Annotated in this window: 111 protein-coding genes and 1 tRNA gene (2 of these 112 running past the window's edge); 61 read left to right on the top strand and 51 right to left on the bottom strand. The window is 66.9% G+C overall.

What is annotated here, in order from left to right; translation table 11 throughout:
- Window positions 1-1,931, top strand: the 3' portion of a protein-coding gene (uvrC, locus tag ACFFDA_RS14745; RefSeq protein ID WP_404481279.1) for an excinuclease ABC subunit UvrC. Its footprint begins 13 nt before the window's first position; 1,931 of the gene's 1,944 nt are visible here — the last part of the coding sequence; the start codon falls outside the window, past its left edge; the stop codon is at window positions 1,929-1,931.
- 191 nt (window positions 1,932-2,122) lie between these two features.
- Entirely contained in the window at window positions 2,123-2,737 is a 615-nt protein-coding gene (locus ACFFDA_RS14740) for a hypothetical protein (RefSeq protein WP_404481277.1), read from the top strand.
- Window positions 2,738-2,750: 13 nt separating this feature from the next.
- Here ACFFDA_RS14740 and ACFFDA_RS14735 read toward each other — a convergent pair whose 3' ends face one another.
- From ACFFDA_RS14735 to ACFFDA_RS14725, 3 genes are all read right to left on the bottom strand, one after another.
- Window positions 2,751-3,542, bottom strand: a complete 792-nt coding sequence (locus ACFFDA_RS14735; RefSeq protein ID WP_404481276.1) for a hypothetical protein — start codon at window positions 3,540-3,542, stop codon at window positions 2,751-2,753.
- A gap of 88 nt (window positions 3,543-3,630) precedes the next feature.
- On the bottom strand, window positions 3,631-4,275 hold the full coding sequence (locus ACFFDA_RS14730) for a hypothetical protein (protein WP_404481274.1): 645 nt from the start codon (window positions 4,273-4,275) through the stop codon (window positions 3,631-3,633).
- Window positions 4,276-4,349: 74 nt separating this feature from the next.
- Window positions 4,350-5,207: a neutral zinc metallopeptidase gene (locus ACFFDA_RS14725; RefSeq protein ID WP_404481272.1), complete on the bottom strand. Its 858-nt coding sequence runs from the start codon at window positions 5,205-5,207 to the stop codon at window positions 4,350-4,352.
- A 284-nt stretch (window positions 5,208-5,491) separates the two neighbouring features.
- Between ACFFDA_RS14725 and ACFFDA_RS14720 the strand changes: the two genes are divergently transcribed.
- The 4 genes from ACFFDA_RS14720 to ACFFDA_RS14705 all read left to right on the top strand — a co-directional run bounded on the left by ACFFDA_RS14720 (window position 5,492) and on the right by ACFFDA_RS14705 (window position 10,417).
- Window positions 5,492-6,988 (top strand): M28 family peptidase, encoded by a 1,497-nt coding sequence (locus tag ACFFDA_RS14720; protein WP_404481270.1) that lies wholly within the window; start codon window positions 5,492-5,494, stop codon window positions 6,986-6,988.
- Window positions 6,989-7,169: 181 nt separating this feature from the next.
- On the top strand, window positions 7,170-8,627 hold the full coding sequence (gene guaB, locus ACFFDA_RS14715; RefSeq protein WP_404481268.1) for an IMP dehydrogenase: 1,458 nt from the start codon (window positions 7,170-7,172) through the stop codon (window positions 8,625-8,627).
- 60 nt (window positions 8,628-8,687) lie between these two features.
- Complete coding sequence (locus tag ACFFDA_RS14710; RefSeq protein WP_404481266.1) at window positions 8,688-9,860, top strand: RsmB/NOP family class I SAM-dependent RNA methyltransferase; 1,173 nt, start codon at window positions 8,688-8,690, stop codon at window positions 9,858-9,860.
- A 14-nt stretch (window positions 9,861-9,874) separates the two neighbouring features.
- On the top strand, window positions 9,875-10,417 hold the full coding sequence (locus ACFFDA_RS14705; RefSeq protein WP_404481264.1) for a tetratricopeptide repeat protein: 543 nt from the start codon (window positions 9,875-9,877) through the stop codon (window positions 10,415-10,417).
- A gap of 35 nt (window positions 10,418-10,452) precedes the next feature.
- Here the strand turns inward: ACFFDA_RS14705 and ACFFDA_RS14700 are convergent, their stop codons facing one another.
- Window positions 10,453-10,935, bottom strand: a complete 483-nt coding sequence (locus ACFFDA_RS14700; RefSeq protein WP_404481262.1) for an RNA pyrophosphohydrolase — start codon at window positions 10,933-10,935, stop codon at window positions 10,453-10,455.
- 257 nt (window positions 10,936-11,192) lie between these two features.
- On the opposite strand from ACFFDA_RS14700, the gene ACFFDA_RS14695 reads away from it, so the two are divergent.
- The 3 genes from ACFFDA_RS14695 (at window position 11,193) to ACFFDA_RS14685 (ending at window position 15,433) form a co-directional block, all read left to right on the top strand.
- Window positions 11,193-13,154 (top strand): 2-oxoacid:acceptor oxidoreductase subunit alpha, encoded by a 1,962-nt coding sequence (locus tag ACFFDA_RS14695; protein ID WP_404481260.1) that lies wholly within the window; start codon window positions 11,193-11,195, stop codon window positions 13,152-13,154.
- 18 nt (window positions 13,155-13,172) lie between these two features.
- Window positions 13,173-14,186, top strand: a complete 1,014-nt coding sequence (locus ACFFDA_RS14690; protein WP_404481258.1) for a 2-oxoacid:ferredoxin oxidoreductase subunit beta — start codon at window positions 13,173-13,175, stop codon at window positions 14,184-14,186.
- Window positions 14,187-14,500: 314 nt separating this feature from the next.
- Window positions 14,501-15,433, top strand: a complete 933-nt coding sequence (locus ACFFDA_RS14685) for a metal-dependent hydrolase (protein WP_404481256.1) — start codon at window positions 14,501-14,503, stop codon at window positions 15,431-15,433.
- Here the strand turns inward: ACFFDA_RS14685 and ACFFDA_RS14680 are convergent.
- Window positions 15,405-16,136: a phosphatase PAP2 family protein gene (locus ACFFDA_RS14680; RefSeq protein ID WP_404481254.1), complete on the bottom strand. Its 732-nt coding sequence runs from the start codon at window positions 16,134-16,136 to the stop codon at window positions 15,405-15,407. The genes ACFFDA_RS14685 and ACFFDA_RS14680 overlap by 29 nt on opposite strands.
- A gap of 41 nt (window positions 16,137-16,177) precedes the next feature.
- On the opposite strand from ACFFDA_RS14680, the gene ACFFDA_RS14675 reads away from it, so the two are divergent.
- A complete protein-coding gene (locus tag ACFFDA_RS14675) occupies window positions 16,178-17,557 on the top strand; it encodes a cryptochrome/photolyase family protein (RefSeq protein WP_404482760.1) in 1,380 nt (459 codons plus the stop codon).
- Window positions 17,558-17,854: 297 nt separating this feature from the next.
- Window positions 17,855-19,144, top strand: a complete 1,290-nt coding sequence (locus ACFFDA_RS14670; RefSeq protein WP_404481252.1) for a class I SAM-dependent methyltransferase — start codon at window positions 17,855-17,857, stop codon at window positions 19,142-19,144.
- A 44-nt stretch (window positions 19,145-19,188) separates the two neighbouring features.
- On the opposite strand, the gene ACFFDA_RS14665 is transcribed toward ACFFDA_RS14670, so the two are convergent.
- From ACFFDA_RS14665 to ACFFDA_RS14630, 8 genes are all read right to left on the bottom strand, one after another.
- Window positions 19,189-20,052, bottom strand: a complete 864-nt coding sequence (locus ACFFDA_RS14665) for a transcriptional regulator (RefSeq protein WP_404481250.1) — start codon at window positions 20,050-20,052, stop codon at window positions 19,189-19,191.
- Complete coding sequence (locus tag ACFFDA_RS14660; protein ID WP_404481248.1) at window positions 20,049-21,206, bottom strand: GNAT family N-acetyltransferase; 1,158 nt, start codon at window positions 21,204-21,206, stop codon at window positions 20,049-20,051. The genes ACFFDA_RS14665 and ACFFDA_RS14660 overlap by 4 nt, the downstream gene beginning before the upstream one ends.
- Window positions 21,207-21,351: 145 nt before the next feature.
- The gene (locus tag ACFFDA_RS14655; protein WP_404481246.1) at window positions 21,352-23,457 is read right to left on the bottom strand and encodes a sodium-translocating pyrophosphatase; all 2,106 of its coding nucleotides are present in this window, start codon (window positions 23,455-23,457) and stop codon (window positions 21,352-21,354) included.
- A gap of 204 nt (window positions 23,458-23,661) precedes the next feature.
- Window positions 23,662-24,621 carry a thiamine-phosphate kinase gene (gene thiL / locus ACFFDA_RS14650; protein WP_404481245.1) on the bottom strand — a complete coding sequence of 320 codons (960 nt, stop codon included), beginning with the start codon at window positions 24,619-24,621 and terminating at the stop codon, window positions 23,662-23,664.
- Between the two features lie 88 nt (window positions 24,622-24,709).
- Window positions 24,710-25,153 (bottom strand): transcription antitermination factor NusB, encoded by a 444-nt coding sequence (gene nusB, locus ACFFDA_RS14645; protein WP_404481243.1) that lies wholly within the window; start codon window positions 25,151-25,153, stop codon window positions 24,710-24,712.
- Entirely contained in the window at window positions 25,153-26,442 is a 1,290-nt protein-coding gene (gene hisD / locus ACFFDA_RS14640) for a histidinol dehydrogenase (RefSeq protein WP_404481241.1), read from the bottom strand. Before hisD ends, nusB begins: the two co-directional genes overlap by 1 nt.
- Window positions 26,442-27,095 (bottom strand): ATP phosphoribosyltransferase, encoded by a 654-nt coding sequence (gene hisG / locus ACFFDA_RS14635; RefSeq protein ID WP_404481240.1) that lies wholly within the window; start codon window positions 27,093-27,095, stop codon window positions 26,442-26,444. Before hisG ends, hisD begins: the two co-directional genes overlap by 1 nt.
- Before the next feature lie 124 nt (window positions 27,096-27,219).
- On the bottom strand, window positions 27,220-27,492 hold the full coding sequence (locus ACFFDA_RS14630; protein ID WP_404481238.1) for a BolA family protein: 273 nt from the start codon (window positions 27,490-27,492) through the stop codon (window positions 27,220-27,222).
- Window positions 27,493-27,531: 39 nt separating this feature from the next.
- Between ACFFDA_RS14630 and ACFFDA_RS14625 the strand changes: the two genes are divergently transcribed.
- A complete protein-coding gene (locus ACFFDA_RS14625; RefSeq protein ID WP_404481237.1) occupies window positions 27,532-28,122 on the top strand; it encodes a J domain-containing protein in 591 nt (196 codons plus the stop codon).
- A gap of 144 nt (window positions 28,123-28,266) precedes the next feature.
- Here ACFFDA_RS14625 and ACFFDA_RS14620 read toward each other — a convergent pair whose 3' ends face one another.
- The 9 genes from ACFFDA_RS14620 to ACFFDA_RS14580 all read right to left on the bottom strand — a co-directional run bounded on the left by ACFFDA_RS14620 (window position 28,267) and on the right by ACFFDA_RS14580 (window position 33,395).
- Entirely contained in the window at window positions 28,267-28,716 is a 450-nt protein-coding gene (locus ACFFDA_RS14620) for an SRPBCC family protein (protein ID WP_404481236.1), read from the bottom strand.
- A gap of 48 nt (window positions 28,717-28,764) precedes the next feature.
- Window positions 28,765-29,418: a glutathione S-transferase family protein gene (locus ACFFDA_RS14615; protein WP_404481234.1), complete on the bottom strand. Its 654-nt coding sequence runs from the start codon at window positions 29,416-29,418 to the stop codon at window positions 28,765-28,767.
- Window positions 29,415-29,813 (bottom strand): VOC family protein, encoded by a 399-nt coding sequence (locus ACFFDA_RS14610; RefSeq protein ID WP_404481232.1) that lies wholly within the window; start codon window positions 29,811-29,813, stop codon window positions 29,415-29,417. The genes ACFFDA_RS14615 and ACFFDA_RS14610 overlap by 4 nt, the downstream gene beginning before the upstream one ends.
- 7 nt (window positions 29,814-29,820) lie before the next feature.
- Entirely contained in the window at window positions 29,821-30,315 is a 495-nt protein-coding gene (locus tag ACFFDA_RS14605) for a VOC family protein (RefSeq protein ID WP_404481231.1), read from the bottom strand.
- Entirely contained in the window at window positions 30,312-30,953 is a 642-nt protein-coding gene (locus ACFFDA_RS14600; protein WP_404481229.1) for a glutathione S-transferase family protein, read from the bottom strand. Before ACFFDA_RS14600 ends, ACFFDA_RS14605 begins: the two co-directional genes overlap by 4 nt.
- An 88-nt stretch (window positions 30,954-31,041) precedes the next feature.
- The gene (locus tag ACFFDA_RS14595; RefSeq protein WP_404481227.1) at window positions 31,042-31,866 is read right to left on the bottom strand and encodes a VOC family protein; all 825 of its coding nucleotides are present in this window, start codon (window positions 31,864-31,866) and stop codon (window positions 31,042-31,044) included.
- Window positions 31,867-31,868: 2 nt separating this feature from the next.
- Window positions 31,869-32,240, bottom strand: a complete 372-nt coding sequence (locus ACFFDA_RS14590) for a DUF1428 domain-containing protein (RefSeq protein WP_404481225.1) — start codon at window positions 32,238-32,240, stop codon at window positions 31,869-31,871.
- A 3-nt stretch (window positions 32,241-32,243) separates the two neighbouring features.
- Window positions 32,244-32,927: a glutathione S-transferase family protein gene (locus ACFFDA_RS14585; protein WP_404481224.1), complete on the bottom strand. Its 684-nt coding sequence runs from the start codon at window positions 32,925-32,927 to the stop codon at window positions 32,244-32,246.
- A 39-nt stretch (window positions 32,928-32,966) separates the two neighbouring features.
- Window positions 32,967-33,395 (bottom strand): VOC family protein, encoded by a 429-nt coding sequence (locus tag ACFFDA_RS14580; RefSeq protein ID WP_404481222.1) that lies wholly within the window; start codon window positions 33,393-33,395, stop codon window positions 32,967-32,969.
- 81 nt (window positions 33,396-33,476) lie between these two features.
- Here ACFFDA_RS14580 and ACFFDA_RS14575 point away from each other — a divergent pair, with 81 nt between their 5' ends.
- From ACFFDA_RS14575 to ACFFDA_RS14565, 3 genes are all read left to right on the top strand, one after another.
- Window positions 33,477-34,193: a winged helix-turn-helix transcriptional regulator gene (locus ACFFDA_RS14575; RefSeq protein WP_404481220.1), complete on the top strand. Its 717-nt coding sequence runs from the start codon at window positions 33,477-33,479 to the stop codon at window positions 34,191-34,193.
- Window positions 34,194-34,276: 83 nt separating this feature from the next.
- On the top strand, window positions 34,277-35,269 hold the full coding sequence (cobS, locus tag ACFFDA_RS14570) for a cobaltochelatase subunit CobS (protein WP_404481217.1): 993 nt from the start codon (window positions 34,277-34,279) through the stop codon (window positions 35,267-35,269).
- 220 nt (window positions 35,270-35,489) lie between these two features.
- Window positions 35,490-36,515, top strand: a complete 1,026-nt coding sequence (locus tag ACFFDA_RS14565; protein ID WP_404481215.1) for a phosphatase PAP2 family protein — start codon at window positions 35,490-35,492, stop codon at window positions 36,513-36,515.
- Here ACFFDA_RS14565 and truA read toward each other — a convergent pair.
- Window positions 36,500-37,246, bottom strand: a complete 747-nt coding sequence (gene truA / locus ACFFDA_RS14560; RefSeq protein WP_404481213.1) for a tRNA pseudouridine(38-40) synthase TruA — start codon at window positions 37,244-37,246, stop codon at window positions 36,500-36,502. The genes ACFFDA_RS14565 and truA overlap by 16 nt on opposite strands.
- Before the next feature lie 100 nt (window positions 37,247-37,346).
- On the opposite strand from truA, the gene ACFFDA_RS14555 reads away from it, so the two are divergent.
- Window positions 37,347-37,871: a cupin domain-containing protein gene (locus tag ACFFDA_RS14555; RefSeq protein WP_404481212.1), complete on the top strand. Its 525-nt coding sequence runs from the start codon at window positions 37,347-37,349 to the stop codon at window positions 37,869-37,871.
- Window positions 37,872-37,943: 72 nt separating this feature from the next.
- On the opposite strand, the gene fmt is transcribed toward ACFFDA_RS14555, so the two are convergent.
- The gene (fmt, locus tag ACFFDA_RS14550) at window positions 37,944-38,852 is read right to left on the bottom strand and encodes a methionyl-tRNA formyltransferase (RefSeq protein WP_404481210.1); all 909 of its coding nucleotides are present in this window, start codon (window positions 38,850-38,852) and stop codon (window positions 37,944-37,946) included.
- 60 nt (window positions 38,853-38,912) lie between these two features.
- Here fmt and recR point away from each other — a divergent pair, with 60 nt between their 5' ends.
- The 3 genes from recR (at window position 38,913) to rmuC (ending at window position 41,777) form a co-directional block, all read left to right on the top strand.
- A complete protein-coding gene (gene recR / locus ACFFDA_RS14545) occupies window positions 38,913-39,509 on the top strand; it encodes a recombination mediator RecR (protein WP_404481209.1) in 597 nt (198 codons plus the stop codon).
- Window positions 39,510-39,573: 64 nt separating this feature from the next.
- Window positions 39,574-40,143, top strand: coding sequence for a peptide deformylase (gene def, locus ACFFDA_RS14540; RefSeq protein WP_404481207.1), 570 nt, complete (start codon window positions 39,574-39,576; stop codon window positions 40,141-40,143).
- Between the two features lie 83 nt (window positions 40,144-40,226).
- Entirely contained in the window at window positions 40,227-41,777 is a 1,551-nt protein-coding gene (gene rmuC / locus ACFFDA_RS14535; RefSeq protein WP_404481205.1) for a DNA recombination protein RmuC, read from the top strand.
- Between the two features lie 367 nt (window positions 41,778-42,144).
- Here the strand turns inward: rmuC and ACFFDA_RS14530 are convergent, their stop codons facing one another.
- The 8 genes from ACFFDA_RS14530 to ACFFDA_RS14495 all read right to left on the bottom strand — a co-directional run bounded on the left by ACFFDA_RS14530 (window position 42,145) and on the right by ACFFDA_RS14495 (window position 48,014).
- Window positions 42,145-42,543 (bottom strand): META domain-containing protein, encoded by a 399-nt coding sequence (locus tag ACFFDA_RS14530; RefSeq protein ID WP_404481203.1) that lies wholly within the window; start codon window positions 42,541-42,543, stop codon window positions 42,145-42,147.
- Window positions 42,544-42,609: 66 nt separating this feature from the next.
- Window positions 42,610-43,458 carry a TrmH family RNA methyltransferase gene (locus ACFFDA_RS14525; protein WP_404481201.1) on the bottom strand — a complete coding sequence of 283 codons (849 nt, stop codon included), beginning with the start codon at window positions 43,456-43,458 and terminating at the stop codon, window positions 42,610-42,612.
- A 19-nt stretch (window positions 43,459-43,477) separates the two neighbouring features.
- Entirely contained in the window at window positions 43,478-43,756 is a 279-nt protein-coding gene (locus tag ACFFDA_RS14520; RefSeq protein WP_404481199.1) for an HPr family phosphocarrier protein, read from the bottom strand.
- A complete protein-coding gene (locus ACFFDA_RS14515) occupies window positions 43,753-44,157 on the bottom strand; it encodes a PTS sugar transporter subunit IIA (protein ID WP_404481197.1) in 405 nt (134 codons plus the stop codon). The genes ACFFDA_RS14520 and ACFFDA_RS14515 overlap by 4 nt, the downstream gene beginning before the upstream one ends.
- 48 nt (window positions 44,158-44,205) lie before the next feature.
- Window positions 44,206-45,156: an RNase adapter RapZ gene (rapZ, locus tag ACFFDA_RS14510; RefSeq protein ID WP_404481195.1), complete on the bottom strand. Its 951-nt coding sequence runs from the start codon at window positions 45,154-45,156 to the stop codon at window positions 44,206-44,208.
- Between the two features lie 74 nt (window positions 45,157-45,230).
- Complete coding sequence (locus ACFFDA_RS14505) at window positions 45,231-45,659, bottom strand: HPr kinase/phosphorylase (RefSeq protein WP_404481193.1); 429 nt, start codon at window positions 45,657-45,659, stop codon at window positions 45,231-45,233.
- On the bottom strand, window positions 45,656-47,251 hold the full coding sequence (locus tag ACFFDA_RS14500; protein WP_404481191.1) for a stimulus-sensing domain-containing protein: 1,596 nt from the start codon (window positions 47,249-47,251) through the stop codon (window positions 45,656-45,658). Before ACFFDA_RS14500 ends, ACFFDA_RS14505 begins: the two co-directional genes overlap by 4 nt.
- Complete coding sequence (locus tag ACFFDA_RS14495; protein ID WP_404481189.1) at window positions 47,244-48,014, bottom strand: response regulator transcription factor; 771 nt, start codon at window positions 48,012-48,014, stop codon at window positions 47,244-47,246. The genes ACFFDA_RS14500 and ACFFDA_RS14495 overlap by 8 nt, the downstream gene beginning before the upstream one ends.
- Before the next feature lie 262 nt (window positions 48,015-48,276).
- Between ACFFDA_RS14495 and ACFFDA_RS14490 the strand changes: the two genes are divergently transcribed.
- Complete coding sequence (locus ACFFDA_RS14490) at window positions 48,277-49,878, top strand: phosphoenolpyruvate carboxykinase (protein WP_404481187.1); 1,602 nt, start codon at window positions 48,277-48,279, stop codon at window positions 49,876-49,878.
- A gap of 222 nt (window positions 49,879-50,100) precedes the next feature.
- Here the strand turns inward: ACFFDA_RS14490 and ACFFDA_RS14485 are convergent, their stop codons facing one another.
- A complete protein-coding gene (locus ACFFDA_RS14485; protein WP_404481185.1) occupies window positions 50,101-51,294 on the bottom strand; it encodes an acetyl-CoA C-acyltransferase in 1,194 nt (397 codons plus the stop codon).
- Between the two features lie 454 nt (window positions 51,295-51,748).
- Between ACFFDA_RS14485 and ACFFDA_RS14480 the strand changes: the two genes are divergently transcribed.
- The 20 genes from ACFFDA_RS14480 to ACFFDA_RS14385 are packed head-to-tail and all read left to right on the top strand — an operon-like array spanning window position 51,749 to window position 70,224.
- On the top strand, window positions 51,749-52,123 hold the full coding sequence (locus tag ACFFDA_RS14480) for an NADH-quinone oxidoreductase subunit A (RefSeq protein WP_404481183.1): 375 nt from the start codon (window positions 51,749-51,751) through the stop codon (window positions 52,121-52,123).
- Window positions 52,120-52,680 (top strand): NuoB/complex I 20 kDa subunit family protein, encoded by a 561-nt coding sequence (locus ACFFDA_RS14475; protein ID WP_404481181.1) that lies wholly within the window; start codon window positions 52,120-52,122, stop codon window positions 52,678-52,680. Before ACFFDA_RS14480 ends, ACFFDA_RS14475 begins: the two co-directional genes overlap by 4 nt.
- A 7-nt stretch (window positions 52,681-52,687) precedes the next feature.
- Window positions 52,688-53,425, top strand: a complete 738-nt coding sequence (locus ACFFDA_RS14470) for an NADH-quinone oxidoreductase subunit C (RefSeq protein ID WP_404481179.1) — start codon at window positions 52,688-52,690, stop codon at window positions 53,423-53,425.
- 2 nt (window positions 53,426-53,427) lie between these two features.
- Window positions 53,428-54,633 (top strand): NADH-quinone oxidoreductase subunit D, encoded by a 1,206-nt coding sequence (locus ACFFDA_RS14465; RefSeq protein ID WP_404482759.1) that lies wholly within the window; start codon window positions 53,428-53,430, stop codon window positions 54,631-54,633.
- Window positions 54,630-54,980, top strand: a complete 351-nt coding sequence (locus ACFFDA_RS14460; RefSeq protein ID WP_404481177.1) for a nuclear transport factor 2 family protein — start codon at window positions 54,630-54,632, stop codon at window positions 54,978-54,980. Before ACFFDA_RS14465 ends, ACFFDA_RS14460 begins: the two co-directional genes overlap by 4 nt.
- Before the next feature lie 17 nt (window positions 54,981-54,997).
- On the top strand, window positions 54,998-55,201 hold the full coding sequence (locus ACFFDA_RS14455; protein ID WP_404481175.1) for a hypothetical protein: 204 nt from the start codon (window positions 54,998-55,000) through the stop codon (window positions 55,199-55,201).
- Window positions 55,194-55,862 carry a complex I 24 kDa subunit family protein gene (locus ACFFDA_RS14450; RefSeq protein WP_404481173.1) on the top strand — a complete coding sequence of 223 codons (669 nt, stop codon included), beginning with the start codon at window positions 55,194-55,196 and terminating at the stop codon, window positions 55,860-55,862. The genes ACFFDA_RS14455 and ACFFDA_RS14450 overlap by 8 nt, the downstream gene beginning before the upstream one ends.
- Window positions 55,862-57,172 (top strand): NADH-quinone oxidoreductase subunit NuoF, encoded by a 1,311-nt coding sequence (gene nuoF / locus ACFFDA_RS14445; RefSeq protein ID WP_404481171.1) that lies wholly within the window; start codon window positions 55,862-55,864, stop codon window positions 57,170-57,172. Before ACFFDA_RS14450 ends, nuoF begins: the two co-directional genes overlap by 1 nt.
- Window positions 57,172-59,190, top strand: a complete 2,019-nt coding sequence (gene nuoG, locus ACFFDA_RS14440; protein ID WP_404481169.1) for an NADH-quinone oxidoreductase subunit NuoG — start codon at window positions 57,172-57,174, stop codon at window positions 59,188-59,190. Before nuoF ends, nuoG begins: the two co-directional genes overlap by 1 nt.
- The gene (gene nuoH, locus ACFFDA_RS14435; RefSeq protein WP_404481167.1) at window positions 59,187-60,233 is read left to right on the top strand and encodes an NADH-quinone oxidoreductase subunit NuoH; all 1,047 of its coding nucleotides are present in this window, start codon (window positions 59,187-59,189) and stop codon (window positions 60,231-60,233) included. The genes nuoG and nuoH overlap by 4 nt, the downstream gene beginning before the upstream one ends.
- Window positions 60,230-60,715, top strand: coding sequence for an NADH-quinone oxidoreductase subunit NuoI (gene nuoI / locus ACFFDA_RS14430; protein WP_404481165.1), 486 nt, complete (start codon window positions 60,230-60,232; stop codon window positions 60,713-60,715). Before nuoH ends, nuoI begins: the two co-directional genes overlap by 4 nt.
- 27 nt (window positions 60,716-60,742) lie before the next feature.
- Window positions 60,743-61,360: an NADH-quinone oxidoreductase subunit J gene (locus ACFFDA_RS14425; RefSeq protein ID WP_404481163.1), complete on the top strand. Its 618-nt coding sequence runs from the start codon at window positions 60,743-60,745 to the stop codon at window positions 61,358-61,360.
- Complete coding sequence (gene nuoK / locus ACFFDA_RS14420; protein ID WP_007680703.1) at window positions 61,357-61,662, top strand: NADH-quinone oxidoreductase subunit NuoK; 306 nt, start codon at window positions 61,357-61,359, stop codon at window positions 61,660-61,662. Before ACFFDA_RS14425 ends, nuoK begins: the two co-directional genes overlap by 4 nt.
- A gap of 4 nt (window positions 61,663-61,666) precedes the next feature.
- The gene (nuoL, locus tag ACFFDA_RS14415) at window positions 61,667-63,781 is read left to right on the top strand and encodes an NADH-quinone oxidoreductase subunit L (RefSeq protein ID WP_404481160.1); all 2,115 of its coding nucleotides are present in this window, start codon (window positions 61,667-61,669) and stop codon (window positions 63,779-63,781) included.
- Window positions 63,782-63,785: 4 nt separating this feature from the next.
- Window positions 63,786-65,321 (top strand): NADH-quinone oxidoreductase subunit M, encoded by a 1,536-nt coding sequence (locus ACFFDA_RS14410; RefSeq protein WP_404482758.1) that lies wholly within the window; start codon window positions 63,786-63,788, stop codon window positions 65,319-65,321.
- Complete coding sequence (gene nuoN, locus ACFFDA_RS14405; RefSeq protein WP_404481158.1) at window positions 65,321-66,784, top strand: NADH-quinone oxidoreductase subunit NuoN; 1,464 nt, start codon at window positions 65,321-65,323, stop codon at window positions 66,782-66,784. The genes ACFFDA_RS14410 and nuoN overlap by 1 nt, the downstream gene beginning before the upstream one ends.
- Window positions 66,781-67,497, top strand: coding sequence for a biotin--[acetyl-CoA-carboxylase] ligase (locus ACFFDA_RS14400; RefSeq protein WP_404481156.1), 717 nt, complete (start codon window positions 66,781-66,783; stop codon window positions 67,495-67,497). Before nuoN ends, ACFFDA_RS14400 begins: the two co-directional genes overlap by 4 nt.
- 22 nt (window positions 67,498-67,519) lie before the next feature.
- Window positions 67,520-68,299 carry a type III pantothenate kinase gene (locus ACFFDA_RS14395; RefSeq protein WP_404481154.1) on the top strand — a complete coding sequence of 260 codons (780 nt, stop codon included), beginning with the start codon at window positions 67,520-67,522 and terminating at the stop codon, window positions 68,297-68,299.
- Window positions 68,296-69,921 carry a ribonuclease J gene (locus ACFFDA_RS14390; RefSeq protein ID WP_404481152.1) on the top strand — a complete coding sequence of 542 codons (1,626 nt, stop codon included), beginning with the start codon at window positions 68,296-68,298 and terminating at the stop codon, window positions 69,919-69,921. The genes ACFFDA_RS14395 and ACFFDA_RS14390 overlap by 4 nt, the downstream gene beginning before the upstream one ends.
- Window positions 69,922-69,933: 12 nt before the next feature.
- Entirely contained in the window at window positions 69,934-70,224 is a 291-nt protein-coding gene (locus tag ACFFDA_RS14385) for a DUF1467 family protein (protein ID WP_404482757.1), read from the top strand.
- 75 nt (window positions 70,225-70,299) lie between these two features.
- Here the strand turns inward: ACFFDA_RS14385 and ACFFDA_RS14380 are convergent, their stop codons facing one another.
- The gene (locus ACFFDA_RS14380; RefSeq protein WP_404481150.1) at window positions 70,300-70,812 is read right to left on the bottom strand and encodes an energy transducer TonB; all 513 of its coding nucleotides are present in this window, start codon (window positions 70,810-70,812) and stop codon (window positions 70,300-70,302) included.
- A gap of 481 nt (window positions 70,813-71,293) precedes the next feature.
- Between ACFFDA_RS14380 and ACFFDA_RS14375 the strand changes: the two genes are divergently transcribed.
- On the top strand, window positions 71,294-72,667 hold the full coding sequence (locus tag ACFFDA_RS14375; RefSeq protein WP_404481148.1) for an alginate export family protein: 1,374 nt from the start codon (window positions 71,294-71,296) through the stop codon (window positions 72,665-72,667).
- 40 nt (window positions 72,668-72,707) lie between these two features.
- Here the strand turns inward: ACFFDA_RS14375 and ACFFDA_RS14370 are convergent, their stop codons facing one another.
- Entirely contained in the window at window positions 72,708-75,341 is a 2,634-nt protein-coding gene (locus ACFFDA_RS14370; RefSeq protein WP_404481146.1) for an ATPase, read from the bottom strand.
- A gap of 69 nt (window positions 75,342-75,410) precedes the next feature.
- Here ACFFDA_RS14370 and ACFFDA_RS14365 point away from each other — a divergent pair, with 69 nt between their 5' ends.
- The 4 genes from ACFFDA_RS14365 to ACFFDA_RS14350 all read left to right on the top strand — a co-directional run bounded on the left by ACFFDA_RS14365 (window position 75,411) and on the right by ACFFDA_RS14350 (window position 79,338).
- Window positions 75,411-75,713 (top strand): Hpt domain-containing protein, encoded by a 303-nt coding sequence (locus ACFFDA_RS14365; protein ID WP_404481144.1) that lies wholly within the window; start codon window positions 75,411-75,413, stop codon window positions 75,711-75,713.
- Window positions 75,714-75,800: 87 nt separating this feature from the next.
- Window positions 75,801-76,982: a hypothetical protein gene (locus ACFFDA_RS14360; RefSeq protein ID WP_404481142.1), complete on the top strand. Its 1,182-nt coding sequence runs from the start codon at window positions 75,801-75,803 to the stop codon at window positions 76,980-76,982.
- A gap of 35 nt (window positions 76,983-77,017) precedes the next feature.
- On the top strand, window positions 77,018-77,962 hold the full coding sequence (locus tag ACFFDA_RS14355; protein WP_404481140.1) for a hypothetical protein: 945 nt from the start codon (window positions 77,018-77,020) through the stop codon (window positions 77,960-77,962).
- Window positions 77,962-79,338, top strand: a complete 1,377-nt coding sequence (locus ACFFDA_RS14350; protein WP_404481138.1) for a sensor histidine kinase — start codon at window positions 77,962-77,964, stop codon at window positions 79,336-79,338. The genes ACFFDA_RS14355 and ACFFDA_RS14350 overlap by 1 nt, the downstream gene beginning before the upstream one ends.
- Window positions 79,339-79,362: 24 nt before the next feature.
- Here the strand turns inward: ACFFDA_RS14350 and ACFFDA_RS14345 are convergent, their stop codons facing one another.
- The 3 genes from ACFFDA_RS14345 to gltX all read right to left on the bottom strand — a co-directional run bounded on the left by ACFFDA_RS14345 (window position 79,363) and on the right by gltX (window position 82,576).
- Window positions 79,363-79,563, bottom strand: coding sequence for a hypothetical protein (locus ACFFDA_RS14345; RefSeq protein WP_404481136.1), 201 nt, complete (start codon window positions 79,561-79,563; stop codon window positions 79,363-79,365).
- 255 nt (window positions 79,564-79,818) lie between these two features.
- Window positions 79,819-81,102 (bottom strand): citrate synthase, encoded by a 1,284-nt coding sequence (locus ACFFDA_RS14340; RefSeq protein ID WP_404481134.1) that lies wholly within the window; start codon window positions 81,100-81,102, stop codon window positions 79,819-79,821.
- A gap of 22 nt (window positions 81,103-81,124) precedes the next feature.
- The gene (gene gltX / locus ACFFDA_RS14335) at window positions 81,125-82,576 is read right to left on the bottom strand and encodes a glutamate--tRNA ligase (RefSeq protein ID WP_404481132.1); all 1,452 of its coding nucleotides are present in this window, start codon (window positions 82,574-82,576) and stop codon (window positions 81,125-81,127) included.
- Between the two features lie 122 nt (window positions 82,577-82,698).
- On the opposite strand from gltX, the gene ACFFDA_RS14330 reads away from it, so the two are divergent.
- Window positions 82,699-84,822 carry a ComEC/Rec2 family competence protein gene (locus tag ACFFDA_RS14330; protein ID WP_404481129.1) on the top strand — a complete coding sequence of 708 codons (2,124 nt, stop codon included), beginning with the start codon at window positions 82,699-82,701 and terminating at the stop codon, window positions 84,820-84,822.
- Window positions 84,823-84,888: 66 nt separating this feature from the next.
- Here ACFFDA_RS14330 and lexA read toward each other — a convergent pair whose 3' ends face one another.
- The 9 genes from lexA to ACFFDA_RS14285 all read right to left on the bottom strand — a co-directional run bounded on the left by lexA (window position 84,889) and on the right by ACFFDA_RS14285 (window position 94,443).
- On the bottom strand, window positions 84,889-85,578 hold the full coding sequence (lexA, locus tag ACFFDA_RS14325; protein ID WP_404481127.1) for a transcriptional repressor LexA: 690 nt from the start codon (window positions 85,576-85,578) through the stop codon (window positions 84,889-84,891).
- 112 nt (window positions 85,579-85,690) lie between these two features.
- Window positions 85,691-86,908 (bottom strand): molybdopterin molybdotransferase MoeA, encoded by a 1,218-nt coding sequence (locus ACFFDA_RS14320; RefSeq protein ID WP_404481125.1) that lies wholly within the window; start codon window positions 86,906-86,908, stop codon window positions 85,691-85,693.
- Window positions 86,905-87,390: a cyclic pyranopterin monophosphate synthase MoaC gene (gene moaC, locus ACFFDA_RS14315; RefSeq protein ID WP_404481123.1), complete on the bottom strand. Its 486-nt coding sequence runs from the start codon at window positions 87,388-87,390 to the stop codon at window positions 86,905-86,907. The genes ACFFDA_RS14320 and moaC overlap by 4 nt, the downstream gene beginning before the upstream one ends.
- A gap of 181 nt (window positions 87,391-87,571) precedes the next feature.
- Window positions 87,572-88,360: an indole-3-glycerol phosphate synthase TrpC gene (gene trpC / locus ACFFDA_RS14310; protein WP_404481121.1), complete on the bottom strand. Its 789-nt coding sequence runs from the start codon at window positions 88,358-88,360 to the stop codon at window positions 87,572-87,574.
- A gap of 12 nt (window positions 88,361-88,372) precedes the next feature.
- Window positions 88,373-89,365, bottom strand: coding sequence for an anthranilate phosphoribosyltransferase (gene trpD / locus ACFFDA_RS14305; RefSeq protein WP_404481119.1), 993 nt, complete (start codon window positions 89,363-89,365; stop codon window positions 88,373-88,375).
- Window positions 89,362-89,985 carry an anthranilate synthase component II gene (locus ACFFDA_RS14300; protein ID WP_404481117.1) on the bottom strand — a complete coding sequence of 208 codons (624 nt, stop codon included), beginning with the start codon at window positions 89,983-89,985 and terminating at the stop codon, window positions 89,362-89,364. Before ACFFDA_RS14300 ends, trpD begins: the two co-directional genes overlap by 4 nt.
- Window positions 89,982-90,791 carry a phosphodiester glycosidase family protein gene (locus ACFFDA_RS14295; protein WP_404481116.1) on the bottom strand — a complete coding sequence of 270 codons (810 nt, stop codon included), beginning with the start codon at window positions 90,789-90,791 and terminating at the stop codon, window positions 89,982-89,984. The genes ACFFDA_RS14300 and ACFFDA_RS14295 overlap by 4 nt, the downstream gene beginning before the upstream one ends.
- A gap of 119 nt (window positions 90,792-90,910) precedes the next feature.
- Window positions 90,911-92,437 (bottom strand): anthranilate synthase component I family protein, encoded by a 1,527-nt coding sequence (locus tag ACFFDA_RS14290; RefSeq protein WP_404481115.1) that lies wholly within the window; start codon window positions 92,435-92,437, stop codon window positions 90,911-90,913.
- A gap of 17 nt (window positions 92,438-92,454) precedes the next feature.
- Complete coding sequence (locus tag ACFFDA_RS14285) at window positions 92,455-94,443, bottom strand: SurA N-terminal domain-containing protein (RefSeq protein WP_404481114.1); 1,989 nt, start codon at window positions 94,441-94,443, stop codon at window positions 92,455-92,457.
- Window positions 94,444-94,761: 318 nt separating this feature from the next.
- On the opposite strand from ACFFDA_RS14285, the gene tpiA reads away from it, so the two are divergent.
- The 5 genes from tpiA (at window position 94,762) to add (ending at window position 100,177) form a co-directional block, all read left to right on the top strand.
- The gene (gene tpiA, locus ACFFDA_RS14280; RefSeq protein ID WP_404481113.1) at window positions 94,762-95,517 is read left to right on the top strand and encodes a triose-phosphate isomerase; all 756 of its coding nucleotides are present in this window, start codon (window positions 94,762-94,764) and stop codon (window positions 95,515-95,517) included.
- Between the two features lie 143 nt (window positions 95,518-95,660).
- The gene (gene secG / locus ACFFDA_RS14275; protein WP_404481112.1) at window positions 95,661-96,059 is read left to right on the top strand and encodes a preprotein translocase subunit SecG; all 399 of its coding nucleotides are present in this window, start codon (window positions 95,661-95,663) and stop codon (window positions 96,057-96,059) included.
- 141 nt (window positions 96,060-96,200) lie between these two features.
- A complete protein-coding gene (locus ACFFDA_RS14270; RefSeq protein ID WP_404481111.1) occupies window positions 96,201-97,835 on the top strand; it encodes a CTP synthase in 1,635 nt (544 codons plus the stop codon).
- A gap of 9 nt (window positions 97,836-97,844) precedes the next feature.
- Window positions 97,845-98,870 carry an oxidoreductase gene (locus tag ACFFDA_RS14265; RefSeq protein ID WP_404481110.1) on the top strand — a complete coding sequence of 342 codons (1,026 nt, stop codon included), beginning with the start codon at window positions 97,845-97,847 and terminating at the stop codon, window positions 98,868-98,870.
- A gap of 275 nt (window positions 98,871-99,145) precedes the next feature.
- Window positions 99,146-100,177, top strand: coding sequence for an adenosine deaminase (gene add / locus ACFFDA_RS14260; RefSeq protein WP_404481109.1), 1,032 nt, complete (start codon window positions 99,146-99,148; stop codon window positions 100,175-100,177).
- On the opposite strand, the gene ACFFDA_RS14255 is transcribed toward add, so the two are convergent.
- A complete protein-coding gene (locus ACFFDA_RS14255) occupies window positions 100,156-101,094 on the bottom strand; it encodes an AEC family transporter (RefSeq protein WP_404481108.1) in 939 nt (312 codons plus the stop codon). The two genes, add and ACFFDA_RS14255, sit on opposite strands and share 22 nt — an antisense overlap.
- Window positions 101,095-101,431: 337 nt before the next feature.
- Window positions 101,432-101,905, bottom strand: coding sequence for an Hsp20 family protein (locus ACFFDA_RS14250; RefSeq protein ID WP_404481107.1), 474 nt, complete (start codon window positions 101,903-101,905; stop codon window positions 101,432-101,434).
- 154 nt (window positions 101,906-102,059) lie between these two features.
- On the opposite strand from ACFFDA_RS14250, the gene grxC reads away from it, so the two are divergent.
- From grxC to ACFFDA_RS14205, 9 genes are all read left to right on the top strand, one after another.
- Entirely contained in the window at window positions 102,060-102,323 is a 264-nt protein-coding gene (grxC, locus tag ACFFDA_RS14245; RefSeq protein ID WP_404481106.1) for a glutaredoxin 3, read from the top strand.
- A 5-nt stretch (window positions 102,324-102,328) separates the two neighbouring features.
- Window positions 102,329-103,189, top strand: coding sequence for a carbon-nitrogen hydrolase family protein (locus ACFFDA_RS14240; protein ID WP_404481105.1), 861 nt, complete (start codon window positions 102,329-102,331; stop codon window positions 103,187-103,189).
- An 8-nt stretch (window positions 103,190-103,197) separates the two neighbouring features.
- The gene (locus ACFFDA_RS14235) at window positions 103,198-103,695 is read left to right on the top strand and encodes a DUF1178 family protein (RefSeq protein ID WP_404481104.1); all 498 of its coding nucleotides are present in this window, start codon (window positions 103,198-103,200) and stop codon (window positions 103,693-103,695) included.
- Window positions 103,696-103,825: 130 nt separating this feature from the next.
- A complete protein-coding gene (locus ACFFDA_RS14230) occupies window positions 103,826-104,491 on the top strand; it encodes a UPF0149 family protein (RefSeq protein WP_404481103.1) in 666 nt (221 codons plus the stop codon).
- 97 nt (window positions 104,492-104,588) lie between these two features.
- Window positions 104,589-104,665 (top strand) — tRNA-Arg (locus ACFFDA_RS14225).
- A gap of 187 nt (window positions 104,666-104,852) precedes the next feature.
- A complete protein-coding gene (locus ACFFDA_RS14220) occupies window positions 104,853-106,253 on the top strand; it encodes a M20/M25/M40 family metallo-hydrolase (protein ID WP_404481102.1) in 1,401 nt (466 codons plus the stop codon).
- Between the two features lie 11 nt (window positions 106,254-106,264).
- Window positions 106,265-107,536 (top strand): amidohydrolase family protein, encoded by a 1,272-nt coding sequence (locus ACFFDA_RS14215; protein ID WP_404481101.1) that lies wholly within the window; start codon window positions 106,265-106,267, stop codon window positions 107,534-107,536.
- A gap of 187 nt (window positions 107,537-107,723) precedes the next feature.
- On the top strand, window positions 107,724-108,017 hold the full coding sequence (locus ACFFDA_RS14210; RefSeq protein ID WP_404481100.1) for a hypothetical protein: 294 nt from the start codon (window positions 107,724-107,726) through the stop codon (window positions 108,015-108,017).
- A 97-nt stretch (window positions 108,018-108,114) separates the two neighbouring features.
- On the top strand, window positions 108,115-108,831 hold the full coding sequence (locus ACFFDA_RS14205; protein WP_404481099.1) for a hypothetical protein: 717 nt from the start codon (window positions 108,115-108,117) through the stop codon (window positions 108,829-108,831).
- A 66-nt stretch (window positions 108,832-108,897) separates the two neighbouring features.
- Here the strand turns inward: ACFFDA_RS14205 and ACFFDA_RS14200 are convergent, their stop codons facing one another.
- Window positions 108,898-110,499: a phytoene desaturase family protein gene (locus tag ACFFDA_RS14200; RefSeq protein WP_404481098.1), complete on the bottom strand. Its 1,602-nt coding sequence runs from the start codon at window positions 110,497-110,499 to the stop codon at window positions 108,898-108,900.
- Window positions 110,496-111,665, bottom strand: a complete 1,170-nt coding sequence (locus ACFFDA_RS14195) for an aromatic ring-hydroxylating dioxygenase subunit alpha (RefSeq protein ID WP_404481097.1) — start codon at window positions 111,663-111,665, stop codon at window positions 110,496-110,498. The genes ACFFDA_RS14200 and ACFFDA_RS14195 overlap by 4 nt, the downstream gene beginning before the upstream one ends.
- Window positions 111,666-111,701: 36 nt before the next feature.
- Between ACFFDA_RS14195 and ACFFDA_RS14190 the strand changes: the two genes are divergently transcribed.
- Window positions 111,702-111,830: the start of a TetR family transcriptional regulator C-terminal domain-containing protein gene (locus tag ACFFDA_RS14190; RefSeq protein WP_404481096.1), read on the top strand. It continues 465 nt past the right edge of the window; only the first 129 of its 594 coding nucleotides appear in the window; its start codon is at window positions 111,702-111,704; the stop codon falls past the right edge of the window.

Genomic DNA, 111,830 nt, shown 5'->3' with positions numbered 1-111,830 from the left:
CTGCCGGCACTCCCGACAACCCCCAGGGCAACGAACGATTCAACGAGGATCGGGCGACCACCACCATACGCGGCTCGGACCAGCCCGACCTCCAGGCCGGGGTCGAGGTGATCCGCGACACCGTGCGCACGCTGCCGCCCAAGCCGGGCGTCTACCGCATGCACGACGCGCGCGGCGAAGTCCTCTACGTCGGCAAGGCGCGGGCGCTGAAGAACCGCGTGGCGAACTATACCCAGTGGGAGCGGCTGCCGGGCCGTCTGCAGCGCATGGTCAGCCAGACCCGCTCGATGACGATCGTGACGACCAATTCCGAAGCCGAGGCGCTGCTGCTCGAAGCGCAGCTCATCAAGCGCTTCCGCCCCGCCTACAACGTGCTGCTGCGCGACGACAAGTCGTTCCCGTTCATCCTGCTGCGGTCCGACCACGCGTTCCCGCGCATCATGAAGCATCGCGGCGCGCGCAAGGCCAAGGGCAATTACTATGGCCCCTTCGCCAGCGCCGGATCGGTCAACACCACCGTCAACGCTTTGCAGAAGCTGTTCCTGCTGCGCTCCTGCACCGACAGCTTCTTTGCCCGCCGCGACCGGCCCTGCCTGCTCTACCAGATCAAGCGCTGCTCGGCCCCGTGCGTGGGCCGCATCGACGAGGCCGGCTACGCCGAACTGGTGCAGGAGGCGAAGGACTTCCTTGGCGGCAAGTCCAGCGCAGTCCAGCGCAAGATCGAGGCGCAGATGGCCGAGGCCGCGCAGGATCTCGATTTCGAACGCGCCGCCATGCTGCGCGACCGCCTGCGTGCCGCCACCTTCATCCAGGGCAGCCAGGCGATCAACGCCGAAGGTCTCGACAACGCCGACATCTTTGCGATGGCCACCAAGGGGGGGCAAGTCGGGGTGCAGGCCTTCTTCATCCGCGGCGGCCAGAACTGGGGCCACCGCGCCTTTTTCCCCACCCATACGGAAGGCCTGAGCGAGGAGGAAGTGATGCAGAGCTTCCTTGCCCAGTTCTACGAGGAAGTGCCGCCGGCGCGCTGCATCCTGGTCGACCGGCTGCTGCCCGAGGCGGACCTCATCTGCGAGGCGCTACGCGAAGGCGCGGGCGGCAAGGTCGAGATTTCGGTCCCTCAGCGCGGCGCGCGGCGCAATCTGGTGGCGCAGGCCACGCGCAACGCGGTCGAGGCGCTGGACCGCCGCCTGGCCGAGCGCGGCACGCAAGCCAAGACTTTGCGCGAACTCACCGATTTCCTCGAACTGGCGGACCTGCCAAAGCGCATCGAGGTCTACGACAACAGCCATATCCAGGGCACCAAGGCGGTCGGCGCGATGGTTGTGGCGGGGCCAGAGGGCTTCCTCACCAACCAGTACCGCAAGTTCAACATCAAGACCGCGCAGAGCGACGACGACTTCGCGATGATGCGCGAGGTCATGACCCGTCGCTTCGGCCGCGTGCAGGAGGAGGACCCCGAACGGCAGGGCGGCACCTGGCCGGACCTCGTGCTGATCGATGGCGGCAAGGGCCAGATGAACGCGGTCAAGGATGCGCTGGAGGAACTGGGCATCGAGGACGTGGCGCTGATCGCGATCGCCAAGGGCCCGCACCATGGCCGCGAGGGGCGCGAGGTATTCCACTTCCCCGACGGGCGCGAGAAGATGCTGCCGGTGAACTCGCCGGTGCTATTCTACCTCCAGCGCCTGCGCGACGAGGTCCACCGCTTCGTCATCGGCGCTCACCGCGCCAAGCGCAGCCGCGCGATCAGCGCCAGCCCGCTCGACGAAATCCCCGGCATCGGCCCGGCCCGCAAGCGGGCGTTGCTGCTGCACTTCGGCACCGCCAGCAAGGTCCGCGCGGCAAGCCTGGGCGATCTCCAGCACGCGCCGGGTGTCAGCGCCGCCGTGGCGCAGACGATCTACGACTTCTACCACCCGCGCGGGTAAGGGGCCTGCCCGTGTGGGGGCGGCAAAGGGCAACCGACCTGGCGTACCGTGACGGCCCTGTCCGGCGTGGCGCTAAATTCCGCTATCGTCCGGCCGCGACACGCGGCGAACGGTTGAGAGCTGCGAAACTTGGGCGTCCCGGACGGTGTTGAGTTCTTGTGCGAGGGGGCTTGCCGAACGGGAGAAGCCTAGTGAACGCCCTTAGTCCCTTTGCCCTTGCTATCGGACTTGTCCTGCTCGCCATAATAGTCGCCTTGGTCGTGACGTTTTCTCGCAACCGTCGCAGCGCGGCGCTGCGGGACCGTTACGGCGAGGAGTACGCCCGCACCGTCGAGAAGGCAGGCAATCCGTACGAGGGGGAAGCCCTTCTCCAGGAGCGTGTGAAGCGGGTTGCTGCCTTTCATATCCGCCCGCTGGCACCTGCCCAGCGTCACGCCTTCATCGACGACTGGCTGAGCATCCAGGCGCGCTTCGTGGACGATCCGAGCGGCGCCGTCATTCGCGCCGACGTGCTGCTGAGCGACGTCATGCTGGCGCGCGGATATCCGGTCGCCGAGTTCGAGCAGCGTTACGAGGATCTGTCGGTCGACCACGCCGAAGTCGTCGCCCATTATCGCACCGCGCACGCCATCGCGGGCAGTCATGCGCAGGGTGAAGCCCGGACCGAGGAGCTGCGCCGGGCAATGATCCACTACCGCACCCTGTTCGACGACCTCGTCAACGAGCCGGAGGATTTCAGTGGCGTCATCGAACATCGCGAGGGGCGTATCCACGACTTGTTCAAGGAAACCACGCGTCGGGAGTGAACGAGCGCCGGGTTCAGATCGGGGTGCGCTTCAGCTTTGCGGCCATGATGTGCCAGCCTTGCGATCGGCCCATCCCGCGGTTGATCTGCCGCAGGTCGTAGCTTCCGGTGAAGCGCTGGCGTCGGCCGTCGGCGAGTTCGGCATCGATGGTCACAGGCACCGTCACGTAGATCGATCCCGCGCCCCCCTCGACCTCGGAGACCTTGCCGATCTCGACATGCGTGCGACGGGTATCGCGATAGCCCTTGGTGAACTCGTCGAGATTCTGCTCGGGATTGCCGTCGGGCCCCCAAAGCGTCCAGGCCGAGGCGTAGTCGTGCGCGTTGATGGCGGCGTAGAAGCGCTGTACGAGGTCCGCGGCAGCTTCCCTGCCGATCGGGCTAACCGCGCATTCCGGCGTGGTGTCAGCGTCCGCGTCCAGCAGGGCGCAGCCGCGGGCGATTTCGTTGCGGATCATCGCGCAGGAATTCGCCGCATTGCAGGGCGGGTGCGTGGCGGGCGAGACAGCGCGGCATTGCGCCACCAGCTTTTGCGCAGCGCTTTCGCCAACGTCGGCGGCGCATGAGATCGGCCCGGTCGCCGGCAGGGCTGGCGACTGGAGGGCGGCGGTCGATTGCTCCGGTGCCGGCTCGATCGCGGCGGGTGCGCTCACGGCCGGTTCGCTCACGGCCGGTCCGGTCACTGCCGTCGCCGCGCTGCTCGCCGCGGGGGAGGGCGCCTGTTCTGGCGTTTCGCTCCCGCAAGCCGATGCCAGCATGGAGATGGCGCTCGCGAAGGACAGGGTAAGGCGGCGGCGCGATGTCATCCGGCTATCTTTGCAACGATGGTTTTCCGGCGAGGCGGGAAGGTCGCCGACCGAGCCAAATATCGGGTTGGCTTGGCCGGCGCCGATACTATCGCTTGGGCGCCGGCTGCTTCACGTCGGGCTCTGACTTGAAGGCGAGTTCTTTGTCGTCCTTGTCCCGCTTCTTGCTACCCTTGGCGTCCTTCTTCTTCTCCAGCGCCTTCATTTCTTCGAGGCGGGCCTGGACGACATGAGCGGGCGCGGGCGAGGCGGGGTAGCGGCAGCCCTTCGCCGCGCCGATACCCTTCAGGAAGCCGCGGCGGGTCAGACCGGCCTGGATCGCCGCATTGACTTTGCGGTCCTGTGCGTTTGCGCCCGAGACCTCGCGGATGAGCCCGCGGAAGGGTATGAACGAGGCAACCACCCACTTGCCCACGCGGCCCGCACTGATGCGGTCGCGTTCGGCCTGTGGCAGGTCGATGTCGGGACCGAGCACTTCGTCGAGTTCCTGGATGGCGCCCGCGATCTGCCGGCACTTGCCCAGGCCCGCCAGTGCATAGGGCTCGGCGGTTGCCTTCACGAGGAGCGGCGGGATTTCGCCGTCGCGTCCGACGTTGAGGTCGCTGATCGGCGTCTTGGCGACGTCCATGGCGTTGGGATCGCGATCGGTGATCGCCTTTTCTTCCTGTCCCGCGATCGCGGGGCTAGCCACCATGGCCGCCATCATGGCGGCACTCAGCCAGTATCTGCGCATCCCTGTTCTCCTGTTCGCCCGTCGCGGTGCTCTGCAGCCGGGAAAGGCCAGTGAGCCGCACCGTATCGTTTCAATCAGGTGAACGTATCACAGGCATCCTCGTTCCCGGTTTCCAGCCCGCGCTTGAGCCAGCGCATGCGCTCGGCGCTGGAGCCGTGGGTGAAGCTTTCCGGATTCACCGACTGCCCGGCGTTCTTCATCAGCGTGTCGTCGCCGATCGCGCTGGCGGCGGTGAGGCCTTCCTCCATGTCGCCGGGCTCAATCAGGTCGCGGTGCTTGCCCGCCCAGACCCCGGCGTAGCAGTCCGCCTGAAGCTCCATCCTCACCTGCAGCGCATTGGCCTGCGACGGGTTCTGCTCCTGCTCCTTGCGGACTTTCGCATTGAGGCCCAGCAGGCTCTGCACATGGTGGCCGTACTCATGGGCGATCACGTAGTAGCGCGCGAAGTCGCCCTTGGCGCCGAGCTGCTTGTCGAGCTGGTCGTAGAAGCTGGTGTCGATGTAGATGCCCTGGTCGGGCGGGCAGTAGAACGGCCCCATCGCACTTTCCGCCGCACCGCAGCCGCTGGTGGTGCCGCCGCTGTAGAAGTGCAGCGTGGGCTGGTCGAAGGCGATCCTGGCCTGCTCGAACAAAGGCTGCCAGGTGAGGTTGAGCGAATCGAGCGCATTGCACGATTCCAGCGCATAGGCATTGGCCGAGCACAGTTGCTCCTCGCTCTTCGCGTCGGTCTGCGGCGACGGTGCCGAGGTCTGTTGCTGGACGCCTTGCAGGGTGCCGATCATCTGGCCGGGATCAATCCCGAAGACCAGAGCGCCGATAAGCGCGATCACCAGTGTGCCGCACCCCAGCTTGCCTCCACCCCCGCCGGGAAAGCCGCCGCTGCTACCGCCGGTGACGCGGATGTTGTCGGGATCGAACCTGGTGAGCCGCATCGGTGTCTTGTCCTTCCCTCAGATCGTACCGGCGTAGCCTTGTTGCCGCCTGCGGATCAATCCTCGATCGGCGCGCGAGTTCCGCTGCCTCGCCCTGGTACCGGGCGTGGCCAGTGTTGCGCCGGCGCGTCACGTCGCGAGCGCGGCGGCAAAAAGTGACTGTAATGATGCATCGCGGCGGAGATTTTCCAACCGCCGCCGGATTTGTGTCGTATAGGTGCGGCACGATGAAGGCGGGCTTATTGGGAACAGGGACTTGGACGTGGGGGACGGCTGCGTTCTCTATGCTCCTGGCCGTTTCTGCGGTGGTCGCCTTCGTCGTGGCCGCTCCCGTCGTCGCCGCCAGCGTCAGCCGTGCCGACCGCGAGATCGAGGCGCGCCTGCGCGGCCACATCGCGATCCTCGCCAGCGACGATTTCGACGGTCGCGAGCCCGGCACCGAGGGCGAAGCGAAGACGCTGCGCTACCTTGCGCGCCAGTGGTTCGACATCGGCCTCGTCTCCGGCACCAACGACCCCGGCAACGAATGGTTCGCTCCCGTGACCCTGGTGGCGCGCGCGCCGTCCACGGGTACTGCCCAGTTCCTGCGCCGGGGCTATCGCACCACCATCGCTCCCGGCGACGTCCTGGTCCTGACCTCGGGCAAGCGCAGCCTGGTGCGCAATGCGCCGCTGCTGTTCGTGGGCAAGGCGCGCAGCCAGGACTTCTCGCGCACGGAACTGGCGGGGCGCATCGCGGTGGTGCTCGACGGCGATACGCCCGACAGCGCACGGCAGAACGATCTGCTGGCGCAAGGGGCCTCGGCGGTGCTGACCGTGCTGGACGGCGAACGCAGCCTCGAGCAGGTCGCGGCACGGAGGCAGCGCACCGGCTATGCGCTGTCCGAGGATTCGCTGGGAGGAGACCTCGAAGCCTTCATCGGCCGCGCGACGATGGAGACGCTGCTCAAGGGCACAGCGCATACCCTTGCCTCGCTCGAAGCGGCGGCATCGGGGGACGACTTCGTGCCGGTCATGCTCGACGTCACCGCCACGCTCGAGGCGACCACCAACGAAACCACTATCCGCACCCACAACCTCATCGGCAAGCTGCCCGGCCGCAGTCGGCAGGCAGGCGCGGTGCTCTTCGTCGCCCACTGGGACCATTTCGGAGAGTGCGGCGAAGCTCCGGCCGAAGACCTGATCTGCAACGGCGCGATCGACAACGCCAGCGGCGTCGCCGCGCTGACCGAGATCGCGCGGCGCCTCGCACGCACTCCGCAGATGGACCGCGACGTCTATTTCCTCGCCACCACCGGCGAGGAACTGGGCCTGCTGGGCGCCCATGAGTTCGCGGAAAACCCTCCGCTGCCGCTGGAAAAGATCGTCGCCGCCTTCAACATCGATTCGATCGCGATCGCCCCGCGCAAGACCCCCTTCGCGATCGTCGGACGCGGCATGACCGGGCTCGACAAGGACATCGCCCGTGTCGCCAAGGCCGAAGGCTTCCGTCTGCGGGAAAACGACGAGGCGAACGAATTCGTCAAGCGCCAGGACGGCTGGGCGCTGCTCCAGCACGACATTCCCGCCGTCATGGTCACGACTGCCTATGGCGACATCGACCGCATGCGCGCCTTCTTCGACGGCGACTACCACCGGCCCACCGACGACCTGACCCGTCCGCTGCAACTTGAAGGCGCGGTGGACGACGTAAAGATGCTCACAGCGCTCGGCCGGTGGTTCGGCGATGTGCGCAAGGTGCCGGTCGGCGGCGCAGTGAAGCCGGCGATCCCCCCGAAGTAGGCGTCCTGCCGGAGGGGCAGGGCGGTGCCTTCGTGGTCCTGCCACCGTTTCGGCCTTCACTATGCCCGGACCCCTGCGAACCAGCCACGAAAATTCATGCCGATCAGGCTCTAGCCCTCGCGGCCCCCTTTGATTACATGGGCCGCCACGATTCTCCCCCGTAAAGGCATTGGTGGCGCACATGGATATCCAGCTCGGACTCACTTTCGACGACGTATTGCTGCGTCCCGCCAAGTCCGACATCGTGCCGACCCAGGCCGATACGCGTACCATGCTGACCCGCACGATCGGGCTCAACATCCCGGTGATCTCCTCGGCGATGGACACCGTGACCGAGGCCGACATGGCCATCGTCATGGCGCAGATGGGCGGCATCGGCGTGCTCCACCGCAACCTCACCATCGAGGAACAGGTCGCCGCCGTCCGCCAGGTCAAGCGCTTCGAGAGCGGCATGGTGGTCAATCCCATCACCATCGATCCCAATGCCACGCTGGGCCAGGCGCAGGCGCTGATGCAGGCGAACCGGATCAGCGGCATCCCGGTGGTCGAGGCGTCGGGCAAGCTGGTGGGCATCCTCACCAATCGCGACGTGCGCTTCGCCGACAATCCCAACCAGCCCGTGCGCGAACTGATGACGCACGAGAACCTCGCCACCGTCAACGTCAACGTCGGCAAGGACGAGGCGCGCCGCCTCCTGCACCAGCGCCGGATCGAGAAGCTGCTGGTCGTCGACGAGGGCTTCCACTGCGTCGGTCTCATCACCGTCAAGGACATCGAGAAGGCCGTCACTTACCCCGACGCCACCAAGGACGGCGCCGGCCGCCTGCGCGTCGCCGCCGCCACCACGGTGGGCGACAAGGGCTTCGCGCGAACCGAGGCGCTGCTGGCGGCAGAGTGCGACGTGGTCGTCATCGACACCGCGCATGGCCATAACCGCGACGTCGCGCTGGCGGTCGAGCGGGTGAAGCGCCTGTCGAACTCGGCGCAGGTCATCGCCGGCAACATCGCCACGGCCGAGGCGGCCAAGGCGCTGATCGACGCCGGTGCGGATTGCGTGAAGGTGGGCATCGGCCCGGGCTCGATCTGCACCACGCGCATCGTCGCAGGCGTCGGCGTGCCGCAGCTCACCGCCGTGATGGAAGCCGCCGAGGAAGCCGACAAGGCGGGCGTTCCGGTTATCGCCGACGGTGGTCTGCGCACCTCCGGCGATGCCGCCAAGGCGCTGGCCGCCGGTGCATCCACCATCATGGTCGGCTCGATGCTGGCCGGCACCGAGGAAGCGCCGGGCGAGACGTTCCTGTACCAGGGGCGCGCCTACAAGTCGTATCGCGGCATGGGTTCGGTGGGCGCGATGGGCCGGGGTTCGGCCGACCGCTATTTCCAGGGCGACATCAAGGACCAGATGAAGCTGGTGCCCGAGGGCATCGAGGGCCAGGTCGCCTACAAGGGCCCGGCCAAGGACGTGATCCACCAGCTCGTCGGTGGCATCAAGGCGGCAATGGGCTACACCGGCTCGGCCACCATCGAGGACATGCGCCGCAACTCGAAGTTCATCCGCATCACCAACGCAGGTCTGCGCGAAAGCCACGTCCACGACGTGACGATCACGCGCGAGGCGCCGAACTATCCGACGCGCTGACCCCTCCGTCAGCGCCTGCGTCGCTGCCCCTGCGCCGCGCAGCGGCGTGGTGGAGGGGGCATGACTCCCGCCGCCCGCGTCCAGGCCGCGATCGAGATCCTCGACCTCGTGATCGAGGCGGCCCGCGCCAACGGTGCCCCGGCCGACCGCCTGATCGCCGACTGGTTCCGTAGCCGTCGCTTTGCCGGCAGCGGCGACCGGCGCGCGGTGCGTGAATTCGCCTACCGGGCGATCCGCGCCTGCGGGGAAGTCCCCGCGACCGGCCGCGCCGCGATGCTTCGCGTCGCCGGGCAGGACGAGCACCTCGCCGCCCTGTTCGACGGATCGGCCCACGCGCCCGTGCCGATCGGCCCGGACGAGGCGGAGGCGGCCGGCGGGGTCGCGCCGCAATGGCTGCTCCAGCAACTGGCCAACAGCGACGTCGGGGAGGCCGAAGGCGAGGCGCTGCTTGGGCGCGCGTCGCTCGACATTCGCGTCAATACGCTGCGGTCCGGCGCGCTCGACCTGCCCGAAGGCGGGGAGCGCACGGTCGCGGCCAATGGCTGGCGCTACCCGCCCGAAACCCGCATCGAGCAGGCCAGCGCCTATCGCGAAGGCCGGATCGAAGTGCAGGACACCGGCTCACAGCTCACTTGCGAGGCCGTGGCCGCGCGTCCCGGCGAGACAGTGATCGACTTGTGCGCTGGTGCTGGAGGAAAGACCCTCGCGCTCGCCGCGGCGATGGAGAACACCGGCAGGCTGGTCGCGTCCGACGCCGATCGCGCCCGCCTGTCCCGCCTCGCACCGCGCGCCAAACGCGCCGGGGCAACCATCATCGAGACCCTGCTGCTCGACGCCAACCGCGAACTTGAAGCGCTTGCCGACTTCGTCGACAAGGCGGACGCCGTGCTGGTCGACGCACCATGCTCGGGCACCGGCACATGGCGGCGCAATCCGGAAGCGCGCTGGCGGCTGACCGAAAGGCAACTGGAGCGCTACGTCGCCGTCCAGGGTCGCCTGCTCGACATCGCCGCGCGATTGGTACGGCCGGGCGGCCGGCTTGTGTTCGTCACCTGCTCGCTGCTCGACGTCGAAGGGGCCGAACAGGCGCGGGACTTTCTCGACCGGCATCCCGGCTGGCGCGCGGAAACGCCCGACCTGCCGGCGGGGCGCCCACGCGGACCGGGCCTGAGATTGTCTCCATATCATGACGGTACGGACGGCTTTTTCGTCGCACGCTTCGTTCGGCTGTGATAGCGTCGCGGCCTATGATGAGGACGACGACCTCGGCCAAGGACCTGCTGATGCGCTACACGCCCGTTGCTGTTGCTCTTTCCCTTCTTGCGGTCATTTCATCCAGCGTCACGCATTCCCAGTCGCCCGAAGCGCTCGACCCGCGCGCGGCGGCGCTGGTGGCGGAAGGCCGTTCGGCGCTGGCCGGTGGCAACGTGAACGCGGCGATCGATGCATATGAATCCGCGCTGACGGTCGAGCCGGGCAGCGTCACCGTGCTGCTCTCGCTGGCCGAGGCCACGCGGCGCCAGGGCATGCAGGGCAAGGCTCTGCATTACTACCGCGTCGCCCTGAACACCGATCCGCGCAACCTGGTCGCCATCGCCGGCGAAGGCATGGCGCTGGCGGAAAAGGGCGCCACCGAGAAGGCGAGCCGCAACCTCGCGCGCCTGCAGACGCTTTGCGGCAAGTCCTGCGCCGAGACGCAGAAGCTCGCCGCGGCGATCGCACAGGGACCGTCACCCCGCATGGTCACTGCCGATGCGGTGACTCCCAAGACGGTGGTATCGGAGAACTGATCCGTCGCCCCGGCGTTGATCCGGGACGACGATGCTCAGATCAGCGCGCGGAATTCTTCCAGCACAGCGCGGTAGACGCGCTTCTTGAACGGCACGATGAGGTCGGGCAGCAGTTCCGCATCGACCCACTTCCACTCGGAAAACTCGGCCGGCTTGTGGGCGTTGAGGTCGATCGCGTCGTCGCCGCCGTCGAAGCGGGCCAGGAACCAGTGCTGGCGCTGGCCACGGTACTTGCCCTTCCACAACTTGCCGACCAGTTCTTCCGGCAGGTCGTAGAGCAGTTCATCCTTGGTCTGGCTGAGCAGCTTGACGTTGTCCTGGGTAACGCCGGTTTCCTCCCTCAATTCGCGGTAGGCGGCGGCCTTGAGGTCCTCGCCATCGTCGACGCCGCCTTGGGGCATCTGCCACCAGTCGCCCTCGCGATTGTCGATTCGCTTGCCGACGAAGACCTTGCCGTCGGCATTGACGAGCATGACGCCCACGCAGGGACGGTAGGGCAGGGACGAGAAGTCGTTCATCGAAATGCGAAAATCCAGACTGAAAGGGAGGGGTGCTCTACGCGATTCGGCGGAAAAAGCACCGGAAAGAAAGCCATGCCGGCAGAATGGCCCAAGCCTGCGCCCTTGACTAGCAGGTATTGAAGTCCATGCTCGATGGCGGCGGAAATGAGATGTTTGTTCGCCCAATGGAAAACTAATTTGTCACCGGGAGGCCGGGTCCGCACCTTCGGGCTGTGAACGAAATCCGGCACAGACCGGGCGAAGAGGATGGAACCATGGCGACCGCTGCTGCCAAATCCGAATCCGTCATCGACCAAGGCGCTTCTCAGGTCGGACCCGAGGCGGTCGTCGTCCGCTTCGCCGGCGATTCAGGCGACGGCATGCAACTCACCGGCGGGCAGTTCACGTTGTCGACCGCGCTGGCCGGCAACGATCTCGCCACGTTCCCCGACTTCCCCGCCGAGATCCGCGCGCCGCAAGGCACGCTGTTCGGCGTCTCGGCGTTCCAGATCAACTTCGGGTCGAGCGAGATCACCACCGCCGGCGACGCGCCCGACGTGCTGGTGGCGATGAACCCGGCGGCGCTCAAGACCAACGTTCAGGGGTTAAAGCCCGGCGGCCTGGTGATCGCCGACAGCGGCGAGTTCACTAGGCGCAACCTCGACAAGGCGAAGTACGAGGCAAGTCCGCTAGAGGATGGCAGCCTGGCCCGTTGGGACGTGCTGGCCTTCGACATCTCGGCGCTGACGATGGAGGCGGTGAAGCCCTTCGGCCTCGGCATGAAGGAAGCGCTGCGCTGCAAGAACATGTGGACGCTGGGCCTGGCCCTGTGGATGTTCGATCGCGACCGCCAGCCCCTGGTCGACTGGCTGAGTGCCAAGTTCGCGAAAAATCCGGTGCTGGCGCAGGCCAACATCGCCGCGCTCAATGCCGGCCATGCCTATGGCGAGACGGCGGAACTGGCGGGCCCGCTCAGGAAGCTGCACCTCGATCCGGTGCCGTCCGAACCCGGCCTCTACCGCACGATCACCGGCGCCGAAGCGGTGAGCCTGGGCCTTGTCGCCGGGGCGCAGCTTGCCGGCCTGCCGATGTTCTTCGGCGGGTATCCGATCACCCCGGCCTCGGCGATCCTGCACAATCTGGTCCGGATGAAGGAGTTCGGCGTAACGACCTTCCAGGCCGAGGACGAGATCGCCGCGATCTGCGCCGCGATCGGTGCATCCTATGCCGGACAGCTCGGCGTCACGTCCTCCTCGGGCCCCGGGATCGCGCTCAAGGGCGAGGCGATGGGGCTCGCGATCATGACCGAACTGCCGCTCGTCATCGTCAACTCGCAGCGCGGGGGTCCTTCCACCGGCCTGCCGACCAAGACAGAGCAGTCCGACCTCTACCAGGCGGTCTACGGCCGCAACGGCGATGCACCGCTGCCGGTGATCGCGGCGCGCTCGCCCGCCGATGCGTTCGAATGCGCGATCGAGGCCTGCCGCATCGCCACCCGCTTCATGACCCCGGTGATCCTTTTGACCGACGGCTATATCGGCAATGCCTCCGAGCCGTGGAAAGTGCCCGACCCCGCCACTTTCACGCCGTTCCCGGTCAGCTTCCTGGAGGAGAGCAACAACCCCGGAGGCAAGGTCCTTCCCTACAAGCGCGACGCTGACGGGGTGCGCCCCTGGATCAAGGCGGGGACGCCAGGCCTCATGCACCGGATCGGCGGCATCGAGAAGGCGATCGACACCGGCAACATCGACTATGCCCCGGACGTGCATCAGGTGCAGACGGATGCGCGGCAGGCCAAGATCGAGGGAGTTGCCCATGCCGTGCCGCCGCAGGACGTGGCGCTGGGCGAGGTGGGCGGCAGGCTGGCGGTGGTCGGCTGGGGGTCGACTTACGGGCCGATCCACCAGGCGGTACGCCGCGCGCGCCGCAAGGGGCTGGACGTCAGCCACGTCCACGTTCGCCACCTCTGGCCGCTGCCGGCGAACATGGGCGATCTGCTTGCGGGCTTCGCGCATGTGCTGGTCCCCGAGATGAACACGGGCCAGTTCAAGACCGTGCTGCGCGACCGCTTCCTGATCGACGCCGTGCCGCTGAGCAAGACCAGCGGCCAGCCTTTCGCCATCGCCGAGATCGAGGCGGCCATCGCCCGGTTCTTCGATGGCGTTCCGGGCAACGAGGGCGGCGAGGTCGCGGTCAACGATACCCAGCTTCCCGCCCCCGAAATCGAACGCCCCTGAGCGCCTGGAGCCAAGATCATGAACGACATGAGCCCGATCCAGACCACGCTCAAGGACTGGGAAACCGACCAGGAAGTGCGCTGGTGCCCCGGCTGCGGTGACTATGCGATCCTCAAGGCGGTGCAGCGCACCCTGCCGATGGTCGGAGCCGATCCGAAGAACACCGTGTTCGTTTCGGGCATCGGCTGCTCCAGCCGCTTTCCCTACTATGTCGAGAGCTACGGCTTCCACACCATCCACGGACGCGCCCCTGCCTTCGCCACCGGGATCAAGCTCGCCAATCCGGCCCTCGACGTCTGGCTGGTGACCGGCGACGGTGATGGCTTGTCGATCGGCGGCAACCACACGATGCACGTCCTGCGCCGCAATCTCGACTGCCAGATACTGCTGTTCAACAACGAGATATACGGCCTCACCAAGGGCCAGTATTCGCCGACAAGCCGCGTCGGCACGCCTTCGCCGACTTCGCCGATCGGCTCCGTCGACCGCCCGGCACTGCCTTGCGCCTTCGCGCTGGGGTCGGGCGCGCGGTTCGTGGCGCGGAGCTACGACGTGTCGAAGGATTTGCCCGAAGTGCTGGTCGCCGCCTATCGCCACAAGGGCGCCGCCTTCGTCGAGATTTTCCAGAACTGCATCGTCTATAACAAGGACCGCTTCGACGACTTCACCCAGAAAGCGGTCGCGGCCGACAACCAGGTGGCGTGCCGGGACGGCGAGCCGCTGCTGTTTGCCAAGGGGACGAAAGGCCTGTCGCTCGATCACGATACGCTTTCGCTGAAAGTGGTCGACGTGATCGACGGCGACTGGCAGGCGGCGGGCGTGGCAGTCCACAACCCCCGCAACCGGGGTCTGGCGCACATGCTGGTCGAGATGCCCTTCGGGCCCTTCCCGATGGCGCTCGGCGTGATCTACGACGATCCCGCGCCGACTTTCGAAAGCGCCGTCGTTGCCGAGCGCGCCAGCCTCGTCGCCGGCAAGAGTGCGGACCTGGGCAAGCTGTTGTCCAGGGGCCAGACCTGGACAGTGGCCTGAGCTTGCATCGACGGTTAGGATTGAGCGGCAGCAGGCACAAGGACGCTCCAACCGTCCTATCCTCAAACCGACGCTCCGTCGAAGGCGGGCCCTCGCTTTTTGCTCCACCTCCGCGACGCGAGCGGGATACCCGCCTGTAGGATGCAAAGCTGCCGTCGCCGCCTTCTGTTGCGCAGCAATGGGTGGATCGGGATGGCGCTCGAAGCCGATCGAGCAGTGCCATCCCTGATCCAGCGCGGGCTTACAAATCTCGCCGAGCCTTGCGCAATGGCATTGCCGACCCGATAAGCCGGGCATGCAACTCCCCCCAATCCATGGATAATCTCACCCACAGCCTGGTCGGCTGGGCGCTTGCCGAGGCGGGCCTGAAGCGTCGTACCCGCAAGGGACTTGCCGCCTGCGTTCTGGCGGCCAACATGCCCGACATCGACGTGTTCTTCGGTTGGGCCGCCTGGGCGCCGTTGGCGATGCACCGCGGGTTCACGCATGGGCTGTTGGGCGGCGTCCTGCTGATGCCACCGCTGCTGGCGGGGCTGTTGTGGCTGCTCGACCGCTGGCAGTCCTCGCGCGGGGCGGTGTCCGCCAGCGGGCCGCGCATGCATTTCGGCTGGCTGTTGGCGCTATGCTACCTGGGTGCGTTGACGCATCCTTTGCTCGACCTGCAGAACGTCTATGCGATCCAGCTACTCTCGCCGATGAGCTCTGAGTGGTTCCATACCGACGGGCTGTTCATCGTCTCGCCGTGGTTGCTGGCGATGTTGGGTGCCGGGCTGTGGCTCTCGCGCAGGCGGAGCGCTCCCGCGCCTGCCATCGCGGCGCTCGGCGGGGTGGTGCTCTTCATCGCGCTCAATATCGGAATTTCCGCTATGGCCCGGAACGCGACGGGCGGACATCCGGATCGGATCTTCGCCTCTCCCGAACCGCTGCTGTTCTGGCGCCGCGACATGATCTGGCGAGAGCGAGGGCAGGTCTTCCATGGCCGTTACGATCCGCTGCACGACCCCGGCGCGCTACTTGGGTCCGGGGTGCCGACGCCTGACGAGATGACCGATCAGCTGGTGCGTCATGCCGCCGTCGCGACGCCCGAGGTGGTGAAGTTCCTCGCCTGGTCGCAGATGCCGGTGGCGCGGATCGAGCGGCACGGCTGCACGTCGCGGGTGACGTTCGGGGACGCACGCTTTTCGGGGCCGGCGCTCAGCCGCAATTTCGACACTTCGGTTACTGTGGCCGGCTGTCCTCCCCGCTGATGGCCTCGGCGGCGTCGACCGTGGCTCTGGCCGGACGGTAGAGGAGAGCGCTTGCCAGGAAGGCCCAGCCGCAACCACCCAGCCATCCGGCCAGCACGTCGCTGGGCCAATGGACGCCGAGCCACACCCGGCTTCCGGCGATGGCAAGACTGATCGCGATGGCAGCGCCGATCACCGTGCAGCGCACGGTCTCCCTGCGGCTCAAGGCCGCGAAGGCGAGGGCCATGGCGATGTAGACAACAGCGGCGTTGAAGCTGTGCCCGCTCGGGAAGCTGTTGCCGCCCGCTTCCGTGAGGTGCGGCACGATCTGCGGCCGTGCACGGCCGACGAGGCCCTTCAGCGCGCTGTTCGCCATCCAACCCGAGGCGACCGTGAGGGCGAACAGCACCGCCTCGCGGCGCAGGCGCAGGAACAGCAGCGCGACCACGGCGGCGATCGCGAAGAGGTTGCGCAGAAGCACCCCGCCCAGCGCGGTGACGTCCCGCACCCCCTCCAGCAGTTTGGTCGAACCATCCGGCTGGAGCGTGTCGTCGCGCCAGAACAGCAGGCCTGCCCGGTCAAGCACCTCGGCATGGCCGCTGCGCACGGCCCAGGTGGCCAGCGCCACACCCGACCAGCAGGCCAGCGCCACCAGCAACGCCTTGCGCGGATCGATGCGATAGCCGCGCGAAGGCAGCACGAGGGTTTCGGAAGAGAGCACCATTGCGCTAGGGAACGCCGCATTCGAAAAGGCGTTGCGTGCTCATGAATTCCCCGATCATCGTCTGGCTGCGGCGCGACCTGCGCCTGTCCGACCAGCCTGCCATCCTCGAGGCCGCACGAAAAGGCCCCGTCATCCCGGTCTACGTCTGCGACGACGAGACGCCCAGGCATCGGGCCATGGGCGGCGCCTCGCGCTGGTGGCTGCATCATTCGCTCGCCCGGCTCGACGAAGCGCTACGTGAAAAGGGGTCGCGCCTGATCCTGCGGCGCGGGCGCAGCGACGAGGTACTGGCCAGCATCGCAGAGGAGACCGGCGCCACGGAAGTCCACGCGCTCCACCACTACGAGCCGTGGTGGCGCAATGCCGAGAAGGCGGTGGGCAAGCACCTGAAGCTGTGCCTGCACCATGGCAATTACCTCGCCCCGCCGGGCTCCGTAACCACGGGCGCCGGCGGGCTCTACAAGATCTACACGCCGTTCTGGCGGGCCCTGCGCGAAAGGATGCCCCCCCATCCGCCCGAGCCGCGCCCCCGCGAGATCGCCGCACCCTCGACATGGCCCAGGTCCGACAAACTGGACGACTGGGGCCTGGTCCCCTCGAAGCCCGACTGGGCCGGTGGCCTGCGCGACATGTGGGAGCCCGGCGAAAAGGGGGCCAGGAAGCGCCTCCAGGCCTTCGTCGAGGAAGCCTCCGCCTACGAATCGCAGCGCAACCTGCCGGGAGTGGAGGGCACCTCGATGCTGTCGGCCCATCTCCATTTCGGCGAGATTTCGCCCGCGCAGGTCTGGCATGGGGTGGCGGACGCGGGTGGTTCGGTGGCGACGTTCCTGGGGGAGCTGGGCTGGCGCGACTACGCGCAGAACGTCATCCTGCAGTTCCCCGACTACGGCAGCAGGTACGCCCGCGATCCCTTTGGCGACTTCCCCTGGCGCACCAGCAAGGCCGACCTCGCAGCGTGGCAGCAGGGCCGCACCGGCTATCCCATCGTCGACGCCGGGATGCGCCAGTTGTGGCACACCGGCTGGATGCACAACCGCGTCCGGATGATCGCGGCGAGCTTTCTTGTGAAGCATCTCCTGATCGACTGGCGCGAAGGCGAGCAATGGTTCTGGGACACGCTGGTCGACGCCGACTATGGCAACAATGCCGTCAACTGGCAGTGGACCGCCGGTTCGGGGGTCGATGCCAACATGTTCGTGCGGATCATGGCACCGCTCACACAGTCGGAAAAGTTCGACGCCGCCGCCTATATCCGCGAATGGGTGCCCGAACTGGCCAAGCTTTCCGATGCCGAGATCCACGACCCGTCGCCCCGCGCCCGGCCCAAGGACTATCCCGACAGGCGCATCGACCACCGCGAGGCCCGCGAACGTGCGCTGGCGGCCTGGCAGGTGGCGAAAGCGGCGTCGTCGCAAGCCTGATCGGGGCGAGGGGGTGATCGTTTGTCTTCCCCGCCGCCCCCAAACTTGTTTAAGGGCCCAATCCTCCGCCGGCCGATGGCCCATGCGGCAGAAACCTGCTGGCGGTTTGCCGCCGCGGACTCTGGACCTGCGGCGAGATGAACCCTCCAACGACTTCAGAGTGACGCGGGCAGAAAAGGCCTTTCGGGAAACAGGCTCGGCCTGTGAAATGGGCGGCGCTCGGGGGTGCGAGCAGATACAGCCGCGGTCGCTCAGTAGACAATTGCCCGTGCCCGCGTTCGAGTCCATATCAGCCCCATGAACGCAAATGTTCCGGGCCGGGGCGGGGACCTCGTGGAAGGTGGACGCGCCATTGGCGTCGGGCCGCAATGGCTGGCGCGCCTGTGGTCGGGCGGGGTGCACCGTATCCTCGACCGCATCGACGCGGGCCTTGTGCGCGGCTCGATCACGGCGACGCTGCCCGGCGGCGAGACGCGGCTGCTGGGCGGGCGCGAAGCGGGGTTCGACGCGGTGGTCCAACTCAAGAGCTGGCGCGCGCTGCTGCGGCTGGCGACGGCGGGCTCGGTCGGCTGGTATCAGGCCTGGGAGGCCGGCGAGTGGGACAGCCCCGATCCGGTGCCGCTCTTCGCGCTGTTCATGGACAATGCGGTAGCGCTGGGCGGCGTCGCCCGCGCCCACGGGCCCTGGCGGCTACTGACGCGGCTGGTCCACGCGCTCCATCGCAACACACGTTCAGGCTCGCTGCGGAACATCCACGCGCACTACGACCTGGGCAACGATTTCTACGAGCAGTGGCTGGGCGAGACGATGCTCTATTCGAGCGCGCTCTATTCGGACCGGGAACGCGGGCCCAATGCCTTCAGCCAGTTCGTGACCGAACTGGACTGCGCGCAATCGGCCAAGGTCGGCGCGATGGTCGAGCGGCTGGAGGTCGGCGCCGGCGACAAGGTGCTGGAAATCGGTTGCGGCTGGGGCACGCTGGCCGCGTTCCTAGCCAGCCACGACGGCATCCAGGTCGACGCCATCAGCCTGTCGGACGAGCAACTGGACTATGCTCGGCGGCGCTGGGCGGTCGATTGCGCGAACGTCGATTTCCGCAAGCAGGACTATCGCGATGTCGCCGGGCAATATGACGGAATCGTCTCGGTGGAGATGGTCGAGGCGGTGGGACGCGACTACTGGCCCGATTTCTTCGACTGCCTGGCGCGCAACCTCAAGCCCGGCGGGCGGGCGGCGATCCAGTTCATCTCGATCCGCGAGGAGATATTCGAGCAATACGCCCGCAGCGCCGACTTCATCCAGACTTTCGTGTTCCCCGGCGGCATGCTGGTCAACGAGAGTGAATTCCAGGCCCTCGCCGCCGAGCGCGGCCTGACTTGGGAGGATCGCCGCGGCTTCGGCCAGGACTATGCACGCACCCTGTGCGAATGGCGCGCCAGCTTCGACGATGCGGTCGAGGAAGGCCGCCTGCCGCAAGGCTTCGACGAGCGCTTCGTGCGGCTTTGGCGCTATTACCTGATGTACTGCGAAGGGGGGTTCCTGGGCGGCGGCATCGACGTCGCGCAAGTGACGCTGGTGAAGGGATGAAGATCCCATCCGGGACTGGGAGCCGCCGCCCTCCGGGATGACGGTCAACCAACGCCCAGCTTCCTCGCCACGCGCCAGCCCAGCGCCTTGGCCCGGTTGTTTGCGGGCCAGCGTCCGGGCGGCGACGGGTTCAGGCCAAGCTTGCGCAGCAGACCGTTGAAGGCCCGCGCGTCCGCTTCGGCGAAGCTCCATTCCGAACGCCAGGTGATCGACAGAGAGACCGAGGGTTCCGGGCCGTTGCGCACGAAATGTGGGGCCATGACCGGCACGTATATCGCCTCGCCCGGCTCCAGCGGGAATGCGCGGCCGCCCGCCAGCAGGTCCTCCCGCCAGCGCAACTCGCGCCCGCCGCCGGTGTGGTAGGTCTCGTGGACCGAGTCGGGTGCGTAAGTCGCGTCGCCCGCGGGAAATTGCGTCATCACTTTCGAGCCGCGCACCTGCATCAGGATATTGTGCTCGGGATCGAAGTGATAGGGCGTCACCCCGCCGGCGGAGGTCACGAAGACGAACCCTTGCGTCTTGAGCATGCGCCCCGTCCGCGCCTCGATCGCCGGGCGGATCTCGGCCAGCAGCCCGGCCAGCAACGCGGCATAGGCGGGGTCCTGCTCGACGTTCTTGAGCACCGCCCAGGAGCGGGTGGTCTCGATCTCGCGGATGGTCCTGCCGATGGGGATGCCGGTGGGCGCAGGCTTGCCGTCGACGCCTATGGGCTGGTCGGCGGCATTGTATTCGATCGAGGCGGCGGGCAGCGCCTCGGCCAGCGCGGCGAGCGATTCCAGTTCCATCAGCGGATGGGCGCCGAGGGCATGGGCCAGCTTGTGAGGCACTTCCGGATAGCTGGCGGCGAACGTGTCGCGTGCCGGACCGGGGAAGACCTGACCGGGCAGGAGGTGAGCCTGTGCATTCATGGCGGAGGTCCAGCAGGATTGCGCGCGATCTCGGCGCGCACGAAGCGTCGGAAGGCGGCGCGGCGCAATCGCCCGCCGATGGCGATCGAGAGCCGGCCGATGCCGCGCCGCTCGCGCCAGAGGTGATCGATCATGGGGTGGTCGGCGCTGGCGCAGCTGTCGCTCCACGCCACGTCCGCGCGCTCCAGCACCGCCAGGTTCTCGCGCTGGAGGAGGACGCCGGGGGAGAAGCGCGCGAAATCCTCGGCGAAGGCGGTCTTGTAGGAATAGGCGCCGGGGGGCGTCAGGAACGTCGCCAGCATGGCCAGCGGGCGGCCGTCCAGCGTGAGGGTGAGGCGCTCCAGCCGTCCGCGACGGGCGGCGCCCTCGAGGCCCTCGCAGAACATCCGCGCGGTGCCGTCGGCGCAGGCGAGCGCGGAGCCGGCCTTGCCTTTCCAGCCCGCCTGTTCGAGCGCCAGGAATGCCTCGCACCACGCGGCGATGCCCCCGTCGTCGGTACGGCGTTCGAAGGCGATGGTGCCTTCCTCGGCGAGGCGGCTCGACTGGCGGCGCAGTTCCTTGCGTTTCTTGCCCGAAAGCGACGCTTCTAGGTAGGCATCGGGAGAAAGCTCCGAGGCCAGCATCGCGCGGGCCTCGGCATGGACGACCTCGACCTGGCGGCCGTCGCGGGCAGCCGCGGCACCCAGTGCGAGGTGCAAAGGACCGCCGAGCACCATGCCTCGCAAGTGCATGAACAGCGCGGCGCCCGGCTGCCCGTCGGCCCAGTGCAGCACTGCGTGCCAGAACCGCATTTCGGCGCCGTTCGCCACCAGCGGAACGCCGCAGAAGCAGTTGGCGTGGAGCCAGCTCGACAAGTGCGGCACCGGCCAGCGGTAGTAGCGCCCGGCGCGGACCATCGGCAGCAGGCCGGCGAGTTCGCCGTCCTGTTCGTAACGCAGCACCCGGACCGCATCGGTCTCGGGCAAATTGCGCAGCGATGGCAGGAGATACCAACTCTCGAAGAAGGGATTTGGCTCGCTGGCATTTCGCGCGAGGCGATCCCAGGCGTCGATCTCGGCTTCGAGGTCGCGCCAAGGGACGAACGTCAGGCGCGATGCCTGGCCGGAGACGGCCACGCGCGTGGCAGCAGCAGCAGCGGGTGCCGGCGGCGCCATCCTGTTGTGTGCCTCGAATGCCACTTGGGCCAGGTTCCCGATTGCTCTGGCAGAGTGCCGATCGGCCAATGCGATAGCGGGCATCCCTCAAGGAAATGCTAATGAGGACCATGTCGTCCCCGGCTTGCCGGGGACGACATCCCTTTTACCCCGCCGCCAGCGCTGCCAGCAGCAGCAGCGCGACGATGTTGGTGATCTTTATCATCGGGTTGACCGCCGGGCCCGCGGTGTCCTTGTAGGGATCGCCCACGGTGTCGCCGGTCACCGCCGCCTTGTGGGCGTCGGAGCCCTTGCCGCCGTGATTGCCGTCCTCGATGTACTTCTTGGCGTTGTCCCAGGCCCCGCCGCCCGAGGTCATCGACAGCGCCACGAACAGGCCGCTGACGATCACGCCGAGCAGCAGTGCGCCCAGCGCCGCGAAACCGTTGGCGCGGCCGCCGACCCAGCCGATCACGAAGTAGACCGCGATCGGCGCCAGCACCGGCAACAGCGAGGGGACGATCATCTCCTTGATCGCCGCCTTGGTGACGAGGTCGACGGTTCGGGCGTAGTCGGGCTTTTCCTCGTACGTCATGATACCCGGCTTCTCTCGGAACTGCTCTCGCACGTCGATCACCACGTCGCCTGCCGCGCGGCCTACCGCCGTCATGCCCATTGCCCCGAACAGGTAGGGCAGCAGCGCGCCGAGCAGCAGCCCGACGATGACGTATGGGTTTTCGAGGCTGAAGTTCACGTCGAGTTCGGGGAAGAACTCGCGCAAGTCGGTGGTATAGGCGGCGAACAGCACCAGCGCGGCAAGCCCTGCCGAGCCGATCGCGTAGCCCTTCGTGACGGCCTTGGTGGTGTTGCCCACCGCGTCGAGCGCGTCGGTCTTGAGGCGCACGGCATCGTCGAGGCCGGCCATCTCGGCAATGCCGCCGGCGTTGTCGGTGACCGGCCCGTAGGCGTCGAGCGCGACGACCATCCCCGCGAGCGCCAGCATGGCGGTTGCGGCATAGGCGATGCCCAGCAGCCCGGCGAGCTGGTAGGCGATGATGATCCCCGCAACGATGACGATCGTGGGCAGCGCCGTCGCCTCGAGGCTGATGGCGAGGCCCTGGATGACGTTGGTGCCGTGGCCGGTCTCTGACGCCTTGGCGATCGAGCGGACCGGGCGGTAGCTGGTGCTGGTGTAGTACTCGGTGATCCAGATGATGAGCCCGGTGATCGCCAGGCCCAGCATGGCGGACCAGAACAAGGCCATCCCGGTGACGCCGCCGGAGCCGCCGATCGCCACGTCCATGCCGCTGCCCAGGGTGTAGCTGATCGCCCACCAGATCGCCGGGATCGAGAGCAGGGCAGTCACCAGGAAGCCCTTGTACATGGCGCCCATGATGTTCTGAGTCTTGCCGAGCCGGACGAAATAGGTGCCGATGATCGAAGTGACGATACACACGCCGCCGATCAGCAGCGGGAGCGTCAGCAGCCTGAGCAGCAGGGGTTCGGCAAGCCCCTTCACCAGCAGCGCGGTGAGTACCATCGTCGCACCGACGGTGACGACGTAGGTTTCGAACAGGTCGGCGGCCATGCCGGCGCAGTCGCCGACGTTGTCGCCCACGTTGTCGGCGATGACGGCGGGGTTGCGGGGGTCGTCCTCGGGAATGCCGGCCTCGACTTTGCCGACCAGGTCGGCGCCGACGTCCGCTGCTTTGGTGAAGATGCCGCCGCCCAGGCGCGCGAAGATCGAGATCAGCGAAGCGCCGAAGGCGAGCGCGGTGAGAGCCTCGACCACGGTGCGGTCCTCGCCGCCGACGGTGTGGCCGGCCACGGCGGTCAGATACCAGAAGAACACCGAGATCGCGAGCAGCGCGAGGCCCGCCACCAGCATGCCGGTGATGGCGCCTGCGCGGAAGGCCAGCGTCAGGCCGTCCTGCAGCCCCTTCTGCGCGGCGGCGGCGGTGCGTACGTTCGCGCGGACCGAGATGTTCATGCCGATGAAGCCCGCCAGCCCCGACAGGATCGCGCCGATGACGAAGCCGGTCGCCGAGATCGTGCCGAGCGTCACCGCCAGGATCACCGCGACGACGACGCCGACGACGGCGATGGTGGAATACTGCCGCTTGAGGTAGGCCTGCGCGCCTTCCTGGATGGCGGCGGCGATCTCCTGCATCTTTTCGGTGCCTGCCGGAGAACTCAGGACCTGACGACTGGTGACGAAGCCATAGACGATGGCGAGTAGTCCCAAGACAATTGCGATCGTGATCAAGTTCACTGAACGCCCCCTTCCCAATGGGTTATTATTATTTCGACGAGTTTTTCCCGTTCGAAGGGGCAAGGGCTATAGACAAGCCGGGAAACTGGCAAGCGCCCATCTGTGCCGTCGCGGTCCGGTATCGGGAGTTTTCCGGCATCGGGTGATGGCCCGACAAGTGGGCATATGTACCAGTCGTCGTCCCGGACTTGATCCGGGACGACGTCAATGTTGGTAGCCCAGCTTCTCTGGGAGCGGCAGGGGGCGGCCCGCGTCGGTCAGGGATAGCCCGCTTCCCGTGCTTACGGTGCCGATGGCCGTCACTCGCAAGCCCAGGACCCTTGCGGTTTCGCGGATGAGGGCCGTGTTTTCGGACGAGGCGGAGAACAGGAGTTCGTAATCGTCACCCGCCGTCATTGCCGCCAGCCGAGCCTTCAGCGCTCCGCCCGCAGTCGAGAGCAGGGCATCGGACAAGGGCACTGCATCGACCGCAAGGGCAATGGCCACGCCGCTCGCCGCGCAAATCCGCGCCGCATCGACGAGCAGCCCGTCCGAGACGTCCATCATCGCATGGACCAGTGGCGCCAGGGCGACGCCGAGGCGCGGTTGCGGTATCGGCCGGCGATAGCGGGCGAGCAGAGCCTCGACGTCTCCGCGTGCGCCCTCGAGATCACCGCGCGCGGCGGCCAGGCCGAGCCCGGCATCGCCGATGGTGCCGCTCACCCACACCCGGTCGCCGACCTTAGCGGCGGTGCGCGACGGTACGGGACAATCCTTCGTGCCGGTGCCGAGCGCGGTCAGCGAAAAACTGCGCGGCGCTCCCTGGGGCATCCGCACGGTATCACCGCCGAGGAGGGGAATGGCGAAATGGCGGCAGGCTTCGTCCAGTCCGGCGAGGAACGCGGCGTCCCAGCCATCTTCGTCCAAGGCGTGCGAATAGAGGCAACCGACCGGCGTCGCGCCCTTGGCGGATAGGTCGGAGACGTTCACCGCGACCAGCTTCCACGCGACGTCGCCGGGGGGATCGTCGGGCAGGAAGTGGACGCCCTCCACCACGGTATCGAGCGTCAGCACCAGCGTCTCGCCACCGATCGCGAGCACGGCGGCATCGTCGGCCAGTGCGCGCGCGGCGGGGTCGGTCGCGATCGCGCGAAGGGCTTGTATGAAAGCGAATTCACCGGACATCGACGAAGCCCTTTCCTTCACCCTCGCCCTGAGCGTGTTTCAAGGCGGCGAGGCCTTTGGCGCAGGTGCGCGCGTAAGGTTCGCCCGGTCAGCGAACCGACTTCGCCACCGCATCCAGCACGCCGTTGGCGAACTTGGCTTCGCGCGGGTCGAAGAAGGCGTGGCAGACGTCGAGGTACTCGCTGATCGCGGCGCCGGTAGGTACGTCGGCGCGGGCCATCAGTTCGTAAGAACCTGCGCGCAGGATCTGGAGCATCGTCTTGTCGAGGCGAGCCAGCGACCACCCTTCCGAAAGCTTGGACGAAAGCAGTTCGTCGATCTCGTCGCGGCGGGCGACGACGCCCTTCACCACGTCGTCGAAGAACGCGACGTCCGCCTTGGCGAACTGCGCGTCGTCGATCTCCATGCCGAGGCGGTGGCGATGGAACTCGTCGAGCAGGATCGGCAGCAGCGTGCCTTCCATGTCGAACTGGTAGAGCGCCTGAACGGCGGAAAGACGGGCGGCCGCACGGGCCTGCTTCGCGTTTGACATTATTGGCCGAGCCTTACGGATATGGAGCGCGCATGCGCGGGAAGCCCTTCCGCATCGGCAAGGGCGACGGCGGCGGGGCCGATGGCCTCCAGTGCCGCCTGGTCGAGCTGGATGAAGCTGGTGCGCTTCATGAAATCGAGGACCGAAAGCCCCGAAGAGAACCGCGCGCGCCGCCCTGTGGGCAGGACGTGGTTGGGGCCGGCGACATAGTCGCCCACCGCTTCGGGGGTCATGCGGCCGAGGAATACAGAGCCGGCGTGGCGGATGCGGCGCATCAGCGCCTCGGGATCGTCGGTGGCGATCTCGACGTGCTCGGCGGCCAGTGCGTTGGCGAGCGCGGGGGCCTCCTCGAAGCTGGCGACGTCGATGACGACGCCGTTGTCCGACCAACTCGCGCGGGCAGTGGCTTGCGTCGCCAGGGTGGACAGTTCGAGGTCGACCACCCGTGCCACGGCATCGGCGAAGGCCGCGTCGTCGGTGATGAGGATCGATTGCGAGGTCGGGTCGTGCTCGGCCTGGCTGAGCAGGTCGGCGGCGATGCGGCGCGGCTCGTTCTTCGCGTCGGCGATGACGAGGATTTCGCTCGGGCCGGCGACCATGTCTATGCCGACGACGCCGTAGAGCTGGCGCTTCGCTTCGGCCACCCAGGCGTTGCCGGGGCCGGTCACGACGTCGACCGGCGCGATGCGGGGCGTACCGTAGGCCAGAGCGGCGACGGCGTGTGCCCCGCCCACGCGCCACACCTCGTCGACGCCGGCAAGGTGGGCAGCGGCGAGGACCAGCGGGTTGACGTCACCCTTCGGCGTCGGGGTGACGACGACGAGGCGTTCGACGCCTGCTACTTTGGCGGGGATCGCGTTCATCAGCAGCGAAGACGGATAGGCGGCGCGTCCGCCTGGCACGTAGAGCCCGGCGGCGTCGACCGCGTTCCAGGTGGCGCCGAGGCGCACCCCGGTCGCGTCGGTGTAGTCGCGGTCCTCGGGCAACTGCGCTTCGTGGTAGGCGCGGATGCGGGTGGCGGCGAGTTCGAGCGCTTCGCGCAAGGACGGGTCGAGCGCGTCGAAGGCGGCCTTGCAGGTTTCGGCATCGACCTGCCAGCCGGTCGTGTCGAGGTCGTGGCCGTCGAACTTCGCGGTATAGTCGGCCAGCGCCGCGTCGCCGCGTTCGCGCACCGCCTGGATGATCGCGGCGACGTCGGCGGCGACGTCGACCGCGCTCTCGCGACGGTCGGAGACGACGCGGGCGAAGGCCTCGGCGAAACCGGGCTCGCTGCTGGAGAGCCGCTGCATCAGGCCGCCTGTGCTTCGGTCACGAGCGCGCGGAAGGCGTCGACCAGCGCGGCGACACGCTCGTCGGTCTTGAGCGCGGCCCGGTTGACGATCAGGCGCGCGGAAATGTCGAGGATGCGGCTGGTCTCGACCAGGCCGTTTTCCTTGAGCGTGCGGCCGGTGGAAACGAGGTCGACGATCCGGCTCGACAGGCCGAGCGAGGGCGCCAGTTCCATTGCGCCGTTCAGCTTCACGACTTCGGCCTGCACCCCCAGCTTCTCGAAGTGGCGGCGGGTGAGGTTCGGGTACTTGCTGGCGATGCGCAAGTGAGAGGGCAACGCTCCGCCGGTCTCGCCTACGGGCTCGGCCACCGAGAGGCGGCAGTGGCCTATATCGAGGTCCACCGGCGCGTAAAGGTCGGAGTAGGCGAACTCCTCGACCACGTCGGAGCCGACGATGCCGACTTGTGCGGCGCCGTGCGCAACGAACGTCGCGACATCGAAAGCGCGCACGCGGATCAGGCGCATGTCGCTGTTTTCGCAGGCGAACGAGAGCGCGCGCGACTTCTTGTCGTGGAACTCCGCCTCGGGCGAAACGCCGGCACGCGCCATCAGCGGCAGCGCTTCGTCGAGGATACGGCCCTTGGGCACGGCGAAAGTCAGGGGTTTCGGCATGGTGCGCGCATTTAGGCGCGGTGGTCGCAAAGGGCAATGGCGAAGGCGGGACTTCGGATTCGGGTTTCACGCGAAGGCGTGAACCAAACCTTCGCCTGTTCTTGATCCGCGTGAGACCTTCCGTTCATTCCCCCGGTGCGCGCGCCCTGATCGCCACCGCATGGACGCGATTCCCGGGGATGTCGCCGAGCGCCGCGTTCACCATGCGCTGGCGTTGCAGGCGCGAGACGCCGGCGAATTGCGGGCTCTCGATCAGGATCGTGAAATGCGATTCGCCGCTGCCGTCGTCGCCGGTGTGGCCCCGGTGCGTGGCGGAATCGTTGACCACGTCGAGCGCGGTCGGGGCGAAGGCGGCGGTCAGCAATTGCTGCATTTCGAGCGCGAGGGGTCCGGTCATGTCTTCACTTTAGGCGATCCTTGCCCCATCTTAAAGCCGGTGAGACAGCATAGATTTCATGGCAGGGTCGAATCCGGCGGGCGCGAATGCACCTGGCCGGGGTGCAGGGAAGCGGGCGAGTTCCGGGCGCCGGGCGGGCGTCCGTCGGGGTTCGACGGCCCCGGCGACTACCGCTGGTTCTGCCTCGACCACGTTCGCGCGTTCAATTCGGGCTACGACTACTTCGAGGGCATGGGCACCGAGGAAATCCTGCGCGCGCAGTCGCCGTTACACGGCTGGGAGACGCAGACCCGCGCTTTCCGACCGGACGCAGGCGTCGACGGGGCGCCGCACTGGGCAGACTTCGCCGATCCGCTGGAAGCGATCCAGGCGCGGGCCCGGGCGCATGTCAACCGTCGCCGGGCGGAGATGAAGCCGGAGGTCGCCCGTTTTACGGCGGACGAGCGCCGCGCGCTGGGGGCGTTGGGACTGGAGCCCGATGTCGACCGCAAGACCTTGCGGATGCGCTATACGCGGCTGCTGCGGCAGTATCATCCCGATCACAACGGCGGCGACCACAGCCATGCGGTGAAGCTGCAGGGCGTGGTGGAGGCATACCAGGTGCTGAAAAAGGCGGCTGCGTTCGAATAGCGAGCCTGGATTAGGCCGCGCCCGAACCTCAGCCGGGCGGCAGTCGAAGGGTGGCGGTCCGAGATCCGGCGCCTCAAGAGTGCGCTGCGATCCCGGGGCGCGCCCGGGACGGCGGTTGTCGGCGAACGATCGACCTTCGGGGAGCTACCCCGCTTCCTTTTCGCAGATCGCCGCAAGCTGGTCAGCGCAGGCGCCCCAGCCTTCCGCGAACCCCATATCGGCGTGCTGCTTGCAGGTTTCCTCGGTCCAGTGGCGGGCGGTGGCGGTGTAGCGGGTGCCGTCAGCTTCGGGGGCAATTTCCCAGATGCCGATCATGAACGGGCCGTTGGGCTGGAAATCGTCTACCACCGCGTCGGTGGTGACGAAGCGGCGGCCTTCCTCGAAGGCCAGGTAGATGCCGTTCTGCGGCATCTCCTCGCCGTCGGGGCCGAACATCGTCATCTTGCACACACCACCTGGGCGTCGGTCCTGAACGTCGACTTCGGCGCGCCAGGGGGTAGGGCACCACCATTCGTTCTGCCGCTCGGCGAGGACTTCCCATACTTTCGCGGGAGGTGCGGCGATGAAGCGGGTGATCGACAATTCGTTGGACATCTTCGCTCTCCTTCAGTCTCGATCAGGCCTTCAGTCTCGATCAGGCCTTCAGTCTCGATCAGGCGCGCCGAGCGGGAAGCCGGCGCGATAGGGGCGCGCCGCCTCGACGCAGGCGGCGACGGGCGGCAGGGCCAGCAGGTGGGCGCGCCAGGCGCGCAGGCGGGGCAGGATTTCGGGGATCGGGTGGACCCAGTCGGCATAGAACAGCGCCGGTGCCGCCGCGCATTCGATGAGCGTGACCTGTCCTTCGGCCGGGTAGAACTGCAGCCAGCCTTCGAGCCAGGCATAGGACCGCTCGAGCCGTGTGCGGGCCTCGGCGACGCGCGCCAGGTCCGGGTTTGCGGCGTCGCGCAAGTACTCGTTCACGATGTCCTGCATCGGGCCCATGACATAGTTGTCGAACACCCGGTCGAGCATCCGTGTGCCGATCGCGCCATCCGGGTCGGACGGGATCAGCATGTCGGCCTCGGCATAGTGCAGCGCGATATATTCGATGATCGAGGTGGTCTCGAACAGCAGGGTATCATCGTCGCGCAATACCGGAAACTTGCCTTGGGGGCCCGCAGTCTGGATCACCGCGGCGTTTTCCGGGTGGTCGACGTCGATGATGTGGAAGTCGAACTCCAGCCCGGTGGCGAGAAGCGCGATCTGCGCTTTCCAGGTGTAGGAGGAGAAGGGGTGGCCGTAGAGCGCCAGGGTCATGCGTCGTTCTTTCCGGGGAAGCCGCCGTAGGGCACGGTCAGCGCCTCGAGGACGTGCCCGTCGGGGTCCTCGAAGTACAGCCCCCGGCCACCGTCGTTGTGGTTGATCTCGCCCGCGCGGGTTCGTGCCGGGTCGGCCCAGTAGGTCAGGCCTCGCGCCTCGATGCGGGCGAGGATGCCGTCGAAGGCGGCCTCGTCGACCAGCATGGCGTAGTGCTGCGCCGCCACCGGGCCCTCCTTGTCCGCGAAGTCGAGCGAGACGCCGTTGGCGAGCTTGACGACGCGGAAGCGGAACAGGTCGAACGGTTCGGGCAGGCCGTAGATCGCGGCGAAGAAATCGGCCGAGACATGCCGGTCGCGACACCAGACGATCGTGTGGTTCAGGTCGACCGCCATGGCCGGCTCAGGCCGCTTCGCCCGCGAACGCCGCTTCGATCTTCGCGACGTCGATCTTGCGCATGGTCATCATCGCTTCCATCGCGCGCCGGGCGGCGGCACGGTCGGGGCTGGACATGGCGTCGGTGAGGGCGCGCGGGGTGATCTGCCAGGAAAGGCCCCACTTGTCCTTGCACCAGCCGCACATGCTTTCCTGCCCGCCATTCCCGACGATGGCGTTCCAGTAGCGGTCGGTCTCCTCCTGGGTGTCGGTGGCCACCTGGAACGAGAACGCTTCGGACTGCGGGAACTGGTCGCCGCCGTTGAGGCCGATGCACTCGATTCCCATCACCGTGAACTCGACGACGAGGACGTTGCCCTGCTTGCCGTCCGGATAGTCCGCCGGTGCCCGCTGGATCGACTGCACGGAGGTATCGGGGAATACCGAGGCATAGAAGTTCGCCGCCTCTTCCGCCGTGCCGTCGTACCAGATGCAGACGCGGTTCTTGGCTTCTCCCGTCATTTCTTCATCTCCTCTATCAGCTTGCCGTCGATGGCCTTGGCCGCCTTGTAGGCGGGGCGGGCCTGGCAGCGCTCGGCATAGCCGACCAGCGAGGGCAGGGGCGGCATGATGCCGAACGTCAGGCCCCAGTCGATCGCGCTGCCGACGTAGACGTCGGCCATGGTGAAACGATCGCCGCAGACCCAGTCGGTCGCGGTCAGTTTCTCGTCGATGGTGTGGATGGTGCGCTCGAAGCTGCCCCAGCCGGCCATCATCTCCTGGTCGGGCAGCGGTTCGAACTTGAGCGCGCGCGAAGTGATCGCCTGCTCGATCGGGCCGGAGGCGAAGAAGGTCCAGCGATAGTAGTCCGCCATCTCGCCGTCGTTGGGCAGTAGGCCCGCCTCGGGATGCATCTCGGCGAGGTAGAGGCAGATCGCGGCGGCTTCCGTCACTACCCGGTCGCCACCTTCGCCCTTGGCCTTGGCGACATGGTGGATGATGGTCGGCACCTTGCCCATCGGGTTGGCGGCGAGGAACGCCGCCGGCTTCTCCTTCCAATCGACGATCACCTGTTCGTACTGCGCGCCGGCTTCGTGCAGGGCCCAGCGGGCGATCTGGCCGCGCGACATCGGGTTGGTGAAGAAGGTGTAGTCGGCCATCTGAAGTGCTCCCGCTGCGGTGTCGATCGACGGAACGTTGATGGAACATCGGGGCGCCGTCAATCGGCGCCCGTGTTTTCCAGAGGGGTTATCGTCGCGGGCCGACCAGCCCGAAGTAGGCGCCCTGCGGGTCGAAGGCGTGGACGGTATATTCGCCGGTGGGGATCTGCTGGGGATCGCCCTGCGGCCTGCCCCCGCCGTCCTTGACCGCAGCCAGGGCGCGATCGATGTCATCGACGCCGATGTAGTAGGTCCAGCCCGGCACTGGCATGAAATCGGCCTTCTTCATCAGCGCGCCGATCGGGACGCCCTCCGACTGGAGGAAGCGATAATCGCCGAGCGGGCCCATCGGCATCGCGCCTTCCTGGGTCCAGCCGAAGTGCCGGGTATAGAACGCCACCGCTGCGTCGTCGTCCGGCGTGACGAGCTCGTTCCAGCGCACCGTCTGCGGTTTGTCGACGGTGAAGACGTCGCTCGTCGCATCGGGATCGTTGGCGGGCGGCTGCGGGGTCATGAGGTAGAAGGCCGCGCCGAACGGGTCGGTGACGAGCGCGAAGCGGCCGACGCCTTCCATGCTCGTGGCGGGCACGTGGACCTGCCCGCCTTCGGCCACGATCGCGTCGACCTCGGCGTCGACGTCGGCGACGTAGATATAGCCCAGCCACGCCGGCTTTGCGCCCTGGGCCACCATTTCCCCGGTCAGCTTGAAGACGCCGCCGGAAAAGCCGCAGGCGGAGCCGCCACCGTCGAGGCGCTCGATCATGCGATAGTCCATGGGTTCGCCCGAACCGGCGTCGGCAAAGGCGTTGGCGCCGATCCGCCATCCCACGACGTCGCCGTAGAACGCGGCCGCCGCGTCGGGGTCGCTCGTCATCAGTTCGTACCAGATGAAGCTGCCGACCGGATTGCCCATGGCTAGCCTCCCAGGCTGACGACGGGGGTGAAGCCGCCGTAGATCATGCGCATGCCGTCAAAGGGCATCGGGTTCTTTTCGGGGTCCATGCGAGGATCGGTCTTCATGAGGTCCTCGATCCCGGACATTGCCTTGTCCCGGGTCGTCTTGTCGGGCCATTCGATCCAGCTGAAGACGATCGCCTCGTCTTCCGTGGCTTCGACGGCGCGGAAGAAGTCGGTCTGCTTGCCGTGGGACACGTCGTCCTGCCAGCATTCGACTATGCGAGTGGCGCCCTGGTCGATGAAGACGGAATCACCCATCTCGGCGTGCTTGATGAACTTGTCCTTGTTCGCCTTGGGAACGGCGAGCAAAAATCCGTCGATGTAGGTCATGGCTCAGGCTCCTTCCTTCTGCTTGCTTGGGTCGTGTTCGGCAAAGGGCGCGAGTTGGGCTGCCAGCGCGCGCTGGAATGCGGGGCGGGTCGTCGCCCGCTCGACATAGGCGGCGAGGGCGGCATGGGCGGCAAGGACCGCCGGGTCGGGGAGGGCGCGCAGGATCGAGGCCATGGCGATGTCCGCGATCGAGAACGCACCCGCCAGCCACGCGCGATCGCCCAGCGCGGTCTCCAGCCGGGAAAGCCGCCCGTGAAGCGTCTCGAGCAGCGAGGGCTGGCGCAGCGGCGCCCAGTCCTCCGTGCGGGAGAACACCGCGCAATTGACGAATTCCATGACGAAAGGCTCGATCGAATTGAACGCGGCCAGCAGCCAGCTCAATACGCTGGCGCGTTCCTGGCTGCCGACGGGGGGCAGGGCGCCGGCCTTCTCGGCGATATGGATCAGCGTGGCGCCACTTTCGAAGATGCCGACCTCACCGTCGCGCACGAAAGGCACCTGGCCCCAGGGCTGGTCCTGGAAGTACCATTCGGGCCGTTCGATCGCGCTGACGAGGCGCACCTTGTAGGGCAGGCCATATTCCTCGCAGGCCCAGCGCGGGCGCAAGTCGCGGACCTGCCCCTGGGCGAATCGGGGCACCCATTCGAAGGCGGTAATTTCCAGTTCGGCGGTCGGATCGATCGGCATCGTCTCGTCTCTCCCGAGGGTATCGTCGTTATTCCAGGCTCATGCGGTCTGCTGCACCTCAGCTTCGCCCGAAGCGGCGGCCGGGTCCATCCACATAACTTCCCAGACGTGACCGTCGGGGTCGGCGAAGCTGCGGCTCATCATGAAGCCATAGTCCTGCGAAGGATTGATGTCGGCAGTGCCCGCATGGTTCCCGGCCGCGTCGGCGAGAGCATTCACTTCGTCGCGGCTTTCGCACGAGAGACACAGCATGACCTCGCTCGAAGCGGTGTCGGGGATCGGGCGGCTGGTGAAGGTCTTCCACTTGTCGTGGGTGAGTACCATTACGAAGATCGCCTCGGACCAGACCATGCAGGCGGCCGTATCGTCCGAAAAGCGGGGTTCGTTGACGAAGCCGAGCGCGGCGTAGAACGCCGTGGCGCGGTCCAGGTCGGTGACGGGCAGGTTCACGAACAGCATGCGGGTCATCGCGGTCTCTCCTTCGTGGGCGGCGCGTCTGGCGACTCGCTTCTTGCCCAAACCTGACGATGGTGGTAACTAAATGCAACGATGAAGTTACAAAAAGAAACGAAACGGGGCGAATCCGCGTCCGACGGTGAAAAAGCCCGGGCGCACGGCCGCTGGTATGGCGATGCCTGCGGCGCCGCCTTCGCCATGGAACTGATCGGCGAGCGCTGGGCGATCCCGATCATTCGCGAGATGATGCTGGGCCCCAGGCGCTTCGGCGAAATCCGCGCCGAACTCCCGGGCCTCAGCGCCAAGACCCTCACCGAGAGGCTGGAAAGCCTCGAGGAGACCGGCATCGTCGCGCGTGAGACGCTGCCGCCACCAGCCTCGGTGCAGGTCTATCGCCTCACCGAATGGGGCCTGGCGCTGGAGCCCGTCCTGCAGGAACTAGGCCGCTGGGCGGTGCGCTCGACGCTCCACGATCCGACGCTGCCGATCACGCCGGTATCGCTCATGCTGTCCATGCGCACGATGATCGTGGCGGAGAGGATCGGCGACCTCGACCTGACCGTCGCGCTGGACGTGGGCGGCAAGTCCTTCACAGGCAGGCTGGCGGGCGGCGATCTGGCGATCCGGCCGGGCGATGCTCACGATGTGGCTCCCGACTTGCGGTTTGCGGCCGATGCCGGCTTCCCGTTCCTCGCGGTGTTCTATGGCAAGTGGCCGGCACGGGAAGTGGGACTGCGGATCGAGGGCGATACAGCCCTCGCGCAAAGGTTCGTCGACTTGTTCAGCCTGCCGCCGAAAGTCGGCGGCTGAAGGGTATCAGACCCTCCAAACGACCAGCCCCGGTCCAAACCCTGTTGCGGTGCCGCGCCCGGTCCATTAGGCGATAGCCTGCAATGACAGAATCCAAGATCCAGACCGCCGAGAACCGCGACGCCACCGTCCTGGCCGCTCCCGACATCGAAGTCGACGTGCGCGAGACCTTCGGGATCGACATCGACATGAAGGTCCCCGCCTTCTCGGTGGCGGACGAACGCGTGCCCGACCTCGACGAGACTTACGTGTTCGATCCGGACACCACGCTCGCGATCCTGGCGGGCTTTGCCTACAACCGCCGCGTGATGGTGCAGGGCTACCATGGCACCGGCAAGTCGACCCACATCGAGCAGGTCGCCGCGCGCCTCAAGTGGCCGTGCATCCGCATCAACCTCGACGCGCACATCAGCCGCATCGACCTGATCGGCCGCGACGCGATCGTCCTGCGCAACGGCATGCAGGTGACCGAATTCCGCGAGGGCCTGCTGCCCTGGGCACTCCAGCACCCGGTCGCGCTGGTGTTCGACGAATACGACGCCGGCCGCCCCGACGTGATGTTCGTGATCCAGCGCATCCTCGAGACCGAGGGTAAGCTGACCCTGCTCGACCAGAACCGAGTCATCCGCCCGGACAAGCACTTCCGCCTCTTCGCCACGGCGAACACGGTGGGCCTGGGCGATACCTCGGGGCTCTATCACGGCACCCAGCAGATCAACCAGGGCCAGATGGACCGCTGGAACATGGTGGTGGCGCTCAACTACCTGCCTGCCGGTACGGAAACGGCGATCGTCGCCGCCAAGGTACCGCAGATCGATGCGGGCACGATCGCCAACATGGTCAAGGTCGCCGACTTCTCGCGCCAGGGCTTCATGAATGGCGACATCTCGACGGTGATGAGCCCGCGCACGGTCATCACCTGGGCGCAAAACGCGGCGATCTTCAACGACGTGGGCTTCGCCTTCCGCCTGTCGTTCCTCAACAAGTGCGACGAGACCGAGCGCATGCTGGTGGCCGAATACTACCAGCGCGTGTTCGGGCAGGACCTGCCGGAAAGCGTCGTCGCCAAGGCCTGATATACGGGGCTCCGGCCTGACGGAAAAAGGCGCGCTTCCTGGCGGAGGCGCGCCTTTTTCGTAGGCGCGCGAATCTTTTCCGCCAAGCAGGGGGCCGCCAAGCAGGGGGGCGTGCGGGCCGATTGCGATGCCGGCTCCCATTCGGTTCATCCACCCTTAAGCGGGAGTCGGGCTGGTCTCAGCCTTGTCCGTCCGCCCACGTTCTCCTGGAAATACCGAAATGTCATCGATGCGGCCATCCGGCCCCATGCCCGCCGCAGTCGCCGTCGTGCGGCCGCAAGCGACGCCCATCCCGTCCCTTGCCGAAGACAAGCAGTCCGCCCGGCCCTCGATCCGCCGCCACCTGCTGGTGGCCCTGCTGCTGACCCTTGCCCTGTTCGCGGCGCTGATGCACCTCGCCGAACTGCAGATCGATCCGCGAAATCCGGGGAACATCCCTATCTATCTGGCGGGCACGGCCTTGCTGACCCTGCGCTTCGGCCTGCCCTGGACCCGATGGCGCCACGCCGCGGCGCTCGCGGATTTCTGTGAATACGTGGCGATCTTCACCCTGATCTCACTGATGGGGGCCAGCATGAGCTACCCCGTCGCGGCTCTGACCCATGGCTATGCGGACGTCGCGCTGCAGCGGATCGACGCAGGCCTGGGGTTCGACTGGCTGTACTGGTATCGCCTCGTCGCCGCCCATCCCCTGCTCCAGGCGCTGGGCACGGTGGCCTATCGCAGCATCTACGTCACGCCCGCACTGCTGCTGTGGTGCGCCGCGCGGTCCGGACAGCGCGAGCGGGCCTATACCTTCATCGCGGGGTTCTGGCTGGCGACCGTCATCACTCTGGCCCTGTTCAGCCTGATGCCGGCGGTCGGCCCGTTTTCCCATCTCTGGCACGCGCCGATAGCCTACATGCCCGAAAGCGAGCTGTGGCAATCGGGACTTATCCCGGCGCTGCGGGCGCACGAGGTCCATTTCGTCGATCTCGGGCACTTGCGCGGCATCGTGTCGGCGCCCAGCTTCCACACGGCCGCTGCGGTTCTCTACGTCGTCGCTGTCTGGCGCATGGCCGCGCTGCGTTGGCCCATCGTGGCGCTCAATGCGGCGATGCTGTTGTCCACCCCGGTCGAGGGTACGCATTATCTCGTGGACATGATTCTGGGCGTGCTGGTGGCGGGCGTCTCGCTCGGCCTGATCGCGTGCTATGAGCGACTGCTCGCCCGCCGCGGCGGCGCGGCCGGTCAGCTCTCGGGATAGACCGCGCGCACGAAGTAAAGCCCGTCCGGCGGGGCGTTCAGCCCCAGCGCCTGCCTATCCCGCGCCGCCAGGGCTTCGGCCACCTGCTCCTCGCGCCAGCGCCCCATGCCGACGAGCGCGAGGCAGCCCACCATCGAGCGAACCTGATGGTGCAGGAAGCTGCGCGCTTCCGCTTCCACCAGCACCATGCCGCCTTCGCGCCGCACCGCGAGCCGGTCCAGCGTCTTGAGCGGCGATGCCGACTGGCAGTGGGCCGAGCGGAACGTCGTGAAGTCGTGCCGGCCCACCAGCGCCTGCGCGGCCCGGTGCATCGCCGCCGCGTCCAGGGGTTTGGTGACCTGCCAGGCCTTGCCGCGCTCCAGCGTCAGCGGCGCGCGGCGGTCGGCGATGCGATAGACATAGGCGCGGCCGATGCACGAGAAGCGGGCATGCCAGTCGTCCGGCACCACCGCGCAGTCGAGCACTGCGATCGGGGCAGGGCGCAGCAGGGCGTTCAGCGCCTCCATCAGCCTGAACGGCGCGAACGGCTTTTCCACCTCCACATGCGCCCGCATCCCCAGCGCATGGACGCCGGCATCGGTGCGCCCGGCCGCGTGCATGACGACTTTCTCGCCGGTGACCGCGAAGGCAGCATCCTCGACCGCCTGCTGCACCGAGGGGCCGTGGGACTGGCGCTGCAGGCCCATGAACGGGCCGCCGTCGAATTCGAGAGTGAGCGCGAAGCGGGTCATAACCGCCCCGCCGATACAGGACTGGCGCGCGGGTTCAATGGGCTTGGCGAAGCGGGGCGCCGATGGCACCATCCTCGCCTGACCGGGAAAGGAGCCGAAAATGGCCGACCAGCAACGCCCCCGCTTCGAGATATTTCGCGGTGCCGAGGCGCCGACGCTCGATGATTGCGCCTGCATGACCTACGAAGGCGAGACGCCGAACCTGGCGGCCGCGCAGCCCCGGATTGCCGAGGCGATGGCGGTACGCGGCGAATATGCCGACGTCCCCTATCGCCGCGAGGGCATGAGCCTGGCGCGCCTGTGGGTGAAGAGCGGTTTTCCCTTGCCGCTCCACAGCCACGATTGCGACTGCCTATACTACGTCGTCGCCGGATCGATCCGGATGGGCACCGAATCGCTTGCTGCAGGCGACGTTTTCTTCGTCGGCAGCGAGGTGCCCTATGCCTATACCGCAGGCCCGCAAGGGGCCGAGGTGCTGGAATTTCGCACTACCGATCGCTTCAACATCAAGGTCAGGGACAAGCCGGTGGCTGCCTGGGAGAAGCTGGCGAGCACGCTTTGCGAAAACCACGAACGCTGGGCCGACGAGCCGCCTCCGGTGCGCATCATGCCCGACAAGGCGTAGCGGTCGTCCTGTTCAAGCGGCACCGGCTCAAGCCTTGTGCCGATTCCTCTGCAAGCGGACAGGCGCTAAAACTTACCCCAATCGCGTCCCCGCCGGAATCGGCCGACCGCGCAGCAGTTCGGCCGCCTCCATCGCCGGCTTGCCCGCACGCTGAACGCGTCCGCAACGGATCGCGCCGACTCCGCACGCCACCGTCAGCGCATCGTCGAGCGTCGTGCCGGGCTCGCCAATGCCCTCGACGACTTCGGCCGCCAATACCTTGTAGCGCTCGCCATCCAGTTCGAAGAAGGCGCCGGGCACCGGCATGAATGCTCGGACCTGACGCTCCACCGCCTCGGCGCCTTGCGTGAAGTCGAGCCGGGCCTCGGTCTTGTCGATCTTCTTCGCATAGGTCACCCCGTCGTCGGGTTGGCGGACGGCACGATGCACGGCGAGGTCCCGCAGCGTGCCGATCAGCAGCTGCGCGCCCCGGTCCGCCAGTTCGGCGGTCAGTTCGCCGGTGGTCTTGCGGTCGACGGTGGTGCGCAAGGTCGCCAGCATCGGCCCGGTGTCGAGCCCTGCCTCCATCTGCATGATGGTGATCCCCGTCGTCGGGTCGCCGGCCAGGATCGCACGATGGATCGGCGCCGCCCCGCGCCAGCGCGGCAGGATCGAGGCGTGGATGTTGAGGCACCCAAGGCGCGGCGCGTCGAGCACCGCTTGCGGCAGGATCAGCCCATAGGCCGCGACGACCGCGATGTCCGCCTCCAGCGCCGCGAAGGCAGCCTGCTCGTCTGCTCCTTTCAGCGAAACCGGGTGGCGCACCTCGATCCCGCGCACTTCGGCTTCCTTGTGCACGGGCGAGGGGGTCAGTTCCTTGCCGCGCCTGCCGCCCGGACGCGGCGGCTGGGTATAGGCGGCCACGACCTCGTGCCCGGCCTCGACCAGCGCGACCAGCGCGGGCACCGCGAAATCGGGTGTTCCCATGAAGATGATGCGCATGATGTGGGGAACTCTCCGACGGGCTTCCTAAGGACAGGCGCAGGCCCTATCTCCCGTTCCATGGCATCGCAAGAGATCGAGACGCTGACCGCCGCCCTGTCGCGCCTGCCCGGGCTCGGACCGCGTTCCGCGCGCCGGGCCGTGCTGTGGCTCATCAAGCGGCGTGAGACGGCGCTGGTGCAACTGGTCGAAGCGCTCGGCGCCGTTCGCGAGGCGCTCGTCGAGTGCGGGACTTGCGGCAATGTCGATACCACCGACCCCTGCGCGATCTGCGCCGATCCGCGGCGCGATGCCCGTTCGCTCTGCGTGGTCGAGGAAGTGGCCGACTTGTGGGCGCTCGACCGCGCGCGGCTGTTCACCGGGAAATATCACGTCCTGGGCGGCCGGCTTTCCGCACTGGACGGCGTCCGCCCGGAAGACCTTGCCATCGACGGCCTCATCCGTCGCATTGGGGCGGGCGGGATTGACGAAGTGGTGCTGGCGATGAACGCAACGCTGGAAGGCCAGACCACCGCGCACTACATCGCCGAGCGTCTCGAGGACTTCCCGGTCCGGGTCACCCAGCTCGCCCACGGCCTGCCGGTCGGCGGCGAACTCGACTATCTCGACGAGGGCACTCTGGCTCAGGCGATCCGCGCGCGCAGGCCGGTCGCCTGATCCGATTGCAGTGATCGGCGCGCGCAATCTTGCGAAATTGCCGCAGCGGGATTATCTGGCCGGAATGGCTATCCGCGAAATCCTCGAAGTTCCCGATCCGCGCCTCAAGCAGATATCGGTCCCCGTCGAAACGTTCGACGACGCACTGCGTACCCTCGTCGCCGACATGTTCGAGACGATGTACGCCGCTCCCGGCATCGGCCTGGCGGCGATTCAGGTCGGCGTTGCGCAGCGCGTCCTGGTGATCGACCTCCAGCCCGACGACGAGGACGCGGAGCCGGAAGTCTGCCATTCGCATGGCGACCATCACCACACGCACCAGCCCACCAAGAAGGAACCGCGGGTCTTCATCAACCCCGAGATCCTCGATCCCTCGGACGAATTCATCGTCTACCAGGAAGGCTGCCTCTCGGTGCCCGAGATCTTCGCCGACGTGGAGCGCCCCTCGCGGATTCGCGCGCGCTGGCAGGACCTCGACGGCACCGTGCACGAAGAGGACATGGAAGGCCTGATGGCGATCTGCCTCCAGCACGAGATGGACCACCTCGAAGGGATACTATTCATCGACCACCTGTCGCGTCTCAAGCGCCAGATGGCGCTGAAAAAGCTGGAAAAGCTGCGCAAGGCGGCCTGAATACCGCCCCCGTTTGCGGGAGGGGCGTGGAAAACTGGGCTGCGGGACTGGCGTTCCTGAAACGTTCCGTTTAGGTTCGGCTTATGGAACCTGTCGTCGCCACGATTCTCGCTCTCGTCATCGGCCTTGCCGCCGGTTGGTTCTTCGGTTCGCGCCCGGTGGTGCAATGGCGCCTCCAGGCCGAGGCACGGGAACGGGAGGCGCGCGAAGGCGACGCCAAGTACCTGAGGACGTTCGCCGACCTCGAAGCCGCGCGCGAACGCGCCAGCCGGGCGGATGCGCTGGGCCAGACGCTGGAACGCACCCGCGCCGATCATGAGGCGGTGTGCGAACGCCTGCGCCAGGAAGGCGCTGCGGCGGCCGACCGCGCGCGGTCGGAACTGACGGCGATCCTCGAAAAAGGTCGGGGCGAACATGCCGCAGTGGTCGAGGGGCTGCGCCGCGAACAGCGTGAACTCGCTTCGGAACTGGCGACGCTCCGCGAAAAATCCGCCAATTTCGACGAGCAGAAGCGCCTGCTGATCGAAGCGCAGGAAGCATTGCGCAAGGAGTTCGAGAACGCCGGGGCCAAGGTGCTCGAAGGCGCGCAGGAAGTTTTCCTGCGCCGCGCCGGTGCGCGCTTCGAAGAGAGCGAGAAGGCCAATGCCGAACGCATCCGCCTGATCCTCGCGCCGGTGGGGGATCGCCTCAAGAGCTACGAGGAACAGGTCGGGGCGCTCGAAGCCAAGCGCATGGATGCCTTCGGCCAGCTCAATGGCCAGATCGAGGCGCTGCGCGTGGGTCAGGAGCAGGTGCGGGCGGAGGCCGTGCGTCTCGGCAATTCGCTGCGCAACGCGCCCAAGGCGCGGGGGCGCTGGGGTGAGCAGCAGCTCAAGAACGTCCTCGAGCAGTGCGGCCTGACCGAGCATACAGACTTCGAGACCGAGCAATCGGTCAACACCGAGGAAGGCCGCCTGCGTCCGGACGCGATCGTGCGCATTCCGGGCAACAAGCAACTCGTCATCGACGCCAAGGTTTCGCTCAACGCCTATCAGGATGCCTTCGAGGCCGAGGACGAGACGCTGCGCGCCGCGTTCCTCGATGCCCATGCCGCCTCGATGCGGAACCACATCCAGACGCTGGGCAACAAGAGCTACCAGAGCCAGTTCGAGAACGCGCCCGACTACGTTATCATGTTTGTCCCGGGCGAGCATTTCATCGCTGCCGCCCTTGAGCATGATTCCGGGCTGTGGGACTATGCGTTCGACCGGCGCGTACTGCTCGCCAGCCCGACCAACCTTGTCGCCATCGCGCGGACCATCGCGCAAGTCTGGCAGCAGGAAGGACTCGCCCGCGAAGCACGGGAAATCGGCAAGCTGGGCAGCGACCTTTACGACAGCCTCGCCAAGACGCAGGACGACCTCGGCAAGGTCGGCATGCACCTGGGCCGCGCGGTCAACAGTTTCAACGACTTCGCTCGTACTTATGAAGGCAACGTGATGAGCCGCGCGCGGCGTTTGAGCGAAAAGCACATCAAGATCGGCAAGCGCGAGATTTCCGACGAAGTTCCCCTTGTGGAGTCCGCTCCGCGTTTCGCCGAAGCCGTCGGCCGGATCGAGGAGCAAACCGAGGATAGGGCCGAGGCGGCGGAATGAATTGGGCCGTCCAGGGCTCTTACCGGAGAACGGGTGCAGCGGCTTGGGAACGCAGCCGGCAGCGTAAGTGGTGTATGTCGGATGGGTTGTTCGGCACTCGAAGCCTTCGGCGCACCGCGTAGGCCGGGTCTCGCGTCCTGCGCTACGCTACTCCAGAAGCACCTAACGGGGACACCGCCGGGTTCCGTCCATCGGGGAAATTCGGGTCGGAGGTTCATCGCCGGTCCCTGTCCCGAGCCTTCCCGATCCGGGATGGCCTGAGGCGTCAACCGAACCCTATGAGCCTGACCCAGCGAGTTCCGGTTAGGCGCGTGCGGTGCTCGAGCATTTCCAAGGCGTGATGCGTCAACAGCGTAGCGGCTTGGGATCAATGGCTTTCGACGCGCACCAGTTCGGCGGTATGGCCGCTCGATTTCAGCGTCATCCGATCGCCTTCCACGGCCACGCGGGGGGTGGCGACGACGAGGGCGTTGACGGCGTTGCCCTGGTGCCACGACGGATCGGCGCAATCCTTCTCGCTCTGGTCGAGGGGGCCGGCGACGAGGCGGTCCGAATCGATGCGCCAGGGGCCGCCAAGGCTGCTGCAGCCGACGTCGATGCCGATCCGGCCATCCGCGAAAGTGATGCCGGAGGCTTGCGAAACGGGGCGCTCTCCGTCGATCCGTTCGAAACGCCAGCTGCTCTCGGCCAGGTGCGAATGGTCGCGATTTTCGGAACATCCGGCGAGAAGCGCGGGGCAGAGGAGAAAGGCGAGTCGTCGGATCACCCGCTCACCTTGCCACACGGCAACTGAGGATCGGATGAACGACCGCTGCCGGATTTTACGGTGCGCTCAGGTCTTGCGCAGGTGCGCGAGCGCTTCGTAGGCAAGTACCGCACCGGCGACGGCGGCGTTGAGGCTGTCCGCGCGGCCGAGCATCGGGATCGTGACGCGCAAGTCACAGGCTTCTTCGTAGGCGGCGGGCAGGCCTTGCGATTCGTTGCCGACCATGAGGAAGCAGGGCCCGGCATAAGGGGCCTCGCGATAGTCGGTCGGATCGCGCAGCGAGGCCGCGACGAGTTGGCCTTCGCCGGCGCGCAGCCAGCTTACGAATTCGTCCCAGCGGGCGATCACCAGCTTCTGGGTGAAGATCGCGCCCATGCTCGCTCGCACTGCCTCCACCGAGAAGGGGTCGGCGCAGTCGTCGATGAGGATCAGCCCGCCGGCACCGACGGCGTCACCGGTGCGCAGCATGGTGCCCAGGTTTCCGGGGTCGCGCAGGGCTTGCGCCACCAGCCAGATCGGTGAGGCGGCGCGGTCGAGGCCCGCCAGGCTTGTGTCGAACTCAGTAAACACGCCCGCGACGGCCTGGGGGTTGTCCTTGCCGGTGACCTTGGCAAGGATCTCGACGTCCATCTCGACGACTTCGCCGCCAGCCGCCGTCACTGCGTCTTCGAGCGCATCGAGCAGCGGGTGCGGGTCGCGGCCGATCGCCATGACCAGCATTTCCGGCACGATACCGCATTCTCGCGCATCGGTGAGCAGGCGCAGGCCTTCGGCGAGGAAGCGTCGTTCGCGCTTGCGATGCTTCTTGTCGCGCAGCGAGCGCAGAAACTTGACCAGGGGATTGGAAAAGCCGGTGATGGTGCGGCGCGAGCTTTCGTTCGGCCAATCTTGCGAGGACACGTCTTTCGGGGACACGGAAATCAGTTCGCCTGCTTCACTCTTCGCCGAAGCCATCGCGCACGAGGCCGGCGAGGACTGCGAGCGCATCTTCGGCGCCGTCGCCGGAGCAGACGATCTCGATCGTATCACCCTTCGCCGCGCCAAGCATCATCAGCCCGAGGATCGATCCACCGGCGGCGCTGGTGCCGTCCTTGGTGACGTTGACGATCACGGTTGCCGGCAGTTCCGCAACGTGGTTGACAAACTTGGCGCTGGCGCGGGCATGGAGGCCGCGCTTGTTGACGATGAGGACCGAGTCGCGACAACCGATCATGCGTCCTGCCCCAGATATTCGCTGGCGATGGTGATGTAGTTGCGCCCCGCATCGCGCGCGGCGGCGACCGCCTCGCGCACCGGCATGCAGCCGCGCGCCTTGGCAAGGCGGATCAGCATCGGGAGGTTGATGCCCGCGATCACTTCGACCTTGCCGGCCTGCATCAGCGAGATGGCGAGGTTGGAGGGGGTGCCGCCGAACAGGTCGGTCAGGACGATCACGCCTTCGCCGCTATCGACCTTGACGATGGCGTCGGCGATCTCCGAGCGGCGGCGTTCCATGTCGTCGTTCGGGCCGATACAGACGGTCGCGACGTCGGCCTGGTCGCCGACGACGTGCTCCATCGCGTGTACGAACTCCTCGGCGAGGTTGCCGTGGGTAACCAGAATCATGCCGATCATGCCGGGAGGACGCTCCGAAATTCCTGCAATCGCGCCCGGGCGCTGTCTTCATTTTTCACGCCGCAGACCTCCTTCCAGAAGATCGGCTGCCCGCGAGCCCAGGTTGCGGTGCAGCAATGTGGGCGAAAATCCGGATTGACGCAAGGCCGCTGCGATTTGCTCCGCAGTAAACACGGAGCGGTGTCTCCCGCCGGTACAGCCGAAGGCGATATGGACGTAGGCCTTGCCCTGGAGGCGATAGCGCGGAAGCAGCATCAGGACGAGGTCGCGGATGCGGGCAAAGGCTTCCGCGTAGGACGGGTCCTTGCGGATATAGTCGCCCACCGCCGGGTCCTGCCCGGTCTGCGGGCGCAAGTTCGCATCCCAGTGCGGGTTGTCGAGGAAGCGCATGTCGAAGACGAGGTCGGCGACCGGTGGCATCCCGCGCGAAAAGCCGAAGCTGGAAACGGTTACGATCAATTCGCCCGGTTCGCTGGAGGCGAAGCGCTCGCGAATCACCCGCTGCAGGTCGTTGGAGGTGAACTCGGTGGTGTCGATCAGCATGTCGGCCCAGCGACGCAGCGGGGCGAGCAGTTCGCGTTCTGCCCGGATGCCGGTGGAGACGGGCGAATCTCCCGCTAGGACATGGCGGCGCCGGGTCTCGTTGTAGCGACGCTCCAGCTCGTTGCTGGCACAGTCGAGGAACAGGGTGGTCAGTTCGATGTCGCGCCGTTCGGTGAGGCTCTTCACCTGACCGATGACCCGTTCCGGGTCGAAGCCGCGAGTGCGCGAATCGAATCCGATCGCGAGGGGGGTGGGGTCGACTCCGGCGCCGTCGGGTGCGCCGTCGATCAGGGCATCAAGCATGCGGATCGGGAAATTGTCGACGATTTCCCAGCCCAGGTCCTCCAGCACGCGCAGCGCCGTGGTCTTGCCCGCGCCCAGCATTCCGGTGACCAGCAACACGCGCTGGCGTCCCGGTCCCGTTTGTGGCGCTGCTTGCGATGTCGGTCCGTTCATTCCGCTTCATTCCCCATCCGGCCTCTCTGCGCGCAGCGGGCGCGAAAGGGAAGGGGGCGAAAGATGCGACGCCCTTATTGGGACAATCCGTAGCGACGCAGTGCCAGTTCGGCCTTTAGCGCGAGCGATCCACCCGCGGGCCAGAGGCGGACCAGCGGCAGTTCGATGCCGTCGATGCCTATGCGTTCGGCCTCCTCGATATAGCGCGGGGCCTCGGTATCCAGCACCAGGACCAGCGCCACCGGGGCAGCCTCGATGCAAGGGAAGGGCAGGAGGCCCAGGTTGCGCACTTCCAGCAGGCCGCGGGTATTGGGATGGGGCCGGGCGACGAGACGGGTCGCTTCGATTTCGAGCATCACCGCGTCATCGCCGACCAGCATTGCGCCGCGATCGAGGAGCGCGAGGGCGAGGCTCGATTTGCCGGTGCCGGGCGGTCCTTCGATAAGCAGCGCGCGCCCGTCGATGGCGACGCAGGTGGACTGCCGCGAGGTGGGCGCGCTCATCCTTCCGGCTGCCACGCCGGGAGCGAGATGACGAGGCGCGCTCCCGGGCCGCCATCGGTGCGGTCGGTGGCGACCAGCCTGCCGTAGTGCGCCTCGACGATGGTGCGCGCGATCGCGAGGCCGAGGCCGCTGTGCTTGCCGAATTCCTCGCTGGAAGGCCGCAACGAGTGAAAGCGTTCGAAGATGCGTTCGCGGGCGACTTCGGGAATGCCGGGGCCATGGTCGGCGACCGCGATCTTCACGCGGTTGTCGACCCGGCTGAGGGAGACCTCGATCGCCCCCCCGGGCGGGGAGAACGACACCGCGTTGTCCAGCAGGTTCTGCAGCACGCGCTCCAGCCTGGGCGCGTCGCCGGCGACGGTCAGGTCGGCGCCGTCCGCGCCGATCCCGTCCTCGCGGATGATGATGACCGGGCAATCGCCGTTGACGCCGCGCTGGTCGCGTTCGGCGACGAGGGCGCGCACGAGTTCGTCCATGCCGAAGGGTTCGAACGTGGTGCGGCTGAGCTGGGCGTCGATGCGGCTCGCGTCGGCGATCTCGGTGACGAGGAAGTCGATCCGGCGCACGTCGTCCTGGGCGATGCCGATGAGCTGGCGGCGCAAGTCGGGCTGCTCGACGCGGTCGAGGCTTTCGAGAGCGCTGCGCAAGCTGGTGAGCGGGTTCTTGAGTTCGTGCGCGACGTCGGCGGCGAAGCTCTCCACTTCGTCGATGCGCTGGCGCAGGGCGCCGCTCATGTCCGAGATGGCGCGGGCGAGCAGGCCGACCTCGTCGCGCCGGTCGGGCAGTCGGGGGACGACGACGCTGCGATCGCGGCCGAGGCGCACGCGCACGGCCGCGCGCACCAGCTTGCGCAGCGGCTCGACGATCGTGCGCGCCAGGAACAGCGAAAGCAGGATCGACACACCGAGCGCGCCGCCGACGATGATGGCCAGCGTCTGGCGCGCCATGCGCACGTTCTCGGTGATGTCACGCGCGTTGCGGGTGGCGAGCAGGGCCCAGCCGTCGCGGCCCACCGGCGTGGCGGCGATGATGACGGGGGTGCGGTCGGGAGCGGCCTTGTGGTTGATGAGTGTCTCGCGGCCGGAAAGCGCAGCGGCGACTTCGGGCCAGGCCGCGGCATCGCTGCGGAGCGGGTCGCGATAGTCCGGTATCGGTGTCGCACCCAGGATGAAGTCCATGCCCCGGTCGAGCACGCGCGCTGCGTCCTGATACCAGGGCTCGCTTGCCGGATCGATCAGCGCGTAGGACGGTCTCGCCAGTGCGAAGCTGTCTCCCACGAGATGGCCCGAGGGGTCGAACAGGCGCAGGCGCAAGTCCTGCTCGGTGCCGATGCGGGCGATCAGCGCCAGGCGGCCGGGAACGTTCTCGTCCGCGAGAGCATCGGCGGTGATCTCCGCTTCCGACTTGGCGAGGCGGTAGCGTTCGGCGAGCAGTTCGTTGCGATAGCTGTCGATGTAGAACAGCGAGCCGGCGAGCAGCGCGAGCGCGATCACGTTCACTGCGAGGATGCGCGCGGTGAGCGAGATGCTCCACGACAGCCCCAGTCGCACGGCGACGCGCGGGCGCGGCTTGGCACGGGTCCTTTCAGCCATCGGTGAAGGAGTATCCGGCGCCGTAGAGCGTGTCGATCGCGGCGAATTCCGGGTCGACCGCGCGGAACTTGCGGCGCAGGCGCTTGATGTGGCTGTCGATGGTTCGATCATCGACATAGACATCGTCGCTGTAGGCGGCGTCCATCAACTGGTTGCGGCTTTTCACCACGCCCGGTCGCAGGGCCATGGCCTCCAGGATCAGGAATTCGGTGACGGTGAGCGAGACCGGCCTTGCGTCCCAGGTGACCTGGTGACGCGCCGGGTCGAGCGTAAGGCGGCCGCGCACGACCGGGTCGGGCAGGTCGGCGGGGGCCACCTCCTCGGGTTCGGCCCGGGCCAGTTCGCTGCGCCGCAGGATGGCGCGGATGCGCGCGACGAGCAGGCGCTGGCTGAAGGGCTTGGCGATGTAGTCGTCCGCTCCCATCGCCAGCCCCAGCGCCTCGTCGGGTTCCTCGTCCTTGGAAGTCAGGAAGATCACCGGCAGGCTGGACTGCGCGCGTAGGGCCTGGAGCAGGTGGAGCCCGTCCATGCGCGGCATCTTGATGTCGAAGATCGCGAGGTCCGGGGGGTTCTCCAGCAGTGCCTTGAGCGCTGTCTCGCCATCGGCATAGACGCGGGTCGCGAACCCCTCGGCGTGGAGGCCGATCGAGAGCGTCGTCAGGATGTTGCGGTCGTCGTCGACCAAGGCAATCGTTTGCTGGCGCGCGAGCGCGGAAACCGGCGTCTCGTCCGGCGAGGCGGGGGGAGCGGGAGCATCGGCCATGGGCGCGCGCAATTTCCCTTATGCTACATGGAGCGATGCTGCCTAGCGGCTGCGGACGCGGATGACAATCGGCGGCCAGACGGTCCAGTGCGTTGCTCCTTCGCGATTAAAACTCGCCTGAACAGATCCTTGACGGTTCCAATTGCTACCAATTTGACGGAAAAGAGACTGCTACCTATTTCGTGGCCCGATTCTTGCGCAGGAATCGCGAATGCGTCAGCGGGAATACCCGTAACGACGCCATCTTTTGGAGGAGATGACATTGACCACTTCGCTAAGCTATCCGCTCGACAAACAGGGCATTGAGACGAAGGCTCAGATCTTCGCGAACCTCGGCACGGCCCCCCTGGTCGAGCATGCGGTGAAGAACGGCGAGGGCGTGCTGTCGGCAGACGGCCCATTCGTCGTCGCCACCGGCAAGCACACCGGCCGCTCGGCGAAGGACAAGTTCATCGTCAAGGACGCCGAGACGGAATCGACGGTCTGGTGGGGCAAGACGAACGTGCCCATGACCCCGGAGCACTTCGCCGCCCTCAAGGAGGATTTCCTGGCCGCGCTCGCCGCGAAGGATACCCTCTACGTGGCCGACCTGTTCGGCGGCTCTCAGCCCGAGAACCGCGTCAACGTGCGCGTCGTCAACGAATTCGCCTGGCACAACCTGTTCATCCGCACCCTGCTCGTGCGTCCGACCGAGGATGAACTCGCCGGCTTCGCGCCCGAGTACACGATCATCGACCTGCCGAGCTTCCGCGCCGATCCCGAGCGCCACGGCTCGCGTACCGAAACGGTGATCGCGGTAAACTTCTCCGAGAAGCTGATCCTGATCGGCGGCACCGCCTATGCGGGCGAAATGAAGAAGTCGGTCTTCGGCATCCTCAACTACCTGCTGCCGGTGAAGGGCGTGATGCCGATGCACTGCTCGGCGAATATCGGGCCCGACGGCGACACCGCCGTGTTCTTCGGCCTGTCCGGTACCGGCAAGACCACGCTTTCGGCCGACGCCAGCCGCACGCTCATCGGCGACGACGAGCATGGCTGGTCGGACACCGCCGTGTTTAACTTCGAGGGCGGCTGCTACGCCAAGATGATCCGCCTGTCCGAAGAGGCCGAGCCGGAAATCTACGCCACCACCCGCCGCTTCGGCACGGTTCTCGAAAATGTCGTGATCGATCCCGTGACCCGCAAGATCGACCTGGAGGACAACTCCCTGGCCGAGAACAGCCGTGGTTCCTATCCGATCGACTTCATCCCGAACTGCTCGGAGAAGAACCTAGGGCCGGTGCCGCAGAACATCATCTTCCTGACCGCCGACGCCTATGGCGTCCTGCCGCCGATCGCGCGGCTGACACCCGACCAGGCGATGTATCACTTCCTCTCGGGCTATACCGCGCGCGTTGCCGGCACCGAGATCGGCGTGACCGAGCCGGAAGCGACCTTCTCGACCTGCTTCGGCGCCCCGTTCATGCCGCGCCACCCGTCGGTCTACGGCAACCTCCTCAAGGAGCGGATCGCCAAGGGCGGGGTGAAGTGCTGGCTGGTCAACACGGGTTGGTCCGGCGGCAAGGCGACCATGGAAGGCATCAAGCGCATGCCGATCAAGGCTACCCGGGCCCTGCTCAACGCCGCGCTCGACGGCAGCCTCAACGCCGCCGAGTTCAAGGAAGACCCGAACTTCGGCTTCGAAGTCCCGGTTGCCGTCGCCGGCGTGGACAGCAAGCTGCTCGACCCGCGCGGCGCCTGGGCCGATCCGCTCGAGTACGATCGCACCGCGCAGACCCTGGTGAAGCAGTTCATCGACAACTTCGAACAGTTCGAGGAGCATGTCGACGAAGGCGTGCGCAAGGCGGCCCCGGTCGCCGCCTGAGCGGTCTCGCATGACAACAGGGAAGGGCTCCGGAGCAGTGGTTCCGGGGCCCTTTTCTTTTGGCGGAGTTCGGTGGAGCAGGGAAACGGCCCACGCTGCCGCTGCCGCTTTTCTTCATTCCTTCGGAACAGGGAAGAACGCGGAGTCGTCAGGCCCCACCCCAAACGAAAACCCCCGCCGGTGAGGGCGGGGGTTCGCGTAGTTGCCGGTCGGGCCCGCGTGTCAGGCCAGTTCGATCGCCACGGCCGTGGCCTCGCCACCGCCGATGCACAAGCTGGCGACGCCCTTTTTCAGGCCCTTTTCCTTCAGGGCGTTGACGAGGGTGACGATGATGCGGGTGCCCGAAGCGCCGATCGGGTGGCCCAGGGCAGTGGCGCCGCCGTGGATGTTCACCTTGTCGTGCGGGATGCCGAGGTCGTGCATGGCAAACATGGCGACGCAGGCGAAGGCCTCGTTGACCTCGAACAGGTCGACGTCGGAAAGCTGCCAGCCCACCTTGTCCATCAGCTTGGTAATCGCGCCGACCGGTGCGGTGGTGAACTTGGCGGGCTCCTGGGCATGGGCGGCTACGCCAACCACGGTGGCGATCGGAGTCAGACCCTTGGCTTGCGCCACGCTTGCCCGGCTCAGCACCACGGCGGCGGCGCCGTCCGAGATCGAACTGGAGCTGGCGGCGGTGATCGTGCCGTCCTTTGCGAAGGCGGCGCGCAAGGTCCTGATCTTGTCGGGGTTCCCCTTGGGCGGCTGCTCGTCGGTGTCGACCACGACTTCGCCCTTGCGGCTCTTGACCGTCACCGGGACGATCTCATCCTTGAAGGCGCCGGTGGTGATCGCTTCCTGCGCACGGCGCAGCGACTCGATCGAGTAGTCGTCCTGGTTCTCGCGGGTGAGCTGGTATTCGTCCGCAGTGACCTGGGCGAAGGAGCCCATCGAGCCGCCCTCGTAGGCGTCTTCCAGGCCGTCGAGGAACATGTGGTCGTAGATGGTGTCGTGGCCGGCGCGGGCACCCGAGCGGTGCTTCTTGGAAAGGTACGGCGCGTTGGTCATCGATTCCATGCCGCCGGCGATGACGACGTCGAGCGAGCCCGAAGCCAGCGCCTCGGCACCCATGATAACCGTCTGCATGCCAGAACCGCAGACCTTGTTCACCGTGGTCGCCTGGACGGACTTGGGCAGTCCGGCCTTGATCGCGGCCTGGCGCGCAGGGGCCTGGCCGAGGCCCGCGGGCAGGACGCAGCCCATGTAGATGCGCTCGATGTCGTCGCCTGCCACTCCCGAACGTTCGACGGCGGCCTTGACGGCAGTGGCACCCAGATCGGTTGCAGAAACGTCCGCGAAGACGCCCTGGAGCCCGCCCATCGGCGTGCGCGCATAGGAAAGGATGACGATCGGGTCTGATGCGGAGATCTGGGCCATTTAGTATGCCTTTCGCACTGGAACTAGTGAGACTTGACGACCGGATAATGTTGCGATGCGTCAATTGCAATGATGCGACGCTTTTACGACGGATCGGGCAACCACTTCATCGCCGTCCCGGGTTTTCCAACTGGCGGGTCGAGCCCGTCGGTCACCAAGATGGGAGCCCCCGTCGAATTGCCAAGTGATGTCGCGATCGTTTCGCAATTACCTCGCCCATGGTTGCGAAAATCGCCGAGGACAATTGCGGATTTCTGCACCGTCCGGCTCATGTCCGGAAATTCCGCGGGGCAAGGGCAGATGCGTGTTGCAATGCAACGCAGGTAGGACATTTTATCATATTGAACACCTTGCAGCGCCTCCGGCCGTGGCCTAAGAGCGCGCCAACTTGACGGCTTTCGCCCATGACCCTTCGAGTCCGTCAACGTCGCATCCGGTATGAGGCACGAGACCATTGACCGATCTGTCACAATACCTGCCGATTCTGATTTTCCTGCTGGTCGCGGTCGGACTCTCTTCCGTCCTCGTGTTCCTGCCGATGGGCGTCGCGCGCCTGACCGGCACGCACCAGCCTAGCGAAGACAAGAACAGCGAATACGAATGCGGCTTCCCCGCGTTCGAGGACCCGCGCAGCCAGTTCGACGTACGCTTCTACCTGGTCGCGATCCTGTTCATCATTTTCGATCTCGAAGCCGCCTTCCTGTTCCCCTGGGCCGTCTCGCTCAAGATGACCGGCTGGGCCGGTTGGCTGACGATGATGGTGTTCCTCGGCGAACTGGCCATCGGCCTCGCCTATGCATGGAAGAAGGGAGCTCTGGACTGGGAATGAGCACGCTCGTCAACAGCGCCGGACAGCCTCTGGCCCCCGCAGGCGGTGCGATCACCGCGCCCGATCAGTCCTTCTTCAAGGACCTCAACCAGGAGGTCTCTGACAAGGGTTTCCTCGTCACCAGCACCGAGGAGCTTTTCCAGTGGGCCCGTACCGGCTCGCTGTGGTGGATGACCTTCGGCCTAGCCTGTTGCGCGGTCGAGATGATCCACGTCAACATGCCCCGCTACGACATGGAGCGCTTCGGCGCCGCGCCGCGCGCTTCCCCGCGCCAGTCGGACGTCATGATCGTGGCCGGTACGCTGTGCAACAAGATGGCCCCGGCCCTGCGCAAGGTCTACGACCAGATGTCGGAGCCCAAATACGTCATCTCGATGGGCTCGTGCGCCAATGGCGGCGGCTACTATCATTACAGCTACTCGGTCGTGCGCGGCTGTGACCGGATCGTGCCAGTGGACATCTACGTGCCCGGTTGCCCGCCGACGGCGGAAGCGCTGCTCTACGGCGTGATGCAACTGCAGCGCAAGATCCGCCGCGTGGGCACGGTCGAGAGGTAAGGACAAGATGCCCGTTCTGCATTCCGCACCGAAGATCGCCTCGAACGAGGGCGTCCTCGACGCTCTCGTCGCCGCGCTTGGCTCGAAAGTCGTTGCCTCGAAGGAGGAGCACGGCGAGATCGTGCTCACCGTCGCGCGCGACGAGATCGAGAACGCCTTGCGCGCGCTGCGCGACGACCACGGCTACCAGCAACTCATGGAAATGGCGGGGGTGGACTATCCCTCGCGTCCCGAGCGCTTCGACGTCGTCTACATGCTGCTTTCGGTGACGAAGAACCATCGCCTCATGGTGAAGGTGACGGCTGCCGAGAACACCCCGGTGCCGACGGTGACGACGCTGTGGCCCAACGCCGGCTGGCTCGAGCGCGAAGTGTTCGACATGTATGGCGTGATCTTTTCCGGCAACCCGGACCTGCGCCGTATTCTCACCGACTACGGCTTCGAGGGGCACCCGTTCCGCAAGGACTTCCCGCTCACCGGTTATGTCGAGCTGCGCTATTCCGAGGAGGACAAGCGCGTCGTCTACGAACCGGTCAAGCTGGCGCAGGACTTGCGCAGCTTCGACTTCATGAGCCCCTGGGAAGGCGCCGAATACGTTCTTCCGGGTGACGAGAAGGCGGCGGCAGCCGCTGCCCCGCCGCCGGTCGCGACGCCGAAGGTCACCGAGACCAAGGCCGACACGGGCGCCGGTGACAAGGCGAACGACAAGGCCGCCGAGAAGTCCGAGAAGGGAGACGCCAAGTGAGCATGCAGCTTGAGACGTCGCCCACCACCGGCGACGAGGTCATCACCAACTACACGATCAACTTCGGTCCCCAGCACCCGGCCGCGCATGGCGTGCTGCGCATGGTCATGGAGCTGGACGGCGAGATCATCGAGCGGATCGATCCGCACGTCGGCCTGCTCCATCGCGGCACCGAGAAGCTGATCGAACACAAGACGTACCTCCAGGCGCTGCCGTACTTCGACCGCCTGGACTACTGCTCGCCGCTGGGCATGGAGCATTCCTACGTCCTGGCGATCGAGAAGCTGCTCAACCTGGAAGTGCCGCTGCGCGGCCAGTACCTGCGCGTGCTGTTCGCCGAGCTGACCCGCATCTGCAACCACATGATGAACATGGGTTCGCACATCATGGACATCGGTGCGATGACGCCGAACCTGTGGCTGTTCGAACTGCGCGAGGACTGCCTCAACTTCTTCGAGCGTGCGTCCGGCGCGCGCATGCACTCGGCCTGGTTCCGCCCCGGCGGCGTCCATCAGGACGTGCCGCTCAAGCTGCTGACCGACATCGCCGACTGGCTCGACACGCGCGTGCCGCGCCTGTTCAACGACGCGCTCAGCCTGGTGATCGACAACCGCATCTTCAAGCAGCGGAACGTCGACATCGCCATCGTCTCCAAGGAAGACGCGCTGGCGTGGGGCTTCTCTGGCCCGATGATCCGCGCCGCAGGCATCCCCTGGGACATCCGCAAGAGCCAGCCCTACGACGTCTACGACCGCATGGACTTCGAGATCCCCGTCGGCACCGCCTCGGACTGCTATGACCGCTTCATGGTCCGCGCCGAGGAAGTGAAGCAGTCGGTCAGGATCATGAAGCAGTGTCTTCGCGAGATGCCGGAAGGCCCGGTGGCCTCGACCGACCGCAAGGTTTCGCCGCCCAAGCGCGCCGAAATGAAGTCGTCGATGGAATCGCTGATCCATCACTTCAAGCTCTACACCGAGGGCTTCCACGTCCCGGCCGGCGAGGTCTACGTCGCCACCGAAAGCCCCAAGGGCGAATTCGGCGTCTATCTCGTCTCGGACGGCACGAACAAGCCGTACCGCTGCAAGATCCGGCCAACCGCGTTCAGCCATCTGCAGGCCATGGACTTCATGTCCAAGGGCCACATGCTGCCCGACGCGACCGCGATCCTGGGGGCCATGGATATCGTCTTCGGGGAGTGCGACCGTTGAGCAACCTCGACACCGCCAAGGCCATGATCGCCGCCTACAACGCGCAGGACGTCGACACTTACGTCTCGTACATGACCGACGAGGCGAGCGAGGCGAACTATCGCGGCGCCGTGGTGCGCGAAGGCAAGGAGGGCACGCGTTCGGGTCTGGCCGCAGCTTTCGTGCGCTGGCCGCAGAACCATGCGGAGATCGTCGAGGCTCAGCAGATCGGCACTTACGTCCTGATGCGCGAGCATGTGACGCGGGGCCCCGCGAGCGACGGTTCGGAACTGGTCGAGCCGTTCGACGTGATCGCCGTCTACAGTTTCGAGGGCGATCTGTGCTCTCGGGTCGAATTCATCCGGTAAGCGTGGGAGTGGGGCCGATGACCAAGTTCAACACTGTCGACATGATCCGCATATGGGCGAGCCTCACCGGGCTGTTCCTGATCGGGCTCTATTTTGCCGTGCTGTGGCTGGGGATCGCTCCCTCCCCGATGATCGCGATGCTCGCGACCGCCGTTGGCGGATTCGAAATTTTCTTTTTCGGCCAGGACAAGTGGCTGAAGCGCAGAGGTAAGCATGGCTGACCGCTATATCGAACCCGATACGCCCGAATTGCGGGCCCGTTGGGGCAATTTCGCCTGGACTGAAGCCAACCTCGCCAAGGCGAAGGACATCCTCGCGCGCTATCCCGAAGGGCGTCAGCGCTCGGCGGTGATGCCGTTTCTCGACCTTGCCCAGCGCCAGGTCGGCGCGGAGGAGAACACCCAAGGCTGGCTGCCGATCCCGGTGATGGAGTTTGTCGCAGCCCAGCTCGACATGCCGATCATCCGCGTGGTCGAGGTCGCCTCGTTCTACACGATGTACAACATCGCGCCGATCGGCCGCTTTCACGTCCAGGTCTGCGGCACCACGCCGTGCATGCTGCGCGGGTCCGACGACATCATCGAGACGTGCAAGAAGCGCGGCATGAAAAAGGGCCACACCACGGCAGACGGCCTCTGGTCGTTCACCGAGGTCGAGTGCATGGGCAACTGCGCCTCGGCCCCGATGGTCCAGATCAACGACGATAACTTCGAGGATCTGACGCCCGAGCGCATGGACGCCGTGCTCGACGCGCTCGCCCGCGGCGAAAGCCCCAAGGCGGGAACCCAGGACCCGGCGCGCCACACCGTCGAGCCGGTGGGCGAACCGACCAACCTCGCGGCGATGATGACCGCCAACCATGACTATCGGAGTGAGTGGTAATGGCTCTCGCTGATAAGGATCGCATCTTCACCAACGTCTATGGCTTCCAGCCGTGGAACCTGAAGGAAGCGCAGGCGCGCGGCGCCTGGGACAACACCAAGGCGCTGATCGAGCGCGGATCGGCCGCCATCATCGACGAGATGAAGGCTTCTGGCCTGCGCGGTCGCGGCGGTGCGGGCTTCCCCACCGGCATGAAGTGGTCGTTCATGCCCAAGCAGGCGCCGCTCGACCAGAACGGCAACCCCAAGCCCAGCTTCCTCGTCATCAACGCCGACGAGTCCGAGCCCGGTTCGTGCAAGGATCGCGAGATCATCCGCCACGATCCGCACCTCCTGCTCGAAGGCGCGCTGGTCGCGGGCTTCGCAATGGGTGCGCGCGCGGCCTACATCTACATTCGCGGCGAATACATCCGCGAGGCCGAGACCCTGTTCGCGGCGCGTGACGAGGCTTACGCGGCGGGCCTGCTGGGCAAGAACGCCTGCGGTTCGGGCTACGACTTCGACGTCTTCGTCCATCGCGGCGCGGGCGCCTACATCTGCGGCGAAGAGACCGCGATGATCGAGAGCCTCGAAGGCAAGAAGGGCCAGCCCCGCCTCAAGCCGCCATTCCCGGCCGGCGCGGGCCTCTACGGCTGCCCGACGACCGTGAACAACGTGGAATCGATCGCGGTCGCTCCTACTATCCTGCGGCGCGGCGCATCGTGGTTCTCCTCCTTCGGGCGCGAGAACAACAAGGGCACCAAGCTGTTCCAGATCAGCGGGCACGTGAACCGTCCCTGCGTGGTCGAGGAAGAGATGTCGATCCCGTTCAGCGAACTGATCGAGCGGCATTGCGGCGGCATTCGCGGCGGTCGCGACAACCTGCTGGCGGTGATCCCCGGCGGCTCGTCGGTGCCGCTGGTGCCCTCGGCCGACATCTGGGACGCGCCGATGGACTTCGACGGCCTCAAGGCGGTCGGCTCTGGTCTCGGCACCGCCGCCGTCATCGTCATGGACAAGTCCACCGACATCGTGCGCGCCATCAGCCGCATCTCGTACTTCTACAAGCACGAGAGCTGCGGCCAATGCACGCCGTGCCGCGAAGGCACCGGCTGGATGTGGCGCGTGATGGAGCGCCTGCGCACCGGCGACGCGCACGTCGACGAGATCGACATGCTCCAGCAGGTGACCAAGCAGGTCGAAGGCCACACCATCTGCGCCCTGGGCGATGCCGCCGCTTGGCCGATCCAGGGCCTCATCAAGCACTTCCGCCCCGAGATCGAGCGCCGCATCGAAGCACGCTCTGGCTCGCTGCAAGAGGCTGCCGAATAATGCCAAAAGTCAAAGTAGACGGCATCGAGATCGAGGTCCCTGCAGGCGCGACCGTGCTGCAGGCGGCCGAGCTTGCCGGCAAGGAAATCCCCCGCTTCTGCTATCACGAGCGCCTGAGCATCGCTGGCAACTGCCGCATGTGCTTGGTCGAAGTGAAGCCCGGACCGCCCAAGCCGCAGGCAAGCTGCGCGCTGCCTGCCACCGAAGGCCAGGAAATCCGCACGGATTCCGAAATGGTCAAGAAGGCGCGGGAAGGGGTGATGGAGTTCCTCCTCATCAACCACCCGCTCGACTGCCCGATCTGCGACCAGGGCGGCGAGTGCGATCTGCAGGACCAGTCGGTGGCCTATGGCCGCGGCGGCTCGCGCTATCACGAGCACAAGCGCGCGGTGACCGAGAAGTACATGGGTCCGCTCATCAAGACCACGATGACGCGCTGCATCCACTGCACCCGCTGCGTGCGCTTCTCGGAAGAAGTCGCCGGCGTGGACGAGATCGGCGCGCTCTATCGCGGCGAATCCATGCAGATCACGACTTATCTGGAGAAGGCCGCTCACCACGAGATGAGCGCCAACGTGATCGACTTGTGCCCGGTCGGTGCGCTTACGAGCCGCCCTTATGCGTTCGAAGCGCGTCCTTGGGAGCTGAAGAAGACGCTCGGCATCGACGTCTCGGACGCCACTGGCGCCAACATCCGCATCGACAGCCGGGGCCGCGAAGTGCTGCGCGCGCTGCCGCGCAACAACGACGACGTCAACGAGGAATGGATCAGCGACAAGGCGCGTTACCAGGTCGACGGCCTGACCAAGCGCCGTCTCGACAAGCCGTACCTGCGCCGTGACGGCAAGCTCGTCGCTGCCACCTGGAACGAGGCTTTCGCCGCGATTGCCACGCTGAACCCCGGCGCGTCGATCGCCGCCGTCGCCGGCGACCTGGTCGATTGCGAGACCATGTTCGCCGCCAAGGCGCTCGTCGGCGCGCTGGGTTCTACCCTCCTCGAGGGTCGCCAGACCGGCATGGACTACGATACGTCCAGCCTGTCGGCCGTGAACTTCAACACCACGTTCTCGGGCATCGAGACGGCGGACGCGATCCTGATCGTCGGCTCGATGGTTCGTTGGGAAGCGCCTTCCGTCAACGTGCGTCTGCGCAAGGCGGTCAAGCGCGGTGCCAAGGTTTTCCTGGTCGGTCCCGAGTGGGAAACCACGTTCGGCGGCGAATTCCTCGGCGAGGACCTGTCGCTGCTGGGCAACCTGCCGGGCCACGTCGCCGACGCGCTCTCGGGCGCCAAGCGGCCGGCGGTGATCCTGGGCGGTGCGGCTCTCGGCCGTGGGGGTCTGGAAGCAGGTCTCGCGCTTGCCGGCCAGTTCAACCTCGTGCGCACGCTCGAGGACGGATCGGCCTGGAACGGTTTCAACGTCCTGCACATGGCGGCTGCGCGCATGGGCGGCCTGATGCTTGGCTACGCGCAAAAGGGCGGAATCGCCGACCTGGCGGCCGCCAAGCCCAAGGTGCTGATTTCGCTCGGCGCCGATGAGGTGGACTACGCCAAGTTCGCTGGCTCTATGATCGTCTACATTGGCCATCACGGCGACAAGGCGGCCCACGCTGCCGACGTCGTGCTGCCCGCCTCGGCTTATACCGAGAAGGCGGGCACTTACGTCAACACCGAAGGCCGCGTGCAGTTCGCCGACAAGGCCGTCTTCGCGCCCGGCGACGCGCGTGAGGACTGGACGATCCTGCGCGCGCTGGCCGATGCCTTCGGCGTTGCGGTCGGCTTCGACAGCTTCGACGAGTTGCGCGCCGCGATGGTCGCCTCCGTTCCCGCTCTCGGGCAGGAAGGGCTGGCCGATTACGGCACGGCCCTTGCCTCTGGTGGCGGTTCGGCTTCGGGCGCGATCGCCTATCCGATCAAGGACTTCTACATGACCAACCCCATCGCGCGCGCCAGCGCGACGATGCAGCGCTGTTCGGCTGAACTGCTGCACGGCGAGGAATTCGCGGAGGCGGCGGAATGACTGCGTTCTTCCAGTCCCTCGGGATGACGTACGAGTGGGCGTGGTTCGTCTCGACGATCTGCGGTATCCTGCTGATCGCGTTGCCGCTGATGCTCAGCGTTGCGATGATCATCTACGGCGACCGCAAGATCTGGGCCGCCATGGCGTTGCGCCGTGGTCCCAACGTGGTGGGCCCGTTCGGTGTGCTGCAGTCCTTCGCGGACGGCCTCAAGGTGTTCCTCCAGGAAACGATCGTCCCCTCCGCTGCGAACAAGGGCCTCTTCCTGATCGCGCCGGTCCTGACCTTCACCCTGGCGCTGATGGCCTGGGCGGTGATCCCGTTCAATTCGAACGGCATGCTGGCCAACATCAACGTCGGACTGCTCTATGTCCTCGCGATCAGCTCGCTGGGCGTCTACGGCACGATCATGGCGGGGTGGGCCTCGAACTCGAAGTACCCGTTCTTCTCGGCGATGCGCGCCTCGGCGCAGATGATCTCCTATGAAGTCTCGATCGGCTTCATCCTGATCTGCGTCGTGCTGTGGGCCGGCACGTTCAACATGAACGGCATCGTGCTGGCGCAGAAGGGCCATGTCCTCGGTATCATCAACGGCTTCGTCGCGAACCCGCTGCTGTTCCCGATGTGGGTTATGTTCCTGATCTCGAGCCTCGCCGAAACCCAGCGCGCGCCGTTCGACCTGACCGAAGCGGAAAGCGAACTGGTCGCCGGTTACCAGACCGAATATTCGTCGATGGCATTCGCCGCCTACTGGCTCGGCGAGTACGCCAACGTGCTGCTGATGTGCGCGCTCAACGCGACCCTGTTCTGGGGTGGCTGGCTGCCGCCGCTCGACATCCCGTTCCTCTACATCGTGCCGGGCTTCGTCTGGTTCCTGCTCAAGATCCTGTTCTTCTTCTTCGTATTCAGCTGGGTGAAGGCGACGGTTCCCCGTTACCGCTACGACCAGCTGATGCGCCTGGGCTGGAAGGTCTTCCTGCCCGTATCGCTCGCTTTCGTCGTGATCGTCAGCGGCTACCTCATGGCTATCGGACACTTCGCATGACCGTCGCATATCTCATCAAGAGCTTCACGCTCTGGGAGTTCGTGAAGGCGCATTGGCTGACCCTGAAGTACTTCTTCAGTCCCAAGGCGACGATCAACTACCCGTTCGAGAAGAACCCGCTTTCGCCCCGCTTCCGCGGCGAGCACGCCCTGCGCCGTTATCCCAACGGCGAGGAGCGCTGCATCGCCTGCAAGCTGTGCGAGGCGATCTGCCCGGCGCAGGCGATCACCATCGAAGCGGCTCCCCGGGCCGACGGTTCGCGCCGCACCACGCGCTACGACATCGACATGACGAAGTGCATCTACTGCGGTTTCTGCCAGGAAGCCTGCCCGGTGGACGCAGTCGTCGAGGGCCCGAACTTCGAGTACGCGACCGAAACGCGCGAGGAACTGCTCTACGACAAGGCCAAGCTGCTGGCGAACGGGGACAAGTGGGAGCGGGCCATCGCCGCGAACCTTGAAGCCGATGCGCCGTACCGTTAACCGGCACGCGCAAGGAAACGGGCACCCATGATACACGTAATCGCCTTCTACCTCTTCGCGGTGATGACCGTCGCTTCGGGCGCGATCACCATTCTGTCGCGCAATCCGGTGCATTCGGTTCTCTGGTTGATCCTGGCGTTCTTCAACGCCGCCGGCCTGATGATCCTGGTGGGCGCCGAGTTCATCGCGATGCTCCTCGTCATCGTCTACGTCGGCGCGGTCGCGGTGCTGTTCCTGTTCGTCGTCATGATGCTCGACATCGACTTCGCCGAACTGCGGGCGGGCTTCGTGCGCTACTTCCCGTTCGGGGCCCTGGTCGCGATCGTGCTGCTCGCCGAGATGGTGCTGGGCATCGGCGCCTACCGCGCCGGTTCGCTCGCGCTGGGCACGCCCGACGGCACCGCCGCGACGCCTGCTGGCGCTTCGAACATCGAGGCGATCGGCGGACTGCTCTACAGCCGCTACCTGTTCCTTTTCGAATCCGCCGGCATCGTCCTGCTCGTCGCCATGATCGGCGCGATCGTCCTGACGCACCGGCAGCGTGGCGGCACCCGCGGCCAGAATATCCGCAAGCAGAACATGCGTCGTCCGGAAGAGGCAACCTTCAACGTCAAGCCGGAAGTCGGCAAGGGGGTTCAGCTGTGATCGGCATCGAACACTATGTCGTGGTAAGCTCGATCCTCTTCGTGCTCGGTGTCCTCGGCATCTTCATCAACCGCAAGAACGTCATCGTCATCCTGATGTCGATCGAACTGATCCTGCTTGCGGTGAACATCAATCTCGTCGCGTTCAGCGCCTTCCTGCACGACCTCACTGGCCAGATATTCGCCATGTTCGTGCTGACGGTCGCCGCCGGCGAGGCCGCAGTGGGGCTCGCTATCCTCGTGATCTACTTCCGTGGCCGCGGCACCATCGCCGTCGACGACGTCAACCGGATGAAGGGATAAGGCCTTGTCTATCCTCTTCATCGTCTTTCTCCCGCTTCTGGCGTCAATCCTTGCCGGGTTCGCCAACAAGTCGCTCGGCTTCGTACTGCCCAAGGTGCTCACCACCGGCGCGCTGTTCATAGCCTGCGCGCTTTCCTGGCCGATCTTCATCGGCTTCCTGGGCGGTAACGCCGAGGCGCACGTCGTCCCCGTCCTCAAGTGGGTGTCGTCGGGTTCGATGACCTTCGACTGGGCACTGCGGGTCGATGCGCTCACCGCCGTCATGCTGGTGGTCATAACCTCGGTCTCCGCGCTCGTGCACCTCTATTCGTGGGGTTACATGAGCGAGGAGCCGGATCAGCCGCGCTTCTTCGCGTACCTCTCGCTGTTCACGTTCGCCATGCTCATGCTGGTGACGGCGGACAACCTGGTGCAGATGTTCTTCGGTTGGGAAGGCGTCGGCCTGGCGTCGTACCTCCTGATCGGCTTCTGGTTCCGCAAGCCTTCGGCCGGCGCTGCCGCGATCAAGGCCTTCGTGGTAAATCGCGTCGGCGACCTCGGCTTCATGCTCGGCATCTTCGCGACGTACCTGGTCTTCGGCACCGTCTCGATCCCGGCGATCCTCGACGCGGCTCCCTCGATGGCGGGCTCGACGATCGGCTTCCTCGGCCATCGTTTTGACACGATGACGGTGATCTGCCTGCTGCTGTTCGTCGGCGCCATGGGCAAGTCCGCGCAGCTGGGTCTCCACACCTGGCTTCCCGACGCGATGGAAGGCCCGACCCCGGTGTCGGCGCTGATCCACGCGGCGACCATGGTCACCGCCGGCGTCTTCATGGTCTGCCGCCTCTCGCCGATGTTCGAGCAGAGCGAGACCGCGATGCACGTCATCACGTTCGTCGGCGCCGCCACCTGCTTCTTCGCTGCCACCGTCGGCTGCACGCAGTGGGACATCAAGCGCGTCATCGCCTATTCGACCTGTTCGCAGCTGGGCTACATGTTCTTCGCCGCCGGCTCGGGAGCCTACGGCGCGGCGATGTTCCACCTGTTCACCCACGCCTTCTTCAAGGCGCTGCTGTTCCTGGGTGCCGGCTCGGTCATCCATGCGATGCACCACGAGCAGGATATGCGCTTCTATGGCGCGCTGCGTAAGAAGATCCCGATCACCTTCTGGACGATGACGGCGGGAACGCTGGCGATCACCGGCGTCGGTATCGCGGGTGTCGCGGGCTTCGCAGGATTCCACTCGAAGGATGCGATCCTCGAGGCGGCCTTTGCCTCGGGCGCTTCGGTCGGCACATTCGCCTTCTGGATGGGCATCTTCGCTGCGCTGATGACCAGCTTCTACTCGTGGCGTCTGGTGTTCCTGACCTTCTTCGGCAAGGCGCGTTGGAACCAGTCGGAGCACATTCAGCACGCCATCCATGACGCGCACGATCACGGTCACGACGACCATGCTCATGACGCACATGCGCACGACGATCACGCGCACGACGATCATGCGCACGACCACCATGCCCACGCCGCACCGGATCTCGGTTCGCGCGGGCCGGACTATGCCGACCATGGCGATGGCACGGGTGGCTATCACCCACACGAGAGCCCGCTGGTGATGCTGCTGCCGCTGCTGATCCTGTCGCTGGGCGCCGTCTTCGCCGGATTCGTGTTCGAGCACTCTTTCGTGTCGGACGGCGAGGGTGCCTTCTGGAAGGGCTCGCTGGTCTTCCCCGAGCACCTGATCCATTCCATGCACGGCGTCCCGGTCTGGGTGAAGTGGGCGCCGTTCACGGTCATGGCCATCGGCTTCCTGACCGCCTGGTACGGTTACATCCGCAACCTCGACTTCCCCAAGGCAGTCACCGAGCAGCTCGGCCCGGTCTACCGCTTCGTCTATCGCAAGTGGATGTTCGACGAGCTGTACGACATCATCTTCGTCAAGCCCGCGTTCTGGCTCGGCAAGGTGTTCTGGAAGGTGCTCGACATCGGCGTCATCGACCGCTTCGGTCCTGACGGCGCCGCCTGGGTCGTCGCCCGGGGTTCGACTTACGCGCAGAAGGTCCAGTCGGGCTATCTGTACAGCTACGCTCTTGTCATGCTGCTGGGCCTCGTTGGCGCCATCAGCTGGGTGATCGCGGGATAAGATGATGAGTGGTTTTCCGATCCTCAGCCTGATGCTGGCCGTACCGCTGCTTGCAGCGCTGGCCTGCCTCTTCCTGGAAGCGAAAGCGGCGCGCAGCCTTGCGCTGGTCGCCACGCTGGTGGACTTCGCCCTCGGCGTCGTCCTCTGGCTCAACTTCGACATCGGTGGTGCCCAGTGGCAGTTCACCGAACGCCTCGAGATCTTCTCGGGGTTCTCCTGGGCCCTTGGCATCGACGGCATCGCGCTGTTGCTGATCATGCTCTCGGTCTTCCTCATGCCGATCTGCATCGGCGCGAGCTGGAACTCGATCGAGAAGCGCGTCGGCGAATACATGGCCGCGTTCCTGCTGGTCGAGACGCTGATGATCGGCGTCTTCGCGGCTCAGGATATCTACCTGTTCTACATGTTCTTCGAGGCCGGCCTGATCCCGATGTATCTCATCATCGGCATCTGGGGCGGGGCGGATCGCATCTACGCCAGCTACAAGTTCTTCCTCTACACGCTGCTCGGGTCGGTGCTGATGCTGGTGGCGATGCTGTGGATGGTCCACACCGCCGGCACCACCGACGTTCCCACGCTGATGGCCTACGACTTCGATCCCAAGGTCCAGACCTGGCTGTGGCTCGCGTTCTTCGCCAGCTTCGCGGTGAAGATGCCGATGTGGCCGGTCCACACCTGGCTTCCCGCCGCCCACGTCCAGGCGCCGACTGCAGGCTCGGTCATCCTGGCCGGCGTGCTGCTGAAGATGGGCGGCTACGGCTTCATCCGCTTCTCGCTGCCGATGTTCCCCGAAGCCTCCGCTTATTTCGCGCCGCTTGTGTGGGGCCTGTCGATGGCCGCCGTCGTCATCACCTCGCTGATCGCGCTGGTGCAGAGCGACATGAAGAAGCTGATCGCCTATTCCTCGGTCGCGCACATGGCGATCGTGACGATCGGCCTGTTCGCCTTCAACGTGCAGGGCCTCGAAGGCTCGATGCTGGTCATGCTCAGCCATGGTCTCGTTTCGGGTGCCTTGTTCCTGTGCGTCGGCGTCATCTACGATCGCCTCCACACCCGCGAGATCACCCGCTACGGCGGTCTTGCCATCAACATGCCGCGTTACGCGCTGTTCTTCCTGCTGTTCACGATGGCGTCCATCGGTCTGCCGGGCACCAGCGGGTTCGTCGGCGAATTCCTGAGCCTCGGCGGCATCTACCAGGCATCCACGTGGGCGGCGCTGATCTGCACCACCGGCATCATCCTGGGCGCCGCCTACATGCTCTATCTCTATCGCCGGGTCGCCTTCGGGGACCAGAAGAACGCCGATGCCGCCGCCATGCCGGACCTGGACCTGCGTGAACTGCTGATGGTGGTTCCGCTCGGCCTCGCGGTCCTGTGGATGGGTGTCTATCCCGAGAGCTTCATCGCTCCGATGCGCGCCGACATCGCCGCGCTCGATGCCCGCCTCGCTCGTGCGAAGCCGGCCGGGGACAGCACGCCGACAATCGGAAAAGCTAAGCCTGCGCACGAACAAGCCGCTGCGCACGAGGGGTCACACTGATGGACTGGTCGCACTCCCTGCGCCTGATCGCGCCGGAAGAAACGCTGAGCATCGCGGGCCTCGTCCTGCTTCTGATCTCCGCCTGGGGCGGTGATAAAGCCAGCCGCCTGATCTCGATTCTCGCCGTCGCGGCGCTCGTCGCGGCCATGGCGCTGGTTGCGCCCGCCCTTTGCGGCGGGGCGATGGGTCCGGATACTTCGGCCTTCTTCGGGCAGTATCGCGCCGACGCTTTCGCCAGCTACGCCAAGATCCTCATCTACCTTTCGGCCGCCGCCTCGCTCGTGATCGCGCCGGCCTTCTTCGAACGGCTCGGCGCCATGCGCGCCGAGTATCCCGTGCTCGTGGTGTTCGCTGCGCTTGGCATGGGCATCATGGTCTCCGCCGGTGACTTGCTGACGCTCTACATCGGCCTCGAGATGAACTCGCTCGCCGCCTATGTGCTTGCTGCGTTCCTGCGCACCGACGGGCGTTCGGCCGAAGCGGGGCTCAAGTACTTCGTGCTGGGCGCGCTGGCCTCGGGCATCCTGCTGTTCGGCATGAGCCTGACGTATGGCTTCACCGGCACCACCTCGTTCGACGGCATCAACGCCGCGCTTTCGGGTGGCCTTGGCCACGGCGCGCTGTTCGGCATCGTCTTCATGCTCGCCGGCCTTGCGTTCAAGATCAGCGCAGTGCCGTTCCACATGTGGACGCCCGACGTCTACGAGGGCGCGCCGACTCCGGTGACGACGTTCTTCGCGACCGCGCCCAAGGTCGCCGCATTGGGCCTGACCATGCGCGTCATGCTCGACGCTTTCGGCGGGCAGGCGGCAGCCTGGCAGCAGATCATCGTCTTCGTGGCGCTAGCCTCGATCGTGGTGGGTGCCCTGGGCGCCATCGGCCAGAAGAACATCAAGCGCCTGATGGCCTATTCGTCGATCAACAACGTTGGCTTCATGCTGGTCGGCCTCGCTGCAGCGACCCCGCAGGGCGCCGCCGCGATGCTGTTCTACCTGACGATCTACGTGGCCATGACGCTGGGTGGTTTCGTCGCCATCCTGATGCTCAAGGACGAGGACGGCAACGCGGTGGAAGACATCGCCAGCCTCGCCGGCCTGTCGCGCACGCGCCCGGCTCTGGCGCTGGGCTTGGCGATCATCATGTTCAGCCTCGCCGGCATTCCGCCGCTGTTCGGCTTCTGGGGCAAGTTCCTGGTCTTCCAGGCTGCCGTCGACGCGAACCTCATGCCTCTGGCGGCCATCGGCTTCGCGGCTTCGGTGATCGGCGCCTTCTACTACCTCAAGGTCGTCAAGGTCATGTACTTCGACGAACCGGCCGACGCGGTGAAGGGTGAAAGCGACGTGTGGCACAAGGCGATCCTGTTCGTTTCCTGCCTGTTCATCTCGCCGCTCGGCTACCTGCTGACCAAGTGGCTGGGTGGACTGGCCGGCACGGCGGCGACGGCGCTGTTCTTCGCGTCTTGATCCATACCGTACCGGAAACCGGCTCCACCAACGCGGACCTTGGTGCCCGCATCGGAGCCGGGGAGTACGTGCCCGAAGGCGACTGGCTGGTCGCCGACCGCCAGACCGCCGGCCGGGGCCGCCTCGGGCGCGTTTGGAACGATGGCCTCGGCAACTTCATGGGATCGACCGTGGTGCGCGTGGCGCCCGGCGATCCCTCCCCCGCCAGCCTCGCTCTTTTGACCGGCCTTGCGGTGCACGAGGCGCTGGCCCCATTCGTGCCGCAGAGACGGGACCTCCTGCTCAAGTGGCCGAACGACCTCCTGCTTGATGGCTGCAAGATCGCCGGCATCCTGCTGGAAATGAAGACCGGCGTGGTCGTGGTCGGCATTGGGGTCAATCTCGCGCAGGCGCCGTCGCTGCCCGACCGCAAGGCCGCGGCGCTCGCGGATTTCGGCCCCGCGCCGAGTCGTGACCACTTCGCCGGGGCGCTGGCCACAGCTTTCGATCTCGAACTGCATCGTTGGCGCTCTGTCGGCCTTGCCCCGCTGCTGCGTCGCTGGCAGAGTGCCGCGCATCCGCAAGGAACGGCCCTCAGGGTGCTTCCGCCCGGAGAAGAGCCCGTGGAAGGCACTTTCGCCGGGCTGGGGGAGGACGGAAACCTCCGTCTCGCTCTGGCCGACGGGGCCATTCGCACGATCCATGCCGGCGATGTCCTGCTCGCCCAGACCTGAGTATCGAGGAACCAGAAAGCCCATGCTGCTCGCCATCGACGCCGGCAACACCAATGTCGTCTTCGCGCTCCTGGACGGCCGCGTCATCAAGGGGCGCTGGCGCATTGCCACCGATCCACGCCGCACGGGCGACGAATATGCGGTCTGGCTGATGCAGCTGCTCGCCATTCGCGGGGTCGAGGCAAAGGCGATCGACCGGATCATCATCTCGACGGTCGTGCCACGCGCGTTGCACAACCTCGAAATCCTCGCGCGCCACTACTTCGACGTCGAGCCGCTGATCGCAGGCATCGGCGATGCGAGCTACGGCATCGACATCGACGTCGACGAGCCCCGTTCGCTGGGCGCCGACCGCGCTGTCAACGCCATCGCCGCGCATGCCAAGCACCCGGGCGACCTCATCGTCGTCGACTTCGGCACTGCCACGACTTTCGACGTCATCGACTTCAACGGCGCCTACAAGGGCGGCATCATCGCGCCCGGCATCAACCTCTCGCTCGACGCGCTGGTCGGCAATACCGCCAAGCTCCCGCGCATCGCGATCGAGGTGCCCAAGACGGACAGCGTCGTCGGCCGCAACACCGAGGACCAGATGCTGATCGGCGTGTTCTGGGGCTACGTGGCGATGATGGAGGGTCTGATCGCCCGCATCCGCGCGGAGATCGGCCGCCCGGCAAAAGTCATCGCCACCGGCGGTCTTGCCGTCCTGTTCCACGAAGCAACCAACATCTTCGACGCCGTCGACGCGGATCTCACGATCGACGGCCTCGCCATTCTTGCGCAAAGGGCCGCATCTAAGTGATTCCAGGTAAAGAACTGCTGTTCTGTGCGCTCGGCGGCTCGGGCGAGATCGGCATGAACGTCAATCTCTACGGCTGCCAGGGCAAGTGGCTCATGGTCGATCTCGGCATGACCTTCTCGGGCAATGAATACCCCGGCGTCGATCTCGTCTTCGCCGACCTCGAATTCATCGAGAACGAGAAGGAAAACCTCCTCGGCATCGTCCTGACCCACGCGCACGAGGACCATATCGGCGCAGTCCCGTACTTCGCGCAGGAACTGGGCGTGCCGCTCTATGCGACGCCGTTCACCGCCAAGCTAGTCGCGGCCAAGCTGGAAGAAGCGGGTATTCTCGACGACGTCGAGTTGAACGTCGTCGACGACCTCGAGAATTTCGACATCGGCCCCTTCGGCATCCGCTACGTACCGCTCGCGCATTCGATCGCCGAGGGCAACGCGCTGGTCATCGAGACGCCCTATGGCCGGATCTTCCACACTGGCGACTGGAAGCTCGACGACGAGCCGCAAGTGGGCACTCCGGCGACCCAGGCCGAACTTACCGCCATCGGCGACGAGGGCGTGCTGGCACTGGTCTGCGATTCCACCAACGTCTTCAATCCCGAGGCCTCGGGCTCGGAAGGCGAGGTCTACCGCGGGCTGATGGCCGAAGTGAAGCGGCACAAGGGCCGCCGCGTGGTGGTGACGACCTTCGCGTCCAACGTCGCGCGCCTGCAGACGCTGGGCGATGTCGCGAAGAAGACCGGGCGGCAGCTCTGCGTCGCCGGCCGATCGCTCGACCGGATCATCGCGGTGGGCAAGTCGTGCGGATATCTCAAGGACCTGCCCGAGATGATCGACGTCGACACGGCGATGGACCTGCCGCGCGACGAAGTGCTGATCGTCGCCACCGGCGGGCAGGGCGAGCCGCGCGCCGCGCTGGCCCGCATCGCCGATGGCAATCACCCGATCAAGCTGGAGCGCGGCGACGTCGTGCTGTTCTCCAGCCGCCAGATTCCCGGCAACGAAATCCAGATCGGCCGCATCCAGAACCGCCTGGCGGATTCCGGCATCGTCGTCGTCACCGACCGCCAGAGCCCGATCCACGTCTCCGGCCACCCTGGACGGCCGGAACTTGAGGCGCTCTACAGCTGGCTGCGTCCTCAGATCCTGATGCCGGTGCACGGCGAAATCCGCCACATGAAGGAACAGGCGCGCCTCGGTGTCGCTTGCGGCATCCCCAAGGCGATCTTCCAGAAGAACGGCGACCTCGTGCGTCTTGCACCCGACCATGCCGGCAAGTTCGGCGAAGTGCGCGCCGGGCGCTTGCTTCTCGACGGCGACATCATCGCGCCCGCCGACGGCGATGCGATGGTCATGCGCCGCCGGATCGCATCCAACGGCGTCGTCTCGGTGGCGGCCGATCGCAAGGGGCATGTCGAGGTGTCGGCGCTGGGCCTGCCGCTGGACGAGGACTACGATGACTTCGTGGCAGAGGCGAAGAAGGACGTCGCCGACGCGCTGGGGCGCGCCAAGAAGGCCGACCGGGCCGTGCGTGTCGAGGCTGCGCGCCTTGCCGCCCGCCGCGCCGCGACGCGCTGGTCGGGGAAGAAGCCGCAGGTCTCGGTACTGCTGCTGGAGGATTGACGCGCCGTGGCGATGAACTGGACCTCGATGCTGGCGATCTACACCCTGTTCTGGGTGCTGAGCGCGTTCCTCGTCATGCCGTTCGGACTGCGCACGCCCGACGAGGTGGAGGGCCACGAGGTCGGGAAGGGCCACGCCACGAGCGCGCCGGTCAACTTCCGCCCCAAGCTGATCGCGCTGCGGGCGACGGTGCTCGCAGCGGTGTTGTTCGGCGCCTACTACGCGAACTACGCCAATCAGTGGATCACGACCGACGACCTCAATTTCTTCGGGAAGCCCCCGGTCAAGGACTTGGGATATTGAGACCCTGGTGATTGCGATGGGTCTCCCGGTCCGCGGGGAGACCCATCGTAAGCGTGGCGCATCTGGACCGCGTGCTCAGCCGCCTAGCGGCACGATCTCCAGCGTTGCGATGTTGCTTCCCCTGGTGAACCAGGCGTTGCTGCGTGCGGCTTCCGCACGCATTTGAGCAGTCTGCGTGCGCAAGTCCTCGATCGAATCCGCGAAGAGCACGCGCACGATGTACTTCTGGCCGTTGGTCAGGCCACGGGGAAGCGGGTGCAGGGTTGGAATGCGCTTTACGGCGCGCATGGTGGCGTAGTCGAGGTCGCGATGGCCCGATGATTTTTGCAGTTCTATCCCGGCCGGGGACCCCGTCTCGCTGGCGTTGAACTTCACGGCGACGATGCCGGTGTGGACCGGCATGCCCGCGAGGCTCGAGGGATACCGGATCTGCCGGTTCAGGTCCTTGAAGACCCGTTCGGACCAGGCTTCCAGCGAGGGTGAGACGACGAGGATGGAGTTGTCATCCATCGGCGCCGGGCCGGCAACCACGGGCGAGGGCAAGAGAAGCCCCATTACCGAGGCGGCCAAGAGAAGTCGGCGTTGCATTTCAGTAACCTCCCAAAGTAGCGCCATCGGCAGACTTCGAGGGACGGCGCAGGTGCCATGATGTCATGGGCATGATTTAATGATCGACCCTCGTTGACGGAGTCGTTTGCGACCAAAGTGCTGATTGAACCTGCACTGGCAAAGAGTCCACGAAGTTCGGGGTAACTTTGTTACCCAAAGCGAATAAATCAATGAACGAGCATTGGTATTTTTTACGGCGATGAATTGTTCGCATTCGCAGCAATATGCATCGGAAAACAGTATGGATAAGCGCCCCGTCTGCACATTCGTGCAGGACTGACCCGATCGGTTCCCAATCATCCGCGCATCGAGCAGCGCAGCGGCGCCGAAGGTCGCTTGGCAACCGGAATGCTCGCTGTTAGCGCCGGTCCGTCCGGGGTCGACGCAACCCTCCGGTCAGGCGCAGCGGGTGCCCAAGTGTTGCTTCTTTACCGGCGCTTGCCGGTCTAAGGAGCCGTTCATGCCTTTGGTCCGTACGTCTTTTGCTTCCTGCATCGCTTTCGCCCTGTTCCCGTCGGCCGCGCTGGCGGACAGCCCGACGCTGCAATCGGCGATCGGCAATCCCGGTGACTTCAAGCTTTCCGGCAGCGTTCGCGCCCGTTACGAAACGCTCGACGGGCAGCCACGCGCGGGCTTCAACCGCCACGACGAACAAGTCGACTTGCGGACCACGGTGCTGGCGGAATATCGTAGCTCCCGTCTGCGCATCGGCGCCGAGATGTACGACAGCCGAGCCTATCTCGACAAAACCGGAAGCGCGGTCAGCGCCAACGAAGTCAACGCGCTCGAACTGGTGCAGGCCTACGTCGGCCTCGATCTCGCCGATGCACTCGGGACGGCCACGTCGCTGCAGTTGCAGGCCGGGCGGATGATGCTCAACCTGGGTTCGAGGCGCCTCGTCGCGGCGGACGACTATCGCAACACCACCAATGGCTACACCGGGCTTCGGGCCGACGTGAAGGGCCGGGACGGCACCACTGCGACGTTTATCTACGTATTGCCCCAAGTTCGCCGCCCGGACGACCAGGCATCGGTCCGGGAAAACAGGGTGCAGCGCGATCGCGAAAGCTTCGACCTGCAATTGTGGGGGGGCATCGTCGCGCGGCCCCGGACGGTCGCCGGCGCGAGTGTCGAACTGAGCTATTTCCGCCTGCGGGAAGCCGACAGCCCCGGCCGCCCCAATCGCAACCGCGATCTGCACACGGTCGGCGGCAGGATCATGCGCGACGCCAAGCCGGGTAAGTTCGATTTCGAGGCGGAGGGTTTCTACCAGTTCGGCGCAATCCGGGCGAGCCTTGCCGCCACGGCACCAAAGCTCGACGTCTCGGCCTACTTCGTTCACTTGGATGCCGGCTACAGCTTTTCAGGCCCAGCGCGGCTGCGGGTCTCCGCGGAGTACGACCTGGCCAGTGGCGACGGCGGCGGGAAAGCGTTCGGCCGGTTCGACACCTTGTTCGGGATGCGCCGGGCAGACCTTGCACCGGCCGGCATCTACAATGCCATCGGCCGAACCAACATCAGCACGCCGGGGCTACGGGTGGAGATCGCGCCCGGCAAGCGCTTCAATGCCTTTGCCGGCTATCGTGCCATGTGGCTGGCAAAGCGCACCGACGCCTTTTCCACGACCGGAGTGCGCGATGCCACGGGGCGCAGCGGCAGCTTCGCAGGGCATCAGGTCGAAGCCCGCATGCGCTACTGGCTCATGCCGGGATTGCTGCGCGGGGAAGTCGACGCGGTCTGGCTTGCCAAGGCACGCTTTCTCGAATCGGCGCCGAACACGCCAACGGCCAGCGACACCCGGTACTTCTCAACGGCAGTGACGGCGACGTTCTGAGCCTGCTCCGGCAGGTCTCGGAGCACTTGCCGCGCGGGCCTCAGCTTCGCAGGCGCTCGATCCCCTGGGCCAGCGCGACGTAGAGCTTGCCCATGTCGGACGACAGCAGCGTGACCCCCAGCGCGTTGCCGTCGCGGGTGGAGAGGACCTGGCGCAGGATCGCTTCGAAATCGTGGATGTAGCGGCTGACGTTGGCCCTGAAGGCGTCGTCGCGCTCGAAGACCTGCTGGATCGCCTTGACCTCGCCTGCCTCGAGCAGGCTCACGGCGCGGCGGGTGAAGATGCCGCGGTCGCCGCGAAGGTAGGCAGCCCAGGCGGTATCGGCGATATCGCCGGAGAGCACCGAGGCGATGTCGATCGCGTTGGAGTTGAGTGATTCGGTGATGATTGCGGCGCGGCGCGAGAAGTCGTTGTCGACCTGCTCCTCGGCGCGGCTGCGCGCTTCGGCGACGCGGTTCTCGAGATTGCCGACCAGTTCCTCGACTTTGGTCATCTGGTCGCGCAGTTGTCCGCTCGCCTCGCGGGTGACGCCGGACGAGTGGGCGACGGCCTGTTCGAGTTGGCCCGAGATTTCGGCGACCTTGGTGCGCATGGCCTTGTCGATGGCGGCGGCGCTCTCGGCACCCAGGGCCTGGGCGACGCGGGTGATCCGCTCCGCGCTGTCGCCCTCAATGGCGACGACGGCCTCTTTCATGCTCCTGTCGAGCGCGGCAATGGCGTCGGTCAGGGCGCCTCCAGCCTTGTCTGCTGCATGCTGGGTGGCGGCGTCGATCTCTCCTACCGTCGAGCGGAGATCGGCGAGCAGGGCAGCGTGATCCGCGCCGCGCCCGGCGATCGCGGCCTGCGCCTGCGCGAGGCCGGCGATGAGCGCATCGAGATCACGGCCCGATGCACCGATTCCGGCGGCCAGGCCTTCGCTGTTCTGGGCCGACTGGCGGAGCTGTCCGAGCAGGTTGCCCACGCCTTCGTGCAGGCGTGCCAGGCGGTCCTCGGAAATCGAGAGGGCTTCGGGCAGGACATCGTGCGTCTGGCGGGCGCTGGCCTGGACCAGTTCGAGCAGGCGCACGCTGTCGGCCGTCAGTTTCTCGACATCGCCGTCGGTGGCGGCCAACGTGGCGCGCGCGGCGGTCAGGCGCTGGGTAAGCGCTCCGAGGCTGGCGGCGAGGCGCATTTCCGAATCGCCCGTGGCCTGCGCGATGGTGGCGAGCCGGTTTTCGTACCGCGACAGTTCTTCGGTCACCGCGCCGGCGCGTTCGGCCAGCACGGTCGCCTGGATACGATGGCGTTCGAGGCGCTCGGCGATCGTGCCGTCGAGTTCGCCCAGCATGTGTTCGATGCGGGCGATGGCGTGGCGTTCCTGTTCGACCTGGCGCGACTGGCGCTCCTCGGCTTCCATCGTCAGGCGCTCGGCGCGCAGGCCGATCGATTCGTCGATCTGGCGCGTTTCGGAGGCGATGGTCGCAAGGCGGCCGGCAAGCGCGTCGATCGCGCTCTGCTGGGCGGCGACGATGGTCGCACTGGCAGCCGACTGTTCTTTCGACAGGTTGGCGAGGCCTGCGCGCAGCGATTCTCCGGCGCGATCCTCGGCCTCCCTCAAGGCGCGCGAGACGACGTCGCTTTCGTCGCGCAGGCCAACGAGGCGGGCGCGCAACGAGGTCAGGCTCTCGGCCTCGTGCTGGTCGAGCTGGCGACGGGTCGCCTCGATCTCTTCCGAAAGCGCCTTGGCCCGGTTGCGGATAGCGGCGAGGGCGTCGACCTCGTGCTTTTCAAGCTGGGTGCGGAAATCCTCGCCCCGCTCGGCAAGCGACGCGAACCGTGCGGAGGCGACGGCTTCGAGCTGTTCGCACTGCCGGGTGAAGCCGTCCAGCGTCTCGCCCACCTGGTCGCGCAGCATTGCAACCTGCCGGGTGCTGGCCGAGCCGAACTCGTTGAGGCGATTGAAGCCTGCGACCATGTCCTCGAGCTGGGCATGGGCGGTGCGCCCGGCATTGGCGATGTTGTTGGTGACGTCCTTGGCGGAGCTGGCGATGACGGGAAGTTGCCCGCGCAGCTTCTCCATGTTCTCCAGAGCGGCATTGCTGACGGTGCTGATCGAATCAACTCGTGCGCCATTTTCACGCACGAGGTCCTGCAGCCGCTCGGCGTTCTGGGACAGGCGCTCGGCGGCGATGCGGCCCAAAGCCTCGAGATCGCGCGACTGCGAGGCGACGAATTCGCGCGCGAGGCTGAGTTCGCGGTTCACCGTGGTCAGGCGCTTTTCGAGCAGCGCGGATTCGGTCGAGAGGGTGCGGGCGATACGGCCGAACCGGCGACCCTCGCGCGCGCTTTGCCGCATGGCGAGCAGCCAGACGACCGCGATCAGCAGAACCGGCACGCACCATTGCATGACGAGGCCGGGAACTTCGGCGAACGGCAGGCCGGCGGCAAGGGCCGGAATCCGGGCGGCCAGGAACAGCGCGGTCCAGGCCGCCGCGGCGATGCCGGCCAGCGCCGGCGCCAACCAGTCGCGGGATGCGGGCGGGGGAGCCGAATCGGCATCGTCCTCGCCTGCGACCCATGCGTCGTCCCAGCTTTCCTGAGAGGTCGCATCGATGGCGGTCTCGGCGGGCTTGTCGCTCCCCGAACCTTCACCATTGCCTGCGCCGAATGCGATGATCCTGTGTTCCCCAACCATCCAGGCAGAATACCACGAGCGGCGGGGCAATAAACCCCGACTTAACGCATTGCCCACTATCCTGGGGAAATGGCTTATGAAGCAGGCGCCCTCGAAGCTACTCTCGCCGCCGCCGCCGGTGGTGATCCCGTCCTCATGGCCGAATTGCGCGCGGCCTTCGTGGACAGTGTCGCACGGCAGGTCGACTTGCTCGAACGCGCGCGGTGCGACGGCAACTGGGTGGTGGCGGCGATGCGCCTCAAGGGCCTGGCGGCAAGCTTCCATTCGGAGCGACTGCTGTCGATGGCCGACCAGGCACTCGACGCCGCTCCCGGCGAGCCGACCGCAGTGCGGCGTCTCAAAGCCTTCCTATCGGAGTTTTCCGAAGACTGATCTCCCGCTTTCGCTTGGCACCCGCCCGACACCTGCCTACATCAGGAAAGGGTCTGGAGTTGGAATTTGCGGATAGCATTGCTGGCCATGACGGAACCTGCCGGGGCAGGGCAGCCGTTTCCGCGCGCGTTCCTGCGCGTCGCGGGGGCGAGCGTCGCCCAGCACCAGCTCGGAATGGCTCTCGCGCTCGACTGCCAGCGGGTGATCTGCATGGCGCGCGGGACTTCGCCGGACCTGATCGCGCTCCAGCACGACGCCGAAGCCGCAGGGCTCCAGTTCACCATCGCCACGGGCCCGGGCCAGCTTGCCGGGCTGGTGACCGCCGGTGACGAGTTGATCGTGATTTCCGAGGGGCTGTTCGCCGACCCCGCGCAGGCGGTCGCCTTGTTCGAAGGGCGCGCACCGCTCGTGCTCGTACAGCCGGTGGAAGGTGCGCTGGCCGCAGGGTTCGAGCGAATCGACATCAACCGGGCCAGCGCCGGGCTGATGCGGGTGCCGGGCCAGATGGTGGAACGGCTTCACGAACTGCCCGCCGATTGCGACGTCATCTCCTCGCTCACGCGGATCGCGCTCCAGACCGGCATCTCCATGCGTGAAGTGCCGGCAGCGGCGCGCAGCGGTTCGGGCTGGCGGATGATCCGCAGCGAAGCCGAGGCCTACGCGCTCGAGGACGAATGGCTGCGCTCGCGCTTCGGCGAGGGAAGTTGCAGTTCGCCGGGACGGGCCGTGGCGCGCTTCGGAGTGCTCAGTTTCGGTTCCTCGCTGTTGCACGCGGGCAATGCCAGCAACGTGGTGTCGGCCGCGGTGCTTGCGGCAATCGCCATCGCGGCGGTGCTGGGCTGGTTCGGGCTCGTCTGGGGCGGCTTCGTTTTCGTCGCGATCGCCTGGCTGCTGGTCGAATCGAGCCGCCTGCTGCGCGCGGCCGAGCGGCATGCGCTGGGCCAGCCGTCTCCCGCCATTCCCCGTGCGGACGTGCTGGTGTGGCTGGTCGACCTCGCTTTCGCCTTCCTGATCCTGCTCGACATGCCCCGTTTCCCCGGCGAGCCGGTGATCGCGTGGCTGTGCACGCCGGCGATCCTGATGATGCTGCTGGTCCTCCTGCCGCGCATCGCCGGCGGCACCATCGCCGGATGGGTGGCGGACCGCGCATTGCTTGGGCTCGTTCTCGCGTTGGCGTCCGGCTTCGGGCAGATCCTGCTCGTCGTCCGGCTACTTTCGGCCGCCCTCGTGGCCGCGGCGCTCCTGCTGCCGCCGCGGCGGCACGGCTAACCTCGAATTAACCAGATGACGGTTAGACGAGTTAGATGATCGACCAGGCCGTTCCTCCGGCAGACACCGAAACCGTCGTAGCCGCATTGCGCGACGACTTGGCGCGGGGCGACGCCGTGGCCGGGACGGTCGCGCCGATCCTGCGGCACCTCGTCGCGGCGGGAGACGTGTCGGTCTTCAGCGAGGAAATTCTCGCCCGGGTCCGCGCCATGCTCGCGGACCTCGCCATCGCGCTGCTTGACGCGCTTGTCGGCACGGAAAGCCGCCGCGTGCATTCGGCCGGTGAAGTGGAAGTGGTGGGCCGCGCCCTGCTCGACAATCCGGCGCTGCTGACCCACCTTCATTCCCTCGCCCTGGAATGGCAGCTGACCGAGCGAATGCAGGCGCGCTTGGCTCTCGATCCGGTGATGTCGCCCCTGTTGCAGGGCTTGCTTCCCAACGACCAGGGCCTTGCGGCGGCGTTTGTAGGAGCCCAGGCACGTTGGTGCCAGGCCCAGCGACAGATGAAGCTGGCGCTGCGCGAACTGCCGGCCGAGTTGCTGAACGTCGCTCTCTATACCTTGCGCATGCTGGCAGGTGCCGAGCCCGAACTGGCCGCGCGCGCCACCGTCGCCGAGACCGAAATCCGCGCTTCCTACGATGAGGCATCTAGCCGCATGGGCCTAGCGGCCAAGCTCGTCGCGGGTCTGGGCGACGGCGCGTGGACCGCACTGGTGCTGGCGCGGGCCGGGGTCCCGCTGTTCCTGACCGCGATCGCGCAGGGATCGGGGCAGAACCGCGATGCGGTCGTGCTCTCGACCCACGAAGCCCAGATTGCGCGGCTTGCCCTTGCGCTGCGGGCCGCGGGACTGGAGCCGTGGCTGGTGGAGGAGCAGATCCTCGCGCTTCATTCCGAGATGCTGCTTCCCGAAGGTTTCGAGCGCATCGGTTCGGAGCAGGCGGCGACGATCCTGTCCTTGCACCCCGGACAGCCCGCCTGATGTTCGAATATGGCACTGTCCTGGCCTTCGCCACCAGCGACGTCGACGACCGGCTGCTGCGCGCGGACGAGCCACTGGCCGGGCTGCAGGTGCGGTGCGGCGGCGAACTGCCCGGCACAATCGCGGTGCCGGAACTGCTCGAACTGGTGCGAAAGGCGCGCCACTCGCGCTTCCGCATCGCCCGTTCGATCAACGCGCAGGACGGCAGCGACGCGATCTGCGCCTGGATCGAAGTCGAACCCGGCGCCGAGGGAGAGGGTTGCTCGATCCGCGTGCGCACCTGGCAGTCGTCGCCTGTCCTCCAGGAAGAGGGGGCGCTGGCGGAACAACGCCGCGCGGCGACAGACCGCCATCTCGCCGAACTGTCCGCCTATCTCGATGCCGGCCAGCGCGTGCTTGCAGCGACCTCTGAATCCCCCGAACTGGCGGAGCTTGTCTCGGCGATGGAGGCCGGTGTCGGCCAGGTCTGGACCGAATTTCTCGCGCCCGAGAACGTCACTCACCAGCAGCCCCTGCACTGGCGCCTGCTCGACGGGACCCGCGTGATCGTGCCGGGATCGCAGCGATCCTGGCGGGTCTCCCTCGTTCCGCACATGGCGCCGGGCTTCGAGCCTTCCGGGTTCGAACTGCTGCTGCTGTCGGACCAGCCTGCCGGCCAAGGTCCCACTGTCGTCGAGCCGGCCATTCGGCCGCCACGGCGCAGCCTGGTCGGTCAGGACCTGGCGCCGGTGCTCAAGCAGCCGATCGCGCGCATCATCGCCAATGCCGAGACCATCCGTACCCGTCTCGCAGGACCTTTGCCCGACGCCTATGCCGAATATGCGGGCGAGATCGCCAGCGCAGGCACGCTGTTGCTCGGCCTGCTCGAGGACATGGCGGACCTCGAGGTCGTCGAGTCCGACAGCTTCACCACTTTGCCCGATCCGATCGACCTGTCCGAAGTCGCCCGCCAGGCCGCCGGCATTCTGGGCGTGCGTGCGCGGGAGAAAGGGATCGTCATCGACCCGCCGCCGTTCGAACAGACGCTTCCCGCGCTGGCCGAGTTCCGGCGCGTCCTCCAGGTGCTGCTCAACCTCGTCGGCAACGCGATCCGCTATTCGCCCGAGAATTCGCGCATCGCGATCCACCTGCAAGCCGCGGGCGAGCGCGCTCGGGTGATCGTCTCGGACCAGGGGCCGGGCTTGAGCGAGCCTGAACAGGCGCGCGTCTTCGAGAAATTCGAGCGCCTTGGCCGCAGTGGCGACGGTGGCTCGGGCCTAGGCCTCTACATCTCGCGCAGCCTTGCCCGCGCGATGGGCGGAGACCTGACGGTGGAGAGCATGGCCGGGCAGGGTGCGCGCTTCATCCTCGAAGTCCCGGCCGACCCGGGGGCCTGACGCCGCACCCGGCCGTGCTTCGCCTCAGCGACCGCGGCGAGCGAGCCAGACGACGATCCCGCCGACCATGGCCAGCACTGCCCCGCGCACGGCCCAGCCGCGATCGGCGAGCATGAAGCTGTCGGCCGGCCACAACAGTACTCCGGTTCCCTGCCCGACGAAGAGCAGCCCCGCAGCGATGGCGAGAACGCCCAGGATCATCGCCAAGATTCGAATGAACAGCATTTTATCGCGCCCCGTTTATTACACCTAGGGTGACCTCAGGATGCGGCCGGATTGTGGCGTATTCGCGCCGACTTGCCCAGTCCCCACGAAAAAGGCGGCCCCACGAAAAAAGGCGGCCCCACGAAAAAGGCCGGCCCCACGAAAAAGGCCGGCCCCACGAAAAAGGCCGGCCCCACGAAAAAGGCCCCCGCTTTCGCGAGGGCCTCCTTCGGATACCGCGACTGCTCGCGGAACGGGTAGGTCAGCGCCTGCGGATCAACGCTTGTCGATCGCCAGGTAGTCGCGCTGCGTCGGCCCGGTGTAGAGCTGGCGCGGACGACCGATCTTCTGGCCTGGATCGGAGATCATCTCGTTCCACTGCGCCACCCAGCCGACGGTGCGGGCGAGGGCGAAGAGCACGGTGAACATCGTCGTCGGGAAGCCGATCGCCGACAGGATGATGCCTGAATAGAAGTCGACGTTGGGGAACAGCTTCTTCTCGACGAAGTACGGATCGCTGAGAGCGAGTTCCTCGAGGCGCAGCGCGGTCTCGAAGAGGGGGTCGGTGACCTTGAGCGCGTCGAAGACCTCGCGCAGGGTCGACTGCATGACCGTCGCGCGCGGATCGTAGTTCTTGTAGACGCGGTGACCGAAGCCCATCAGGCGGAACGGATCGTTCTTGTCCTTGGCGCGCTCGATGTAGTGCGGGATGCGATCGGGGGTGCCGATCTCCTTGAGCATGTTGAGCGCGGCTTCGTTGGCGCCGCCATGCGCGGGGCCCCACAGGCAGGCGATGCCCGCGGCGATGCATGCGAACGGGTTGGCGCCCGACGAGCCGGCGAGGCGCACGGTCGAGGTCGAAGCGTTCTGCTCGTGGTCGGCGTGGAGGATGAAGATGCGGTCCATCGCCTTTTCGATGGCGGGGATCACTTCATATTCTTCTGCCGGCACGCCGAAGGTCATGCGCAGGAAGTTGCCGGTGTAGCTCAGCGAGTTGTCGGGATAGACGAACGGCTGGCCGACCGAATACTTGTAGGCCATCGCTGCGATCGTGGGCATCTTCGCGATCAGGCGGTGCGAGCTGATCTTGCGATGCTCGGGGTCCGCGATGTCGGTCGAATCGTGGTAGAACGCCGAAAGCGCGCCGACCACGCCGCACATGATCGCCATCGGGTGGGCGTCACGGCGGAAGCCGCGATAGAACGTCGCCAGCTGCTCGTGCAGCATGGTATGGCGCGTGATGGTGTTCTCGAACGTGGTAAGCTCGTCCTTGCTCGGCAGTTCGCCGTTGAGCAGCAGGTAGCTCGTTTCCATGAACGAGGACTTCTCGGCCAGCTGGCCGATCGGGTAGCCGCGATGCAGCAGAACGCCTTCGTCGCCGTCGATGTAGGTCAGCGCCGACTCGCAGCTCGCGGTCGAAGTGAAGCCCGGGTCGAACGTGAACTTGCCGGTCTGGGCATAGAGCTTGCGGATGTCGACGACATCCGGGCCGACGCTGCCCTTAAGGATCGGGTACTCGAAGTCCGCGCCACCAGCGCTCAGTTTAGCCTGATCACCCACCAGTTATATCTCCTTTTGACGGTTACTCGACTGGAACGTCCGCCTGCGCACCGATACGTGCGAGGCTCTCTTCCCGTCCGAGCAAAACCAGTACGTCGAAAATCCCCGGCGAGGTCGTCTGACCTGTCAGGGCCGCTCGCAGCGGTTGTGCGAGCTTGCCGAGTCCCAGTCCCAGTTCCTCGGCCATTGCCTTCAGGTTTCCTTCCAGTTCCTCCAGCGTCCAGTCGATCGGACCGGACAGGCGCTCATGAACCGCGGCCAGGCGGCCACGCGCCTCGTCGGTCAGGAGGCCGAGCGCCTTTTCGCTCATGGCGAGGGGACGCTTGGCAAACAGGAAGGCAGAGCCTTCTGCAAGTTCGTTGAGGTCCTTTGCTCGGACCTTGAGAACGGGCATCGCGCGCGACAGCAGGTCGAGGCCGGCATCGGCAGCCCCGTCCCCGTTTGTCGGCAGGCGCGGCGCGACCAGTTCGGCGAGCCGGAGGTCGTCGGCCTCGCGCAGGTAGTGCCCGTTGAGATTGTGTACTTTCGCGAGGTCGAAGCGCGAGGGCGACTTGCCCACGTCGACCATGTCGAACCATTCGACTGCCTGCTCGCGCGATATGATCTCGTCGTCACCGTGGCCCCAGCCCAGGCGAAGCAGGTAGTTGAACAGCGCTTCGGGCAGGATGCCCAGTTCGTCGCGGTAGGAATCGACGCCCAGCGCGCCGTGGCGCTTGGACAGCTTGGCGCCGTCGGCGCCGTGGATCAGCGGGACGTGGCCATAGACCGGCACGTCCCAGCCCATTCCCTTGATGATGACGAGTTGGCGGAAGGCGTTGTTGAGATGGTCGTCGCCGCGCAGGACGTGGGTCACGCCCATGTCGTGGTCGTCCACCACCACCGCCAGCATGTAGACCGGGGTGCCGTCGCTTCGCAGGATGACGAAGTCGTCGATCTCGACGTTCTGCACGGTGACCGAGCCCTGGACGAGGTCCTCGATCGTCGTCTCGCCTTCGCGCGGTGCCTTCATGCGCACGACCCAGGGCTTGTCAGCCGGCCAGGTCGAGGGATCGGCATCGCGCCATTCGCTGTCGATGCGGAACGGGCGACGCTCTTCCTGCGCCTTCTGGCGACGCTCGGCGAGTTCCTCGGGCGTCAGATAGCAGCGATAGGCATGCCCGCTCTCCAGCAACTGCGCCGCGACTTCGGCATGGCGTGCCGAACGGGCGAACTGGAACACTGGCGCTTCGTCGCCCTGCAGGCCGAGCCATGTCAGGCCGTCGAAGATCGCCTCGATCGCGGGTTCCGTCGAACGCGCGCGATCGGTGTCCTCGACCCGCAGCAGGTACTTGCCGCCGTGGTGGCGGGCGAAGAGCCAGTTGAAAAGGGCCGTGCGGGCGCCGCCGATATGCAGGAAACCCGTGGGCGAGGGGGCAAAGCGCGTGACGACGGCCTTGGCGCCCGTCGTTCCGCCCGTTGCACTACCGCTTGCCATCGATACCACCTTATTGTCCTATGCGCGCCATGGGGAGCCCGGCCGCAACTCTTGAAAATCAGCCCCCGGAAGGCCGCGGAGCCGCTGCATTGCAGCATCGGCCATGGAACAGCGGAGGCGACTTGTCGAGGCCTTTGGCGGCCATCGAGCGATTTCTTTCGCAGGCCGGATTCGATCGCGGACCGTGGCTCACGGTGGCCTTCGCGGGCGGCATCGTGACGTGGTTTGCGCTTCCTTCGCCGCCCTTCTGGGTCGGCTTCTGCGGCCTGTGTGTGGTGTTCGCGACGACGGGGATGGCGCCATGGCCCGGGCGCGAGGCCTATCCGCGCCTGCGCAAGGCCGCATTGGTCCTGCCGCTGCTTGCGATGGCGGGATGCCTGACGATTTGGACACGCTCGGAAATTGTGGGGGAAGTGCCTTTGGAGCGCCCGTTCGCGGGTTCGTTCACGGCAAGGGTACTGGACATCCAGCCACAGCCCGCGCTCGGGCGTGACCGGCTGATACTGGCGATGCGCGAGCCGGACGGCGGCCGGTCGATCAAGATACGCCTCAACGTAACCCGTACGGATGCCGCCGCGCCGGTCGGCATCGGCGACATCGTGCGCTTCAGGGGCCGGCTGATGCCGCCGGCGCCGCCGATGCTGCCCGGCGCCTACAATTTCGCGCGGACGGCCTGGTTCTCGGGAATTGCCGGCAGCGGTTCGGCTCTCGGCGAGGTGCAGGTCGTGCGGCAGGGAGAGCCGGGCGGTGGCAGGCTGTCGGGATTGCGCCGGGCGTTGTCCGACCACATCCGCGAGCGAATCGGTGAGGAGCGGGCCGGCATAGCCAGCGCGCTCGTCACCGGCGACAGGGGCGGCATCACCGAAGCCGACGACGAGGCGATGCGCGACTCCGGGCTTGCGCACCTGCTTTCGGTTAGCGGGCTGCACGTCAGCGCCGTAGTCGGCGCCATCTACGTCCTGGTCGTGCGCGTCCTGGCGCTGTTCCCCTGGCTCGCCCTGCGCGTCCGCCTGCCGATGGTGGCCGCAGCGGTCGGGGCGCTGGCCGGCGTGGCCTATACCCTGATTTCCGGTTCGGAAGTTCCGACAGTACGATCGTGCATCGGCGCGCTGCTGGTTCTCGTGGCGCTGGCGCTGGGTCGCGAACCCCTGTCGTTGCGGATGCTGGCCGTCGCGGCGTTCTGCGTCATGCTGCTCTGGCCCGAGGCTGTTACCGGGCCGAGCTTCCAGATGAGCTTCGGCGCGGTGCTGGCGCTGGTCGCGCTCACCACGGCCGGCCCCGTGCGTGCCTTCGTCGCCCCGCGGGACGAATTGCTGGCGGCGCGGGCGCTGCGCCACCTGGCGATGTTGCTTCTGACCGGCATCGTCATCGACCTCGTGCTCATGCCGATCGGGCTTTTCCACTTCCACCGCGCGGGCATCTACGGCGCCCTGGCGAACGTCCTCGCCATTCCGCTGACGACGTTCGTGGTCATGCCCCTGCTTGCCGGTGCCCTGGTCCTCGACGTGCTGGGAGCAGGCTGGCCGCTATGGTGGCTGGCGCAGAGCGCGATCGACCTGTTGACCGGCCTGGCTCACTGGTTTGCATCGCGGCCGGGCGCCGTGGCGATCCTGCCGGCCGGGGCGAACGGTGCCTTCCTGGTGTTCGTGGCCGGAGGCTTGTGGATCGGCTTGTGGAGCGGGCGGGTCCGCTGGATCGGCCTTCCGCCTGCGCTGCTTGGCGCGGGACTGCTCGCCGTCGCTTCGCCGCCCGATATCCTGGTCTCCGGAGACGGGCGCCACGTCGGCCTGGTCGAGGCCGGTGGCCAGCGGCTGTTCGTCCTGCGTGACGGCGGTGAAGGCTATGCGCGCGACAACTTGCGCGAACTGGCCGGCATGGAAGGCGATCCCGTACCGCTCAATCGCTGGCCCGGAGCGCACTGCAACCGCGATTTCTGCGCGCTCCCACTGAAGCGCGAAGGCGGCACCTGGCGCCTGCTGGTATCGCGCGGGCGGGACGCGGTGCCCGAGCGCGCTCTCGCGGCGGCCTGCGATCGCAGCGACATCGTGATTTCCGATCGCTGGCTTCCGGGCAGTTGCCGCCCCCGCTGGTTCAAGGCGGACCGGGGCCTGCTGAACCGAACCGGCGGACTTGCCGTGCACTTGTCCGAGCGGCGGTTGGCCACCGTCGCGGATGGCGAGGGCGAACACGGTTGGTGGCGCCCCTCGGAACCGGGGCCAGCGACCATTCCCGACCCGCCTCGATGATCGGTCGGAAATCGTCAGGGAGCTTGCACTGAGGTTCGCACGGGGCTCGTGCCGCGACACCTCGTTTCAGTGATAGCGCCGCAGCAGTCCTGCAAGCTTGCCCTGGACTTCGACTTCGTCGGGGCCGTAGATCTGCGGTTCGTAGGCGGCGTTGGCGGGATCGAGGCGGACCATGCCGTTTTCCCGGCGCAAGTACTTGAGCGTCGCTTCTTCGCCGCGGATCAGGGCAACGACGATTTCCCCGTCGCGGGCGGTGTTGGTGCGCTTCACCAGTGCGAAATCGCCATCGAGAATACCTGCCTCGACCATGGAGTCCCCGGACACTTCGAGGGCGTAATGCTCCCCGGAGCCGAGCAATGCCGCAGGGACCGACAGCGATGACTGCCCTTCGAGCGCTTCGATCGGAACGCCGGCGGCAATTCGGCCATGCAGCGGAATCTCGATGACGTCGTTGGCTGCTTCGGGCGCGCGCTGGGGCGTGCGGCCGGGCGTGTCGTCGTTGCTGTTGGCCGGCGCGGGGCGCGGGGCCCTGGTGCCGGTGTCGTCAGGCTGGCGCAAGACTTCGAGGGCGCGGGCACGATTGGGCAGGCGACGAATGAAACCGCGTTCCTCGAGCGCCGAAATCAGGCGATGCACGCCCGATTTCGATTTCAGGTCCAGCGCTTCCTTCATCTCCTCGAAGCTGGGGGAGATGCCGCTTTCCTCAAGCCGGGCCTGGATGAAACGGAGCAATTCGTGCTGCTTGCGCGTCAACATTGTCGCTGCCTTCTCGTTGCGACCGGGCGAAGGTCCCTTCGGCCGGGAATGTTCCTATCGCGAACATTGCGAGAACAATTAAGCAACGAATTTAACTGCGTCAAGCAATGCCTCAGGCGATACCGCCATTCCGGAGCAGGAATATGCGCACTTCGTCACCGGGCTCTGCGGCAGGTGCGCGGGCGGGTCGATCGATCAGTACGTTGCTGGCGGCTAGCGAGGCGAGGGCGCCGCTGTCCTGTATCGCGTGCGGCACCACGGTTTCGCCGTCCCACCATCCACGCAGGAATTCCCGGCGTGGCCCGTTGGCGCGGACCGGAGTGCCGAGGCGGGTGGTGATCCGCATCGGCAGTGCCTCGCCAGCCCCCAGCATCCGGCGCAGCAGCGGGAGGAGGAAGTGATAGGCGGTCACGAAGCTCGACACGGGATTGCCCGGAAGTCCCAGGATGATCTGCCTATGCCCATCGCGTTGGCGGGTCGCGACGAGGATCGGCTTGCCCGGCTTGATGGCGACGCGCCAGAAATCGAGACTGGCGCCCCACCCCTCGAGCGCAGGGCGCACGAGGTCGTGGTCGCCGACCGAGGCACCGCCGCTGGTGACGATGACGTCCGCTGTCGACGCCGCATCGAAGGCTGCGGTGAGTGCCGCGATCGTGTCCGCCACGGGCCCGATGCGGTTCGCTTCCACCGTCAGCGAGCGGGCGAGCGCGAGCAGCATGGCACCGTTGCTCGCGGGGATCTGGTGGGGGCCGCACAGCTCCGGATCGGAGGCGAGTTCGTCGCCGCTGTCGATCACGGCGATCCGCGGCATGCGGTGGACGGGAAGGTGCTTGTGCCCGGCGGACATCGCGAGCGCCGCCTGGGCCGGGCCGATGCGGGTGCCGGCGGGCAGGACTTCGGCGCCTTCGGCAAAATCCATGCCGCAGGGGCGGATGTGCTTGTGCGCGGGTTCGGGCGGCTCGCCGGTCATGACGAGGTCGCGGTCGCGCCGGTCGAGGTCTTCCTGCAGGATCACCGCCTCGGCCCCGCGCGGGAGGATCGCGCCGGTCGAGATTCGCACCGCCTCGCCGCTCGCGACGATGCCGGGATAGGGATGGCCGGCAGCGCTTTCGCCGACGATGCGCCAAGGACCGGCAAGGTCTCCGGCAGTGACCGCATAGCCGTCCATCGCCGACAGCGCCGCTGCGGGCTGGGTGCGGCGCGCCTGCAACGGCTCGGCGAGATAGCGGCCGAGAGCCCCCTCGACGTCGACGTGTTCGATCGAAAGGGGGGCCGTGAGCGCAAGCAGCCGGGCCTGCGCCTCTTCCAGCGGGAGCGGGGCGGAACTCATGCGCCCCAGCCCTCCGCCTGCCAGTGACCGGACTTGCCGCCGCGCTTCTCGACAAGGCGAATCGCGCCGATCACCATGCCCTTGTCGAGCGCCTTGGCCATGTCGTAGATTGTCAGGAGTGCGATGGAAGTGGCTGTCATTGCTTCCATTTCCACGCCCGTCCTGCCTGTCAGCGAGGCTGTCGCAGTGGCCCGGATCGCATCGGCCTCGAACGCGAAGTCCAGGTTGACGGCGTCGATCATCAGCGGGTGGCACATCGGGATGAGGTCGGAGGTCCGCTTCGCGGCCATGATCCCGGCGATGCGCGCGGTGCCCAGCACGTCGCCCTTGGGCGCGTCGCCGGCCCGGATCGCGGCGAGGGCCTGCGCCGACATCTCGATCCGCCCCGAGGCGACCGCGATACGCTGCGTTTCCGCCTTTGCTCCCACGTCGACCATGCGCGCGGTGCCATCCGAATCGATATGGGTGAGGGATTTGCTCATGTTACGCGATCGATCCCGAACAGGTTTACACGGTTTACACTGTCCAGGACCGTAAGACGAAGGGCGGTCCGACATGCCATCTTGCGGACGGGACGAGGGCGGGCAGGGGACTTCATGCCGCTTCGATGACACATCCTGACGCGGTAGGACAGAGGGCGCGCGACCGGGGTTACGGGGTGGTTCAGGCGCCCGTCAGGAGCGCGCGCGTGGCGGCTTCGACGTCGGGCTGGCGCATCAGGCTTTCGCCGACGAGGAAAGTCCGCGCACTGGAGGCCAGGCGCTGGAGGTCGGCGTATGTGTTGATGCCGCTCTCGCTCACCAGCAGGGTGCCTTCAGGCGCGAGCGGGGCAAGGCGCTCGGTCGTCCCGATGTCGGTGACGAAGCGCTTCAGGTCTCGGTTGTTCACACCGATAAGCCTCGATTTCAAGCGACTTGCCCGCTCCATCTCAAGTTCGTTGTGAACTTCGACGAGGCAGTCCATGCCGCGTTCCAGCGCGGCAGCCTCGATTTCGGCCATGAGCGTGTCGTCGAGCGCGGCGACGATGATGAGGATCGCGTCCGCGCCGATCGCCCGGGTCTCGGCGACCTGCCAGGGGTCGACCATGAAGTCCTTGCGGATGACCGGCAGCGTGCAGGCGGCACGAGCGTCCATCAGGAAGTCCTCGTGGCCCTGGAAGTAAGGCGCGTCGGTGAGCACCGAGAGGCATGTGGCGCCGCCCTTTTCGTAGGCGACCGCGTGTTCCGCGGGGCGGAAGTCGGGGCGGATCAGGCCTTTCGACGGGCTCGCCTTCTTGATCTCGGCGATCAGTGCGAAGCCGGTTGCCGCCTTGGCGCGCAAGGCTGCCTCGAAGCCGCGCGGGGCGGTCGATTGGGTGGCGATGGCGTCGAGGTCGGCGATCGTGGCGAGCCCCTTGCGGGCGGCGACTTCCTCGCGCTTGGTGTCGCAGATCTCGGTGAGCTTGTCGGTCATGCTTGTCGTCTTTCAGGCGCGCGTCGCCGCGATCCAGCAGTCGAGCAGGGCCTTGGCGAGGCCCTTGTCGATGGTTTCGGCGGCTTCCTCGACGCCTTCGGTCCAGCTTTCCACTTCGCCCGCGACGAGCAGGGCACCCGCCGCGTTGAGCAGGACGGCGTCGCGGTAGGCCCCGGGTTCGCCCATCAGCAGGCGGCGCAGGGCCTCGGCGTTGTAGGCTGGGTCGCCGCCGCGGATCGCCGCGACCGGGGCGATGGCGAGGCCCGCGTCCTGCGGACTGACGCGGCGCATCGACAGCTCGGCGCCGCGCACGTCGGCCACTTCGTTGCCGCCGGCAAGGCTCAGCTCGTCGAGGCCTTCGTCGCCCGAGATCACCATCGAGTGCTCGGTGCCCAGGCGCAGCAGCGCCTCGGCGTAGATCGGCACGTAGGCGGGGCGGGCGATGCCGACCAACTGGCGCGAGACTTGCGCGGGATTGGCGAGCGGGCCCATCAGGTTGAAGATCGTGCGCCGGCCGAGCGCCTTTCGCAGCGGCATGAGCCGCCCCATCGTCGGGTGGTGGCGCGCGGCGAACAGGAAGCCGATGCCGATCTCGGACAGCGTCGATTCGGCGGTTTCCACCGCACGGTCGAGGTCGAGGCCAAGCGCTTCGAGAGTGTCGGCGGCGCCCGCCTTGGAGCTGGCGGCGCGGTTGCCGTGCTTGGCGACGGGGACGCCGGCGGCCGCGACCACCAGCGACACCGCGGTCGAGACGTTGAGGGTGTGGAAGCCGTCGCCGCCGGTGCCGCATACGTCGATGGCGTTGGCGGGGGCATTCACCGGAATCATCCGGGCACGCATCGCGCGGGCGGCGCCGGCGATCTCGCTGGCGGTCTCGCCCCGGTCGGACAGGGCGACGAGGAAGGCGGCGATCTGTTCTTCGGGCACCTCGCCGTCGAGGATCGCGGCGAAGGCGGCCTCGGCTTCGTCTTCGGCGATCGGGTGCAGCGGATCGGGAAGCGTCATGCGGCCTTCGTCTCGTCGGCGACGGGGGCGATCACCCGGTCGGGCAGTCGCGCGTCGATGCCGGCGAGGCGCAGGAAGTTCGCGAGCATGGCGTGGCCGTGTTGGGTGGCGATGCTCTCCGGGTGGAACTGGACGCCGTGGATCGGCAGTTCGACATGGCGGAAGCCCATGACGTGGCCGTCGTCCGAGCGGGCGTTGACCACCAGCGTCTCGGGGATGTTCTCGACGATCAGCGAATGGTAGCGCGCCGCCTTCATCGGCGAGGGCACGTTCTCGAACAGGCCGGTGCCGTCGTGCTCGATGGTGGAGGTCTTGCCGTGCATCAGCCCGCCGCGCACGACCTTGCCGCCGAAGTACTGGCCGATCGACTGGTGCCCCAGGCACACGCCGAGCAGAGGGATGCCCGCCTTGGCCGCCGCGCCGACGAGGCCGAGGCTGATGCCCGCCTCGTTGGGGGTGCAGGGGCCGGGCGACACGAGGAAGCCTTGCGGGGCCATCTCCATCGCGAGGCCCACGCTCAGCGCGTCGTTGCGCACGACTTGGACTTCGGCGCCCAGTTCCATGACGTAATGGACCAGGTTCCAGGTGAAGCTGTCGTAGTTGTCGATGACCAGGATCATTTCTTCGCCTTTGCGCTTTTTTCGACGACGATCAAGGGGCCGAGCGGGGGGCCGCCATCGACGCGGCCATGTTCGGGGTCCCACAGCGAGGAGACGCTGCCGTCGAGGAAGAGGGCGTTCGGGCATTTCAGCCCGTCGCGAAAATAGCGGGCGAGCCTGCCGAACGAGACAGGCTCGTCGGAAATGACGAAGTGGGCGCGTCCCTGCGCATCGACGCCGACGCCGTTGCGGACCTTGAGCGACTTGCCGGCCTCGTCCGCGGCGGCGTCGATCTTCGGGTGCAGCTTGCCGGCGATGACCAGCATCGGCCCGGACTGGGTGCCGAAATCGGGGCGGTCGGTGACGCCTTTCTCGAAGTCCTGCGCGGTGCGGACATGCCAGTTGCCGGCCGCGTCGCCGTAGAACACGCCGTTGGGCAGGAGGTGGAAATTGCCCCAGCCTTCCCGGGTGTTGAGTGCGTCGCGCTTCTCGCCTTCCTCGACGTAGTAGCCGATCGGGTAGCCGGCGGCGTCGAACATGCCCCCGTTGATGGCGAAGGCGACCTCGTGGCTCTTGCCCGGGCGACCCACCGCGAGCTGCGACAGGCTGCGATAGGGCGCGCCATCCCTGGGGCCGAGGACGGCGTGGATGGTGTGGCGGCCGGGGACGGCGGTGCAGTGGGTGAAGCTGGCGCCTTCGAACGTCGCGCCCTGGCATGGCGGCGGGGGCGGTACGTCGGGCTTCGGCTCCGCGTCAGAGGAGCAGGCGGCGAGGAGGAGTGCCGCGGCGAGAGCGCTGCTTCGGATCGCATGCGCCTTTCGGTGCATCAGACGCCCCTTTACGACATCCCCGCCTTCGCGGGACTGTCGAAGGGAACGGTGACGGAGGTGTGGGCGGTCCGGAAACGTTTCGCGTCGCGAGGAACGGTCCTGCGGCGCGCCCGCCGTCACTGCCCGAACCCCGGCTCCCCTGCCACGCGGATCGCCTCGCGCGCGGCGGCGAAGAGGGCGCCGCTCTTGGCTTCGCATTCGCGCTGTTCGTAGTCCGGGTCGCTGTCGGCGACGATGCCGGCGCCGGCCTGGACGTGGAGCACTCCGTCCTTGAGCAGGCCGGTGCGCAGGACGATGCAGCTATCCACCGAGCCGTCGGGGGCGAAATAGCCCACGCCGCCCGCATAAGGCCCGCGCGTTTCGGGCTCCAGCTCGGCGATGACTTCGCAGGCCCGCACTTTCGGGGCGCCCGAGACGGTGCCGGCGGGGAACCCCGCGAGCACCGCGTCGATGGCATCGTGCCCGGCGGTGTCCAGCTTGCCGACCACGTTCGAGACGATGTGCATGACGTGGCTGTAGCGCTCGATCGTGTAGCTGTCGGTCACTTCGACCGTGCCGGCCTGCGCCACGCGGCCGACGTCGTTGCGGCCGAGGTCGAGCAGCATCAGGTGCTCGGCGCGTTCCTTGGGATCGGCGAGCAGGGCAATCTCGTTGGCCTTGTCCTCCGCCGGGGTCTTCCCGCGTGGGCGGGTGCCGGCGATCGGGCGGATGGTGACCTCGGGCTTGCCGTTCGAATCCGCGCGCACGCGGACCAGGATTTCCGGGCTCGAGCCGATCAGCGCGAAGCCGGGCAGGTCGAGGAAATAGAGGAACGGCGAGGGGTTGATGCGGCGCAGGCTGCGGTAGAGCGCCAGCGGCGGCAGCGGAAATTCGCACGTGAACCGCTGGGCGAGCACGACCTGGAAGATGTCGCCCGCCTCTATGTAGTCCTTGGCCTTGAGAGCCATGGCCTTGTAGTGCTCGGGCGCCATGACCGGGGTGCGCACCGGCTCGGGCAGGTCGGCGGGGGCGGCGCCCTCGGGCGCAGGCGCGGCGAGGCGGCGCAGCGCCTCGTCGATGCGCTCGGCGGCGCGCTGGACTTCCTGCGAGGGCCGGCCGCTACCGGGCCAGACCGGCGCGACGCAGTACAGTTCGTCGGAAAGCCGGTCGAAGACGAGGATCAGCGAGGGGCGCACGAACAGCATGTCCGGCACGTCGAGCGGGCTCTGCGGCGCGCGCGGCAGCTTCTCGACGAGGCCGATGGTCTCGTAGCCGAAATAGCCGACGAGGCAGGCCAGCGCCGGCGGCAGCTCCACAGGCACGTCGCAGCGGCAGCTTTCGACGAGCGCGCGCAGTTCGGTCAGGCTGTCGCCGGCGAGCGGGGCGAAGGCGCCGCGGTCGGCCTGCCAGTCGCGATTGATCTCGCAGGCCGGGCCCACGGCGCGAAACACCAGGTCCGGGTCGAGGCCAATCAGGCTGTAGCGCCCGCGCGTCTCGCCGCCCTCGACCGATTCGAGCAGGAAATCGCCGCGGCCGTCCTCGAACAGCTTGAGCGCGGCACCCACCGGCGTCTCGGTATCGGCGACGAGCCGGCGCCAGACGAGGGCCGGTTTGCCCCGCGCAAGCTGCTCCAGCGCCGTCTTGTGATCCGATTCGCGTTCCATGTCGTTCCCTGGGTGTGTCAGTTGGCGGCAGTGCCGGCGAGCTGGTCGCGCACGCCCTTGATCGCGGCGGCATTACGCTTGACGCCGACGTCCTTGCGCACGGCCTTGCCCAGCGCATCGGCATAGGCCTGGCCGAGCTGCTGGCCGAGTTCGGTCCGGGTGCTCTTCACCAGTTCCGCGGACTCGACCTTGCCGGGCACGATGTCCTTGAGCTGGACCACGAACCAGCCGCGCTCGCCCTCGGCCGACTGCACCTTCACGGTGCCCTTGGCCATGTGGAACATCAGCGAGACCGGCGGCGGCACCTGGCGACCCGAACGCAGCGCGGCGGCCAGCGTCGAGCGCGACATCGAGACCTGCTGCGGCGGGGGCAGCTTCTTGCCCGAGGCTGCGAGCACCTGTTCGACCGTCTTGCCCTTGCGGATGTCGGCCTGCATGCGCAGCGCCGCCGCCTTGGCCGCCTTCGAGCCGGCGTCGACGGCCCAGGCCAGCTTCACGTCGTCCTTGATCTGGGCGAGCGGAGCCGGCGCGGAAGGCTCGATGGCGGTCACGTCGAAGATCACGAAGCTCTTGCCACGCTCGACTTCGGCGACCTGCGGCTGCTCCTGGTCCATGGAGAAGGCCGTCGCGAGGACGGGCCGGAGCTGTTCGGGCGCGGTCTCGCCGGGCTTCGTATAGACGCCGCCGTCTGCGGTCACCGGAGGGGTCTGCTGGATCTGCGCGCCGACCGACTTGGCGACCTCGTTGAGGTTGGCGCCGTCCGAGAACTGCTCCTCGATCTTGGCGAGGGTATCGGTGAAGGCCTTGCGGCGCTTGTCGACGGCGACCTGCTCGGAAAGCTCGGCCTTGACGTCGGCGAGGGCGCGGGCGGGGGTCTTCTGCTCCTCGTCCACGCGGATGACGTGCCAGCCAAGCACGCTCTTCTGCGGCGTGGCGAGCTTGCCGACCGGCGCGGCGAAGACCGCTTGCGAGACGGCGGGCGAAAACTGGCTGGAAAGCTGCTCGCGGCTGAAGGACTCCAGCTTGGCGGCGGACAGGCCCTTCTCGGTCGCGGCGGCCTCGAGCGTCTTGCCGCCCTGCACTTCGGCGGCGACGGCCTTGGCGGCGGCCTCGGTCGGCACGATCAACTGGGTGATCCGGCGGTTGTCCTGCGCGGCGTAGGCGGCCTTGTTGGCATCGTAACGCGCGGCGATCTCGGCATCGGTCGGCGGCGGCACCGCCTTGAGCGACTCCGTGCCCAGGACCGCGTAGCGGATCGTGCGGCGCTCGGGACGGATGAACTGGCTGCTGTGGGTCTTGTAGAAAGCGGCGAGATCGGCGTCGCTCGGCTGCTTCTCGGGTGCGAAGAGCAGCGAGGGCAGGGCGATCACGCTGCCGGCGCGAGTCTCGTCGAGCAGCGAGGCGTAGCGCGTGGCGGCGAACTGCGACATCACCGAGCCTACTTGCGCCGGCACCGCGAGTTCGCGGGTGACGAGGCTCTGGCGGATGTCGTCGCGCAGGGCAGGTTCGGAAATCCGCTGCTGGGCAAGGGCCTGGCGGAACACGGTCTGGTCGAACTTGCCATCGACGCCCTGGAAGGCGGGGATCTGCGCCAGCTCGCTGTCGACCAGGCGATCGCTGACGACGACGCCGTTCTTCTCGCCGAACGCGAAGAGGGCGGTGCGGTCGATCAGTTCGCCCAGGACCTGCTCCAGGCCGCCCTGTTCGAGCAGGACCTTCATCGTCACGTTCGGGTTCTGCTGGCGCACCCGCTCCAGCGCGCGCTTGGCGCCCTGGTCGAGCGTGTCGGCGCTCACGCTCTCGCCGCCGACGGTGGCGACGGCGGTGCCGGCAGTCACGCCGCTCGAACTGTTGAAGCCGGCGATGTCGCCGCTCGCGAAGGCGATGGCGATGACGCCCAGGACCAGCAGGCCGATGATGGCGCCGACCTTGGACTTGAGGAACGAACGAAAGAAATTGAGCATGAAAACCGTGCCGATCAGCGAAAGCCTAGCGCGAAACCTCACGATTTCGCCTGTAAACGGGCGCAGGCTTTAGGGGGCCTGCGCGCTTCCTGCAATGCCGCTTTGCGCTGCGCCGGGCAAAACCGACGGGCCGGTGAAACGGACGCTGGTCCTTGTCGCAGCCTGTGGCATTATGGCTATAGCGGTGGGTATCGTTGCCCTGAACGAGCGATGAATTTTGACAAGGCGGGGGGCGGTGGCCTAGCTGCGCCGCAACAGCGACGACCTGATTCCCCTTCGCACTCGCGAAAGGGGCAATCTGCCAGGGGGAATCCGCGGGGGAATTCCCCAGGTTCGCCAGGATTTGATCAAGGGATTGAAATGGCTGCACTGCCTTACATCGTCGGGAACTGGAAAATGAACGGCACGCGCGCGATGCTCAACGAGGCGCGCGCGATCGATCGTTCGGCTGCACGCTTTCCCAAGGTGCAGGTCGGGGTCGCGCCGCCCGCCACGCTGCTCTACCGCGTTCGTGAAGCGGTCGAGTACATCGGCGTGGGCGGACAGGACTGCCACGCCAGGGACAACGGCGCCTTCACCGGCGACGTGTCCGCACCCATGCTCAAGGACGCCGGTGCGGACTTCACCATCGTCGGCCATTCCGAGCGCCGCGAGTACCACTCGGAGAGCGACGCGGACGTGAAGGCCAAGGCGGAGGCGGCGCTTTCGGCCGGCCTCGCGGTGATCCTGTGCGTGGGCGAAACCGAATCGCAGCGCGACGCCGGCGACGCCGAAGCGGTCGTCGGCAGCCAGCTCGAGGGCTCGAGCCCCCGTGTCGACGGGGCGCCGGAGAAGCTCTCCGTCGCCTACGAGCCGGTCTGGGCGATCGGCACCGGCCGCGTGCCCTCGGTCGAGGACGTGGCGGCGATGCACAAGTCGATTCGCGCCAAGCTGGTCGCGATCTACGGCAGCGCCGGCGCGGATGTCCGCATTCTCTACGGGGGCTCGGTCAAGGCGGAGAACGCGTCCGAGCTGCTGGGCATCGCCGACGTCGGCGGCGCGCTGGTCGGCGGCGCGAGCCTCACGGCCGAAAGCTTCCTGGCCATCGTCGGCGCCGCTGCCTCGCTGGGCGACTGACGTTCCTTTACCGTGGCGCGGGCGGGGCCTTTTCGGGCTCGCGCGCGTCCCACCATCGCTGCCGGGTTGCGCGCGGACACGCCAGCGCCTATCTGCGCGGCGAACGATGCGGGTGTGCACCCCGCCAGAAGGCTGAAACGAAGATGTTCCTTTTCCTGACCGTGGTCCAGGCGCTTGTCGCCGCTCTGCTCGTAGGCGTCATCCTGGTGCAGAAGTCCGAAGGCGGCGGCCTCGGTGTCGGCGGCAGCCCTTCCGGCCTGATGTCGGCGCGCGGTGCAGCCAATTTCCTGACCCGCGCCACTTCGGTCCTGGCCACGCTCTTCGTCGTCCTGAGCATCGTCCTGGCAGCCATGGCGGTCAACGAGACCACCGGCCGCGACATCGATACCTCGCTCCAGCGTGAGACCGCTCCGGCGGCCCCGGCCCAGCCGGCCGACCCGCTCGGCGCTTCTGCGAATCCCGGCACGACTCCGGCTCCGGCGGCAGCGCCGACCGGCCAGGAGGTTCCGGCCGACCCGCTTTCGGGTGCTGCCAAGCAGTAACCCCAGTGGCGCTTTGAAGCGCTTCACCGTAACCGAAATGCCGTCTGGCGCTGTCAGACGGCATTTCCTTGTGTTTGATCTGTGGAATGAGGCTCCGGGCGCTTGCCTGAGGGCCCCCATGCAATTTAAGGCCCGACTCCCATGGCGCGGCATATCTTCATCACCGGCGGCGTGGTCTCCTCGCTGGGCAAGGGTCTCATGGCAGCGAGCCTCGCGGCACTGCTGCAGGCGCGTGGCTACAAAGTCCGCATCCGCAAGTTCGACCCCTACCTGAACGTCGATCCGGGCACGATGAGCCCGTACCAGCACGGCGAGGTCTTCGTGACCGACGACGGCGCCGAGACCGACCTCGACCTTGGCCACTACGAGCGTTTCACCGGCGTTTCGGGCCGCAAGGCCGACAACATCACCTCCGGCCGCATCTACCAGGACATCATCGCCAAGGAGCGCCGCGGCGACTATCTGGGGGCCACCGTCCAGGTAGTCCCCCACGTCACCGATGCGATCAAGGACTTCGCGCTGGCCGAGACCGAAGACCTCGATTTCGTGCTCTGCGAGATCGGTGGCACCGTCGGCGACATCGAGGGCCTGCCCTTCGTCGAGGCGATGCGCCAGCTCCGCAACGAGATGGGCCGCGAGCAGACCTGCTTCGTCCACGTCACCCTGGTTCCCTACATCGCCGCCGCCGGCGAACTGAAGACCAAGCCGACCCAGCACTCGGTCCGCGAACTGACGGGCCTGGGCATCCAGCCCGACATCCTGCTGTGCCGCTGCGACCGCGAACTGCCCGAGGGCGAACGCCGCAAGATCGCGCTGTTCTGCAACGTGCGCCCGCAGGCGGTGATCCAGGCGCTCGACGCGCCGAACATCTACGCCGTCCCGCTCCAGTACCACCGCGAGGGCCTCGACGCCGAAGTGCTCCACCACTTCGGCATGCTCGAAAGCGCCAAGGCGCCGGAACTGGCGCGCTGGGACGACATCACCGACCGCTACCAGAACCCCGAGGGCGAAGTGACCATCGGCGTCGTCGGCAAGTACGTCGGCCTGCAGGATGCCTACAAGTCGCTGAACGAGGCGCTGGTCCACGGCGGCATGGCCAATCGCGTGAAGGTCAACATTCGCTGGATCGACGCCGAGATCTTCGAGAAGGAAGACAGCGAGATCGCCGCCGCGCTCGAACCGCTGCACGGCATCCTCGTTCCCGGCGGCTTCGGCGAGCGCGGCACCGAAGGCAAGATCGCCTCGGTCCGCTTCGCGCGCGAGCGCGGCGTGCCGTTCTTCGGCATTTGCCTGGGCATGCAGATGGCCTGCATCGAAGGCGCGCGCTCGGCGGGCATCGCCAAGGCCAGCTCCACCGAGTTCGGCCCGACCGAGGAGCCGGTCGTCGGCATCATCACCGAATGGATGACGCAGGACGGGTTGCAGACCCGCGCAGAGGGCGGCGACCTTGGCGGCACCATGCGCGTGGGTGCCTATCCGGCCAAACTTTCGGCCAACAGCCATGTCGCCTCGATCTACGGCGCCGACGAGATCAGCGAGCGCCACCGCCACCGCTACGAGGTCAACGGCGCCTACCGCGAGGCCCTGGAAGGCAATGGCCTGATCTTCTCCGGCATGTCGCCGGACGGCCTGCTGCCCGAGATCGTCGAGCGCCCGGACCATCCCTGGTTCGTCGGCGTGCAGTTCCACCCCGAACTCAAGTCGCGCCCGTTCGAGCCGCACCCGCTGTTCTCGGGCTTCGTCTCGGCAGCCCTGCGCCAGGCTCGCCTGGTCTAAGTCGAAGCGATGGCTAGGATCGGCGTCGGCATCATCGGGAACGGGATGGCGACGCGAGTCTTCCACGTCCCCTACATCCAGGCCTGCGACGACCTCGACTTGCGGGCCGTGGTCTCGCGCAGCGGGGGCGAAGCGCCCGCGGCCGGTGTCGCGATCGTCCCCGACGTCGCGGCGCTGCTGGCCGATCCCGCGGTCCAGCTCGTGGTCGTCGCCACCCCCAGCGGCACCCATGCGGCGCTGGCGCGGCAGGCGATCGAGGCGGGTCGGCACGTCGTCGTCGAAAAGCCCTTCACGCTCGACCTCGCCGAGGCGCGCGAACTCGCGGCACTGGCGCGCGCCCGCGGCGTCGTCCTCAGCGTCTTCCACAATCGTCGCTGGGACACCGATTTTCTTGCCGTTCGCGCCGCCATCGAGACCGGGCTGGTCGGCCGCGTGGTTCATTTCGAATCGCACTTCGACCGCTTCCGTCCCGAAGTCCGCGAGCGCTGGCGCGAGGATGGCAGTCCCGGCTCGGGCGTGTGGTACGATCTCGGCCCGCACCTCGTCGACCAGGCGCTGGCGCTGTTCGGCCGTCCCGAGGCGGTCGGCGCAGACATCGCGGCCTTGCGCCAGGGCAGCGGTTCGCCCGACTGGGCCCATATCGTGCTGCGCTATCGCGAGCGGCGCGTGATCCTCCATGCCGGCATGTGCGTGGCAGGCGGCGAGCCGCGCTTCCGCGTTCACGGCACCGGCGGTTCGCTGGTGAAGCGCCACCTCGATCCGCAGGAGGCGCAATCGGTCGCCGGGGTGCGTCCCGGCGATGCGGGCTGGGGCGTCGATCCGGACCCGCTGATCCATATCGATGGCGACGGCGTGGAGCGTTCGATCCCCGCGCCACGGGGCTCGCAGGAACGCTTCTACGCGATGATGGCGCAGGCCTGCCTGGGCACCGGCCCCGCGCCGGCCGCGCTCGACGAGATCGTCGCCGTGCAGGAAGTGGTGGAGGCGGCCCTGGTTTCGGCGCGTGAAGGCCGGGTCGTAATACTGCCGGCATAGACGTCGCGCGCCAAAGCCGGCGTCATTCTCCCTCGTCATCCTGGACTTGTGCCAAGGTCCGATCCCGAGTCCATACGGCGGGTCGGTCGGCACGATGGACCCTGAAACAAGGTCACGGTCATGGTCACTAGGAAGGAGGCCCCCCTCCCGACGTGTACGAAAAAACGCGGCTCCCCGGTGCAAAAATGCAGCTTTCGGCCGCAGGCCCCCGCGCTACTCTCACCCCGCGACAGGCGCCGCCCATGACGTGCGCGCGCCGGTCCCGAGGAGACGTCATGCAACCGATCGCGAAGTTCATCGCCGGCCTGCCCAAGGCCGAACTGCACGTCCACCTCGAAGGCACGCTGGAAGCGGAGCTGAAGTTCGAACTGGCCGCGCGCAACGCGGTCGACCTGCCTTACGCCGATGTCGAGGCCATGCGCGCCAGCTACGTCTACCACGACCTGCCGAGCTTCCTGGCGATCTTCTACGAAGGCAGCTTCGTGCTCCACCAGGAAGCCGACTTCCGCGACCTGGTCTATGCCTACCTCAAGAAGGTAGCCTCGCAGAACGTGCTCTACGCAGAAATGTTCTTCGATCCCCAGCAGCACACCGACCGGGGCGTGCCCTTCGCCACGATGATCGAGGGCCTGACGCGCGGCCGGCTCGAGGCCGAGCGCGACTTCGGCATCCGCTCGCAGTTCATCCTGTGCTTCGTGCGCGAACGCAGCGCGCAAAGCGCGATGGCCGTGTTCGAGAGCGCGCTGCCTTACAAGCACCTGATCGTCGGCCTCGGCCTCGATTCCGACGAGAAGGACAATCCGCCCGCCAAGTTCGCGGAGATTTTCCGGCGCGGGCGGGAGGAGGGCTTCCGCCTGACGATGCACTGCGACGTCGACCAGCAGAACACCCACGAGCACATCCGCCAGGCGATCGAGGACATCGGCGTCGAGCGCATCGACCACGGCGCCAACCTGCTCGACCGCCCGGAGCTGATCGCCGCCGCGAAGGAGCGCGGGCTGTTCTTCACCGTGTGTCCCTACGCCAACGAGATGATGCGCCCCGGCGAGAACCAGTCGATCGCGCGCGGCATGCTGGACCTCGGCCTCAGGCTCACGCTCAACTCGGATGATCCGGCCTACATGGAAGGCAAGTACATCAACGAGAACATGCTGATGGCGCACGAACTGGCGGGTTTCGGGCCGGAGGATTTCGTCACCGTCAGCCGCAACGCCTTCGACGCAGCCTGGATCGACGAGGACTTGCGCGCCGAACTGCATGGCCGGCTGACCGCCTATGCAGAGGCTCAGCTGATGGTGGCGAGGTAGATCGAGATCGTCGCGATCGACACGAGCGTCGAGACCAGGATCACCCGCGCCGTCACCCCCGCCTCGCGGCCGTAGAACTCGGCGAGCATGAAGGGCCCGGTGCCTGTGGGCAGCATCGCCAGCAGCACGGCGGCATGGCGTGCCGGCGGCGCCAGCGGGAACAGGGTGGTCGCCAGCAGCCACGCCAGCGCCGGGTGGACGAACAGCTTGAAGGCCACGAGCGTGGCGGTCAGCCCATTCTGGGCGTGCTCTCCCTGGGGACGCTCCTGCGCAAGGAACAGCCCGAGGCCGACCAGCGCGGCCGGCGAGGCCGCGGCGCCCAGCAGCTTGAGGAAGACCTCGACCGGATGCGGCACGGCAAATCCGGTCGCGGGAAAGAAGGTGGCGAGCACGGGTGCGACGATCAGCGGGTTCTTCGCCAGCGACGTGGCGACCTTGCCCATCACCCGCAGCGGATGGCTGCCGGCGTGGAGGCGCACTTCGATCAGCACGATGGCGGCGGCGAACAGGACGCAGGCGACGACGATGGTGGCGATGAGGGTCAGCGTGTTGCTCGAAGGCCCGAGCGCGGCGAGCAGCAGCGGGAAGCCGAGATAGCCGGTGTTGGGATAGGCGGCGGCGAGCCCCAGCACCGGAGCGTCCGCGTCGAAGCCGGAGCGCCAGGCGTGGAGGAACACCGTCAGGACGAAGATGGCCATCGTGCCGAGCGTGAACACCGCGACGAAGTGGGGTTGCCACAGTTCCCGCCAGCTCGCGCCGGCGACGATGTCGAACAGCAGCGCGGGCAGGGCGAGGTAGACCACGAAGCGGTTGAGTTCGCTCGATGCCTGCGGTCCCATGACGCCGGTGCGCCGCACCAGCCAGCCGGCGAATATCAGCGCGAAGACGGGCAGGACGATCGCGAGGATCGAGGTCACGCAGGCACACTCCTGGCAAAGCCGGTGCTTGCCGCAGCACGATCGGCTTTCGATGAAACATCTCGCGGATTTCCATCCCCGCCTCGGGAGGGATCGCGAAGTAGGCGTGACGAGGAAGGGAGATCGGGCGGTAACGGTCGGGCGGAAGATGGGCTCGCGTTCGGATTGAAGTTTCGCCGCGCGATATTCAAGCCCCAAAGCTCGCAGCCGCGCGTGCTCGATGCGCAACGCCGATTGCACGAAGGGGCGGCCCGGCTTCCCGGACCGCCCCCCGACGGATCATGCGGTTTTGGTCCCGCGCGCCCCCCAAGAACGGATGCGCGCAGGATGCGGCCGGTTACGCTGCGGCGGTGGTATCCGCGCCGGTAGCGTCTTCGACCACGGTCAGGCGGTTGCCGCCGATCGCGACCTTCTTGGGCTTCATCGCTTCGGGAACCTCGCGCACGAGGTCGATCACGAGCAGGCCGTCGGCAAGGTCGGCGGCATCGACGCGCACGTAGTCGGCCAGTTCGAAGCGGCGCTCGAAACCGCGCTGGGCGATGCCGACGTGGAGGAATTCACCATCGGTGCTCTCGTCGGGCTTCTGGCCCTTGACCACCAGCAGGTTGGCCTGTGCGGTGATGTCGATGTCGGCGGGCTTGAAGCCGGCGACCGCCAGCGTGATGCGATAGGCATCCTGGCCGCGACGCTCGATGTTGAAGGGGGGGTACTTGTCGCCCGCCTGCGCGCGGCCCTGGTTCTCGATCATGTCGAACAGGCGGTCGAAGCCGACCATGGTGCGGCGGTAGGGTGAAAAATCGATGCGGTTCATGCCAAAAATCCTCAAATGAGCAATCTTCGTGGGTGAGGCCCGGCAACCGGCGCCTCGTCGATCGAGCCATACCCATGGCGGGCCATGACTCGACTTCCTAGATATGGTAGCCGCCGGCCCTTTCAAGGGTCGCAACGTCGAGAAGGAGCATCGCATGAGCCAGCCCAGGATCGAGATCTACACCAAGTGGGGCTGCCCCTACTGCGTCGCCGCCAAGTCGCTGCTGGACGGCAAGGGCGTCGCCTACGAGGAATACGACCTGACGATGGGCGGGCCGAAGCGCGCCGAGATGCTCGAGCGCGTCCCAGGCGCTTCGACGGTCCCGCAAGTGCTGATCGACGACAAGCCCTACGGCGGCTTCGACGACATCAACGCGCTCGACCGGGCGGGCAAGCTCGACTCCGTGCTGGGGCTCTGACGGCGATGGCCCGCGCCGCGCTGCTGCAGATGACGACGGGCATCGACCCGCAGGCGAACGCCGCCGCGATCGTGGATGGCGTGGCGCAGGCACGCGCGGGCGGGGCGGCGATGCTGTTCACGCCCGAGATGTCCGGCCTTCTGGACCGCAAGCGCGAGCGCGGCGGCCGCTTGATCCGCACCGAGGAGGAGGACCTCGTCCTCGGTGCGGTCCGCGAGGCGGCACGCCGCGAGGGCATCTGGGTCCACATCGGCTCGCTGGCGGTCGCGTGCGCGGACCGCGCGGACGGCAAATGGGCCAACCGCGCCTTCGTGATCGACGACAAGGGCGAAATCCGCGCCCGCTACGACAAGATGCACATGTTCGACGTCGACCTCGCCACCGGCGAATCCTGGCGCGAATCCAATGCCTATGCCGCCGGGGACGAGGTGGTCACGGTGGAGACGCCGCTCGGCCGGCTCGGGCTGGCGATCTGCTACGACGTGCGCTTCCCCGCGCTGTTCGAGGCGCTGGGTCGAGCGCGCTGCGACCTGATCGCGATTCCCGCCGCCTTCACCGTGCCGACCGGCAAGGCGCACTGGCACCTCCTGCAACGCGCCCGGGCGGTGGAAGCGAGCGCCTATGTCCTGTCCGCCGCGCAAGCTGGCCTGCACGAGGACGGGCGCGAGACTTACGGGCACTCGCTGGCGATCGACCCCTGGGGCGAAGTGCTGCTCGACATGGGCGGCGCGGATGGCGGCGGTACGCGCGGTGAGGGGGCACAAGGCGGGGCCGGCGTCGGCTTCGTCGATCTCGACCCTGCGCGGATCGCCGAAGTGCGCAAGCAATTGCCGAGCCTTGCCAATCGTCGCATCATCGCCAAATAACCAGAATCATGATCGTCTACGACCTTGAATGCCGCGAAGGGCCGCATCGATTCGAGGGCTGGTTCAAGTCCTCGGACGATTTCGTGCGCCAGCAGGAGCGGGGGCTGGTTTCCTGCCCGCATTGCGGCTCGGTCGAAGTCGGCAAGGCGGTTCAGGCGCCGCGTCTCGCCCGCAAGGGCAACCAGGTTCCCGAGGCTGCGCCCGCACGGCGGAACACGCCGGCACCGGCAACTCCGCCGGTAGCCCCGGTCGCCAACGCGCCGCTGCCACCGCAAGCGATCGAGATGATGCAGGCCCTGGCGAAAATGCAGGCCGAGGCCCTCAAGTCCTCGCGCTTCGTGGGCGACAGTTTTGCCAGGGATGCCCGCGCCATGCACTACGGCGAGGTGGATGCCGAAACCATCCATGGCAAGGCCACGATCGCCGAGGCGAAGGAACTCCTCGAGGAAGGCATCGGCCTGGTGCCGCTTCCGTTTCCGGTGATCCCGCCCGAACAGGCGAACTGACCCGCCGCCTTATTCCTTTCGCCGAGCTCCCGGGGCAGCCGGGCACGACATTCGGCAACGATGTCGCTTGGCGTTGGTGGCGATCGGTTGCATGGACCGCCACCCGCCATCTCGCACAAGCAGATTCCGCATGATCAGGTTTCCCTCCCGTTTCCGCCGTCTCGACGAGATCCTCGGTGATCTTCCGATCGAGGACCCTCTGCTGCTGACGGAGCTGGACGGCTATCTCACCGGCATTGCCGTCTGTCCGGAAGCGATCCTGCCCGCCGAATGGATGCCGCTGATATGGGGCGGCGGCTATGGCGAGGGCGCGCCGTTCGAAGATCCGATCGACGTCCAGCTTTTCGCCGACATGGTGCTGGCGCGCTACAACGACATTCTGCGCGACCTTGGCCGTGGCAAGCTTCGTCCGATCTTCGATATCGACGAACGCAACGGCGATGTGCTGTGGGAAATGTGGGTCGGCGGTTTCGGCATGGGGACGGGATTGCGCGCGGACATCTGGTCCGCAGTGGCGCAGGGCGACGATGCCGAGATCGTGGCCGCCTGGTCCTGCATGCAGACCCTCGCCGACATCGCCAGCAACGAGACCACGCTGACGAGCATGGAGGTCAATGCACTGTGCGATGTCGCGCCCGGCCTGATTTCGGAGCAGGTCACCAGACTGTTCGCCGTGGCGGCAGCGCGTGGGAGCCTTGCTCCTGCACCCGCTACTCGGCCCCTGAAGGTGGGCCGCAACGAGCCGTGCCCTTGCGGTTCCGGAAAGAAGAACAAGCGCTGCTGCGGCGCCGACTGAAGCGGGCCGGCCTGCGCCGCGTCGCCGTTTGAATGAGCGACGAGCGCGTGAAACAGGCTGGACGAGCTTCCCGTCCATCGATAATGCCGCGCCAAGTGGTCCCGTAGCTCAGCCGGATAGAGCGACAAATTCCTAATCTGTAGGCCGCGCGTTCGAATCGCGCCGGGGTCACCACCTTTCCCCTCCAGTTTTTGGTCGCATGCGTTCCCGGGTCCTATCGGGCGGGCGCGGTGCGACACTGAAATCGCACAGCTTCCTTGCCTCGCACCGCAGGGCCGGACAGGATGCGCCAAGCCTGCGTACCGCCGTGCGATTCTGCCGGTGCCGGGCGCCTTCGGTCGCAACTGTCAGGGGCTTTTCCATGCGCTTCCCATCTTCCGCACTGATCTCCCTCGCCGCCGCCCTGCTCGCTTCGACGAGTGCGCAGGCCAAGGGCCATGCCGAAGCGGAAAAGCAGGTGCTGGACCTGTCGAAGCAGACTATCGCGCTGCGATCGGTGCGCGGTCCCGGCAACAAGACGCCGCAGGTCGCCGAAGTGTTCCGCGACGCCCTGCTGAAGGCCGGTTGGACGGCACAGGACGTCGAGATCGTCCCGCTCGACGACACCGCCTACCTCATCGCCACCTGGAAGGGCAGCGACCCGTCGCTGGGCCCCGTGGTGCTCTCCGCGCACATGGACGTGGTCGAGGCCAAACCGGCGGACTGGGAACGCGATCCCTTCACGCCGGTGGTCGAGAACGGCTACCTGTTCGGCCGCGGCGCCAGCGACACCAAGTTCGAGGCCTCGCTGGCGCTGTCCTCGGTGATCGAACTGCGGCGTCAGGGGTTCAAGCCCCGGCGCAGCATCGTCATCGCCTATTCGGGCGACGAGGAGACCACCATGGAAACCTCCAAGGTGATCGCCCAGCGCCTCAGGAACGCCGACATCGTGCTCAACGTCGACGGCTCGTCGGGCACGCTCGCCGAGAACGGCAAGCCGCTGTACTGGAGCTGGCAGGGCGGCGAGAAGACTTACGTGGACTACAAGGTCGAGGTCACCAACCCCGGCGGCCACAGTTCCGCGCCGCGCCCCGACAATGCCATCGTCCAGCTTTCCGAGGCCATGGCCAAGATCGGCGCCTACCGCTTCAAGCCGGAACTCAACGAGATAACCCGCCAATACTGGACCGAAGCCGCCAGGATCGAGCCCGATCCCCGGCTTGCCGCCGCGATGAAGGCCTTCGTCGCCAATCCCGAAGATGCCGCCGCGCTCGCCGTGCTGCGTGCCAATCCGGCCACCGTGGGGCGCGTCTCGACGACGTGCGTGCCGACGATGATCTCGGGAGGCCATGCCCAGAACGCGTTGCCGCAGAGCGCGACCGCCAACATCAACTGCCGCATCTTCCCCGGGCACACCCGGGCGGAGATCATGGCCGAGCTGGCGAAGGCCGCCGCGATGCCTGCAGCCAAGTTCAGCGACGTGACCGGCGACGATTCGGTAGAGGCGCCGGCCTCGCCGATGCGGCCGGACTTCGTCGCGGCGACGCGCAAGGCGGTGACGGCTGCCTGGGGCCCGGTGCCGATCATCCCGACGCAGTCCTCGGGCGCCTCGGATTCGATGTGGTATCGCGCGCTCGGCGTGCCCAGCTACGGTGCCAGCGCATCGATGGGCAAGGATTCCGACGATTTCTCGCACGGGCTCAACGAGCGGATCTCGCTGGTGAACGTCGGGCCGGGCGTGACGTACTACCTGAGCCTGCTCAAGGACCTTGCAGCGAAGTGAGGGGCCGCGAAGTGAGGGCGATCGTCGCGGTCGCCGCCCTCGCGTTGGCGGCGCCGCCGGCTGGCGCCCATTCCGTCTACGTCACCGCCGGGCGGCTGCTCGACGTGGCGAGCGGGACGGCCAGGACCGGCCAGTGCGTGCTGGTCGATGGCGAGCGCATCGCCCGCGTCGAGCCCTGCACCGCGCCGCCGCCCGGAGCGCAGGCGCTCGACTGGTCGGCATACACAGTGGTGCCGGGCCTGATCGACCTGCACACCCACCTGGCCGACACCGGGCAGGGCGCGGACGTCGCCGCCCCGCTCAAGACCTCGCCGCAGGCGACCGCGCTGATCGGCGCGCACAACGCGAAAGTCACGCTCGAGGCCGGCTTCACCACGGTGCGTGACGTCGGCACCTATCGCGGCCTCACCGACGTGGCGCTGCGCGATGCGATCGCCGGCGGTCTGGTGCCGGGCCCGCGCATGTTCGTTGCGGGCGCCTACATCACGAAACCGGGCGGTGGCGGCGAACTCAACGGCGTGATCCCCAACGACCAACTGCCCGCCGACATGCGCCTGGGCGTCGTGCGCAATGCCGGCGAGGCGCGCGAGCGCACGCAGTACCTGTTCGACCACGGGGCAGACTTCATCAAGATGATCGCCACCGGGGCGGTGCTCGCCATCGGCACCGAGCCGGGCCAGGTCGAGCTTTCCCAAGACGAGATGCGCGCGGTAGTCGACGTGGCGAGGGCGCACGGCAGCTACGCCACGGCCCACGCGCACGGCGCGGCAGGGATCAAGGCCGCGATCCGCGCAGGGGTGCACAGCATCGAGCACGCCAGCCTGATCGACGACGAAGGCCTCGCGATGGCGAAGAAGGCCGGCGTCTGGCTGGTCATGGACGTCTACGACGGCGACTGGATCGACCAGGAGGGCACGCGGGAAGGCTGGCCCGCAGAGTACCTGCGCAAGAACCGCGAGACCACGCAAGTCCAGCGCGAAGGCTTCGCCAAAGCCGTGAAGCGGGGCGTGAAGCTCGCCTACGGGACCGACGCCGGGGTCTATCCCCATGGCCTCAACGCCCGCCAGTTCGCCTACATGGTGCGCTGGGGCATGACCCCGGCACAGGCGATCCGGGCTGCGACCCTCGATGCCGCGACGCTGATCGGGCACGAGAAGGAACTGGGCTCGATCGCGCCGGGCAAGTTCGCCGACATGATCGCGGTCGCGGGCGACCCGCTTGCGGACGTGCGGGTGCTGGAAAACGTGGCCCATGTGATGAAAGGCGGGGACGTTGCGAAATAGCGTGGCGGCAATCGCCCTGCGAACGTTCCTGGCACGCTGTTCCCCGCGCTCGGGGAACAGCCCGGCGGCTTTGGCGGGTGCTTCGCTTCCGTCTGCCTGAACGGAGGCACAGTCGGACATAATTGCATTGTGACGGCCGCGGCGCTCGGCTTGGCCAGGGCGGCTGACCAAGCATGAGGAAATTTCAATGTCCCCCACGTTCAAGAAACTCGCCCCCGCAGTCGTGATTCTCGCCGGCTCGATGGGCCTCGGCGGATGCGCCACCAAGGGCTTCGTGCGCGAGCAGATCGCCACCGTGAACCAGCGCGTCGACGCTCTCGACGCGAAGCTCGCGCAGACCGACGGTACTGCCAGGCAGGCGCTCGCGGAAGCCCAGGCCGCGTCCGGCCAGGCCCAGAACAATAGCCAGCGCATCGACCAGATCAATGCCCGCGTCGATGGCGTCGAGCAGCGCCTGCAGCAGAAGCGTCCGCGCAACTGATGACGGCGCAGGCATGCTTGCCTGACATGCCCAGACTGTGATTAAACGCGCCGGCGCTTCCACAGTGTCGGCGCGTATCATTCGAGTTCACGAAACGATGAAATATGCCGTCCTGGCGCTTGCGGGTCTTGCGCCGACGATACCCGTGTCCGCATCGGCAGCGGAGAACGTCCAGGCATCGTCACCTCCCAGGGCGGAGGCCAGGGCTCAGGTCACCGCCGCGGCGATCCAGGACGAACCGGAAAGATCGCAGGACGCCTCGCGCGTTGCCGACTGGGTCGCCCGGTCGCAGGACAACAGGTCGCTTCCCTACGCGATCATCGACAAGAAGACCGCCGCGCTCTTCCTGTTCGACGCGAAGGGGACCCAGATCGGCCGGACGCCGGTGCTGGTCGGTGTCGCCATCGGCGACGAGGCCACACCGGGGATCGGCGGCAAGAACCTCTCCGAGATCGGTCCGGCGGAGAAGACCACGCCGGCGGGGCGTTTCGTCGCCAAATACGGCTATGCGGTCGGAAAGCAGCGGGTGCTGTGGGTCGACTACGCCACCTCCGTCGCGCTTCACCCGGTGCCGAACACCAACAAGAAGGAACGCCGTCCCGCACGGCTGCTGTCGCCCACGCCCGACGACAACCGGATCACCTTCGGGTGCATCAACGTATCGCTCAGGTTCTACAATGGGAAAGTCCGGCCGCTGTTCCAGAAGAAGGGCGGGGTCGTCTACGTCCTGCCGGAGACGAAGACGCTCGAAGAAACGTTCCCCCGGCTGCGCGTGCAGCCCTTCCTGAACGGCGGTTCGCAGGCGCGGGAATGACGAGGGTGCGGCTCCAGACGATCGCGCGCCAAAGCCTGCCACGGATCAGGCCAGCCGGACGACGCTCTACCGGAACCGCCCGAACCTGCCCTTGTCGGCGATGACTTCGTGGGCGCAGTTGTGGCCCGGAGCGCCTGTCACGCCGCCGCCCGGGTGCGCCCCGGCGCCGCACATGTAGAGGCCCTTGATCGGCCCGCGATAGGCGCCATGCCCGAGCACCGGCCGGGCCGACCACATCTGGTCGAGCGTCAGGTTGCCGTGCATAATGTCCCCCCCGGCCAGCCCGAACTTGCGCTCCAGGCCCTTGGGGCTTAGCATCTGGCGGCCCAGGATCGAGGCGCGGAACCCGGGGGCATGGGCCTCGACGGTATCGACGATGGTGTCGGCGGCGGCATCCTCCTCGGCGTCCCAGTCGCGGCCGTCGGGCAGTTCGGGCGCGAATTGCTGGCAGAACAGGCTGGCGACATGCTGGCCCGCCGGCGCGAGGCTGTCGTCGATGGTCGAGGGGATCAGCATCTCGACGATCGGTTTCTTCGACCAGCCGATCTGCTTCGCATCGAGGAAGGCGCGGTCCATGTAGTCGAGGGTCGGGGCGATGATGATGCCCGACTGGTGATGTTCTCCAGGCTCTGGCAGGCAGGTGAAGCGCGGCAGCTCGGACAGCGCCACGTTCATGCGGAAAGTGCCGCTGCCGGCCTTGAAGCCCTTCATGCGCCGGGCGAAATCGGGGTTCAGGTCGCTGGCGGCGATCATCCTGCCGTAGAGCAGCTTGGGCCCGACGTTGGCGATGACCCGCGGCGCGGCGATCTCCTCGCCGCTCTCCAGGCGTACCCCCGCGACTTTGCCTCCATCGACAAGGACCTGATCCACCGGTGCTTCGAGGCTGATCTCGACGCCGAGGTCGCGGCAGACCCGGGCCATGATCTGCGTGATCGTGCCCATGCCGCCGACGCAGTGGCCCCAGGCGCCCTTCTTGCCGTTCACTTCGCCGAAGACATGGTGGAGCAGCACGTAGGCGCTGCCCGGCGTATCGGGCGAGGCGTAGTTGCCGACCACCGCGTCGAACCCGAACGCGGCCTTGACCGCCTCGCTCTCGAACCATCCGTCGAGCAGGCCGCGAGCGGACTTGGTGAACAAGTCGAGCACGTCGCGCTGTGCTTCGATCGAGAGGCCGGCGAGCTTGCGGCCCTGCAAGGCGGCATCGATCAGGGCGCGCCAGCCGCCCCCGGCCTCGGGCGGGGTCTTGAGCGCCAGGTCGCGCAGGACTTCGGCCACGCCTTCGAGGGCATCGTAATAGGCCGGAAGCACTTGTGCGTCGTGTTGCGAGAAGCGGCGGAACTCCGCCTGCGTGCGCTCCAGCCCGCCGCCGAGCTTGAGGTAGCCGCCGTCCTCCTGCGGCAGGAAGTTGCTGATCGGGCGCTCGATCACGCGGTAGCCGTGGTCGGCCAGGCGCATGTCGGCGATCACCCTGGGCTGGAGCAGGCTGACCGTGTAGCTGGCCACGGAGTTGCGAAAGCCCGGGTGGAACTCCTCGGTCACTGCCGCGCCGCCGACGACGTCGCGTCGCTCCAGCACGCGCACCTTGAGGCCGGCACGGGCGAGGTAGAAGGCGCAAGTCAGTCCGTTGTGGCCGGCGCCGATGACGATCGCATCGTATTTCGTGGTCATCGCATCTGGCTCCAGCCGGGGGCGGGGCGGCGTTCGGAGCGCGCCTCGGGAATGATGTCGCGCATCCGGGCGCAGAAATGGCGCAGGCACACTTCCTTGTCGGACAGCGGCCCGATCGAGAAGCTGCGCGAGGCCATGCCCGCCTGGACGCGGGTGATGAGGTCGGTGTCCTCGGTATTGACCTGGCGGTTGATGCGCCAGTTGAGGTAGCGTGCGGCCTTCATCTCACGGCGCTCATCCGGCAGCACGTAGCTGATCTCGCGGATCAGGCTGGTGGTCGGGCTGACCGGGAGCCACTGCATGAAGTCGACCTGGTCGGGGTAGATGTCGAAGGCGACGTTGGGCCAGAGCTTGAAATAGAGCCAGTGCCGCTGGCGGTGCGGCGGCAGGTGGGGCACCGGCGGCAGCAGCTTCTGGTACATCCGTTCGGACCAGTTGCGCGACGGGGTCTCCACCAGATCGCCCCACATGCGGTCGACGTTCGCTTCCGCTTCCACCCCGTAGCTGCGGCCGAACAGGCGGGTGAGCCCGGGATGGGCGACGGGGATGTGCAGGCCGTCGGAATAGTTGTCGCCGACGTTCTTCCAGTTCACCGCGCGCGGGCGCAGGGTGACGCGGCCGAGCGCGGTCAGCTCCTCGAAGCGGTAGGGGGCGACCATCGCCTCGTAAGGCGCCATCATCCGCGCCACCGAGGGGCCGCCGTCGTCGACCAGCCGGACGAAGACGAAGCCGCGCCACACTTCGAGGTCCACCGGGGCAAGGCCGTGGCGGTCGCGGTCGAAGGCGGGGTAGCTGGCACTGTCGGGCACGCCGGCGAGGCGGCCGTCGAGGTCGTAGGTCCAGGCGTGATACGGGCACACCAGCCTCTTCGCGCAGCCGCTGGCGCCGTCGACCAGCCGCGATCCGCGATGGCGGCACACGTTGGTGAAGGCGCGCAAGGCGCCGTCGGCGCCGCGCACCGCGATCACGCTTTCGCCGATGTAGTCGAGCGTGTGCCAGTCGCCGGGGGCGGGCAGGTCGCTCTCGTGGCAGACCACCTGCCAGCTCGGCGCGAAGACGCGCTCTCTTTCGGCCTCGAAGAAATCGGGATCGGAATACGTCCAGGCCGGCAGGCTCCAGCCTTCCAGCGGGTCTATCGTGGTCTGGTCGGCGGCCTGCGTTGCCATCCCGGGCTCCTTGCTATACGATCGTATAACAAGATCATGGACAAGCATCAATCCTTCCGGCGCGCCGATCCCGACGAACGCCGCCAGAGCCTGGTCGAGGCCACTGCGCGGTGCCTCGCGCAGCACGGCGTCGCGGGAACCTCGGTGCGCTCCATCTGCGCGGCG

Source organism: Novosphingobium sp. BL-52-GroH (assembly GCF_044813085.1).
Lineage (GTDB): Bacteria > Pseudomonadota > Alphaproteobacteria > Sphingomonadales > Sphingomonadaceae > Novosphingobium.
The sequence above is the reverse complement of the archived record's forward strand: the minus strand, read 5'-3'. Positions and strand labels throughout refer to the sequence as shown.

Coding starts and splice junctions, on each gene's coding strand:
- ACFFDA_RS14630 (WP_404481238.1), bottom strand. CDS start 27,492: ATGACCGGACCCCTCGCGCTCGAAATGCAGCAATTGCTGACCGCCGCC.
- ACFFDA_RS14320 (WP_404481125.1), bottom strand. CDS start 86,908: ATGAGTTCCGCCCCGCTCCCGCTGGAAGAGGCGCAGGCCCGGCTGCTT.
- tpiA (WP_404481113.1), top strand. CDS start 94,762: ATGGCTGCACTGCCTTACATCGTCGGGAACTGGAAAATGAACGGCACG.
- rmuC (WP_404481205.1), top strand. CDS start 40,227: ATGGAACCTGTCGTCGCCACGATTCTCGCTCTCGTCATCGGCCTTGCC.
- ACFFDA_RS14590 (WP_404481225.1), bottom strand. CDS start 32,240: ATGACCTACATCGACGGATTTTTGCTCGCCGTTCCCAAGGCGAACAAG.
- ACFFDA_RS14710 (WP_404481266.1), top strand. CDS start 8,688: ATGACTCCCGCCGCCCGCGTCCAGGCCGCGATCGAGATCCTCGACCTC.
- ACFFDA_RS14265 (WP_404481110.1), top strand. CDS start 97,845: ATGGCTAGGATCGGCGTCGGCATCATCGGGAACGGGATGGCGACGCGA.
- ACFFDA_RS14685 (WP_404481256.1), top strand. CDS start 14,501: ATGGATAATCTCACCCACAGCCTGGTCGGCTGGGCGCTTGCCGAGGCG.
- ACFFDA_RS14610 (WP_404481232.1), bottom strand. CDS start 29,813: ATGGCGGTCGACCTGAACCACACGATCGTCTGGTGTCGCGACCGGCAT.
- ACFFDA_RS14205 (WP_404481099.1), top strand. CDS start 108,115: ATGAAATATGCCGTCCTGGCGCTTGCGGGTCTTGCGCCGACGATACCC.
- ACFFDA_RS14670 (WP_404481252.1), top strand. CDS start 17,855: ATGAACGCAAATGTTCCGGGCCGGGGCGGGGACCTCGTGGAAGGTGGA.
- truA (WP_404481213.1), bottom strand. CDS start 37,246: ATGACCCGCTTCGCGCTCACTCTCGAATTCGACGGCGGCCCGTTCATG.
- thiL (WP_404481245.1), bottom strand. CDS start 24,621: ATGTCCGGTGAATTCGCTTTCATACAAGCCCTTCGCGCGATCGCGACC.
- def (WP_404481207.1), top strand. CDS start 39,574: ATGGCTATCCGCGAAATCCTCGAAGTTCCCGATCCGCGCCTCAAGCAG.
- ACFFDA_RS14605 (WP_404481231.1), bottom strand. CDS start 30,315: ATGACGGGAGAAGCCAAGAACCGCGTCTGCATCTGGTACGACGGCACG.
- ACFFDA_RS14200 (WP_404481098.1), bottom strand. CDS start 110,499: ATGACCACGAAATACGATGCGATCGTCATCGGCGCCGGCCACAACGGA.
- fmt (WP_404481210.1), bottom strand. CDS start 38,852: ATGCGCATCATCTTCATGGGAACACCCGATTTCGCGGTGCCCGCGCTG.
- ACFFDA_RS14580 (WP_404481222.1), bottom strand. CDS start 33,395: ATGACCCGCATGCTGTTCGTGAACCTGCCCGTCACCGACCTGGACCGC.
- ACFFDA_RS14250 (WP_404481107.1), bottom strand. CDS start 101,905: ATGAACCGCATCGATTTTTCACCCTACCGCCGCACCATGGTCGGCTTC.
- ACFFDA_RS14500 (WP_404481191.1), bottom strand. CDS start 47,251: ATGGCTGAAAGGACCCGTGCCAAGCCGCGCCCGCGCGTCGCCGTGCGA.
- guaB (WP_404481268.1), top strand. CDS start 7,170: ATGGATATCCAGCTCGGACTCACTTTCGACGACGTATTGCTGCGTCCC.
- ACFFDA_RS14350 (WP_404481138.1), top strand. CDS start 77,962: ATGTTCGAATATGGCACTGTCCTGGCCTTCGCCACCAGCGACGTCGAC.
- ACFFDA_RS14365 (WP_404481144.1), top strand. CDS start 75,411: ATGGCTTATGAAGCAGGCGCCCTCGAAGCTACTCTCGCCGCCGCCGCC.
- ACFFDA_RS14345 (WP_404481136.1), bottom strand. CDS start 79,563: ATGCTGTTCATTCGAATCTTGGCGATGATCCTGGGCGTTCTCGCCATC.
- ACFFDA_RS14735 (WP_404481276.1), bottom strand. CDS start 3,542: ATGACATCGCGCCGCCGCCTTACCCTGTCCTTCGCGAGCGCCATCTCC.
- ACFFDA_RS14370 (WP_404481146.1), bottom strand. CDS start 75,341: ATGGTTGGGGAACACAGGATCATCGCATTCGGCGCAGGCAATGGTGAA.
- add (WP_404481109.1), top strand. CDS start 99,146: ATGCAACCGATCGCGAAGTTCATCGCCGGCCTGCCCAAGGCCGAACTG.
- lexA (WP_404481127.1), bottom strand. CDS start 85,578: ATGTTGACGCGCAAGCAGCACGAATTGCTCCGTTTCATCCAGGCCCGG.
- cobS (WP_404481217.1), top strand. CDS start 34,277: ATGACAGAATCCAAGATCCAGACCGCCGAGAACCGCGACGCCACCGTC.
- ACFFDA_RS14300 (WP_404481117.1), bottom strand. CDS start 89,985: ATGATCCTGGTCATCGACAACTACGACAGCTTCACCTGGAACCTGGTC.
- ACFFDA_RS14240 (WP_404481105.1), top strand. CDS start 102,329: ATGGCCCGCGCCGCGCTGCTGCAGATGACGACGGGCATCGACCCGCAG.
- nuoG (WP_404481169.1), top strand. CDS start 57,172: ATGCCAAAAGTCAAAGTAGACGGCATCGAGATCGAGGTCCCTGCAGGC.
- ACFFDA_RS14380 (WP_404481150.1), bottom strand. CDS start 70,812: ATGCAACGCCGACTTCTCTTGGCCGCCTCGGTAATGGGGCTTCTCTTG.
- ACFFDA_RS14615 (WP_404481234.1), bottom strand. CDS start 29,418: ATGACCCTGGCGCTCTACGGCCACCCCTTCTCCTCCTACACCTGGAAA.
- ACFFDA_RS14385 (WP_404482757.1), top strand. CDS start 69,934: ATGAACTGGACCTCGATGCTGGCGATCTACACCCTGTTCTGGGTGCTG.
- ACFFDA_RS14690 (WP_404481258.1), top strand. CDS start 13,173: ATGAACGACATGAGCCCGATCCAGACCACGCTCAAGGACTGGGAAACC.
- ACFFDA_RS14565 (WP_404481215.1), top strand. CDS start 35,490: ATGTCATCGATGCGGCCATCCGGCCCCATGCCCGCCGCAGTCGCCGTC.
- ACFFDA_RS14210 (WP_404481100.1), top strand. CDS start 107,724: ATGTCCCCCACGTTCAAGAAACTCGCCCCCGCAGTCGTGATTCTCGCC.
- ACFFDA_RS14495 (WP_404481189.1), bottom strand. CDS start 48,014: ATGGCCGATGCTCCCGCTCCCCCCGCCTCGCCGGACGAGACGCCGGTT.
- trpD (WP_404481119.1), bottom strand. CDS start 89,365: ATGACGCTTCCCGATCCGCTGCACCCGATCGCCGAAGACGAAGCCGAG.
- ACFFDA_RS14470 (WP_404481179.1), top strand. CDS start 52,688: ATGCCCGTTCTGCATTCCGCACCGAAGATCGCCTCGAACGAGGGCGTC.
- ACFFDA_RS14220 (WP_404481102.1), top strand. CDS start 104,853: ATGCGCTTCCCATCTTCCGCACTGATCTCCCTCGCCGCCGCCCTGCTC.
- nusB (WP_404481243.1), bottom strand. CDS start 25,153: ATGTCAAACGCGAAGCAGGCCCGTGCGGCCGCCCGTCTTTCCGCCGTT.
- ACFFDA_RS14360 (WP_404481142.1), top strand. CDS start 75,801: ATGACGGAACCTGCCGGGGCAGGGCAGCCGTTTCCGCGCGCGTTCCTG.
- ACFFDA_RS14505 (WP_404481193.1), bottom strand. CDS start 45,659: ATGAGCGCGCCCACCTCGCGGCAGTCCACCTGCGTCGCCATCGACGGG.
- ACFFDA_RS14680 (WP_404481254.1), bottom strand. CDS start 16,136: ATGGTGCTCTCTTCCGAAACCCTCGTGCTGCCTTCGCGCGGCTATCGC.
- ACFFDA_RS14410 (WP_404482758.1), top strand. CDS start 63,786: ATGAGTGGTTTTCCGATCCTCAGCCTGATGCTGGCCGTACCGCTGCTT.
- ACFFDA_RS14705 (WP_404481264.1), top strand. CDS start 9,875: ATGATGAGGACGACGACCTCGGCCAAGGACCTGCTGATGCGCTACACG.
- hisD (WP_404481241.1), bottom strand. CDS start 26,442: ATGCAGCGGCTCTCCAGCAGCGAGCCCGGTTTCGCCGAGGCCTTCGCC.
- rapZ (WP_404481195.1), bottom strand. CDS start 45,156: ATGAACGGACCGACATCGCAAGCAGCGCCACAAACGGGACCGGGACGC.
- nuoF (WP_404481171.1), top strand. CDS start 55,862: ATGGCTCTCGCTGATAAGGATCGCATCTTCACCAACGTCTATGGCTTC.
- ACFFDA_RS14730 (WP_404481274.1), bottom strand. CDS start 4,275: ATGCGCAGATACTGGCTGAGTGCCGCCATGATGGCGGCCATGGTGGCT.
- ACFFDA_RS14600 (WP_404481229.1), bottom strand. CDS start 30,953: ATGGCCGACTACACCTTCTTCACCAACCCGATGTCGCGCGGCCAGATC.
- ACFFDA_RS14295 (WP_404481116.1), bottom strand. CDS start 90,791: ATGCACCGAAAGGCGCATGCGATCCGAAGCAGCGCTCTCGCCGCGGCA.
- ACFFDA_RS14515 (WP_404481197.1), bottom strand. CDS start 44,157: ATGATCGGCATGATTCTGGTTACCCACGGCAACCTCGCCGAGGAGTTC.
- ACFFDA_RS14575 (WP_404481220.1), top strand. CDS start 33,477: ATGAAGTTACAAAAAGAAACGAAACGGGGCGAATCCGCGTCCGACGGT.
- ACFFDA_RS14485 (WP_404481185.1), bottom strand. CDS start 51,294: ATGGCCCAGATCTCCGCATCAGACCCGATCGTCATCCTTTCCTATGCG.
- ACFFDA_RS14665 (WP_404481250.1), bottom strand. CDS start 20,052: ATGAATGCACAGGCTCACCTCCTGCCCGGTCAGGTCTTCCCCGGTCCG.
- ACFFDA_RS14455 (WP_404481175.1), top strand. CDS start 54,998: ATGACCAAGTTCAACACTGTCGACATGATCCGCATATGGGCGAGCCTC.
- ACFFDA_RS14465 (WP_404482759.1), top strand. CDS start 53,428: ATGCAGCTTGAGACGTCGCCCACCACCGGCGACGAGGTCATCACCAAC.
- secG (WP_404481112.1), top strand. CDS start 95,661: ATGTTCCTTTTCCTGACCGTGGTCCAGGCGCTTGTCGCCGCTCTGCTC.
- ACFFDA_RS14555 (WP_404481212.1), top strand. CDS start 37,347: ATGGCCGACCAGCAACGCCCCCGCTTCGAGATATTTCGCGGTGCCGAG.
- ACFFDA_RS14660 (WP_404481248.1), bottom strand. CDS start 21,206: ATGGCGCCGCCGGCACCCGCTGCTGCTGCTGCCACGCGCGTGGCCGTC.
- ACFFDA_RS14595 (WP_404481227.1), bottom strand. CDS start 31,866: ATGGGCAATCCGGTCGGCAGCTTCATCTGGTACGAACTGATGACGAGC.
- ACFFDA_RS14720 (WP_404481270.1), top strand. CDS start 5,492: ATGCTCCTGGCCGTTTCTGCGGTGGTCGCCTTCGTCGTGGCCGCTCCC.
- nuoH (WP_404481167.1), top strand. CDS start 59,187: ATGACTGCGTTCTTCCAGTCCCTCGGGATGACGTACGAGTGGGCGTGG.
- trpC (WP_404481121.1), bottom strand. CDS start 88,360: ATGACCGACAAGCTCACCGAGATCTGCGACACCAAGCGCGAGGAAGTC.
- ACFFDA_RS14700 (WP_404481262.1), bottom strand. CDS start 10,935: ATGAACGACTTCTCGTCCCTGCCCTACCGTCCCTGCGTGGGCGTCATG.
- ACFFDA_RS14270 (WP_404481111.1), top strand. CDS start 96,201: ATGGCGCGGCATATCTTCATCACCGGCGGCGTGGTCTCCTCGCTGGGC.
- ACFFDA_RS14520 (WP_404481199.1), bottom strand. CDS start 43,756: ATGATCGGTTGTCGCGACTCGGTCCTCATCGTCAACAAGCGCGGCCTC.
- ACFFDA_RS14425 (WP_404481163.1), top strand. CDS start 60,743: ATGATACACGTAATCGCCTTCTACCTCTTCGCGGTGATGACCGTCGCT.
- ACFFDA_RS14585 (WP_404481224.1), bottom strand. CDS start 32,927: ATGCCGATCGATCCGACCGCCGAACTGGAAATTACCGCCTTCGAATGG.
- ACFFDA_RS14235 (WP_404481104.1), top strand. CDS start 103,198: ATGATCGTCTACGACCTTGAATGCCGCGAAGGGCCGCATCGATTCGAG.
- hisG (WP_404481240.1), bottom strand. CDS start 27,095: ATGCCGAAACCCCTGACTTTCGCCGTGCCCAAGGGCCGTATCCTCGAC.
- recR (WP_404481209.1), top strand. CDS start 38,913: ATGGCATCGCAAGAGATCGAGACGCTGACCGCCGCCCTGTCGCGCCTG.
- ACFFDA_RS14450 (WP_404481173.1), top strand. CDS start 55,194: ATGGCTGACCGCTATATCGAACCCGATACGCCCGAATTGCGGGCCCGT.
- ACFFDA_RS14695 (WP_404481260.1), top strand. CDS start 11,193: ATGGCGACCGCTGCTGCCAAATCCGAATCCGTCATCGACCAAGGCGCT.
- ACFFDA_RS14475 (WP_404481181.1), top strand. CDS start 52,120: ATGAGCACGCTCGTCAACAGCGCCGGACAGCCTCTGGCCCCCGCAGGC.
- ACFFDA_RS14290 (WP_404481115.1), bottom strand. CDS start 92,437: ATGGAACGCGAATCGGATCACAAGACGGCGCTGGAGCAGCTTGCGCGG.
- nuoN (WP_404481158.1), top strand. CDS start 65,321: ATGGACTGGTCGCACTCCCTGCGCCTGATCGCGCCGGAAGAAACGCTG.
- grxC (WP_404481106.1), top strand. CDS start 102,060: ATGAGCCAGCCCAGGATCGAGATCTACACCAAGTGGGGCTGCCCCTAC.
- ACFFDA_RS14375 (WP_404481148.1), top strand. CDS start 71,294: ATGCCTTTGGTCCGTACGTCTTTTGCTTCCTGCATCGCTTTCGCCCTG.
- ACFFDA_RS14620 (WP_404481236.1), bottom strand. CDS start 28,716: ATGTCCAACGAATTGTCGATCACCCGCTTCATCGCCGCACCTCCCGCG.
- ACFFDA_RS14195 (WP_404481097.1), bottom strand. CDS start 111,665: ATGGCAACGCAGGCCGCCGACCAGACCACGATAGACCCGCTGGAAGGC.
- moaC (WP_404481123.1), bottom strand. CDS start 87,390: ATGAGCAAATCCCTCACCCATATCGATTCGGATGGCACCGCGCGCATG.
- ACFFDA_RS14725 (WP_404481272.1), bottom strand. CDS start 5,207: ATGCGGCTCACCAGGTTCGATCCCGACAACATCCGCGTCACCGGCGGT.
- gltX (WP_404481132.1), bottom strand. CDS start 82,576: ATGGCAAGCGGTAGTGCAACGGGCGGAACGACGGGCGCCAAGGCCGTC.
- ACFFDA_RS14230 (WP_404481103.1), top strand. CDS start 103,826: ATGATCAGGTTTCCCTCCCGTTTCCGCCGTCTCGACGAGATCCTCGGT.
- nuoI (WP_404481165.1), top strand. CDS start 60,230: ATGACCGTCGCATATCTCATCAAGAGCTTCACGCTCTGGGAGTTCGTG.
- ACFFDA_RS14675 (WP_404482760.1), top strand. CDS start 16,178: ATGAATTCCCCGATCATCGTCTGGCTGCGGCGCGACCTGCGCCTGTCC.
- ACFFDA_RS14355 (WP_404481140.1), top strand. CDS start 77,018: ATGATCGACCAGGCCGTTCCTCCGGCAGACACCGAAACCGTCGTAGCC.
- ACFFDA_RS14395 (WP_404481154.1), top strand. CDS start 67,520: ATGCTGCTCGCCATCGACGCCGGCAACACCAATGTCGTCTTCGCGCTC.